This window comes from Vibrio fluminensis, from assembly GCF_015278125.1.
GTDB classification, from domain to species: Bacteria; Pseudomonadota; Gammaproteobacteria; order Enterobacterales; family Vibrionaceae; genus Vibrio; species Vibrio fluminensis.
Map to the genome: position 1 here is coordinate 1 of NZ_JADILO010000014.1, position 106,137 is coordinate 106,137.

General features: G+C 44.9%; 101 protein-coding genes, 1 tRNA gene and 1 pseudogene. 52 read left to right on the plus strand and 51 right to left on the minus strand.

The window, feature by feature from the left end:
• Nucleotides 1–45 precede the first annotated feature (45 nt).
• Nucleotides 46–130: transfer RNA gene (locus IRQ95_RS11315), tRNA-Leu, on the plus strand.
• 219 nt (nt 131–349) lie between these two features.
• Here IRQ95_RS11315 and IRQ95_RS11320 read toward each other — a convergent pair.
• The 15 genes from IRQ95_RS11320 to IRQ95_RS11390 all read right to left on the minus strand — a co-directional run bounded on the left by IRQ95_RS11320 (nt 350) and on the right by IRQ95_RS11390 (nt 16,524).
• The gene (locus IRQ95_RS11320; RefSeq protein WP_194437039.1) at nt 350–1,486 is read right to left on the minus strand and encodes a flagellin; all 1,137 of its coding nucleotides are present in this window, start codon (nt 1,484–1,486) and stop codon (nt 350–352) included.
• 532 nt (nt 1,487–2,018) lie between these two features.
• Nucleotides 2,019–3,158: a flagellin gene (locus IRQ95_RS11325; protein ID WP_194437040.1), complete on the minus strand. Its 1,140-nt coding sequence runs from the start codon at nt 3,156–3,158 to the stop codon at nt 2,019–2,021.
• A gap of 359 nt (nt 3,159–3,517) precedes the next feature.
• Nucleotides 3,518–4,711 carry a flagellar hook-associated protein FlgL gene (gene flgL, locus IRQ95_RS11330; RefSeq protein WP_194437041.1) on the minus strand — a complete coding sequence of 398 codons (1,194 nt, stop codon included), beginning with the start codon at nt 4,709–4,711 and terminating at the stop codon, nt 3,518–3,520.
• Between the two features lie 12 nt (nt 4,712–4,723).
• Nucleotides 4,724–6,598, minus strand: a complete 1,875-nt coding sequence (flgK, locus tag IRQ95_RS11335; RefSeq protein ID WP_194437042.1) for a flagellar hook-associated protein FlgK — start codon at nt 6,596–6,598, stop codon at nt 4,724–4,726.
• Between the two features lie 348 nt (nt 6,599–6,946).
• Entirely contained in the window at nt 6,947–7,891 is a 945-nt protein-coding gene (gene flgJ, locus IRQ95_RS11340; RefSeq protein ID WP_194437043.1) for a flagellar assembly peptidoglycan hydrolase FlgJ, read from the minus strand.
• Nucleotides 7,892–7,900: 9 nt separating this feature from the next.
• Nucleotides 7,901–8,992, minus strand: coding sequence for a flagellar basal body P-ring protein FlgI (locus tag IRQ95_RS11345; protein WP_194437044.1), 1,092 nt, complete (start codon nt 8,990–8,992; stop codon nt 7,901–7,903).
• Between the two features lie 51 nt (nt 8,993–9,043).
• Nucleotides 9,044–9,823 carry a flagellar basal body L-ring protein FlgH gene (flgH, locus tag IRQ95_RS11350; RefSeq protein ID WP_194437045.1) on the minus strand — a complete coding sequence of 260 codons (780 nt, stop codon included), beginning with the start codon at nt 9,821–9,823 and terminating at the stop codon, nt 9,044–9,046.
• 21 nt (nt 9,824–9,844) lie between these two features.
• Nucleotides 9,845–10,633, minus strand: coding sequence for a flagellar basal-body rod protein FlgG (flgG, locus tag IRQ95_RS11355; RefSeq protein ID WP_194437046.1), 789 nt, complete (start codon nt 10,631–10,633; stop codon nt 9,845–9,847).
• A gap of 19 nt (nt 10,634–10,652) precedes the next feature.
• Entirely contained in the window at nt 10,653–11,402 is a 750-nt protein-coding gene (flgF, locus tag IRQ95_RS11360) for a flagellar basal-body rod protein FlgF (protein WP_194437047.1), read from the minus strand.
• A 210-nt stretch (nt 11,403–11,612) separates the two neighbouring features.
• Entirely contained in the window at nt 11,613–12,917 is a 1,305-nt protein-coding gene (gene flgE, locus IRQ95_RS11365; protein WP_065429958.1) for a flagellar hook protein FlgE, read from the minus strand.
• Nucleotides 12,918–12,945: 28 nt separating this feature from the next.
• Nucleotides 12,946–13,656, minus strand: coding sequence for a flagellar hook assembly protein FlgD (flgD, locus tag IRQ95_RS11370; RefSeq protein WP_194437048.1), 711 nt, complete (start codon nt 13,654–13,656; stop codon nt 12,946–12,948).
• Nucleotides 13,657–13,673: 17 nt separating this feature from the next.
• Complete coding sequence (gene flgC / locus IRQ95_RS11375; protein WP_075652496.1) at nt 13,674–14,090, minus strand: flagellar basal body rod protein FlgC; 417 nt, start codon at nt 14,088–14,090, stop codon at nt 13,674–13,676.
• 5 nt (nt 14,091–14,095) lie between these two features.
• Nucleotides 14,096–14,491, minus strand: a complete 396-nt coding sequence (flgB, locus tag IRQ95_RS11380; RefSeq protein WP_194437049.1) for a flagellar basal body rod protein FlgB — start codon at nt 14,489–14,491, stop codon at nt 14,096–14,098.
• Between the two features lie 268 nt (nt 14,492–14,759).
• Nucleotides 14,760–15,587: a protein-glutamate O-methyltransferase gene (locus IRQ95_RS11385; protein ID WP_194437050.1), complete on the minus strand. Its 828-nt coding sequence runs from the start codon at nt 15,585–15,587 to the stop codon at nt 14,760–14,762.
• Nucleotides 15,588–15,597: 10 nt separating this feature from the next.
• Entirely contained in the window at nt 15,598–16,524 is a 927-nt protein-coding gene (locus IRQ95_RS11390; RefSeq protein ID WP_194437051.1) for a chemotaxis protein CheV, read from the minus strand.
• A gap of 74 nt (nt 16,525–16,598) precedes the next feature.
• Here IRQ95_RS11390 and flgA point away from each other — a divergent pair, with 74 nt between their 5' ends.
• The 3 genes from flgA to IRQ95_RS11405 all read left to right on the plus strand — a co-directional run bounded on the left by flgA (nt 16,599) and on the right by IRQ95_RS11405 (nt 18,212).
• Complete coding sequence (flgA, locus tag IRQ95_RS11395; RefSeq protein ID WP_194437052.1) at nt 16,599–17,345, plus strand: flagellar basal body P-ring formation chaperone FlgA; 747 nt, start codon at nt 16,599–16,601, stop codon at nt 17,343–17,345.
• Nucleotides 17,346–17,463: 118 nt separating this feature from the next.
• Nucleotides 17,464–17,775 (plus strand): flagellar biosynthesis anti-sigma factor FlgM, encoded by a 312-nt coding sequence (gene flgM / locus IRQ95_RS11400; protein ID WP_194437053.1) that lies wholly within the window; start codon nt 17,464–17,466, stop codon nt 17,773–17,775.
• An 11-nt stretch (nt 17,776–17,786) separates the two neighbouring features.
• Nucleotides 17,787–18,212 (plus strand): flagella synthesis protein FlgN, encoded by a 426-nt coding sequence (locus IRQ95_RS11405; protein ID WP_194437054.1) that lies wholly within the window; start codon nt 17,787–17,789, stop codon nt 18,210–18,212.
• Between the two features lie 66 nt (nt 18,213–18,278).
• Here the strand turns inward: IRQ95_RS11405 and flgP are convergent, their stop codons facing one another.
• Together flgP and IRQ95_RS11415 are read right to left on the minus strand one after the other, a co-directional pair.
• Nucleotides 18,279–18,710, minus strand: coding sequence for a flagellar assembly lipoprotein FlgP (gene flgP / locus IRQ95_RS11410; RefSeq protein ID WP_194437055.1), 432 nt, complete (start codon nt 18,708–18,710; stop codon nt 18,279–18,281).
• A gap of 8 nt (nt 18,711–18,718) precedes the next feature.
• The gene (locus IRQ95_RS11415) at nt 18,719–19,354 is read right to left on the minus strand and encodes a FlgO family outer membrane protein (protein ID WP_194437056.1); all 636 of its coding nucleotides are present in this window, start codon (nt 19,352–19,354) and stop codon (nt 18,719–18,721) included.
• 161 nt (nt 19,355–19,515) lie between these two features.
• On the opposite strand from IRQ95_RS11415, the gene IRQ95_RS11420 reads away from it, so the two are divergent.
• Nucleotides 19,516–20,652 carry a flagellar assembly protein FlgT gene (locus tag IRQ95_RS11420; RefSeq protein WP_194437057.1) on the plus strand — a complete coding sequence of 379 codons (1,137 nt, stop codon included), beginning with the start codon at nt 19,516–19,518 and terminating at the stop codon, nt 20,650–20,652.
• A 249-nt stretch (nt 20,653–20,901) separates the two neighbouring features.
• Complete coding sequence (locus IRQ95_RS11425; protein ID WP_194437058.1) at nt 20,902–21,408, plus strand: Fe3+-citrate ABC transporter substrate-binding protein; 507 nt, start codon at nt 20,902–20,904, stop codon at nt 21,406–21,408.
• Between the two features lie 79 nt (nt 21,409–21,487).
• On the opposite strand, the gene IRQ95_RS11430 is transcribed toward IRQ95_RS11425, so the two are convergent.
• Together IRQ95_RS11430 and gltX are read right to left on the minus strand one after the other, a co-directional pair.
• Nucleotides 21,488–22,444, minus strand: a complete 957-nt coding sequence (locus tag IRQ95_RS11430) for an OmpA family protein (protein WP_194437059.1) — start codon at nt 22,442–22,444, stop codon at nt 21,488–21,490.
• Between the two features lie 364 nt (nt 22,445–22,808).
• The gene (gltX, locus tag IRQ95_RS11435; protein ID WP_194437060.1) at nt 22,809–24,233 is read right to left on the minus strand and encodes a glutamate--tRNA ligase; all 1,425 of its coding nucleotides are present in this window, start codon (nt 24,231–24,233) and stop codon (nt 22,809–22,811) included.
• Between the two features lie 223 nt (nt 24,234–24,456).
• Between gltX and IRQ95_RS11440 the strand changes: the two genes are divergently transcribed.
• Nucleotides 24,457–27,162 carry a heavy metal translocating P-type ATPase gene (locus IRQ95_RS11440; RefSeq protein ID WP_194437061.1) on the plus strand — a complete coding sequence of 902 codons (2,706 nt, stop codon included), beginning with the start codon at nt 24,457–24,459 and terminating at the stop codon, nt 27,160–27,162.
• An 8-nt stretch (nt 27,163–27,170) separates the two neighbouring features.
• Nucleotides 27,171–27,614, plus strand: a complete 444-nt coding sequence (locus tag IRQ95_RS11445) for a DUF411 domain-containing protein (RefSeq protein WP_194437062.1) — start codon at nt 27,171–27,173, stop codon at nt 27,612–27,614.
• Between the two features lie 56 nt (nt 27,615–27,670).
• On the opposite strand, the gene hemH is transcribed toward IRQ95_RS11445, so the two are convergent.
• The 3 genes from hemH to htpG all read right to left on the minus strand — a co-directional run bounded on the left by hemH (nt 27,671) and on the right by htpG (nt 31,628).
• Nucleotides 27,671–28,633, minus strand: coding sequence for a ferrochelatase (gene hemH, locus IRQ95_RS11450; RefSeq protein ID WP_194437063.1), 963 nt, complete (start codon nt 28,631–28,633; stop codon nt 27,671–27,673).
• Between the two features lie 147 nt (nt 28,634–28,780).
• The gene (gene adk, locus IRQ95_RS11455; protein WP_194437064.1) at nt 28,781–29,425 is read right to left on the minus strand and encodes an adenylate kinase; all 645 of its coding nucleotides are present in this window, start codon (nt 29,423–29,425) and stop codon (nt 28,781–28,783) included.
• A 298-nt stretch (nt 29,426–29,723) separates the two neighbouring features.
• Nucleotides 29,724–31,628, minus strand: coding sequence for a molecular chaperone HtpG (htpG, locus tag IRQ95_RS11460; protein ID WP_194437065.1), 1,905 nt, complete (start codon nt 31,626–31,628; stop codon nt 29,724–29,726).
• Nucleotides 31,629–31,890: 262 nt separating this feature from the next.
• On the opposite strand from htpG, the gene IRQ95_RS11465 reads away from it, so the two are divergent.
• From IRQ95_RS11465 to IRQ95_RS11480, 4 genes are all read left to right on the plus strand, one after another.
• Nucleotides 31,891–32,757 (plus strand): winged helix-turn-helix domain-containing protein, encoded by an 867-nt coding sequence (locus IRQ95_RS11465; RefSeq protein WP_194437066.1) that lies wholly within the window; start codon nt 31,891–31,893, stop codon nt 32,755–32,757.
• A gap of 8 nt (nt 32,758–32,765) precedes the next feature.
• Nucleotides 32,766–33,281, plus strand: a complete 516-nt coding sequence (locus IRQ95_RS11470) for a regulatory protein ToxS (RefSeq protein WP_194437067.1) — start codon at nt 32,766–32,768, stop codon at nt 33,279–33,281.
• Between the two features lie 61 nt (nt 33,282–33,342).
• Nucleotides 33,343–34,098: a sulfite exporter TauE/SafE family protein gene (locus IRQ95_RS11475; RefSeq protein ID WP_194437068.1), complete on the plus strand. Its 756-nt coding sequence runs from the start codon at nt 33,343–33,345 to the stop codon at nt 34,096–34,098.
• 19 nt (nt 34,099–34,117) lie between these two features.
• Nucleotides 34,118–34,396 carry an Rdx family protein gene (locus tag IRQ95_RS11480; protein WP_194437069.1) on the plus strand — a complete coding sequence of 93 codons (279 nt, stop codon included), beginning with the start codon at nt 34,118–34,120 and terminating at the stop codon, nt 34,394–34,396.
• A 57-nt stretch (nt 34,397–34,453) separates the two neighbouring features.
• Here IRQ95_RS11480 and yfcE read toward each other — a convergent pair whose 3' ends face one another.
• The 5 genes from yfcE to IRQ95_RS11505 are packed head-to-tail and all read right to left on the minus strand — an operon-like array spanning nt 34,454 to nt 37,286.
• Entirely contained in the window at nt 34,454–35,002 is a 549-nt protein-coding gene (gene yfcE, locus IRQ95_RS11485) for a phosphodiesterase (protein WP_194437070.1), read from the minus strand.
• Between the two features lie 47 nt (nt 35,003–35,049).
• Nucleotides 35,050–35,457 carry a CBS domain-containing protein gene (locus tag IRQ95_RS11490; protein ID WP_194437071.1) on the minus strand — a complete coding sequence of 136 codons (408 nt, stop codon included), beginning with the start codon at nt 35,455–35,457 and terminating at the stop codon, nt 35,050–35,052.
• Nucleotides 35,454–35,804: a P-II family nitrogen regulator gene (locus tag IRQ95_RS11495; RefSeq protein WP_194437072.1), complete on the minus strand. Its 351-nt coding sequence runs from the start codon at nt 35,802–35,804 to the stop codon at nt 35,454–35,456. The genes IRQ95_RS11490 and IRQ95_RS11495 overlap by 4 nt, the downstream gene beginning before the upstream one ends.
• Nucleotides 35,794–36,585, minus strand: a complete 792-nt coding sequence (locus tag IRQ95_RS11500) for a DUF1538 domain-containing protein (RefSeq protein ID WP_194437073.1) — start codon at nt 36,583–36,585, stop codon at nt 35,794–35,796. The genes IRQ95_RS11495 and IRQ95_RS11500 overlap by 11 nt, the downstream gene beginning before the upstream one ends.
• Nucleotides 36,582–37,286, minus strand: a complete 705-nt coding sequence (locus IRQ95_RS11505) for a DUF1538 domain-containing protein (protein ID WP_075651598.1) — start codon at nt 37,284–37,286, stop codon at nt 36,582–36,584. The genes IRQ95_RS11500 and IRQ95_RS11505 overlap by 4 nt, the downstream gene beginning before the upstream one ends.
• A gap of 331 nt (nt 37,287–37,617) precedes the next feature.
• Here IRQ95_RS11505 and IRQ95_RS11510 point away from each other — a divergent pair, with 331 nt between their 5' ends.
• The 6 genes from IRQ95_RS11510 (at nt 37,618) to IRQ95_RS11535 (ending at nt 42,568) form a co-directional block, all read left to right on the plus strand.
• A complete protein-coding gene (locus tag IRQ95_RS11510) occupies nt 37,618–38,532 on the plus strand; it encodes a TIGR01777 family oxidoreductase (protein WP_194437074.1) in 915 nt (304 codons plus the stop codon).
• Nucleotides 38,533–38,581: 49 nt separating this feature from the next.
• Entirely contained in the window at nt 38,582–39,409 is an 828-nt protein-coding gene (locus IRQ95_RS11515; RefSeq protein ID WP_194437075.1) for an SDR family oxidoreductase, read from the plus strand.
• A gap of 336 nt (nt 39,410–39,745) precedes the next feature.
• Nucleotides 39,746–40,600 carry a co-chaperone YbbN gene (locus tag IRQ95_RS11520; RefSeq protein WP_194437076.1) on the plus strand — a complete coding sequence of 285 codons (855 nt, stop codon included), beginning with the start codon at nt 39,746–39,748 and terminating at the stop codon, nt 40,598–40,600.
• 134 nt (nt 40,601–40,734) lie between these two features.
• The gene (locus tag IRQ95_RS11525; protein WP_194437077.1) at nt 40,735–41,667 is read left to right on the plus strand and encodes an SPFH domain-containing protein; all 933 of its coding nucleotides are present in this window, start codon (nt 40,735–40,737) and stop codon (nt 41,665–41,667) included.
• Nucleotides 41,668–41,675: 8 nt separating this feature from the next.
• A complete protein-coding gene (locus tag IRQ95_RS11530; protein WP_194437078.1) occupies nt 41,676–42,128 on the plus strand; it encodes an NfeD family protein in 453 nt (150 codons plus the stop codon).
• Between the two features lie 233 nt (nt 42,129–42,361).
• Nucleotides 42,362–42,568, plus strand: coding sequence for a hypothetical protein (locus IRQ95_RS11535; protein WP_194437079.1), 207 nt, complete (start codon nt 42,362–42,364; stop codon nt 42,566–42,568).
• A 51-nt stretch (nt 42,569–42,619) separates the two neighbouring features.
• Here IRQ95_RS11535 and IRQ95_RS11540 read toward each other — a convergent pair whose 3' ends face one another.
• From IRQ95_RS11540 to zipA, 4 genes are all read right to left on the minus strand, one after another.
• Nucleotides 42,620–43,369 carry a YccT family protein gene (locus IRQ95_RS11540; protein ID WP_194437080.1) on the minus strand — a complete coding sequence of 250 codons (750 nt, stop codon included), beginning with the start codon at nt 43,367–43,369 and terminating at the stop codon, nt 42,620–42,622.
• Between the two features lie 80 nt (nt 43,370–43,449).
• Nucleotides 43,450–44,457, minus strand: coding sequence for a porin (locus IRQ95_RS11545; protein ID WP_194437081.1), 1,008 nt, complete (start codon nt 44,455–44,457; stop codon nt 43,450–43,452).
• Between the two features lie 544 nt (nt 44,458–45,001).
• The gene (ligA, locus tag IRQ95_RS11550; protein WP_194437082.1) at nt 45,002–47,011 is read right to left on the minus strand and encodes an NAD-dependent DNA ligase LigA; all 2,010 of its coding nucleotides are present in this window, start codon (nt 47,009–47,011) and stop codon (nt 45,002–45,004) included.
• A gap of 136 nt (nt 47,012–47,147) precedes the next feature.
• Complete coding sequence (gene zipA / locus IRQ95_RS11555) at nt 47,148–48,056, minus strand: cell division protein ZipA (protein ID WP_194437083.1); 909 nt, start codon at nt 48,054–48,056, stop codon at nt 47,148–47,150.
• A gap of 202 nt (nt 48,057–48,258) precedes the next feature.
• On the opposite strand from zipA, the gene cysZ reads away from it, so the two are divergent.
• From cysZ to crr, 5 genes are all read left to right on the plus strand, one after another.
• Nucleotides 48,259–48,996 carry a sulfate transporter CysZ gene (cysZ, locus tag IRQ95_RS11560; protein WP_194437084.1) on the plus strand — a complete coding sequence of 246 codons (738 nt, stop codon included), beginning with the start codon at nt 48,259–48,261 and terminating at the stop codon, nt 48,994–48,996.
• 299 nt (nt 48,997–49,295) lie between these two features.
• Entirely contained in the window at nt 49,296–50,264 is a 969-nt protein-coding gene (gene cysK / locus IRQ95_RS11565; protein WP_194437085.1) for a cysteine synthase A, read from the plus strand.
• A gap of 303 nt (nt 50,265–50,567) precedes the next feature.
• Nucleotides 50,568–50,825 carry an HPr family phosphocarrier protein gene (locus tag IRQ95_RS11570; protein ID WP_011078325.1) on the plus strand — a complete coding sequence of 86 codons (258 nt, stop codon included), beginning with the start codon at nt 50,568–50,570 and terminating at the stop codon, nt 50,823–50,825.
• 138 nt (nt 50,826–50,963) lie between these two features.
• A complete protein-coding gene (ptsI, locus tag IRQ95_RS11575) occupies nt 50,964–52,688 on the plus strand; it encodes a phosphoenolpyruvate-protein phosphotransferase PtsI (RefSeq protein ID WP_194437086.1) in 1,725 nt (574 codons plus the stop codon).
• 206 nt (nt 52,689–52,894) lie between these two features.
• Nucleotides 52,895–53,404 (plus strand): PTS glucose transporter subunit IIA, encoded by a 510-nt coding sequence (gene crr, locus IRQ95_RS11580; RefSeq protein WP_075651122.1) that lies wholly within the window; start codon nt 52,895–52,897, stop codon nt 53,402–53,404.
• Nucleotides 53,405–53,501: 97 nt separating this feature from the next.
• On the opposite strand, the gene IRQ95_RS11585 is transcribed toward crr, so the two are convergent.
• Nucleotides 53,502–54,650: a 2-octaprenyl-3-methyl-6-methoxy-1,4-benzoquinol hydroxylase gene (locus IRQ95_RS11585; protein WP_194437087.1), complete on the minus strand. Its 1,149-nt coding sequence runs from the start codon at nt 54,648–54,650 to the stop codon at nt 53,502–53,504.
• Nucleotides 54,651–54,942: 292 nt separating this feature from the next.
• Between IRQ95_RS11585 and miaB the strand changes: the two genes are divergently transcribed.
• The 5 genes from miaB to lnt all read left to right on the plus strand — a co-directional run bounded on the left by miaB (nt 54,943) and on the right by lnt (nt 60,540).
• On the plus strand, nt 54,943–56,367 hold the full coding sequence (gene miaB / locus IRQ95_RS11590) for a tRNA (N6-isopentenyl adenosine(37)-C2)-methylthiotransferase MiaB (protein WP_194437088.1): 1,425 nt from the start codon (nt 54,943–54,945) through the stop codon (nt 56,365–56,367).
• 70 nt (nt 56,368–56,437) lie between these two features.
• Nucleotides 56,438–57,532: a PhoH family protein gene (locus IRQ95_RS11595; RefSeq protein WP_194437089.1), complete on the plus strand. Its 1,095-nt coding sequence runs from the start codon at nt 56,438–56,440 to the stop codon at nt 57,530–57,532.
• Nucleotides 57,532–57,996 carry an rRNA maturation RNase YbeY gene (gene ybeY, locus IRQ95_RS11600; protein WP_194437090.1) on the plus strand — a complete coding sequence of 155 codons (465 nt, stop codon included), beginning with the start codon at nt 57,532–57,534 and terminating at the stop codon, nt 57,994–57,996. Before IRQ95_RS11595 ends, ybeY begins: the two co-directional genes overlap by 1 nt.
• Before the next feature lie 101 nt (nt 57,997–58,097).
• On the plus strand, nt 58,098–58,997 hold the full coding sequence (corC, locus tag IRQ95_RS11605; protein ID WP_075651112.1) for a CNNM family magnesium/cobalt transport protein CorC: 900 nt from the start codon (nt 58,098–58,100) through the stop codon (nt 58,995–58,997).
• Between the two features lie 28 nt (nt 58,998–59,025).
• Nucleotides 59,026–60,540, plus strand: a complete 1,515-nt coding sequence (lnt, locus tag IRQ95_RS11610) for an apolipoprotein N-acyltransferase (RefSeq protein WP_194437091.1) — start codon at nt 59,026–59,028, stop codon at nt 60,538–60,540.
• 44 nt (nt 60,541–60,584) lie between these two features.
• Here lnt and IRQ95_RS11615 read toward each other — a convergent pair whose 3' ends face one another.
• A complete protein-coding gene (locus IRQ95_RS11615; protein WP_194437092.1) occupies nt 60,585–61,055 on the minus strand; it encodes a zinc ribbon-containing protein in 471 nt (156 codons plus the stop codon).
• Between the two features lie 245 nt (nt 61,056–61,300).
• On the opposite strand from IRQ95_RS11615, the gene leuS reads away from it, so the two are divergent.
• The 13 genes from leuS (at nt 61,301) to IRQ95_RS11680 (ending at nt 74,607) form a co-directional block, all read left to right on the plus strand.
• Nucleotides 61,301–63,874, plus strand: coding sequence for a leucine--tRNA ligase (leuS, locus tag IRQ95_RS11620; protein ID WP_194437093.1), 2,574 nt, complete (start codon nt 61,301–61,303; stop codon nt 63,872–63,874).
• Between the two features lie 186 nt (nt 63,875–64,060).
• A complete protein-coding gene (locus IRQ95_RS11625; protein ID WP_194437094.1) occupies nt 64,061–64,708 on the plus strand; it encodes an LPS-assembly lipoprotein LptE in 648 nt (215 codons plus the stop codon).
• 9 nt (nt 64,709–64,717) lie between these two features.
• Nucleotides 64,718–65,731 carry a DNA polymerase III subunit delta gene (gene holA, locus IRQ95_RS11630; protein WP_194437095.1) on the plus strand — a complete coding sequence of 338 codons (1,014 nt, stop codon included), beginning with the start codon at nt 64,718–64,720 and terminating at the stop codon, nt 65,729–65,731.
• Between the two features lie 77 nt (nt 65,732–65,808).
• The gene (gene rsfS / locus IRQ95_RS11635) at nt 65,809–66,126 is read left to right on the plus strand and encodes a ribosome silencing factor (RefSeq protein WP_194437096.1); all 318 of its coding nucleotides are present in this window, start codon (nt 65,809–65,811) and stop codon (nt 66,124–66,126) included.
• Between the two features lie 3 nt (nt 66,127–66,129).
• Complete coding sequence (gene rlmH / locus IRQ95_RS11640) at nt 66,130–66,600, plus strand: 23S rRNA (pseudouridine(1915)-N(3))-methyltransferase RlmH (RefSeq protein WP_194437097.1); 471 nt, start codon at nt 66,130–66,132, stop codon at nt 66,598–66,600.
• A 6-nt stretch (nt 66,601–66,606) separates the two neighbouring features.
• Complete coding sequence (gene mrdA / locus IRQ95_RS11645; RefSeq protein ID WP_194437098.1) at nt 66,607–68,499, plus strand: penicillin-binding protein 2; 1,893 nt, start codon at nt 66,607–66,609, stop codon at nt 68,497–68,499.
• Nucleotides 68,499–69,620 carry a rod shape-determining protein RodA gene (gene rodA, locus IRQ95_RS11650; RefSeq protein ID WP_194437099.1) on the plus strand — a complete coding sequence of 374 codons (1,122 nt, stop codon included), beginning with the start codon at nt 68,499–68,501 and terminating at the stop codon, nt 69,618–69,620. The genes mrdA and rodA overlap by 1 nt, the downstream gene beginning before the upstream one ends.
• Entirely contained in the window at nt 69,620–70,477 is an 858-nt protein-coding gene (locus IRQ95_RS11655; protein ID WP_194437100.1) for a septal ring lytic transglycosylase RlpA family protein, read from the plus strand. The genes rodA and IRQ95_RS11655 overlap by 1 nt, the downstream gene beginning before the upstream one ends.
• Nucleotides 70,478–70,566: 89 nt before the next feature.
• Nucleotides 70,567–71,745 carry a serine hydrolase gene (locus IRQ95_RS11660; RefSeq protein WP_194437101.1) on the plus strand — a complete coding sequence of 393 codons (1,179 nt, stop codon included), beginning with the start codon at nt 70,567–70,569 and terminating at the stop codon, nt 71,743–71,745.
• A gap of 282 nt (nt 71,746–72,027) precedes the next feature.
• Nucleotides 72,028–72,306, plus strand: coding sequence for a DUF493 family protein YbeD (gene ybeD / locus IRQ95_RS11665; RefSeq protein WP_194437102.1), 279 nt, complete (start codon nt 72,028–72,030; stop codon nt 72,304–72,306).
• Nucleotides 72,307–72,484: 178 nt separating this feature from the next.
• Nucleotides 72,485–73,141 (plus strand): lipoyl(octanoyl) transferase LipB, encoded by a 657-nt coding sequence (lipB, locus tag IRQ95_RS11670; protein WP_194437103.1) that lies wholly within the window; start codon nt 72,485–72,487, stop codon nt 73,139–73,141.
• Between the two features lie 4 nt (nt 73,142–73,145).
• Complete coding sequence (gene lipA, locus IRQ95_RS11675) at nt 73,146–74,111, plus strand: lipoyl synthase (protein WP_194437104.1); 966 nt, start codon at nt 73,146–73,148, stop codon at nt 74,109–74,111.
• Between the two features lie 169 nt (nt 74,112–74,280).
• A complete protein-coding gene (locus tag IRQ95_RS11680; protein WP_194437105.1) occupies nt 74,281–74,607 on the plus strand; it encodes a hypothetical protein in 327 nt (108 codons plus the stop codon).
• A gap of 648 nt (nt 74,608–75,255) precedes the next feature.
• On the opposite strand, the gene glyA is transcribed toward IRQ95_RS11680, so the two are convergent.
• On the minus strand, nt 75,256–76,506 hold the full coding sequence (glyA, locus tag IRQ95_RS11685) for a serine hydroxymethyltransferase (RefSeq protein ID WP_194437106.1): 1,251 nt from the start codon (nt 76,504–76,506) through the stop codon (nt 75,256–75,258).
• 333 nt (nt 76,507–76,839) lie between these two features.
• Between glyA and IRQ95_RS11690 the strand changes: the two genes are divergently transcribed.
• On the plus strand, nt 76,840–77,439 hold the full coding sequence (locus tag IRQ95_RS11690; RefSeq protein ID WP_194437107.1) for a YitT family protein: 600 nt from the start codon (nt 76,840–76,842) through the stop codon (nt 77,437–77,439).
• A 68-nt stretch (nt 77,440–77,507) separates the two neighbouring features.
• Here IRQ95_RS11690 and treC read toward each other — a convergent pair whose 3' ends face one another.
• The 5 genes from treC to gmhB form a co-directional block, all read right to left on the minus strand.
• Nucleotides 77,508–79,193, minus strand: a complete 1,686-nt coding sequence (treC, locus tag IRQ95_RS11695; protein ID WP_194437108.1) for an alpha,alpha-phosphotrehalase — start codon at nt 79,191–79,193, stop codon at nt 77,508–77,510.
• A gap of 78 nt (nt 79,194–79,271) precedes the next feature.
• Nucleotides 79,272–80,696 carry a PTS trehalose transporter subunit IIBC gene (gene treB / locus IRQ95_RS11700; RefSeq protein WP_194437109.1) on the minus strand — a complete coding sequence of 475 codons (1,425 nt, stop codon included), beginning with the start codon at nt 80,694–80,696 and terminating at the stop codon, nt 79,272–79,274.
• 171 nt (nt 80,697–80,867) lie between these two features.
• Complete coding sequence (treR, locus tag IRQ95_RS11705) at nt 80,868–81,815, minus strand: trehalose operon repressor TreR (protein WP_194437110.1); 948 nt, start codon at nt 81,813–81,815, stop codon at nt 80,868–80,870.
• A gap of 79 nt (nt 81,816–81,894) precedes the next feature.
• Nucleotides 81,895–82,236, minus strand: coding sequence for an MliC family protein (locus IRQ95_RS11710; protein ID WP_194437111.1), 342 nt, complete (start codon nt 82,234–82,236; stop codon nt 81,895–81,897).
• Nucleotides 82,237–82,312: 76 nt separating this feature from the next.
• Entirely contained in the window at nt 82,313–82,864 is a 552-nt protein-coding gene (gene gmhB / locus IRQ95_RS11715) for a D-glycero-beta-D-manno-heptose 1,7-bisphosphate 7-phosphatase (protein WP_075652462.1), read from the minus strand.
• Nucleotides 82,865–83,089: 225 nt separating this feature from the next.
• Between gmhB and metN the strand changes: the two genes are divergently transcribed.
• From metN to IRQ95_RS11730, 3 genes are read left to right on the plus strand one after another with little or no spacing between them, the layout of a single operon-like run.
• A complete protein-coding gene (gene metN, locus IRQ95_RS11720) occupies nt 83,090–84,124 on the plus strand; it encodes a methionine ABC transporter ATP-binding protein MetN (protein WP_075652461.1) in 1,035 nt (344 codons plus the stop codon).
• Nucleotides 84,114–84,791 carry a methionine ABC transporter permease gene (locus IRQ95_RS11725; RefSeq protein ID WP_075652460.1) on the plus strand — a complete coding sequence of 226 codons (678 nt, stop codon included), beginning with the start codon at nt 84,114–84,116 and terminating at the stop codon, nt 84,789–84,791. The genes metN and IRQ95_RS11725 overlap by 11 nt, the downstream gene beginning before the upstream one ends.
• A 23-nt stretch (nt 84,792–84,814) precedes the next feature.
• On the plus strand, nt 84,815–85,624 hold the full coding sequence (locus IRQ95_RS11730; RefSeq protein WP_075652459.1) for a MetQ/NlpA family lipoprotein: 810 nt from the start codon (nt 84,815–84,817) through the stop codon (nt 85,622–85,624).
• A 223-nt stretch (nt 85,625–85,847) separates the two neighbouring features.
• Here IRQ95_RS11730 and IRQ95_RS11735 read toward each other — a convergent pair whose 3' ends face one another.
• From IRQ95_RS11735 to IRQ95_RS11745, 3 genes are all read right to left on the minus strand, one after another.
• The gene (locus IRQ95_RS11735) at nt 85,848–87,434 is read right to left on the minus strand and encodes an AbgT family transporter (protein ID WP_075652458.1); all 1,587 of its coding nucleotides are present in this window, start codon (nt 87,432–87,434) and stop codon (nt 85,848–85,850) included.
• Between the two features lie 210 nt (nt 87,435–87,644).
• Nucleotides 87,645–87,770, minus strand: a complete 126-nt coding sequence (gene ykgO / locus IRQ95_RS11740; protein ID WP_005380299.1) for a type B 50S ribosomal protein L36 — start codon at nt 87,768–87,770, stop codon at nt 87,645–87,647.
• Nucleotides 87,767–88,024 carry a type B 50S ribosomal protein L31 gene (locus IRQ95_RS11745; protein ID WP_075652457.1) on the minus strand — a complete coding sequence of 86 codons (258 nt, stop codon included), beginning with the start codon at nt 88,022–88,024 and terminating at the stop codon, nt 87,767–87,769. Before IRQ95_RS11745 ends, ykgO begins: the two co-directional genes overlap by 4 nt.
• Nucleotides 88,025–88,186: 162 nt before the next feature.
• Here IRQ95_RS11745 and tsaA point away from each other — a divergent pair, with 162 nt between their 5' ends.
• Together tsaA and IRQ95_RS11755 are read left to right on the plus strand one after the other, a co-directional pair.
• Nucleotides 88,187–88,882 (plus strand): tRNA (N6-threonylcarbamoyladenosine(37)-N6)-methyltransferase TrmO, encoded by a 696-nt coding sequence (tsaA, locus tag IRQ95_RS11750; RefSeq protein WP_194437125.1) that lies wholly within the window; start codon nt 88,187–88,189, stop codon nt 88,880–88,882.
• 110 nt (nt 88,883–88,992) lie between these two features.
• A complete protein-coding gene (locus IRQ95_RS11755) occupies nt 88,993–90,708 on the plus strand; it encodes a proline--tRNA ligase (protein WP_194437112.1) in 1,716 nt (571 codons plus the stop codon).
• A gap of 863 nt (nt 90,709–91,571) precedes the next feature.
• Here the strand turns inward: IRQ95_RS11755 and IRQ95_RS11760 are convergent.
• Both IRQ95_RS11760 and lpcA read right to left on the minus strand, forming a co-directional pair.
• A complete protein-coding gene (locus tag IRQ95_RS11760; protein ID WP_194437113.1) occupies nt 91,572–92,417 on the minus strand; it encodes a class II glutamine amidotransferase in 846 nt (281 codons plus the stop codon).
• A 92-nt stretch (nt 92,418–92,509) separates the two neighbouring features.
• Complete coding sequence (lpcA, locus tag IRQ95_RS11765; RefSeq protein WP_075647879.1) at nt 92,510–93,088, minus strand: D-sedoheptulose 7-phosphate isomerase; 579 nt, start codon at nt 93,086–93,088, stop codon at nt 92,510–92,512.
• 293 nt (nt 93,089–93,381) lie between these two features.
• On the opposite strand from lpcA, the gene fadE reads away from it, so the two are divergent.
• The gene (gene fadE, locus IRQ95_RS11770) at nt 93,382–95,829 is read left to right on the plus strand and encodes an acyl-CoA dehydrogenase FadE (RefSeq protein WP_194437114.1); all 2,448 of its coding nucleotides are present in this window, start codon (nt 93,382–93,384) and stop codon (nt 95,827–95,829) included.
• A gap of 82 nt (nt 95,830–95,911) precedes the next feature.
• On the opposite strand, the gene IRQ95_RS11775 is transcribed toward fadE, so the two are convergent.
• Together IRQ95_RS11775 and dnaQ are read right to left on the minus strand one after the other, a co-directional pair.
• Entirely contained in the window at nt 95,912–97,180 is a 1,269-nt protein-coding gene (locus IRQ95_RS11775; protein WP_194437115.1) for a TIGR03503 family protein, read from the minus strand.
• An 8-nt stretch (nt 97,181–97,188) separates the two neighbouring features.
• Nucleotides 97,189–97,929, minus strand: coding sequence for a DNA polymerase III subunit epsilon (gene dnaQ, locus IRQ95_RS11780; protein ID WP_194437116.1), 741 nt, complete (start codon nt 97,927–97,929; stop codon nt 97,189–97,191).
• 57 nt (nt 97,930–97,986) lie between these two features.
• On the opposite strand from dnaQ, the gene rnhA reads away from it, so the two are divergent.
• On the plus strand, nt 97,987–98,451 hold the full coding sequence (gene rnhA / locus IRQ95_RS11785) for a ribonuclease HI (protein WP_194437117.1): 465 nt from the start codon (nt 97,987–97,989) through the stop codon (nt 98,449–98,451).
• Between the two features lie 9 nt (nt 98,452–98,460).
• On the opposite strand, the gene IRQ95_RS11790 is transcribed toward rnhA, so the two are convergent.
• Nucleotides 98,461–99,189, minus strand: coding sequence for a class I SAM-dependent methyltransferase (locus tag IRQ95_RS11790; RefSeq protein ID WP_194437118.1), 729 nt, complete (start codon nt 99,187–99,189; stop codon nt 98,461–98,463).
• Between the two features lie 33 nt (nt 99,190–99,222).
• Between IRQ95_RS11790 and gloB the strand changes: the two genes are divergently transcribed.
• The 3 genes and pseudogenes from gloB to IRQ95_RS11805 all read left to right on the plus strand — a co-directional run bounded on the left by gloB (nt 99,223) and on the right by IRQ95_RS11805 (nt 102,306).
• Complete coding sequence (gene gloB, locus IRQ95_RS11795) at nt 99,223–99,981, plus strand: hydroxyacylglutathione hydrolase (RefSeq protein WP_194437119.1); 759 nt, start codon at nt 99,223–99,225, stop codon at nt 99,979–99,981.
• A 232-nt stretch (nt 99,982–100,213) separates the two neighbouring features.
• Nucleotides 100,214–101,623 (plus strand): annotated as a pseudogene (locus IRQ95_RS11800) (LysM peptidoglycan-binding domain-containing protein); the annotation flags it as partial.
• On the plus strand, nt 101,620–102,306 hold the full coding sequence (locus IRQ95_RS11805; RefSeq protein WP_194437121.1) for a YIP1 family protein: 687 nt from the start codon (nt 101,620–101,622) through the stop codon (nt 102,304–102,306). The pseudogene IRQ95_RS11800 and the gene IRQ95_RS11805, both read left to right, overlap by 4 nt.
• A gap of 4 nt (nt 102,307–102,310) precedes the next feature.
• Here the strand turns inward: IRQ95_RS11805 and IRQ95_RS11810 are convergent, their stop codons facing one another.
• The 4 genes from IRQ95_RS11810 to tilS form a co-directional block, all read right to left on the minus strand.
• Nucleotides 102,311–103,156 (minus strand): endonuclease/exonuclease/phosphatase family protein, encoded by an 846-nt coding sequence (locus IRQ95_RS11810; protein ID WP_194437122.1) that lies wholly within the window; start codon nt 103,154–103,156, stop codon nt 102,311–102,313.
• Nucleotides 103,157–103,433: 277 nt separating this feature from the next.
• Nucleotides 103,434–103,772, minus strand: a complete 339-nt coding sequence (gene glnB / locus IRQ95_RS11815; protein ID WP_040987526.1) for a nitrogen regulatory protein P-II — start codon at nt 103,770–103,772, stop codon at nt 103,434–103,436.
• A gap of 107 nt (nt 103,773–103,879) precedes the next feature.
• Nucleotides 103,880–104,194 (minus strand): c-type cytochrome, encoded by a 315-nt coding sequence (locus IRQ95_RS11820; protein WP_194437123.1) that lies wholly within the window; start codon nt 104,192–104,194, stop codon nt 103,880–103,882.
• Nucleotides 104,195–104,246: 52 nt separating this feature from the next.
• The gene (gene tilS, locus IRQ95_RS11825) at nt 104,247–105,563 is read right to left on the minus strand and encodes a tRNA lysidine(34) synthetase TilS (protein WP_194437124.1); all 1,317 of its coding nucleotides are present in this window, start codon (nt 105,561–105,563) and stop codon (nt 104,247–104,249) included.
• Between the last annotated feature and the right edge of the window lie 574 nt (nt 105,564–106,137).

Here is a 106,137-nt window from a genome sequence, read left to right on the forward strand (position 1 = left end):
CGTTACTAAGACTTGCCAATCGTCTTTTTAACTATAAAGTTTGCTGCGGTCGTGGCGGAATTGGTAGACGCACCAGATTTAGGTTCTGGCGCCGCAAGGTGTGAGAGTTCAAGTCTCTCCGACCGCACCATCATTATAGAACCCAGCTTTTGCTGGGTTTTGTATTTCTGGGCCCTGTATGCGCCATTAAGGTGCTCCAGTCACAATCCCTACCCTATACAAGCCAAAATTCAAAACAGCACCCCACAGCGAACGACATCGTTCAGATACATATTATTATCTTGGCTCATTTAGCTTAGCATCACAGACAAAAAAACCAGCCTGAAGGCTGGTTTTTCTATTGCATCAATTAACCTAATAAACTTAATGCTGAATTAGGGGCTTGTTTTGCTTGCGCTAATACTGAGCTTGAGGCTTGACCAAGAATTTGTGACTTAGTCAGTGCCGTCGTTTCTTTGGCAAAATCTGTGTCTTTGATGCGGCTATTCGATGCGTTCACATTTTCATTGATGTTATCTAGATTATTAATCGCATGTTGGAAACGATTTTGAAATGCCCCTAACTCCGCTCGATGACTATCAACAAACTTTAAAGCTGCATCAACAATCGCTACTGACTCTTGCGCACCCGCAACAGAGGTAACATTAATGGTATCGACTGTTACTGCTTTCGCTTCAGTGAAATTCAATTCACCAGCTAAGCCACCAGCAAAAGAGATCCCGCCTTCCACTGTATTATTATCAGTAAAGACTTGCAGCTTGCCGTCATCTCCTACCGAAGCTGTCAGCATGTCTGTTTGGCCATTGATATAAGTCGCTAGTTCTTCAATGTCATCACCCGCTTTCGCCACAATATCAATCGTCTGAGGGCTACCAGTCAACTTATCAGTTAATGTGATAGAAAGATCGCTAGCATCCGATTTCACTTCCCAATCTGGTGCTTTGGCGGTTCCAGCGACATAACTGTTTCCCCCCATCATATTGTTGTCACTGCGCATATTATTTAGGGTTAACATCACTGCTTCCCCATTATCCGCACCAATTTGCATGGATTTTGTCGTAAACGTACCGTTTAGCAACTTATTGCCACCAAAAGAAGTCGTTTCAGCAATTCGATTGAGTTCATCATTTAGTGCTGTGATTTCTTCTTGAATCGCAACACGCTCTGATTTCGAGTTAGAACCATTAGCGGATTGCAATGACAAGTCACGCATACGTTGCAAGATATTGGTGGTTTCGTTCATTGCTCCTTCCGCTGTTTGAGCAATTGAAATACCATCATTCGCGTTGCGCACTGCGACATCTAAACCGCGACTTTGCACGTTCAAACGGTTAGAAATCTGTAGACCTGCCGCGTCATCTTTCGCACTATTTATCTTAGACCCTGAAGATAAACGCTCCATTGAGGTTTGCTGCGCACTCGTTGCACTGTTTAAATAACGTTGTGCTGTCATTGCTGACACGTTTGTATTTACATTCACCGCCATGGTGGTTCTCCTATTGATTTCCGTTGATGCGGAATGTCCGAACGGTTTCCGACGTCTCGGTAAACCAAAAGTTCTCTCAAAGTAACCTTAATAGCGACAAGAAATTGATTAACTTTAGACCACTTGTAAAAGAGTACGAAAAATCGAACAATTTTGAATCAAATACTTGAGCGATATCTAAAACAAAGAAAAAAGCGCTAAACTTTTTTAACTTATTGAAATGAATAGCGGGAGTTGGCGTGTTACAAAGATGAGCAGATTAATATCGCAGCTAAGCAAAAGGTCGAGGGCGGATAGTGTTTAGGTCGGGATAAAATGAAGAAAAGCCCCTTTCCTTTGAGAGAACCGGGGCTATGGAGGTAGCCAGTGTGGAGATCGAGAGAAATGATCACAGCTTGGCTGCCGTGACATAAGTAGTTTTCTAGCTGAAACAGGTTTTGAGAGAGAGTCTCAGCTATCTAAATACTTATGTTTGCCGCAAATACTCTATTCACCCCACGTCTGGGAAAACCGTGAATAAAGTGACTTGCTATTACTGCAATAGTGTCATTGCAGAGTTAGGCAACTGTTTTGCTTGAGCTAGAATGGAAGTACCAGCCTGTTGCAGAATTTGGGCTTTAGTCATCGCCGTTGTCTCTTTCGCAAAATCAGTATCACGAATGCGGCTATTTGATGCCTCTACGTTTTCTTGAATATTTGCTAAGTTATTAATACTGTGGCTCAGACGGTTTTGCTTTGCACCTAAGTCAGCGCGCTGAGAGTCCACGTATTTCAGTGCAGAATCAACAATGCCTACCGCATTTTGTGCGCCACCAACTGTGGTTACATCAATATTTTGAGTCGTTGTTAAAGTACCAGGACCAGACTGCAGACCAAGATCGCCCGCTAATCCACCACCGAAAGAAATGTTACCTTGCAAATTTGGCTCAGCGGCAAATATTTGCATGCGGCCTTCTTCATCCACCGATGCTTTAAGTAGATCAGTTTGACCATTGATGTAGGTTGCTAGCTCTTCGATATCATCACCAACTTTAGCGTTAATTGCTAAGTTAACTAGCTCGCCACTCTTGGTGGTAAAATCAATCGTAAGGTCTCGTTTATCTGCTGCAACACCCCAAGTATTGTCTTTACCTTCAATACCCACAAAGCTCTGACCGCCCATACGGAAATCATCAGCACGCACACTGGTCAGGCCCATGATCATCGCTTCACCTGAGCTAGCACCAATCTGAAACGATGCCTCACCAAATGAACCGTTTAATAATTTGCGACCACCAAACGAGGTTGTTTCTGCGATACGGTTTAATTCATCTTGCAATGCAGCAACTTCTTCATGGATCGCTACACGCTCAGAGTCTGAGTTAGTGCCATTGGCAGACTGCAATGATAAGTCACGAATACGTTGTAGAATCGAGGTTGATTCGTTCAACGCACCCTCAGCGGTCTGTGCAATCGAGATACCATCGTTAGCATTGCGCATCGCAACATCTAGGCCACGAGACTGTGCAGTTAAGCGGTTAGAAATTTGCAAACCGGCTGCGTCATCTTTAGCGCTATTGATCTTCTGACCAGAAGACAAACGCTCCATTGACGTGTTCAGCTCACCCGTTGCTTTATTCAAATAACGCTGTGCAGTCATTGCAGAGACGTTAGTATTTACTGTAATGGTCATAGGTTGCTCTCCTAGTGAGTTCGCAAGTTCTCGCGAAGCGGTCAGCTTGATCTCATTGGGAAGCACTGACCGTAAATGACTTGCCAAGCAGGCTGATGCCCACTTATATAATTTAACTACTTTTCTAATTCAATTAGTGTGCCAATAACTAAAAAACATTCTAATTAATTTTTTAAACTCTAAATATCAGACACTTATCAAAATAGACATCTAGCTTAAGTTTCATTATTTGCTATTAAACTCAAGCGATTGCCGCTTTTTTGCCCCCTCTATTGCCACAGTAAAAGAACGGCATTTACTCTGTCACTCTATAGAGATGGATTCGATATTATTTGCACTTATGGCGTTGCACATAAGGCTTATAAATAATTAAAAAGCGTTAAATCTTTCGTTTTACCAAAGGCCTGCTGCGAAGCCTGTAACGCTCGCGAGTTTTCATTAAACTCAATCACGGCCGCTGCATAATCTAAATCTTCAAAATTACTTTTTGATTTGGCCAAAGTCAGTTTGAAGTCTTCATGCTGCTGCTCTTGGATATCTAGAGTGCTCAATCGAGCACCGACATCTGAACGAGCCTTGTTCATCTGAATAAACCCAGCGTGAAATTCTTGTACCACTCGCTGTAGCTCTGCGGTATTAGAAGAATCAGAAACAGAACCATCAGACAGATCACGCGCCTCTTTAAAGGTGTCAAATAAGTTAATATTCTTTTGCGGCGTTAACTCAATCACATCACCCTTGGTGATCTGCCCTTTAACCTGAATAGAAATATCATCATATTTGATACCTTGCGCTGCATCGAATACGTCGGCTTTCACTACACTGCCATCTTGTTCTAATTGATAGCCATACTTATTGTCTGGCATATCAACAAACGTCAGCTTGTAAGTCGACTGATCGCTTGGGTTAGTATTCGTCGCTCTCTCGAGCAGCAGTTCCGAAGCTTCTTGTAACTGATAACTTGGCTTGTAGTCGCCAAATGGATTAGCGACTTCCATAAACAACTTATTGCCCGGATAGTTTATCGGCATCTCTTGACTGTTAGAGATACGCATTTTCCGTTGGTAGTCATCACCGGAGTAACTGATGTTCCCGGCTTTATCACTGAAAAATGGCTGTACCTTCGCCTTTGTTCCAGAAAAGACATAGTTACCAGATTCATCTTGTGTATTCGCAAGGGTTAACAGATGACTAAACAGTTCTTCAATTTCACGACGTTTAGCTTGACGATCTTCCGGTGACAATGAACCGTTGATCATTTCCATCACAGTGCGCTTGCCTTCATCAACATAATCTTCCGCATTTGAAATGATAATTTCATTATGCTCTAGACGGCTTCGACTCAATACGATCGCGTCAACATACTGATCAAGCTGTTCGCTTTTCTGACTGATATTCTGAATGTAATGAGTCGCCAACGGGTCATCACTTGGCTTGAGTAACTGCTTACCCGACGCAAGTTGCGCTTGGTTATGGTGGACCTTGTTCTCTTGACGACGTAAATCGTTTTGTACCGATTGGTAGTTATGGAAGCTTGAAATTCGATTTAGCATAATGTCCTCCTACTACCTTAGCGCCAAAATGGTATCAAACGTTTCATTTGCCGCTTGCATCACGCGTGACGAAGCCATATAAGCTTGTTGAAACTTCATCATATTGGCCGCTTCTTCATCAAGGTTAACACCTGAAATTGAAGCAACTCGCTCTTGTGCTGACTCTTTCTCAATACGGGATACGTCGGTTAATTTAGAAGCTATCGATAACTGCAGACCGACGTCGGTATTGAGATCATGATAAATGTCGATGATTGATGACTGACCATTATTTAGATGCTTATCTGTTTGTAGATACAGCATCTTGCGCAAGTTACCATTCCCGCCATCTGATGGAACCAAGTTGGCGGTAAACTTATCGTTTGGCAATGCCCCTTCCGATAGTGTAAACGTCGTTCCCTGAACCGTAACGTCCCCCTTCGGAGGGTAAATTTGTGGTTGCTGCAAAACCTTGCCGTTTTTGTCGGTAACGGCAAATTGTGTTCCATCAGGAGAAACAATCACTTCAAATTCTTTTAATTCCCCTGCTTGTTTGATCTCAAAACTCGCCGAGCCCTGAGCAAACGAGGTGGAGGCTTCATAACTTTGAGCGGCAATCTTTGTCGCGTCGGTTGTTGCGAGTTGAATTTGGCCCGCCCCTGAACGTGTCGGACGAATCAAAACTCGTTCGCCACTTGCAAGATCGTTATTAATCTTAATGCGTAAGCCATCGATATTTATCGCATTATCTGTCACTGATACAGCCGTACGTTCACCATCTGGACGCGTGATAAAATAATCACCTCCACTGTTTTGTAGTGAGTACTCACCGGTTTTCATCGGTGTTACATTGTCGATATAAACTTCGAGATCTGCCTGAGAGTTTGATGAAGTGACAACGCGAGACTTTGCCGCGATCACTGAGTTGATATCGGTAAATAGTGCTTCTCCGACCTGACCGTTAAGATCTAAGCCTTGAGTTTGCAGATGATTGACTGCGTTGACATAACCAATGGTCATTTTCCCAAGTTCATCTAACACGCCAGGGATTATTTCATCACGCATATCAAGCATGGCACCGATTTTTCCATCAATATCTTTGCTCGTGATGGGCTTAATGCCCTGCCCTTCAATCATGGCTAACCGACGCTGTTGCGTATCAGGAAAACCATCAACTAGCGCTAACTTACTCGCTTCAGTGCCCGAGACTAGAGTATGACCGTTACCAATATGAACGTTGAAACCCTCACGGTTAGAACGCGGCGTCACCGTAACTTTGGTGTATTCAGATAACTCTGCAATCAACTTTTCTTGCGTATCGAGCAAGTCATTATGTGGGCCTGGGGTACGTATCATTAAGCGATGTAGATCTCGAATCTCCGTACCAATTTGGTTGATACGCTCAACACCCAACTCAAGCTTTTTGTTCACAACATCATGCTGACGACTCACGTCTTGATGAAAATCATTAAGGTTTTGCGCTATCAAACCCCCTTTTTCAATCACAACTTTACGTGAGCCAACATCGTTGGGGCTATCAGCCAAAGATTTAACCGCGTCAAACCAGCTGTTCATGTTTTCGGGAATTTTCTTAGACGATACCGAAGACAATAACCCTGAAAGCATCTCTAAGTTCTCTTCAGAGTCCACACGATTGGCATAATTGGTCGTGGAAAGATTCAACTCATTGACGGCAAATTGATCCCATGAGCGGCGAACATTTTCCACATGCACACCCATGCCATACGTTTGTCCACCAAATTGGCGTGGGTCATTGGTCGCCTGAATGACAGATTGGCGGCTATATCCCTCTGTATTAACATTGGAAATGTTATGACCGGTGGTATTGAGTTGTCTCTGAGCGGTTAATACACTTTGTGTACCTAACCCCAGAAGATCCGACGCCATATTGCCCCCAAAAACCTAACAAAATCAGCCTATGCTGAGTAACTTATTGGGATTTAGCAATTTGTGTGCCAATAGAAAAATAAAGGGGAGGAACATCCAGCGAAGATGGATTACGGAACGCCCAGCCTCGCTGGGCTACAGAACGTTTCACTCACGGACATGGGTACATAATAAAAGGTTTGGGGGGTGAGGTAGGATTCGAAGCCTGAGAACTAAGAATTGAGAAAGTAGAGCATTGAGAGCGAAGAGCGAAGCACCAATACCGCACAACTTATCAAAGCAAGGCTGCTGCTGAACGTTCTAACATCTATATTCTGAGACGTAAAAAAGTCACCCGAAGGTGACTTTTTACATCTGATCTATCTTCGCTTTAACTCTCAATACCTTATCAGCATATTGTGGGTCGGTTGCGTAGCCGGCTTGGTGAATGCCACGGATAAATTGCTCATTATTTCCGCCATGGCTGAGTGCCGTGTTATAACGCGGATTCTCGTTAAGGAAACGCACATAATCATTAAAGCTTTGCTCATAATCTTGATAAGCACGGAACGCGGCACGCTCTTGTACTGGCACTCCTTGATGATACTCCAAGGTTTGTGTGGCCATTTTATTGCCAGACCAGCTTTTATCTGCCTTGATATTAAATAGGTTATTGCTGCTACCTTGACTATTGGTGACCATCTTTTGCCCCCAACCCGTTTCCAGTGCAGCTTGCGCCAACAACAGTGAAGAATCGACACCAAGCGCTCTTGCCGCTTTTTCAGCATAAGGCTTCATAGAGCTAACAAAGGCTTGCGGTGAGTCAAAACGGCTTGCTTGCGAACGAGGAGATTCTACAGCCGCTACTTTTTGCTCTGCCGTCGTCCCGTGACCATTTAGTTCGCGCTGTTCCTGCGCTTGACGAGCTCGATCAACCTTTTGCATCAGATGTTCAAAGCTATCATTACGAGCGCCGGCATCTTGGTTTTCAATCGAACCGGTGCTTAGCTGAGCGACAATCATATCCGCCAAGCCCAATGATCCCGATGCGCTCAGTTCGCTCGACATTTGGTCATCCATCATTTGACGGTAAAACTGCTGATTTTGGCTATCCATCAAGCCCGATTCAAAAGCGGCATTTGCATCACGCATCGACTTAAACAACATATTGGTAAAAATCGCTTCAAACTGTTTGGCCGCTGCAGTTAATGCTTCCTTCTCACTTTTCTCATCGCCTTTCACCGCTTGCTGACGAAGCTTATCAAGCCCAGCAATATCGTGAATAAAGCCAATGTCGTTACCGTTATTAATCATGCTCTTTCCTTAGATAATGATCAGTTGACCTTCAATGGCACCAGCTTGTTTTAACGCTTGCAAGATCGCCATTAAGTCAGATGGGGCCGCGCCTACTTCATTCACCGCACGCACGAGATCATCCAAAGTCAGGCCCGGTTCAAACTTAAACATCTTGCCCTGCTCTTCTGTCACCTCAATATTCGAGTCTGGGACAACAACCGTATCACCACCGCCAAACGGATTAGGCTGGCTGACGTTTAAGTTTTCTTTAATCGCAACAGTCATACCACCGTGAGTGACCGCGGCAGGTTTTAAACGTACATGCTTGCCGACAACGATAGTACCAGTACGCGAGTTAACGATAATTTTTGCTGACCCTTCGGCTGGATTAAATTCTAGGTTTTCAATGGCAGAAAGAAAGGCAACACGTTGGCTAATATCACGTGGAGCACGGACTTTAACAGAGGTAGCATCCATCGCTTGCGCCATTTGTGGACCAAGGAAATTGTTTACTGCATCGGCTAAACGTTGCGCTGTGGTGAAATCGGAATCGAGCAAGTTGAAGGTAATATAATCACCTCGACTAAATGGGGTCGGAATTTCTCGCTCAACCATCGCGCCATTAGAAATCATACCAGCCGTCGGATTATTACCGACAATTTTTGAGCCATCGGCACCTGTCGCACTAAAACCGCTAACCACTAAGTTGCCTTGTGCTACCGCATATATTTGGCCGTCGAGACCTTTGAGCATCGTTTGCATCAAAGTACCACCACGTAAGCTTTTGGCAGAACCAATCGAAGAGACCGTGACGTCAATACTTTGCCCTTGCTTAGAAAAAGCAGGTAACTCTGCGGTGACGATAACCGCGGCCACATTTTTCGTTTTTGGCTTAGTGCCCGGTGGTAATTGAATGCCGAAGTTTTGCAACATGGCATTGAAGCTTTGATCGGTAAATGGCGTTGATTCGCCAGTACCAGGAAGACCAGTGACTAAACCGTACCCAACCAATTGGTTGCTACGAACTCCGGCTACTTGCGCCACGTCCTTAATACGGGCGGCCTGCACGGACGTGGCAAGTAACAGCAAACTAGTAAGTAGGAGTAAGGTTTTTTTCATGGTGGTACCTGTAACTGTAAGACGATGTCAAAACATCGTCTTTAAATTGAGTTACAGAGATACATTGAAGAATCGTGCCAAGAATCCTGGCTCTTGCATATCTTGTTGATTTCCAGTGCCCGAATAACGAATTCGTGCATTGGATACGCGCGTTGAGGCAATGCTATTATCGTAGGTAATATCTTCCGGACGAATTGTGCCGCTTAATCGGATGTATTCATCACCAGTATTAAGGGTTAACCACTTCTCACCACGGATCACCAAGTTGCCATTAGCCAGCACTTCAATCACTTCAACGGTAATGGAACCCGATAAACTATTACTTTGGTTTGCCGCTGAGCTGCCACTGAATTTATTGTCATTGGCTAGATTGTAAGAAAAGTTATAGTCACCAATATTTAATTGCTGACCACCAACCTCTAGCGGATCCATACTCGCCGCATTATTTTTCGATAAGTCGGCATCGGCACTTTTTGCCGCTTTAGTACTTTCATCTAGAGTCACGGTTATTATGTCACCAATACCATGTGGCTTAGAATCATCGTACAAGCTCGTTGTACTGGCGGTATTAAATAACGATCCCGTCTCTGCAGCATAGTGCTCCGGTTGATGCTTCGGGTGAATAGGAGCCCAAGCCGGATCACCGGCGACTGGATCAGTTCTGCCACGCAGTGTGTCAATGATCCCTGAACTGTCATCGGCCGATTTATCGCCTTCAACAGCATCTACCGTGGTCGTGCCTTGCACCACATCTGGAGTATCAACAGGCGGTTGTAACATCGAACAACCAGACATCAAAACTATCAGAGCTAAAGGAAGAATACGTATCATGCTAACGGCCTCTTTCAAATATTACAGTTGCTGGTTAACGAAGCTCATCATCTTGTCTACTGCTGAGATTACTTTTGAGTTCATCTCATAGACACGTTGAGCTTCAATCATGTTGACGAGTTCTTCTGTAACATTAACGTTTGAGGTTTCTAGCATCGACTGACGGATTTGACCAAAGCCATCAAGGCCTGGAACACCTTCTTGCGGGTCGCCACTTGCACCCGTTGGTAAGTAAAGGTTTTGCCCCACTGGCTCTAAGCCACCTGGGTTAATGAAGTCCACGGTTGTAATCTGACCAACCACTTGGTTGTCTTGCTGACCACGTAGACGAACTGAAACTTCACCATCAGTGCCGATAGTAATGCCAACCGCGTCTTCTGGAATAGCAATCTCTGGCTCAAGTGCATAACCTGCACCAGACGTTACAATCACACCTTCATCATTGACGGTAAACTGACCATTACGGCTATAACCGATATTGCCGTCTGGCATTAAAATTTGGAAGAAACCATCACCTTCAACCATCATGTCTAGTGCGTTACTGGTTGTTTGTGCGTTGCCGTTGGTATGCACCTTCTGTGTTGCAACGACTTTAGAGCCTGCACCCAACATCAAACCACTCGGTAGTTCAGTATTCTGAGATGACTGACCGCCCGCTTGGTTAATATTCTGATAAAACAAGTCTTCAAAAACTGCGCGGCTTTTTTTATAACCAATGGTTGAAGCGTTAGCCAAGTTGTTTGAAATTGTTGATATATTGGTTTGCTGTGCGTCTAAGCCAGTCTTACTTACCCATAATGCCGGATGCATAACTCTCTCCTAAAATCTATTAGCTTGAACGAAGCAGCGATTCAGAGGCTTTGTCCATCTCTTCCGCTGTGCTCATCATCTTGACTTGCATTTCAAATTGGCGTTGTAAATCAATCAGTGCTGTCATTTCACCGATTGCATTTACATTACTTCCTTCGATTGCGCCGGTGAGCAGTTTTACACCTGCATCCGCTTGGTAAGCGGTATTGGGATCTTTTGCTCGAAACAAGCCGTTTGCATCTTTGAATAGTGATTGATTGTTAATGCTTACTAACTTAATACGGTCGACAACTTCCATGGCATCCGCTGGCGCACCTTGTGGTACGACAGAAATAGTACCATCGGTACCAATTTCTACTTTGCTCAAAGGGATCGGCAGTGTGATTGGAGCACCCGTTTCACCCATGACTAGGTCACCATTACCACTCGTCAATAGACCTGTGGCATCGATTTGAAAGTTACCGTTGCGAGTCAGGCCTTCTTGGCCCGTTTTATCCATCACTGAAATCCAGCCGTCGCCTTGAACTGTCACATCAAGATTTCGACCCGTAGTGATAACGCTGCCTTGTTGGAAGTTATGTCCTGGACGTTCTGTCATGCTAAACACACGAGTAGGCAAACCTTCGCCGTATGCCTGCATTGAACGAGCTTGCGCCAAATCAGCACGGAAACCCGTGGTACTGACGTTTGCTAGGTTGTTCGCTCTAAGCTGTAATGCCTGCATATTTTGCTTGGCACCGCTCATCGCTAAAAACAGAGAACGATCCATTATTGACTCCAAAAAACACTATTCGAAGAAAATAAAGCAATAGTTATGCCAATATATTTTTTTGTTTATTTTTCAGATAAATAGAAAAGCAACACTCAGAAAAGTGAGCATTGTTATCGGGTAGGCGTCGAATTTATGGCAATAACGGCAACTAGGCATTGCCGCCAAGTTGCCATCTAAATAGAGTGCGATTAATTCTGCTTAGGAAAATTAACGTATTTGCAGGATGTTTTGTTGCAGCTGGTTATGAACTTCTAGGGAACGAGAGTTCGCTTGGAAGTTGCGTTGCGCTGAAATCAAATCGACCAATTCTTGTGTCATATCGATATTGGCTTGCTCAAGTGCACCATTGTTGATGGTACCAAATGAACCTTTATTCGATTCACCCCAGATTTTATCACCAGAGTATTGAGTTGAATCCCACTGCGTGCCGCCTTTCTTATCAAGACCTTGTTCATTCGCTACGCGAACGAGTGCCACACGACCCAAAGTGATGTTTTCACCATTTGAGTAAGTGCCTAATACGCTGCCGTTTTCATCAAAATCGATCTTGGTTAGGAAGCCGGTTGTCGCGCCATCTTCGTCAAACTTAGTCAATTCAAATGGAGCGGCAAACTGAGTGGCAGAATCTAGACCAAAAGAGAGTGTTTGACTGACGTCTGCACCGTTCATATCGACAGGATTTGCACCAGCACCAATCGGGTCACTCACGATATTTTGACCGTTGTTCAAGCTTGCTAACGTGCCATCGTTATTGAACTTCATTGTGTGGCCAACATGACCTGTTGGTGTTGTTGCATCACCACCGGTAATGTTGATCGGCTTTTCGCCTGCTTTGTCCGTCACTGTATAGTAGGTCTGCCACGTATTTGGCTGAGTCTGATCTTTCAAGTAGTACGTCGTCATCTTGTAAGATTGGCCCATCGAATCATAAATAGTCGAAGAGGTTGAACGGTTATACGTTTCTGGATCGGAGTAATCAAACAAAGCGGGATCTTTTAGATCACCATTAGCTGGTAAGTTAACACCTACTTGAATGTTAGCCGTTTGCTTTGGCTTACCAAACTCTGCTGGAATGTTAATTGGTCTTGGTTCGTAAGAGAGTACATCACCAGTGTCTTGATTCACTTCATAACCCAATAAGTACTCTTCATTTGAAGTTACCATGTAGTTATCTTTGTTCAAGTGGAAAGCACCGTTACGAGTCAGCTCATTTTGCTGAGGGATCAAACGCTCTTTAGCCACCGAAAAGAAGCCCGTACCAGATACACGTAGATCCAGTGGGTTGTTTGTGTAAACACTTGAACCTTCGTGGAATTGTTGTGCAACTTTATTTGCTTGTACACCTTGACCAGCCGAGGTCTTAGAGTTGGTAAATAATGAGTTTGAATAAACATCACCGAATTCAGCACGTGATTCTTTAAAACCGAACGTGTTAGCGTTAGCAATGTTATTACTGGTCGTGTTCAGATCGAGCTGAGCGGCTGACAATCCGCTTAATGATACATATGACATTCCAAATTCTCCTATCTAGCTCGCGTTGTTACGCTTTGCCTACTTCAAGTACTTCAGCAAGTCGAACTGGTGACTCAAAGCCAGCCAGATTAAGCAGTACGTTACCATCACCTTTACCGAGAAGAACGCTGTTGACGTTTGCGTAAGTTGATACTTCAAACTCTTTGCTTTCTCCATCTAACAAGCCCGATGCTTTCACATTGTACTTGCCAGCCGGCAATGGATTACCGTTTTCATCTTTTCCGTCCCACACAACGCGGTTATCACCGGCAGGTTTCGCTCCCACTTCGAACGTGCGCACTAGTTGGCCCATCTCGTTCTCAACACGGACAAACATATTGTCTACGTTTTGTGGCAGTTTCACCATTGCCGCCATTGATTTACCGTCTTGCTTTAAGCCTGCAGCACCTGGAACCAGTACATCTCGGCCAACTAGAGTTGACGCCTGCAAAGCTTGGTTTGATGTCATTGACGCGTTCAACGTATCGAACTGATTGTTCATCTTGCCGATGCCATCAACGGTGGCAAATGACGCCATTTGCGCAATCATTTGGTCGTTACCAACCGGCTTAAACGGATCCTGTTGAGCAAGCTGCTTAGTCAGCAACGATAAGAAGTCTTCTTGTTTAAGATCTTGCTTACCCGTTGTTCCTTCAGGCTTTTTTTGCTCTTGAAGCGCTTTAAGCTGGTCTACATAGGACAAGCCGCTTTGACCAACATTATTAATACTACCGGCCATACGTTACCTCCTTATCCCTATTGACCCATCTGCAGCGTACGCAGCAGCATTTGTTTACTCGCATCTGCTAATTGCACATTGGTTTGATATGAGCGAGAAGCAGAAATCATGTTGGCCATTTCTTCCATAACATTAACGTTCGGCTTATAGATATAGCCTTCGTTGTTTGCAAGTGGGTGATCAGGGTTGTATTCCGCATTAAGCGGCTTATCACTTTCCACAATACCTAACACTTTCACCGGCACCGTATGGTCTTGACCGTACTTTGCCTTACTTAATTCAGCACCAAATACCGCATGACGAGCTTTATAGGTGTCTTTAGCCGAGCTTGAGACACTATCCGCATTCGCCAAGTTGCTTGAGGTAGTATTTAGACGAACGGATTCAGCGCTCATTGCAGAACCTGTCACATTGAATACGTTAAATAAGCTCATCTAATTTATTCCCCTTTGATTGCTTTGGTTAAGTTCTTGAATTTACTTCCTAAGAAGTCTAATGATGCTTGATGTCTGATCTGGTTTTGCATAAATAAGTTACGCTCTAAATCCACATCGACAGTATTGCCATCACCAGTGTCAGGTTGAGTCGGAAGTCGATAAAGCACTTCACCTGTTACCTGAGTAGAGGCAGGAATATGCCGACCATCGGTACGGCTAAGACCAATGCTTGCCTCCGAACTTGCCGCTTGCAGTGCCTTTTGAAAATCCATGCCTTTCGCTTTGTAACCTGGCGTGTTTGATTGCGCAATGTTGGTCGAGATAACCTCAGCGTTGCGCTCACGAACACCCACCGTGTGTTGGTGAATGCCTAATGCCTTGTCAAAAGAAATAGCCATGTTTGCCTCTACTTAAAGAACTGACCGTTACTAATAATTTGTAAAGCAATTTGCGTACCATCTTTTAGAAGACCAGACACAAATTAACTTTAATCCGAATAAAACAGCAATAAGTGCGCCAACTTTAATGCACCGCATCACGGCACTGTTCGCACGACTCTCAATGATTACGACTTTGGAATGTCTTGGTGAGTATATGCTTTAACGAAGGGGAAAACAAAAAGCCCAGCAATCGCTGGGCTTTAACGTAGATTTGTTTGAGTACTATTTACTTAAGCTTATAAATAATACCTGGATTACAGCGAACCATTTCAAAACGATCAGTGAGACCAGTTAAAGATTCAGATGCTCCCAGAAGCAGGTAACCGCCTGGGTTTAGACTATTTGCCATTTGATTCAAGACTTTCGATTTCATCTCTGGCGAGAAGTAAATCAGTACGTTACGGCAAAAGATAACATCAAATTTACCAAGCAGCGCGTAACTGTCCATTAAATTTTGTGGCCGAAAATTCACCAATCGCTTTGCTGTGTCTTTAATCTTCATACGGCCATCGCCTGCATCTTCAAAAAATGCTCGACGACGTTCAGGAGACAAACCACGCCCTAAAGCAAGGTTATCGTAAACACCCGCACGGCACATATCGAGCATACTGCTAGAAATGTCTGTTGCAGTAATCGATATGTTTGGCAACATGCCTGGTTTGCGTTGCTGTGTTTCTAAAATGGTCATCGCCATTGAATACGGCTCTTGACCTGAAGAGCTCGCCGCAGACCAAATTTTGATTGGGCGCTTGTTAGCAGCCAATTCCGGCAGGATCTTGTCTGCTAATACAGTAAACGGGTAACTATCGCGAAACCATAATGTTTCATTGGTCGTCATCGCATCTACAGCCGCAACTCGTAATTCACGATTGCGCCCAGTGATAACATCACGCAATAAATCTGACAGTGAAGCTAGCTTGAACTTCACGACTAAAGGGCTCAATCGACTTCTTACTAAGTACTGCTTACTTTCTCCCAGTACAATGCCGCACTGAGATTCTAAAAAACGGCTAAAATCACGATACTCTTGATCGCTTATAGTTATCGCTGTCATTAAGTTCTCTTTATTTGATTAGTGCAGTCTTCACCGCATTACCGAGTTCATCAGGATTAAACTTGGCGATAAAAGAATTGGCGCCGACACGCTCCACCATAGCTTGGTTAAATACGCCACTGAGTGAAGAATGCAGAATTACATACAGATCTTTCAACTCTGCATGACGGCGAATTTCTGCGGTTAGAGTATAGCCATCCATCTCCGGCATTTCGATATCTGAAATCACAAGAGCAATTTGATCGTAGATACTACCTTGAGACGACATTTCTAAAAGCTTCTCATAAGCTTCTTTGCCATCTTTTACCGAAACAACTTCAAAGCCAATCGAGCTAATTGCGCGCTCGACTTGTTTACGTGCAACTGTCGAGTCATCCGCAATCAGGATACGACGCACGACAGGCTTATCTTTTTGTGCCTGCTTGATCTCTTGACCGATATTGCTGTCCATTGTCTCATCAACAGGGGCAATTTCCGCGAGGATTTTTTCTACATCGAGAATTTCAACTAATTCATTGTCGATGTTTGTCACTGCCGTTAGATAATGCGCTTTACCTGAACCTTGTGGCGGAGGTAGGATCGCTTCCCAATGCATGTTGATTATGCGCTCAACCGATGAAACTAAGAAGGCTTGAATAGTTCGGTTAAATTCCGCAATCACGACAAAGGCTTTATCAACATCCGTCGTTGGTCGTCCACCAATCGCTAAACTCAAATCAATCACCGAAACAGTATGGCCTCGAATGTGTGCCACGCCTTTAACTAAACGGTGAAGATTTGGCATTGAAGTAAGCTTAGGACACTGAAGAACTTCTTTAACCTTGAACACGTTAATACCATAACGTTGGCGTCCCATTAAACGAAACGTAAGTAGTTCCAATCGGTTTTGACCGACGAGTTGTGTACGCTGATTCACAGAATCAAGAATACCCGTCATAAGCTCATCTCCATTTCAAACTTTCAAGTGAAAAAGTGGTAATCTAGTAAAGGCTACAAAACCTGAGAAGACGCATGATACCTTTTAAATCATACATTTCTACATATTCCATAACCAAAAAAAAATTGTGCATCGATAGCATGTTAGTCTTTATCGGCTTATCCGCCCTATTCTTTAGTGTTTCCTCTTTATCTGCAACTCAAGAACAAATTTTCTCGATTCAAAACGCAGCGGAAAAATACATTTTAGAGAGAGTTGAGCAGCCTACTGGAGGTTCGCTAGAGGCTGAAGCAGCCAATATAGACAACCGGATTTTTGCCACCGATTGTCCTGCGCCTCTTGCAGTATCATCAAAGTCTACGAGTACCAAAGCGAATAATATTACGGTGTTAGTAGAATGTAGCCAAGACAATTGGCGTATTTACGTTCCAGTGAGACTCGTTCGGACTGGCCCGCAAGTCTCACTTATTACGCCTCTAAATCGAGGGCAAATCATCTCTGCACAAGATGTCACCACAACTATGGTAGACTTGCAGCGCTTAAGGCGGCAAGGATTTTCCTCGATAAATGCTGTTATTGGTGCAAAAGTAAAGAAAAACCTCCGAGTGGGTGAAATTATCGAGCAACGTGACATCTGTATTGTGTGCCGAAACGATATAGTCACCATCAAAGCAGAAAAATCTGGGATGGTCATCACCACTAAGGGGGTCGCGCTTTCAGATGGCTCCCACGGTGAGCAGATAAAAGTGAAAAATAGCAAATCAAATCGTATAATTGATGGCAAAGTGACCGACATTTCCGAAGTGACGGTCATTTTCTAGAGCCAACTTTTCCCACTAATTCGTAGGAATTTGCTCAATTAAAATTATTGCTAAAGGTCTGTGCAGTTCTGCCGATATGGTGAGTACAGGTTTTTTTATCAAGTAAAAGGCTTTCTCAATGGCAGGTATAGATAATATTCGCGCGGGGCAGACTCTTACGTCAAGTACTCGCGCTTCACGTAGTAATGACAGTTCCGTTCAATCAAGTTCTCCTTCAAAGAGCAATAGCGTTGCACAAGATGCCGTGTCACTCAGTTCTGAAGGCAAGGCTGTTGGTGAAATGCACAAACAGATGGCGAGCCAACCAAGCTTTGACCAAGCGAAAGTCGCCGCAATTAAAGAAGCGATCAGTAACGGCTCATATACTGTGGATGCGGAAAAACTTGCAAGCAATATGATCAAGTTCGAAAAAGAACTTGGTGGTTTTTAGCGAGAGGTTAAATGGCGGCTTTAAAAGGTTTAGTTGAATTTCAACTAAAAAATGCCAACGAACTTTCTGAATTATTGCAGAAAGAGCAGACGGCTATCGCCCAACGAGTGGCGAAAGAAATCGAAGCCATTGCTCTGCAAAAAAACACGCTTGTCTCTCAATTGCAGACAACCGATGAGCGAATTAGACGTCATCCAGATGTAGAAAGCCTAAAAGTTGACGCGAATTTACAGCCCATGGTTGAACAAATACGCATTATTATTTCTCATTGCCAACAATTAAATGAGATCAATGGGCAATCACTGCAAAGAGCCCAGTTAAGCTTTAATCAGTTAAACAACTTGATGAAACAGAGCCAAGGAAAAACAGGAATGACTTACACTGCCAAAGGTCATACCAATAACATCTCGACTCTTGGAACCAACCTTAAAGCCTAATATTTACTCCATTAAAAAAGCGGCAATCAACATTGCCGCTTTTTTAATGGAGATTAGATAGAGAAGCTAGAACAACGTTTGTTGACGTTTTTCAGGTACTTGTTGCACCTCGCCGTAGTCACGTAACTTATTCATTTTCTCAATGTCTAAACGTAGTTCGGTCACGTAAGTGTCACCCACTTTGTAACTGCGGACAACTTCAGCACCACGTATTACTCCATCAACCGCGCCTGACGTAAGCTCAGTACCAAGACGTTGATCTTTTAAATCAGCTCGACCACTGATTCGCATACCATAAATCTGCTCGGCTAGTTCACGATAAGCATCGATCTTAGATGCTCGCATAGCACGTACTTGCTTCTCTTCTACATCACGCCCTTTCTGTTCACCGATACTCGCGTAACCCACCGCTGTTAACCAATCGTCAGGTCGCATTTGAGTCAAAGGCTGACATCCAACCATCGCAATAGAGACAATCAATAACAATAACTTTTTCATCTCAACTCCTAAGGACGCAGAATCACAGTGTAAGGTTGACGAATCATTGGGTCTGAACGAATCAAAACACCATCTTGCGTACGAATACTATTCAATGTATCCAAATCACGGCCAATACGATCAGCGGGTAAGAAGCCTTGAGCAGAAGCCACTACGATTCGAGATTGCATACCAACGACGCGCGCGTTAACCAAAACACCGCCTTCTTGACGTAGCATTGTGCCAGTAAGTACATATTGAATGTCTTGTTCTTTTGCCAAATCTTTCCAGTCACGACTAAGTGCAAAGTCACCTTGCTGCGTTACTTGAATATTCCCGGTAGTTTTGTAATCCACGACCTTAAAACCACGACGCTGAAATTGGTAAATAAAGCCTTCCGATACGGAATTACCTAACCAATTCGTCGCATCCATATTTTGCAAGTCAACAAACGAAGTCACCGCAATTGGCGTACGCGCTGATACACTTGTATTCGACTCAACCAGCTCCTCAGTCATGCTTTCAACAAAGAAGTCCAACGTATGACGTGGGCTGTCCATTAACATGAACTGGCTGCCAGGGTAAGGTTCCTTACCATTATAAATTGGGGAGTAAGCGCAGGCTGTAAGCAACAGCGCAGGCACTAACGCAAACCATTTTTTCATTCTCTAATCTCCGATACATTCAGGCACTGGCGATCCATTTCTATCTCTCTTTCAAAAGTGGAACGCTCTTTGCTTTTCTATCTGTGCAATCTTTTAGAAAACCAATGCCAAAATCCGCTATGATTCTCAAAGCAAAAACTGTACCGAGTTGGTAACACATTATGAAAAAATCGATTTTCAGTCTCTTCTCTACCCTGATACTGGCCCTAATATCAACGACTGGCCATGCGGCATGGTATGAAGTGACTGGTACGGCAACCGTCGTTGCCTCTGAGGATGCGGCACGCATTCACGCTTTAGAAGATGCTATTTATAGAGCGGTAAGCTTCTCCGGTGCAGATATTGGCAGCATCGCAAATTTGCGTCCTTTACTTGAAGATGATCGTAAAGAGTATCAATTCACCAACCATGAAGTACGCTACATATTGATTGAAAAACAAAAAATCTATAAAGACGTCATGGTGGTTAAGGCACGTATTGATATTTATCCGTCGGCAACAGGTTGCCACGTTGATCAATATAAAAAGACCTTTCTCGTCGGCAATATTGATCTCATCTCCCCTCAACAAGCGGTAATGGGCCAGGTCTATAGTCTTGGCGACGATTTTGCCCAGGTACTCAATCGTCAGTTAGATCAAGAGTCCACCAGTTTCGTCTCAGTCGGTACGACAGATTATGAAATCAATAAACGCTACCCTGAGCGCCTAAAAATGATCGCTGAAGATACTGGTGCGCAATATATAATTGGCGGCAACATAACTGACCTAACGGCAACCATTGAACAAAACGTGCTAAAAGCGGACGTGATAAACCGTCAATTTGCCATGGAGCTGACTGTATTTGATGGTAAGACTGGTAGCGAAGTCTACACCCGCAACTATCGCGAAGTCGCTCGTTGGCCTTTCCCTAAAACCAGCCAAGTGGATACCCGAAGTGCTCGCTTTTGGGCGTCCACCTATGGCGAAATGATGTTGCGAGTCAGCCGCAATGTAATGCTTGATCTCGAATCAGAAGTCTCATGCAAAATCACCCTACCTGAAATCATCGCTAAATGGGGCAATGTGATGACAATGAATTTAGGCCGCCTACATGGCGTTCAGGAAGGTGACAAACTGCAACTTTGGCACACTGGCTCATTTATCGATCAACGCGGTATGCCACGCAATAAGGTATCAGAAACCGATATTACGCTAACCGTCTCTCGCGTATATGAAGGTGAAGCTGAATTAACGGTAGACCAACCTGAGCTGGCAAACAGTATTCAGATTGGCGATGTGATGCATAAGTTAATCTTGTAAATGGATTAGCCTTAATAAGTCCGCTTAATATAACGCGACCATCACTTCAATACGTAGCCTCTATTCCCAAGGGAGGCTACACCATTTCTACTCATAATTATGATAGCTCGACTGGGCTATAAAGTGTGAGTCAGGCAGATTCTTGAGCAAGAATTTTCCAATGAGCTATGTTTATTGAGTCACTACACTTTAAAATTTAGTAACAATTGCTTACTCTTTAACTAATAATAAATATATCAAATAAGAACTATGCCAAAGAGCAATTTAACAACAAATACCGGACACCGGTTTATTTCTAAAGCTAAGACTGCCTATAAAATACATATCCATACCCCTGAAGATACGGTATTGCACCGCTCTGTCGGCTTTATCAAAATGGGGGAAAAGAAAGGCCTGCAAAAAGCGATCAAGCTTCGTAATGAACTTGGCAGTGAAATGTGGGGGAAGTTTTGGCGTCGCCTACTGAAAGATCCCTTTTTGATGACCCGCCTGCCTCACTCTCTAGAACCTAAAATTATCTATAAACCACGCCCAACGAAAGATAATCCAGAAGCTAAGGATGAATGCTACATTGCGGCTTGGCGTAACTATGATGAAAATGGCAAGTTGATCTATAAAAGCGTCGTGTGCTCAATTAACAAACACGGGCGTTTGGCGGCTTACAGTAAAACCAAGAAGGCACTTCTTGAAGCGAACAAAGACAACCTCGAGATCCTTGAGTTTATGGGAAGATTGAGCAGTATTGATTTAAAATAACCATAACAAAACCAGGGATAATAATGAAGCTAGCAATATAACAAAGCCTTGGTAAACCAAGGCTTTGTCGTAACAATTATTACTGTTCTACTGTGTATTCGAACTCTGGAACAGAAATTTCTACACGGCGGTTTTGTGAACGACCTTCGCTTGTCTCATTACTTGCGATTGGGTTATTTTCACCTTCACCACTCACTGACATGCGGCTTGAATCAACACCACGATCTGCTAGCATTGCCGCTACAGACTGTGCACGTTTTTCAGATAGCTTTTGGTTGTACTCAGCAGCACCTGAAGAGTCAGTGTAACCAACAATCTCAACTTGAGCTTGTGGGTACTGGTTTAGCAATTGTACTAGCTCATCCAGTTTAGACTCGCTACCTGGCTTAAGTTTGCTGCTGTTAAGCGCGAACGTTTCTGTATCTAGCAGTGTTGCATCAAAAGTCTTGGTCATCACTACCGTTTCAACCACTTCTTCTACCATCACTTCTTCTTCAACAACTTGCTCTGGCTCATCATTACCGCCAAAGCGGTAAACAAAACCAAGGCTAGCAGTATTAGCAAATGCGCGAGTAACATCGTTATTGATGTCTGTTAGAGCTTGGTACTCTAAACGAACAGAAGTGTTCTCAGAACCTGCAAACTCAAGGCCAACTGCACCTAAGAAAGATTCATCGCTTTTATCACCGTAGTTAACGTAAGCACCACCAAATTTACCATAAATATCAATCGCATCTGTGATACCAAAAGATAGCTTAGGTGCTAGTGTAAACGCGTCAACACTGTCATTTGGCAAACCCGCGCCAGTGAACTTACCCAAATAGTCATAACCCGCTTCTAGTGACAAAAAGTCGTAAAACTCATAGCCACCGAAAACACCTAGAGAACCTGAATCATTGTCATCACAAGTAAAACCAGACTTACACTCATCGTCCAGCCAAGAGTAACCTGCTTTTAAACCTACATACGGTGCCGCACTTGCTGCACCAGCTGCCATTGCAAGCGTTGCTGAAATTACCACTGCTAATTTTTTCATTATTAATTCCTTCATCCACTGTCTTATAGTTTATTAGTCATCATCCAAAAGACCTTTCTCATGCGTCCATAACAGTGCCGCAAGTTAGCTTCACAGCAGACTATTTTTGCAAAAGAACAAAATGCTAGGATGATCACAGTCTTATTATCGCTGAAACAGAGATTTAAATCTGTTTCATATCTGAAAAATAACATTACCTTATTGTTCTATAAAGAAATTTTCCTTTTGCTTCTCCAAACAACTCTACGTTTACACGCTTAAACGTAGAACAATAAAGCCAAATATGCCAAAAATACGCGACGCAAAAAAAAGACCGTAGCCCAATAGCTACGGTCTTTCTAACTCATTAGTAGTATACGTTCTACTATGCGTTTGCTTCACGCTCAGCGATGAATTCTAGTGCCATCTTGATGCGAGCCACACAACGCTCTTGACCTACTAGTTGCATTACAGCGTCAACGGATGGAGATTGACCACCGCCAGTCACTGCTACACGTAGTGGCATACCGATTTTACCCATACCAATTTCTAGATCTGCACACACGTCTGCGATCATTTGGTGAAGGTTTTCAGTCGTCCATTCAGTGATTGCTTCTACTTTTGCCAGTGCCGCTTCTAGTGGCTCTTTAGCCACGCCACGTAGGTGCTTCTTCGCTGCGCCAGCTTCAAACTCAGAGAAGTCTTCGTAGAAGTAACGGATTTGCTCAGCCAGTTCAACTAGCGTGTTGCAACGCTCGCCGACAAGCTTGATCACTTCAGTAATCGCTGGACCGTTCTCTTTGTTGATACCTTGTTGATCAAGGTGCCATTGAAGGTGCTTCGCTACATACTCAGGCTCAGAGGTCTTGATGTAGTGGTTGTTCAACCAAAGTAGCTTATCAGTGTTAAATGCAGACGCTGATTTAGAGATTGCATTTAGACTGAAGAATTCAATCATCTCTTCTTGAGAGAAGATTTCTTGGTCGCCATGAGACCAACCTAGACGCACTAGGTAGTTATTTAGTGCTTCTGGTAGGTAACCCATATCACGGTATTGCATTACTGATACCGCACCGTGACGCTTAGACAGTTTTGCACCGTCATCGCCAAGGATCATTGCACAGTGAGCGAATGTTGGTACTGGTGCACCTAGCGCTTCGTAAATATTGATTTGACGAGGCGTGTTGTTGATATGGTCTTCACCACGGATTACGTGCGTGATACCCATATCCCAGTCATCAACCACTACACAGAAGTTGTATGTTGGCGCGCCATCAGTACGACGGATGATAAGGTCATCCATTTGCGTGTTGCTGATTTCGATACGACCGCGGATTTGGTCTTCAAATACTACGCTCCCTTCTTTTGGGTTACGGAAACGGATAACGCATGGATCGCCATCTTTTGCCGCTTCGTTCGCTGCTTTGATCTTTGGATGGTTCGCATCGTAACGCGCCATCTCTTTGTTCGCTTCTTGCTCTGCGCGAACTTCGTCTAGCAACTCTTTAGATGCGTAACATTTGTAAGCTTTGTCTTGTGCCAGTAGCACATCAACCATTTCGTTGTAACGGTCAAAACGTTGAGTTTGGAAGTAAGGACCTTCGTTCCACTCAAGACCTAGCCATTCCATACCTTCCATGATCGCATCAACCGCTTCTTGAGAGTTACGCTCAAGATCCGTGTCTTCGATACGTAGAACGAATTCACCTTTGTTGTGTTTAGCATATAGCCAAGAATATAGTGCTGTACGAGCACCACCCACGTGAAGGTAGCCTGTTGGGCTTGGTGCAAAACGAGTTTTAACCGTCATGTAAAATACCTTGATTGTCTAAATGACTGCACTAGAGAATTTCAGTGCCAAAATTGGGCGTTATTTTATACGCAAGTGCGCCTGCGTGCTAGGGTATCACCATGTTTTTTACTTAAGACACTCCTTAGCAAGAAGTGAAGCAATAAAATCCTTAGCGTAAAGCCTTGACCTTGCCCTTGAGGGAAGGTTTATCCTCAACCACAGTAACTATTGAGGATTGGCGATGAACACATTCGATATACCACTACAGGGTTTAAACTGTATGGGCTGTGCACGCAAAGTGAAAAAACAGCTCAATGACCATCTTGACGTGACGATATTAGATCTTTCGCCGACCTCAATTAGTCTAAAATCAGACGCTTCCTTTCATGCCATTGCCGAACAAATCGAATCATTAGGTTTCCACGCTGGTGAACATAAACAGTTTGCCCTTAGCGGACTCAACTGTGGTAAGTGCGTCAAGAAGCTCACCGACCACCTTGCCAACAACGATGCGATAAGCAGTCTATCCGTAAGCAAAACCGAGCTTTCACTTTACACCTTACTCTCTGATCAACGCATCATCGAGTTGGTTGCTGAACTTGGCTATCAAGCCTCACTTGAGCCCGCCAAAAGTGAGCTTGAACCATCCGCTACACCTGAAATCACGCAAGATAATCATAGCTTAGCGGACAAAGGGGCTGCGGCAACTGCTGCTAGCAACATTAATTTACTTATCAGCGGTATGACTTGTGCCAGTTGCGTCTCATCGGTAGAAAAAACGTTACTTGCGGTTGACGGGGTAAGCAAAGCGCAGGTCAACCTTGCCGAGCAAAGTGCGATTGTTTTTACCACTGACGCCCAGCTTAATTCTCAAGCTCTGATCCAAGCCGTGGCGAAAGCTGGCTACAGTGCACAAATCATTGATGATCCTAAAACTCAGCAGCAAAAACAGTTAGAACAACAACAGCAAATTCAAGCTCACCACAAACGCAGCGCCTGGATTGGACTCGCCGTGGGCGGACCTTTGATGGCATGGGGCGTGTTCGGCGGCAATATGATGATCCGCAATAGCAGCGATCAATGGGTTTGGGGATTTGTAGGCGTGATTTGCTTATGGCTGCTGGCGACGGCTGGTCGTAGCTTTTTCACCAACGCTTGGCTCGCACTAAAACACGGGCGTGCCACCATGGACACGCTCGTCGCATTAGGCACCGGTGCAGCATGGCTGTTTTCAATGCTGATCGTATTACTACCAAATTGGTTCCCGGTCGCATCGCGCCATGTTTATTTTGAAGCCAGTGCCATGATCATCGGTTTGATCTCGCTAGGTCACTATATTGAGGCCAAAGCCAAAGCCAACACCACTCGCTCACTGCAAGCGCTGATCGACCTACAGCCAAAGTCGGCGACATTGGTGACTGAGAATGGCGATCAAGAGATTGCTGTAGAGGTGATTGAACAAGGTATGCATTTACGCATTAAGCCGGGTGAAAAAGTGCCTGTTGATGGCCTAGTCATCGCAGGGCATTCGTACATTGATGAGTCGATGCTCACTGGTGAGCCAATGCCCGTTGATAAGCAAGTCGATAGCGAAGTCTCTGCCGGCACGCTTAACCAAGACGGCAGCTTAGTGATTCAAGCCACCAGCGTCGGCCACGATACCATGTTGGCGCGCATTATCAGTTTGGTACGTCAAGCGCAGAGCAGCAAACCGGCTATCGCCAAACTTGCCGACCAAATTTCAGCGGTATTTGTCCCCGTTGTCGTGGCGATTGCGATTATCGCGGCATTGGTTTGGTATGCCGTCGGCCCGGATCCAAAAGCAAGTTACATGTTGGTCGTAGCAACCACCGTTCTGATCATCGCTTGTCCTTGTGCTTTAGGCTTAGCAACGCCACTCTCTGTCACCGTCGGTGTGGGTAAAGCGGCTGAAATGGGTATCTTGATCCGTGATGCCGATGTACTGCAATCGGCGAGTAAACTGGATTGCGTGGTGTTTGATAAAACAGGCACGCTGACGCAAGGTTCTCCTAGTGTCGAGCAAGTCTTTGCCGTTAATGATGATCAACAGCGCTTACTCTCCCTAGCAGCCAGCTTAGAGCAACACTCCGAACACCCTCTGGCAAAAGCGATTGTCGAACAAGCTAAACTTCAAGGTGCACCGCTAGTTACCGTCGATAATTTTGACAACATGCGCGGTCGCGGCGTACGAGCCGAATGGCAAGGGCAAAAAATTTCCGTTATCTCGTTGCCATATGCACAAAATATTGGGATTGACCTTAAGCCATTTGCTACAGAGCTGCAACAATGCCAACACAATGCTTGGACGACCGTTATTGTAACCAAAGATGACATTGCGCAAGGTGTGATTGCTATTGCTGACCCAATTAAATATGATGCCGCCGCCGCAATTTCAGCACTCAAATCAATGGGCATCACGCCTGTGATGTTAACGGGAGATAACCAAACTGTTGCCAACGCGATAGCTACGCAGCTCGGTATTGAGCAGGTTATCGCTCAGGTCCTTCCTGATGAAAAAGCGAACCATATTCAAAAGCTCAAAGCACAGGGCTTAACCGTGGCCATGATTGGTGACGGGGTGAATGATGCGCCAGCTTTGGCGCTTGCTGATATTGGTATCGCGATGGGTAGCGGCAGTGACGTCGCCATCGAGAGTGCGCAAATGACACTATTGAACTCGTCACCACTGGCGGTCGTGAAAGCTATCGAGCTTTCTAAAGCGACCGTAAAAAACATGAAACAGAATTTGTTTGGAGCGTTTATTTATAACTCTCTAGGCATTCCAATTGCTGCCGGTGTTTTATACCCAGCATTTGGCTTTTTACTCAGCCCAGTAGTGGCGGGAGCAGCAATGGCGCTCTCATCAATTACTGTGGTGAGCAATGCAAACCGACTACGATTATTTGAAACGACGCATCGTTCCTAGAGGTATCTATGACTCTTAAAACCATTACTTTTGCTCTACTGATGGGTACAACAGCGACAGCTTGGGCTGCTGATGTCATCAACCACAAATCACCCTATTGTGGTTGCTGTACTGAATGGACTAAGCATATGCAAGATGCTGGCTTCACAGTAGAAGAAAAACTGCATGATGATATGAATGCGGTAAAACAAAACTTGGGTTTAGACCCTAAACTAGCCTCTTGCCATACCGCAGAAATTGGTGGCTTTGTATTTGAAGGTCACATCCCTGCTGACGACATCAAAGCGTTCCTAGCTAACCCGCCAAAGAATGCGAAAGGTCTTGCGGTTCCTGGTATGCCAATGGGTTCACCGGGTATGGAATATGGCAATGAAAAAGATTCATACTCAGTCTACGCCTACAATGAACGCGGCCAAGTATTTGAGTACCGCCGCTACCAAGGTAATCGCTAATAAAACAGAGCCTCGCATTTGCGAGGCTTTTTCATTGGGATTATTTATTTCATCGATTAACGGTGCTGCCTGATCAATTCAACCATCATCTCGATATGCAACGCATCATCATTCAGGCATGGAATAAAATTAAAACTCTCACCACCATGTTCTTTGAACAGTTCTTGCACTTCGCCCGAAATCTCTTCCAGTGTTTCTAAACAATCCGCAGCAAAGGCAGGTGTCATAATATCGAGTGACTTAACACCTTTACTCGGCAACGCTTCAATCGTCTTATCGGTATAAGGCTGTAGCCACTCTTCTCGACCAAAACGCGATTGGTAGGTCATGCCAATTTGATCATCATTCAGCCCAAGTTCTTGCTGCAGTAATTTCGTGGTTTGCTCGCAGTGCTGCGGATAAACATCACCATTGTCAGCATAGCGCTTAGGAATGCCGTGATAGGAGCAAACTAAATATTCAGACTGTCCTTTTTCCTGCCAAGAGCGACGTACACTTTCTGCTAGTGCCTTAATATACAGAGGGTGATCATGATAATCGCGAATAAAGCGATACGCGGGGATCTCAGCCATCTGTTTAAAGGCTATCGTCAGTGCATCTGACACCGCGGCAGTGGTCGTGGCTGAATATTGTGGGTAAAGAGGCAGAACAATCACCTCTTCAACACCTTGCTCAACCAAACTGGTTACCGCTGATAACACACTTGGATTACCATAGGTCATGCCAAGCGCAACGGGAATATCAAGCTGCTCGGCAAGTTTCGCTGCCTGTCTCTGCGAATAGACCATTAGCGGTGACCCTTCATCCATCCATACTGATTGATAAAGCTTGGCAACCTTTGGCACACGTATCGGTAAGATGATGCCATGTAAGATAGGGCACCAAAGCCAACGCGTTGTGTCCACCACACGTTTATCATGAAGAAACTGGCTTAAAAAGCGTTTAACTGCCGGTGCAGTCGGCTCATCGGGTGTCCCTAGGTTGACCAGCAATACGCCTTGTTTTTTATTTTTGTTCATTGCATCCCATCAATTTAGTTGGCCAAGATGTTGTTTACGCGATACCAACATTTTAGTTCAGTATTGGCATCACTTTTTACTTGAGCAGAAAAGAAAAAGCGACCCTAAGGTCGCTTCCACTATAGCAATTTTTTCTCAGTGAGAGAATTAAGCGAGTGCTTTCTCGATGTCTGCACTTACTTCTGCAACTTGCTTAGTACCGTCGAATTTAAGGTACTTAGTGTTGCCAGCTTCTGCTTCTTTACCGTAGTAAGAGATAAGTGGCGCAGTTTGCTCATGGTAAACGCCTAGACGAGCGCGTACAGTCTCTTCTTTGTCGTCATCACGAACCACTAGGTCTTCGCCCGTTACGTCATCTTTACCTTCAACTTTAGGTGGGTTGTACACTACATGGTAAGTACGACCTGAAGGAAGGTGAGCACGACGACCAGCCATACGCTCAACAATAACGCTATCTGCTACATCAAACTCGATTACGTAGTCTACGTTCACGTCCATCTCTTTAAGGCCGTCAGCCTGAGGAATTGTGCGTGGGAAACCATCTAGTAGGAAACCTTTCTCACAGTCATCTTGAGCGATACGCTCTTTGATTAGACCAAGGATGATTTCATCCGATACTAGCTGACCAGCGTCGATTACAGCTTTAGCTTGTTTGCCAAGTTCTGTACCCGCTTTGATAGCTGCACGTAGCATGTCACCAGTAGAGATTTGTGGAATACCGTATTTTTCCATGATGAAGTTTGCTTGCGTGCCTTTACCTGCACCTGGAGCACCTAGAAGAATGATGCGCATGATTTATCCTCTTTAAGATTAGAAATTTATACCGAAGCTCACAATCCGACGACTATGCCATTGCAAACGGTAAGTTTCGGTATATCACCATCAGATTGGGGTTAGCGAGTTAAGATACTCGTATAAGTCGCAGATTCTAACATAAATTGTCGCTTCTACGACTCAAATAAGACTAAAGAATGCGATTAGCGTGAACCGAGTACGCCAACCATTGCATAACAGGTCCTAACCTAACTACTTGCCTTCCTTTCAAATAAAAAGCCCGCAAGATGCGAGCTTTTTCTCCGATTTTTATGTATTAGCCCTTAGTCAAAAGCGTATTAATTGCGCCTAAGAATTGCGATGGGTCTTGTAGTGAGCCGCGCTCAGCGAGCATTGCTTGACCAAGTAAAACCTCAACCCAACGACCAAATGCGACTTCATCGGCTTCATCTGCCATGCGCTGAACTAAGTCATGCTCAGGGTTGATCTCCAAAATGTACTTAACTTCTGGTACCGCTTGACCGGCCGCTTCCAAAAGTTTTGCCATTTGAGTACCCATTTCAAAGTCATCCGTCACGACAACCGCAGGGGTTGTTGCAAGCTTGAAGGTAGTACGCACTTCTTTCACTCGGTCACCCAAGTACTCTTTGGTGCGCTCAACCACTGACTTGAATTCTTCCTCGGTCTCTTTTTGTTTCTCTTTCTCAGCTTCGTTTTCAAACTTACTCAGATCAAGACCCGCTTTAGTGATCGATTGGAACTGCTTGCCATCAAACTCGGTTAAGTAGTTCATCAGCCACTCATCGATGCGATCAAACATCAGCACCACTTCAATGCCTTTTGCTTTGAACTGCTCTAGGTGCGGGCTGTTTTTCGCTGCCGCGTAGCTATCTGCCGTCAAGTAGTAGATCTTATCTTGACCTTCTTTCATACGCTCAACGTAAGACGCCAGGCTGATGGTCTGCTCTGAAGAGTCTACTTCTGTTGAAGCAAAGCGCAGTAGTCCCGCTACTTTCTCTTTGTTCGCGTGGTCTTCCGCCGGACCTTCTTTTAGCACCAAACCAAACTCTTTCCAGAATGATTGGTATTTCTCTTCATCATTTTTCGCCATGCGCTCAAGCATTGTTAGCACACGCTTAGTGCAAGCATTGCGCAGCGATTGAGTGACTTTATTATCTTGTAGAATTTCGCGCGATACGTTGAGTGGCAAATCATTTGAGTCAATTAAACCACGTACAAAGCGCAGGTATGACGGCATAAACTGTTCTGCGTCATCCATAATAAATACGCGCTGCACGTAAAGTTTTAGACCTGATTTATGGTCACGGTTGAACATATCCCACGGCGCTTTTGCTGGAATGTATAGCAAGCTCGTGTAATCGTTCTTACCTTCAACGCGGTTGTGACTCCACACCAGTGGATCAGCAAAATCGTGTGAGACGTGTTTGTAGAACTCTTGGTATTCTTCGTCACTGATGTCTGACTTATTACGTGTCCAAAGTGCTTGAGCTTTATTGATTTGCTCCCACTTCTTCTCACCCGTTTCTTTGCCTTCCTCATCACGCTCAGCGGTTTGAATCGACACAGGGATACCAATGTGATCAGAGTATTTGCTGATCACATCACGTAGACGCCATTCATTGAGGAACTCTTTTCCTTCCTCGCGCATATGCAGCACGATATCGGTACCACGAGACTCTTTACGGATATCTTCGATGGTGTACTCACCCTCACCCGCCGAGTGCCATTGCACCGCTTGATCGACGTTAAGACCTGCAGCTCGTGTACGTACTGTAACTGCATCCGCGACAATAAACGCAGAGTAGAAACCCACACCAAATTGACCAATCAATTGTGAGTCTTTACTTTGGTCGTCAGATAATTTTGAGAAAAATTCAGCTGTACCAGACTTAGCAATGGTACCAAGATGCTCAATCACATCTTCACGGCTCATACCGATACCGTTATCGGAAATGGTTAGCGTGTTTGCCGCTTCATCGAAAGCAAGCTTTACACCTAAATCCGCATCACCTTGGTAAAGGTCTGGGTTTGATAGAGCTTGGAAGCGCAATTTATCTGACGCATCCGAAGCATTAGAAATCAGCTCACGTAAAAATATCTCTTTATTTGAGTACAGTGAGTGGATCATTAAGTGAAGCAGCTGTTTGACTTCGGACTGAAAGCCGCGAGTTTCTTTATTTTGAGTGGCAGTTTCGCTCATGTTTACTCCATAACATCTATACTTATCAAACCTCTGTCATATATTTGGTCAGAGGTTTATATGATGACTGCTACATAACATGTGGGTGACAAATGTAAATTCAAGGTCAAGAATTATAAAAACAATGTTTTTTTGATTTTAGATTGTCTATTCTGCCCAGCAAAACATATCAATGAGTCGGTGCATTTTTTTATAAAATGTAAATCGGCCGAAATCATCGCATCAGCGATGCCTGTGACCTATTTAACCGAAGGCCAATTGCATGAGTAACATAGGTACCAAATTTAACCTTGCTAATAAGTTTACATTTGATCCAAACACCAACTCTCTGGTTGATATACTTAATAATAATGAAGTTATCCGCCTAGGGAGCAATGAGAGTCGTATTCTTCTTTTTCTATCTGAAAAACCAAATCAGGTCGTCACTCGCCACGAACTTTATGATTTTGTTTGGCGCGAACAAGGGTTTGAGGTTGATGATTCAAGCTTAACTCAAGCTATATCGACACTTAGAAAACTCCTAAATGACTCAACAAAGTCCCCTGAATTTGTCAAAACTGTACCAAAACGGGGTTACCAATTAATCTGCAATGTGGAGCGCTCTGCCCCACTGATTAACGGTGAAAACTTAGTTTCTTTTAGCTCTTCTGAGATAGTTGAAGAAACCGCAAAAGAACCTGAAATCGATTTATCTCCTGAAATTGAAAGAGAAATCGAAGTCGCTAGTACCACTAGCACGCCAGAACCAACCTCCGAAATACAAGAAACACCTCTCAATTGGCTGTCTAAACTCGCCCTTGTTCTTGCTTTGCTATTGCCGCTGCTTGCATTATCAATCAATAAACCGACCGCTTCTGAGTTTCGTCAACTGGCGACTTTCTCTAACGTTGTCGTAAAAACACCAACCAATCATCCAGATCTTAGCCACTGGTTGCCAGCGATAGAGCAATGCGTGACTCGTTATAAGAACAACCACTCTGGTGAAACGGCCCCAGTTGAAGTGATTGCGACTGGAGGGCAAAACAACAAGTTAGTACTCAACTATATCCACCAGCTGCAACATTCCGGTGAGAATATTACTGTGCGTATTTTCTCTGACCAAGACAACATCGAACATATTTGCCAATAGGAGGGGTTATGAACCAAACAAAAGCATTACTACTATTGGCTATTTCTGCCGTGTTTAGTGGCTGGCTGTATTGGGGCAGTGATATACAACTAGAGAAAGCCATCACAGCAAAAGAGTGGCAATCTAAAATGGTCAGTGTCATTACTGAAGGAATGCGTGAAGAGTCCGTGGGACCATTACGTAAAGTTGATGTGGTTTCAAACGTAAAGTACTTACCAAATGGTACCTATATTCGTGTTGCCACAGTGCGTCTCTTTGCCAACAGCGAACAAAGCGACAGCGTGATCAATATTTCAGAAACTGGACATTGGGAAATCAGTGACAATTACTTGTTGATCTCTCCTATTGAGTTCAAAGATGTGTCATCCCCAAACAGCAAAGACTTTTCAGACCAACAACTGCAGTTGATCAAGCAGCTGTTTAAGATGGATGCGCAGCAGAGCCGTCGCATTGATATCGTCAATGAAAATACTTTACTGCTGACTAGCTTAAGTCACGGTTCTACGGTACTTTTCTCTAACTAGTTGTTCTAAATTTGATAATGGGGAGCAAGATGCTCCCCTTTTTAATGGATGTTGTTTAACCATGGACTGGATAAACTCTTTCGGCCTATTTATCGGCTCACTTTTCGCTAATACCTTAGCCTCTCTGTCAGGAGGGGGCGCTGGGTTGTTGCAATTCCCACTATTGCTATTTTTTGGTCTGCCGTTTTCTGTCGCCCTTGCCACACATAAAGTTGCGAGTGTCGCTCTCGGTTTAGGGGCCGCCGCCACGCACATTAAACAAAAAAGTTTTACGCTACAGGAAGCTGGCTACATTACTATTGTTGGTTGTATTGGCGTCGTTATTGGCGCCAATTTAATACTCTATGTCCCTGATGTGATAGCTGAAAAATTATTAGGTTCGATGATCTTAGCGCTTGGCATCTATTCCTATTTTAAAAAGCAGTTGGGGCAATTAGCTACACCAATTAATCGCCACTTGCTTGGTTATATACTCGGTAGCATCGGGCTGATATTAATCGGCATAATCAATGGCTCACTCACAGCAGGCTCAGGGCTGTTGGTGACACTCTTCCTAGTCAGGTGGTTTGGCTATAACTATAAACAAGCCGTCGCACTTACCATGATATGTGTGGGACTCTTTTGGAATGGCATTGGCGGAATTGCAGTGGTTCAAGCCGGCGCTTCAATTTATTGGCCTTGGCTACCTGTGCTACTTGCGGGCTCTTTCTTGGGTGGCGCGGCAGGCGCCTATCTATCGACTCGATTTAGCAACAAAATCATCAAACAATGCTTTGAAGTTCTGACCTTATTGGTTGGGCTTAAACTACTCATTTAAAGATAGGGACAAAAATACAATGGAAAAAGCAATTATCGATATCTATTACTGTCGTCAATGCAATTGGATGTTGCGCTCGACATGGCTTGCACAAGAACTATTACATACCTTTAGTGAAGAGATAGAAACGGTATCCCTACACCCTGATACTGGTGGACGGTTTGAAATTCACTGCAATGGTCACTTAATTTGGGAGCGCAAACACGATGGTGGATTTCCTGAAGCTAAGGTTTTAAAACAACGTGTTCGCGATATTATCGATCCGGAGCGCGACTTGGGTCATTCAGATAAACGATAAAAAAGGCACCTTAGGTGCCTTTCTCGATATGGTTTCGCCGAACTATCGTGCGTTAGATTAGCTGATCGCTTTTTCGAGTAGGGTATCACCACTAAAGCTCATCACTTTAATCATGTTATCGGTATACAAACCGTAACTTGCTTCAAAACCATTACGTGGGAAAGTAATCGAGCCCGGGTTAAAAATAAATTGCGCGCCATTTTTTTCTGCCAGTGGGATATGCGTATGACCATGAACAATCACATCGCCTTCTCTTAAAGCTGGACGTTTTTCACTGTTGTACAGATGACCATGGGTCAAAAACAATCTTTGCCCGGTAGGCAGCATTACCCAAGCGTAATCACTCATCATAGGAAACGCCAGTAGCATTTGGTCTACTTCACTGTCACAGTTACCACGTACCGCAATAATTCGCTCTGCGTATTGATTCAACAATTCAGCCACTGCTGGTGGATTGTAGCCTTCCGGCACAGGGTTGCGTGGACCATGGTTGAGTACATCACCAAGCAGCACAAGAGTTTCGACACCAGAGCGTTCAAACTCTTCGATAACACGCTCAGTTGCAGGTAAGCTACCATGCAAATCCGAAGCAAAAAATAGTTTCACAATAGATTCTCCTCAACTTCATTGAGGTCATTTTACTCAATTGGTTACTAGACGTCATCCCGTGCCATGCCGTTGATCACAATATTGTTGTAACTTACCATGCCGATCACCACACCATTTTCGATTACGGGCGCTCGACTGATACCAAAGCGTTCAAATAATCGCGCACAATATTTCACGTTCATATTCGGATCGACGCACAAAGCTGGCTTAGTCATGATTTCATACACATTGGTACGCTCTGGCGAACGATTCTTGGCTAAGACTTTTTTGGCAATGTCATTCATCAGTACAATGCCATATTCATCATCGTGATTGCGCTTGTTAATCACTAAAGCTTTGACTTGATGTTGTCGTGCTATGCGTATCCCTTCTTGCACGGTGCTTAAACCATCAATCATGACATAAGTTGCAGCCATGACATCCCGTACTCGGACTGTTGTTTGTGCATTCATAACTCATCCCCAACCACTTTCGTCAGTTTTTCCACTTGGTGAGCGACTCCCACCGCATCTTCGATATCGATTTGAATTGCGATCCCTTGCCCTGACTCTTGATCAAACTCGCCAACCTTACTGATCGTCTCTAATATCTGCCGCGCAAGGTGTTCTTCCACCACAAACAGCAAGACATCTTTCTGTACTTCTAACGTTAAACCCAAAAAGGTGCGTTTCTGATTGAGCCCCTCACCCCTGGCATTATTAATCACAGTGGCACCTGTCGCACCAGCGTTGCGGGCGGCATCCAGAACTTGTTCGGTTTTACTATCTTCGACAAAGGCTAACAGCAACTTAAAGCGCATTTTCTTGATCCTCTTTTTGCGGTCGTTGATTCAACCATTGAGTAATTTGTGCGTATCCCATCACTGAGATCATCGGAAATAAACTGGCAAAGGCGATCAACCCAAAACCGTCTATCATCGGATTTCTACCCGGAACGGTCGACGCTAGCCCTAACCCAAGTGCAGCCACTAAAGGAACTGTCACGGTTGATGTGGTCACGCCTCCAGAATCATAGGCCAGTGGCACAATCAGTTTGGGCGCGAAAAAGGTTTGGATTACGACAACAATATAACCAGCAATAATGTAGTAATGGATGGGATCGCCGACCACGATGCGATAGCTCCCTAAAGAGATACCAAAAGCAACACCTAGCGCGACCGCTATGCGTAAACCATTGACCCGAATGCTGCCACCCGAGACTTGATTGGCTTTGATTGCCACCGCAATCAGAGAAGGCTCAGCGACGGTGGTGCTAAAGCCGATACAAAAAGCAAACAGATAGACCCAGTAATAATCAGCCCAAGTTAATACTGACTCAGCGCTCAACCTTACCTGCTCAATAAATTGTGGTGCGGTGAGTTGCTCCACCATAGTTTCCCCAAGTGGAAACAGCGCCATTTCCAATCCAAGCAAAAAAAGCGACAACCCAAGCACCACATAAAAAAAGCCCAGTATCACTTTAGAAAGATTAGCGACCGGGCGCCTAAGCACTGCAAACTGAAAACCGAAGATGATGGTCGCTATCGGGATCACATCGCCGATGGTATCAATGAAGGTGTCAAAAAATTGCGTCACTATCATGCGATCACCATGCCGTAAACCATAACAAACATCATCGGCAGTAAAGAGGCAAAGGCAATTAAACCAAAGCCATCAATCATTGGATTACGCCCTTTAATCGACGAAGCCAAGCCGACGCCTAAAGCCGTCACTAATGGCACAGTGATAGTCGATGTCGTCACGCCGCCAGAATCATAAGCAACGCCAATAATGCTCTCTGGTGCGAAACCGGTTAGCACCACAACCCCTAAGTACCCACCGATAATCATGTATTGAATCGGCCAACCTTTGAGTATCCGAATCACCCCTAACACGATGGCAAAACCCACTGACAAGGCTACAGTAAAACGCAAACCATCTGCATACGCTTCACGACTCTGCTCATCGCGCTTTATCATCCCCCCTTCCGCAGCGACGTCAGCCGCCTCCGCAGCCACTGCGGTCAATGCAGGCTCTGCGACAGTGGTACCAAAGCCCAAGCAAAACGAAAATAACAGTAACCAAAAGACACTTCCCTTCTGAGCAAAAGCTTGAGCCATCGTCTCGCCAATAGGAAAGAGCCCCATCTCTAAACCAAAAATAAAGAAGGTTAAACCAGTCACAACAAAGAGCAGCCCTAAGGCTATCGAGGTCAGATTCGGCAGAGGCTCTTGCAACACCACCAATTGAAAAAACGCAATCACGAGCACAATCGGCATTAAATCACGCAGGCTGCCTAACATTGCGCGTAATAATGCGGTAAATGCTTGTTGCACTGTTCACCTCCCTTCCATGAGTGGTTTCCAAGCCAAAACAGCCTATCCCTGCAGTTTAGGCACGCTCTACTGCTAGGTTAAAGCTATCTTGCCAAAGCATCGCTTGCTAATATGTGACACTAATTGCATCCCAACCGATAAATGTTACAAAATGTAATTTCTGTGAAGACAAACTGCTGGCAATCACTTTGAGTTGGTTTCACCGCATATCGCATTGGCATTCTTTCAGCATTTAACGGACTATCTGATCCGAATGAGCGTGTAATCGCTATAATTGTGGTTATACAAGGAGAGTAGTATGAAGATTCTGTTAACTGGTGGCACTGGCTTTATTGGTCGAGAACTGGTCAAACATTTAACCACTCATGACGTGGTGGTATTAACACGCTCACCAGAAGCAGCACAGCTTGCACTGAGCCATGCTGATTTAGGCAACATCACCTATATCGCAACATTAAACGACTTCCACGACTTGAATGACTACGATGCGGTTATCAATTTGGCTGGTGAACCCATCGCAGATAAACGCTGGAGCGCGGAGCAAAAGAAGCAAATCTGTGACAGTCGCTGGAAACTTACCGAGCAGTTAGTTGAGCTAATTCACGCCAGCACCACACCACCGAGCGTATTTATAAGCGGTTCGGCGGTTGGCTACTATGGCGACCAGCAAGCGCACCCCTTTGATGAAAGCCTGCATGTTCATGCTGACAATTTTCCCCATCATGTCTGTGCTAAATGGGAAGAGATAGCAAACCGTGCTCGCTCTGAAGAAACCCGCATCTGTATTTTACGTACTGGTGTGGTCTTGGGTTGTGATGGCGGCGCGCTGGCTAAGATGCTACTTCCTTACAAAATGGGGGTTGGCGGACCAATAGGCAGTGGTAGCCAATATATGCCTTGGATACACAAACTCGATATGGTTCGTGCCATCGTTTATTTACTTGAAACTGAACACGCTCACGGCGAATTTAACCTCTGCGCTCCTCATCCAGTTATGAACAAGCAGTTTAGTCGTACCTTAGCCCGTACACTGAAGCGTCCTCACTTCCTATTTACCCCAAAATGGACGATGAGAGTTCTTATGGGGGAAAGCTCGGTATTACTCTTCGATAGTATCCGCGCGAAGCCAAAAAAGCTGACAGAATTAGGCTTTCGTTTCAGCTACTCACGACTCGAACCGGCATTAAAAAATCTCTTACAACATCATGAATAATCCTTTACTCTGAATCGCGTCATTTCAGAGAATTAGAGAGAAGGATTTCATGACCAAAGCCATTCTTATTACCGGATGTTCAACCGGCATTGGCTACGTAACTGCCCATGCATTACATCAGCGTGGCTATCAAGTTATTGCCTCTTGTCGCAAAAGCGAAGATGTTGAGCGTTTGCGAAACGAAGGGCTGACTTGTATTCAGTTAGATTTAAGCTCGGCTACCAGTATTTCCAATGCGGTACAACAAACCTTAAAACTAACCAATGGAAAGCTCTATGCGCTGTTTAATAACGGCGCTTATGGGCAACCGGGCGCTTTGGAGGATCTGCCCGTGGCAGGACTGAGGGCGCAATTTGAAACGAATTTCTTCGGTTGGCATCAATTGGTGTGTGAAGTTTTACCGATTATGCGCGCACAAGGTGAAGGACGCATTGTGCAAAATAGTTCCGTACTCGGCTTTGCTGCAATGAAATACCGCGGCGCTTATAACGCCTCCAAATTTGCCATTGAAGGCTGGAGCGATACACTGCGTTTAGAACTGGCTGACACCAATATCAAAATATCTCTAATCGAACCAGGACCAATCGAAACGCAGTTTCGTGCCAATGCTCTACAAGCATTTCATCAATGGATTGACATCGAATCGAGTGTCCATAAAACTCAATATCAGCAGCAAATTGCTCGCTTAGCTAAAAAGTCTTCCAACAACACGTTTGTATTGCCTGCAGAAGCGTGTATTCAACCAGTCATCCATGCACTAGAAGCAGAGAGACCCAAACTTCGTTACCGCATTACTCAACCAACCAAAGTATTTGCTGTATTGAAGAGACTGCTACCCGGACGTTGGCTGGATAAAATTTTAGCGAAAGCAGCATAGCGTCATATAAACGTCATAAATCATCAGCATAATGACATGGTGAAATAGCATTACACAAAATTTATAAGCGTCACATTCGGTGCCCGTACATGTCATTAAATCAATTAAATTGGCTATGTGTGAGTGTTGCGCTAACGCTGTTTATCTTTTTTTAAACACCTTCGCTTGCACTTTTGCCATTGAAAACACCACGTTATTGCGTGGTGTTTTTATTTATACTCAAGTAACCTCAAGGTGCTTGGTTCAGCGAGAATTGCTTGAGTATATAAGCTTGATTTATTCTCGTGTAGACCATACTTAATCAATAGATAAAGACATTGGCCAAGGATATGTCGCATGCAATCACCTTTTATCACCGAATTAAACCAACAGAACTTTATGCAAGTTCTGGAAAGCTCACAGCAAACACCATTGTTGATCCACTTCTGGGCATCAGTAAGCCAAGAAAGCACTGAAATCATTCCACATTTGCAACAACTCGCGCAGAACTACAATGGTGCGATGACGCTAGCATTGCTCAACTGCGAGCAAGAACAATCCATCGCAGCGCAATTTGGCGTACAAGCCTTGCCAACCATTGCTTTATTTATCAATGGGCAGCCTGTTGATGGTCTTGGTGGACCTCAACCAATCCAAGCGATTGAAGCTATGCTGGCTAAACATTTACCAAGCCAAGAAGAGCTGAGTTTAACCAAAGCATTAGAACTGGTATCAGCAGGTCAACATTCTCAAGCGATGCCGTTATTACTCGCTCTATCTGAAGATCTAAGCCGTCGCGGTGATGTTAAGCTCGCACTTGCTGATTGCTACCTCGCCGCGCAGAACTTTGAACAAGCAGAAGTGCTGCTGCAGAGCATTCCTCTGGAATATCAAGATAATTACTACAAAGGCTTAATTGCTAAATTAGAAATTCACCATCAAGCGGCAAACAGTCCAGAAATACAGTCACTTGAACAGCAACTAACACAACAGCCAGATAACGCAAAATTGGCACAAGAACTGGCACTTAACTACCACCAAGTTAATCGTGACGAAGAAGCGTTGGCCTTGATTTGGCAGTTTATCTCTCGTGATCTCAATAGTATGGATGGTAATATGAAAAAATCTTTTATGGATATCCTTAGTGCACTTGGTCAAGGCAACCCTATCGCGGCGAAATATCGTCGCCAGCTATACTCTATCCTCTACTAATTAGGTCATCTCGAACTTAAAGGTCGGAATAACCGACCTTTATTTCGCTTATTTAGCGTACTAGGTCTCATTCCTATATTTGAGCTTGCACAAACTTTAGGCAACAATGAAATCAACTGAATAAGGAGATTTTTATGCCTATCGATACCGCATTACCACTCGATTCCCTGATCACCACTGCGATTTTTGTTATTGCCGCTGTCGCGTTTATTTTCGCTGGGGTTAAAACCGTCCCTCAAGGCAACCACTGGACAGTGGAACGCTTCGGACGCTATACGCACACACTTAAGCCAGGATTAAATTTTATCATCCCATTTGTGGATAAAATTGGTCATAAGATCAATATGATGGAACGCGTACTCGACATTCCTGCCCAGGAAGTAATTTCACGTGATAATGCGAATGTCACTATAGATGCAGTGTGCTTTGTTCAAGTAATCAATGCGCCTCAAGCGGCTTATGAAGTTAACGACTTAGAACATGCAATTCGCAACCTAACGCTAACCAATATTCGTACTGTCCTTGGCTCAATGGAGCTTGATGAGATGCTAAGCCAGCGAGACATGATTAATGTGAAGCTACTGGCGATCGTCGATGAAGCAACTAATCCATGGGGCGTAAAGGTTACACGTATTGAAATAAAGGATGTTCAACCACCGTCAGATTTGACCGCAGCTATGAATGCGCAAATGAAAGCCGAGCGCAATAAGCGTGCCGAAATTCTAGAGGCTGAAGGGATTCGACAAGCCGAGATTCTTAGAGCGGAAGGTCAAAAACAATCAGAGATCCTCAAGGCTGAAGGTGACAAACAAGCCGCTATTTTGCAAGCAGAAGCACGAGAGCGCGCCGCTGAAGCCGAAGCTCGAGCGACCGAAATGGTTTCAGATGCGATCGCCAAAGGCGACATGCAAGCGGTAAACTACTTCATCGCTCAAGGCTATACAGAAGCACTAAAAACCATTGGCCAAGCAGAAAATGGCAAGATCATCATGCTACCTTTAGAGGCATCAGGTTTGATGGGCTCAGTCGCTGGTATTGCTGAAATGTTCAAACAAGAGAAAAAATAGAGGATCGAGTGATAGAGCTTCTCAATCATATTAACCATTGGCATTGGATAGGACTTGGTCTCGCCCTATTAGCCGCTGAACTACTCGGCGCTGCTGGTTACCTACTTTGGCTAGGAATATCGGCTTTACTCGTGGGTGTGATTCAGACTTGGATGCCAATAAGCTGGCAACTTCAATGGGTATCGTTTGGCGTATTTTCACTTACGACCACCTGGCTATGGTGGCGCAGACAGCTGAAAAGCGATCGCCACTCAGATAACCAACGAGAGTTAAATCAAAAAACTAAACAGCTAATCGGCCAAACGGTTCGCCTTGATCATGACCTGCCAGCAGGTAAATCACGCATAAAAATTGCCGACACCACATGGGCTGCCTTTTCTGAACAACCATTAAGCGCAGGAATGTTAGTTGAAATCACTGATATCAAGGGAATCGTATTATTTATTGAAGAAAAAAAGTGACGGATAAATAACAGTAAAACAGGCCAAAAATCGACTTTTTTGGCCTGTTTTTTTGTCCCCTACCCGCTGAAGCCAGTAAAAGATAAATTTTTCTAAATAAGTCACTAAAAAACCTAAATAAAGGTTATTTATTACATAAAAATATCATTTTTTTTTGATCTTTATCAGTCTTGTTTCATACTAAAACTATCTCAGATATTTGAGATGACTCGCAAAACTAAGGGGAATTTGTTATGAAAAAGATAATTGCTTTAATGTGTACTGCGCTTCTTTCATTTTCTGTATTTGCTTCAACATCAGCAAATAACTCTAGCAGTAATCAAACAGCGCGCGGCGAATGGGTGAACTGCGTATTGCCCGATGGTTCTAAAGATTACATTCCTAGTGGCGTATGCCGCTCCAACGGTGGCACTTTTACTAGCGACACTATCTCTCACTAATAAGTGAAAAAGCCCTTGCTATACGAGTAGAGCAAGGGCTTTCAAAACCTTTTACTGAGACACTAACCAAGCCAGAATCGCTTTTTTTTCAACAGCAGTAGCTTCGTTATACCAGTAGCTCATCATTTCTATAGCTTTAGAACCTTCTAAATCAGAAACTTGCTTGGATTGCCTGTTGTCAAATACCCAATTAGTGAATTCATCAAGCTCTTGAGAAGTAGCCTTTTTACTCCAATAAGAAACCATTTGGCTCGCATCTCCCCCCGAAAGCTCTCCAATCTGTACTACCTGGACACTTGATGGCAAAGTCTCTTCTGAAGATGCAGGGACAATACCTTTTGCAATGTTGTATTCCCTTAACTCTTTTTCGTAATCTCGTCCTAAGCCTAAAATGTATGGCAATTCTTCAAGTGTAAATTCAACATCATTCCCATTTTCATCTGTGAGCTTCATTTTTGGGTGTTGATTAAACTGACTTACGTGGGTCATACGCGTAATTTGCATATCAAGATCTAGCGTCAATTGCGCATCTGAAGCATCAAACGTTAGCACAAATGCTTCCGAGTTAAATTTCTCTTTTTCTCCAAAGTTGTTATCAACCAATTTTGACACACGAAATACAGCTTGGTTTGTTCCATCTGGTAATTGAAATTTTGGTTTAGCAAATGCCCAAAGACCAGAGGCTTCATTGTCCACAACTAGTGGAGTAAGATTATCATTAAATTTTAGTCCAACTTCGGCCTGGGGAGCAAAGGAAGCAGTGGCAATACATATAGCTGTTATGGTTTTAATAACCTTCATCTTTTTTCTCCTGAAAAAAACGAGCACTCTCACAGAGTGCTCGTAAAATAAGACTGTTAGACTAACTAGCAACGGTTAGATTACCAGTAGTATTCAGTACCAAACATTAGGCGAGTGTAATCACCATCTGTTGTGTCACCGTTGTAATCGTAGTCGCGTACGTCGAAGTATAGGATTGCACTCGGTAAGGTGTAAGCAACACGCGCAGTAATTGCAGTATCTGCGTTATCAACACCAGGTTCTGATGTATCACCTTGGTGTGCATATCCAGCTTTCACGAACCAATTTTCGTCAATTGTATATTGAATCGCTGCAGAGTAACTTTCTTGGTCAATCGATCCACCAACTACTTGGTCAATCGATGCATCACGGTAAGCTGCGTTTACTGTGAAGTCACCTAGGAAGAAGTATGCACCAACAATCCAATATTCACTGCCATCTAGAGCACCAATAACCTCAGTAGTTTCACCGCGGTCATAGATACCAGCGTGTAAAAGCATATTATCGTTCTGATAAGCACCAGCAAAACTTAGCGTTTTCGCGTCAGTTGTTTCATTTGCGCCACTTAGAGTTGCAGAAACAGTAAAGCCATTCCAGTTTGCAGAATCGTAACGAATTACGTGATCAGCACGATCTTGGAAAGCAGTCTTAAGGTCATTAGACATTGCATCAAACGCGCCGCCAGTACCTGGGTTAGTATGGCTATCTACTAGGTTATATGCTGCAACTAGCTGACGACCGTATTTAATGCTACCAAAGCCTTCCCAATCAAAACCTAGGTAAGTATCACGAGCGCCAAGACCACCGGTGTTAGTTCCGTTGTTTGCGTTACCACCTTCCATTTGCCAAACAAAGTTTGGCTCAAGGTCTTCAAAATCTACTACACCACGAAAGCCCACGCGAGACTCGATATCAGCCATCAAGCTATTATCATTGTCGTCTTTAATATCGTAGATTACAGAACCAGCTGCTTGACCGTAAAATGTAACTGCATCACCTACCACTTGTACTGCTGCATTAGCAGAACCAACTGTAGCTGCTGATGCTACTGCTGCACACACTAGAGTGCGTTTGAAAAATTTGTCCATGGAAAAACTCCTAAAAATGGATATAGCTGTTTTATTCCTTTCCCCTTAAGTTGGCCGCCGAAGGGAAAAGATTTTCCTTTTAAAATCTAAAAATCAATTTTGATCTTTCGATTTTAATTTCACTGCATACACCTTGTGTACCCATGTGCCTTAGACTAACTTCGCAGCATAAAACATCAATCAGAACTTAATTTATTTATAAAAAAATATGACCCAAGACATACTTTTCCCAAACTAGTGATATAGATCACTAAATTTCTTTGAACTTTCAGCACCACGAATCAAACTCATAATAAACAACAACTTAAAAACAGAAAGCCAGCTTGATATTTGAAGTGTGCCGCATATATTTCCATGTAAGCACTACTTATTTTGAAATTAGATCGTCGTCACTTTCAAAAAATAACTAAATTTGCTTCAAGGAGCGGAGCTTAATTAAAAGACAAAAAAAAGCACCCAACTTAAAGATGGGTGCTTAATTTTTAGATTTACTTTTTTAGTTCACTGCCAATTCTGGAGAGCCTAAAAACTCAAAAAATGTGGATTACATTAGATCGACTAAATCCTGCTCGGTTTTAACTTCAACACCTAACTCTTGCGCCTTCGCAAGTTTAGAGCCTGCATTTTCACCAACAAATAGAATGTCAGTTTTCTTTGAAACACTGCCCGTTACCTTAGCGCCTAACGCCTCTAAAGCGGCTTTCGCATCAGAGCGAGACAGTTGAGATAAAGAACCCGTTAATACCACAACTTTACCCGCTAGAGGTTGAGGTACGCTTTCGTCACGTTCTTCAATCGCAGGCCAAGCAATTCCCTGTTCAATGAGTTCAGCAATCACCGTTTTGTTTTTATCTTGCGCAAAAAATGATGTGATATGACTCGCAACAATAACACCAATATCCTGAACTTCGATTAATTGTTCATGGCTAGCACTCATTACAAGCTCAAGCGATTTAAAATGAGAGGCTAAGTTTGCCGCCGTTGCCTCACCCACTTCACGAATACCCAATGAGTAAAGGAAACGAGCCAATGTCGTCTGCTTAGATGCTACTAATGCGTTAACTACGTTCTGTGCTGATTTCGGGCCCATACGTTCCAGCACAGTTAGCACACCGGCACTCAACTTGAATAGATCAGCGGGAGTCTCAACCATTTCACGGTCAACAAGCTGCTCGATCACTTTTTCACCTAAGCCATCAACATCAAGCGCCTTACGTGACACAAAGTGTTTGAGCGCTTCTTTACGCTGTGCCTGACAGACTAAACCGCCGGTACAACGGGCTACCGCCTCGCCTTCAACTCTCTCAACGCTTGAGCGACACACAGGGCATTGACTTGGAAAAACAATTTCACGGGCATTTTCAGGACGTCGATCCATTACCACTGAAACAATTTGTGGGATGACGTCACCTGCGCGTCGAATAATCACGCTATCGCCAATCTTCACTTGCAGACGAGCAATTTCATCCGCGTTATGTAGCGTTGCATTACTTACGGTAACGCCGCCAACAAAAATCGGTTCCAATTTCGCCACTGGCGTGATCGCGCCAGTACGTCCCACTTGGAACTCGACGTCATTAAGTAGAGTAATCTCTTCTTGGGCTGGGAATTTATACGCAATCGCCCAGCGTGGTGCGCGAGCAACAAAGCCCAATCGCTCTTGTAACGCGATATCATCTACCTTGATAACGACACCATCAATCTCATACGCTAACGTATCACGACGAGCCAAAATGTCTTGGTAGTAAGCTTTCACTGCTTCAAGTGAATCGACTCGCTTAGTCTCCGGGCACATTGGTAGTCCCCAGCCTTTTAGTTGCAAGAATCGTTCATAGTGACTTGAAGAAAGCGCTCCTCCTTCAACGACACCAACGCTATATGCGTAAAAGCTCAAAGGGCGCGTAGCGGTAATACGAGAATCAAGCTGACGCAAACTACCCGCAGCTGCATTACGCGGGTTAACAAAGGTTTTTTCACCTTTCTTTAGTGCAATTTCATTGAGTTTGTCGAAACCCGCCTTAGGCATAAACACCTCACCGCGAACTTCAATTCGTTGTGGCCAACCTTCACCGCGAAGTTTTAGTGGAATAGCCGCAATGGTACGCACGTTCTCAGTAATGTTTTCGCCAGTAGTGCCATCCCCACGCGTAGCGGCCTGAACTAAAACACCGTCTACATAAAGAAGACTAACCGCTAAACCATCCAGCTTTGGCTCACAACAAAACAGCTCAAATTTGGCAGCAGGCAAGCGATCCATCATGCGTTTGTGGAAACTATTTAGCTCTCCATCATCAAATGCATTGTCGAGTGAAAGCATCGGGATTTCATGGTTGACCGTTTCAAACCCGTCTAGAGGCTTGCCACCGACTCGTTGGCTTGGCGAATCAATAGTAATTAAGTCTGGATGCTGAACTTCAAGATCAAGCAGTTCGCGCATCAAGCGGTCATACTCAACATCCGGAATTTCAGGGCTGTCTTCAACGTAGTAGCGTACTGCGTGGTAATGAAGAGTTTCACGAAGTTGTTCGAGTTTTTGTTGAATTTCTGACGACATATTTCACTCAGTGTTCGATAACGTATAAACGAATAGCGCGAGTATGACTGCGCACTAGCTTAGGTTCAAGTATCAATAAAAAAGGCCCCTAATTTGTAGGAGCCTTTCGCAATAGTTTTACGCTAATAAGTAACAGTTAAACGGTTTGCAGAGCCTTAAACTGTTTCACTTGCGCTTTGTAGTTGTCGATGCGTGTTGGGGTGAGTATATTGCGTGCATCATCCAACACATGTCCACCCATATCATCCGCGATTTGCTGCGCTGTGCCTAACATCAGCTTGAAGTTCTGCTCTTCATCACCGTAGCAAGGCAATGTCATAAAGAATGAAATACCTTTGGTGCTAAACTCGGCTGGGTCGTCATGCTTTAATGTTCCCGGTTGCATCATGTTCGCGACGCTAAACAACACTTTCCCGGTACCTGAATGATCGGTATGTCGATGGAAAATATCCATTTCACCATACACCAAATTGTTTTGCTGCATGCTGTCAAATAGCTTAGTGCCGACAAATGGCTCCTCACCAATGCAATGAACATTGAGAACAATGACTTCCAGCTCTGGCTCTTTTGCTTCTTCTTCAACAGGCTTTACTTCAGTAATTTTACTGTCTGGCTCAGGTTCAATATTTTGAACAATAGGCTCTACTTCTGGTTCTGAACTATCGAGTGCAGACATTGAAGGTACTTCATCAAGTTCCACTTTAATCTCTTCTTTCACTTCGAGTTCTTTCTCCTCTTGCGGGAATTCACCGGTTAGAGGGTCAGCTACCAACGGATCACCAAGAAGCGGGTCACTAGCAAAGGCATTGGATTGAATTTCAGGATCTTTGCGCTCTTTACGGATGATTTCAAAGTCATCCTCAGGGGCAAACCCACGCTCATCACTGCGATCAGAGATCTCATCACTGTCCACATCAAGCTTCCCTAGTGGCTTATCACTAAATTTTGACTTGCCTTCTTTTTTACTCGTCCATAGACCGTGGAACAATAACGCGGCGATGGCAAGGGCACCCACCACGATAAGTACGAATCGCAATTCCTGCATTTTCTGCTCTCATTTGCTTAGCGGTAAACACTTTCTAGAGCTCACTGCCAAGTTGTTAAAACCTGTTTGCCAATAACTTTACCAAAACTATCCTAGGTTTTAGAACAAATTAATGTGAGAAGTTCCCACAATCTTGTGATTTTGGACACGCTTCTTTCTTGTTAAGATAGAAAAAGGTCGTTTTCTAAACAAACAGAGTACTATGACAAATACAAACATATCTCGATCTGGCTTCGGATATTTCTTTCATGGAATCGAGCTAGCTTTAAGCCCTGGCATCCGCCGTTTCGTAATCATGCCTCTACTTGCCAATATTATTTTGGTTGGCGGCGCGCTATTCTACCTTTTCTCTCACCTAGAGAATTGGATTAACCAATGGATTGGTCAATTGCCAGAGTTCCTTTCGTGGTTGAGCTACCTGCTTTGGCCACTGTTAGTCTTAACGATATTAGCGACTTTCTCTTATTTCTTTAGCACCTTGGCTAACTTCATTGCTGCGCCGTTCAATGGTCTACTGGCTGAAAAAGTTGAGGAGCATCTAACAGGTAAAAAAGTTAACGAAGACGGCATGCTAGCGGTACTCAAAGATACCCCTCGAGTACTGGCTCGAGAGTGGCGTAAATTAGTTTACGTATTACCCAAAGCGATCGGTCTATTTTTACTGCTATTAATACCAGCGCTTGGACAAACTGTCGGACCGATATTATGGTTCATCTTCACCGCATGGATTTTGGCCATTCAATACTGTGATTATCCATTTGATAACCATAAAATCAGTTTCAACGACATGCGTTACAATTTGAAACAAAAACAAGGGAAAGCGTATGGTTTCGGTGTTTTAGTCAGCGTATTTACGACAATTCCAATTCTAAATCTCATCGTAATGCCTGTTGCAGTATGCGGTGCGACATCCATGTGGGTCAGTGAATTTAAGCGATAGCTTCGGTCACGATTCAACAAAAATTAGAGCCTCACTATCAATGATGAGGCTCTTTCACATCAAGAATTGTGATTCTGTTCTAAGATGCTCAAACCTACCAAAATACCAATACAGATAACTTGTATTTAATAAGATATAACTTTTTAATCCTTCTCTGCTTTTTGTAAAAGCCCTAATCTGGTTTCATCAAATAACAGCTAGGCAGCCTCAAAGCAGTTTAGGTTAGATAAAATTCCACTATGTTTGTGCGGTCAACACCTGACATACGAGCAAATAGCCATCTTATGAAGGATCAGACAATGAGCAAAATCTACGAAGATAACACTCAAACTATCGGTAACACTCCTCTAGTTCGTTTAAACAAAGTCGCGAAAGGGAATGTATTAGCAAAAGTTGAAGCGCGTAACCCGAGCTTCAGCGTGAAATGCCGTATTGGCGCAAACATGATTTGGGATGCGGAAAAGCAAGGCAAATTAAAGCCAGGAGTTGAGCTTGTAGAACCAACCAGCGGCAATACTGGTATTGCATTAGCATTCGTCGCAGCAGCTCGCGGATACAAACTGACTCTAACTATGCCTGAATCAATGAGTCTTGAGCGTCGTAAGCTATTAAAAGCACTAGGCGCAAAACTAGAGCTAACTGAAGCAGCAAAAGGCATGAAAGGCGCGATTGCTAAAGCAGAAGAGATCGTAGCAGGCAACCCAGAAAAATACTTGTTACTACAGCAGTTTGATAACCCAGCTAACCCAGAAATTCATGAAAAAACCACTGGTCCAGAGATCTGGGATGCAACTGACGGTGAAGTCGATGTCATCGTTGCAGGTGTCGGTACAGGCGGCACAATCACCGGTACCAGTCGTTATATCAAAGGCGAAAAAGGCAAAGCGATCACTTCAGTCGCCGTTGAGCCAGCAGAATCACCAGTGATTGCCCAAGCACTCGCAGGTGATGAAATTCAACCAGCGCCACACAAAATCCAAGGTATTGGCGCAGGTTTCATCCCTGGTAACTTAGATTTAGAGCTTTTAGACCGTGTTGAGGCAGTGACTTCAGATGAGGCAATTGAGATGGCTCGCCGACTAATGGAAGAAGAAGGCATCTTAGCTGGTATCTCTTCAGGCGCAGCAGTCGTTGCGGCAAACAGAATTGCGGAACTACCTGAATTTGCAGGAAAAACAATCGTAGTCGTTCTACCAAGCTCTGGTGAACGTTACCTTAGTACAGCGCTGTTTTCTGGCCTATTTACTGAGAAAGAGAACCAACAGTAATACGTATCGAAATCAATTTTTCGTTTAAAAAAGCCCCGTTCAGGGGCTTTTTTGTTGATCCTGCTCCTACCTTTGGTAATATCAGCAATGTTTTATTTTTGGCTTCAAAATAATATTGCCAAATCAGTATTCAAGCTGGTGATGACTTTTACTCAATGGTAGAGTCGTTACTGCAAAAATTGTAACCAGTGCCAACTTCGGAACACATTGCAGGCAAGTTTCACTAGAAGAAGCCAGCAAACGTCACTAAGCTAGGTTTGGTTCAAATACTATCTAAAATATAAATTAATTGGGGTATACAAAATGTACGAGAAGCAAGTTGAAATCACTGCAGAAAATGGTCTACACACTCGTCCTGCTGCACAGTTCGTTAAAGAAGCAAAAGCTTTTGACGCTGACATCACAGTGACTTCAAATGGCAAAAGCGCAAGCGCAAAAAGCCTATTCAAACTACAAACTCTTGGCCTAGTTAAAGGTACTGTAGTTACAATCTCTGCTGAAGGCCCGCAAGCTCAGCAAGCTGTTGACCACCTAGTTGCCCTAATGGACCAACTACACTAATTAGGTCTCCTATTTTCAAAGCCATTTTGTGAAAACAGAATGGCTTTGTTGGAAATAGGCCCTAACATAAGCTAAACATTAACGTTAGCGTATCCATATTTTTCTCCAGTTTAAAGTTGACCAATTTAAGGTAAGGCTATGATTTCAGGCATCCTAGCATCTCCTGGTATTGCTATTGGTAAAGCACTACTACTTCAAGAAGATGAAATTGTCCTAAACACAAACTCAATCTCAGACGATCAAGTAGAAGCAGAAGTACAACGTTTCTTCGACGCTCGTAACAAGTCATCAGCTCAGCTTGAAACCATCAAGCAAAAAGCACTTGAAACCTTCGGTGAAGAAAAAGAAGCGATCTTTGAAGGTCACATCATGCTTCTTGAAGACGAAGAGCTAGAAGAAGAAATCCTAGCACTGATCAAAAACGACAAGCTATCTGCTGATAACGCAATCCACACGGTTATCGAAGAGCAAGCATGTGCTCTAGAATCTCTAGATGACGAATACCTAAAAGAGCGCGCGACAGACATTCGCGACATCGGTACTCGTTTCGTTAAAAATGCGCTAGGTATCAACATCGTTTCTCTAAGCGATATTGATCAAGAAGTTATCCTAGTAGCTTACGACCTAACGCCTTCAGAAACTGCACAAATCAACCTAGATTACGTTCTAGGCTTTGCTTGTGACATCGGCGGTCGTACGTCTCACACTTCAATCATGGCACGTTCTCTTGAACTACCAGCTATCGTTGGTACTAACGACATCACTAAGAAAGTGAAGAACGGTGACATGCTAATTCTTGATGCAATGAATAACAAAGTTGTTATCAATCCATCAGAAGAAGCGCTAGCAGAAGCAAAAGCAGTTAAAGCTGCATTCATTGCTGAAAAAGAAGAGCTAGCTCAACTTAAAGATCTTCACGCAGAAACTCTAGACGGCCACCGTGTAGAAGTTTGCGGCAACATCGGTACAGTTAAAGACTGTGACGGTATTATCCGTAACGGCGGTGAAGGCGTTGGTCTGTATCGTACTGAATTCCTATTTATGGACCGTGATGCTCTTCCTACTGAAGAAGAACAGTACCAAGCTTACAAAGAAGTTGCAGAAGCAATGGAAGGTCAAGCGGTAATCATCCGTACTATGGATATCGGCGGTGACAAAGATCTACCATACATGGATCTACCAAAAGAGATGAACCCATTCCTTGGTTGGCGTGCAGTTCGTATCAGCTTGGATCGTCGTGAAATTCTTCGTGACCAGCTACGTGGTATCCTACGTGCATCAGCACACGGTAAACTACGTATCATGTTCCCAATGATCATCTCTGTTGAAGAAATCCGTGCGCTGAAAGCAGCAATCGAAGAGTACAAAGCAGAACTTCGTGAAGAAGGCCTAGCATTCGATGAAAACATCGAAATCGGCGTGATGGTTGAGACTCCAGCTGCTGCTGCGATTGCTCACCACCTAGCAAAAGAAGTTGCATTCTTCTCAATCGGTACTAACGATCTAACTCAATACACATTGGCAGTAGACCGTGGTAACGAAATGATTTCTCACCTATACAACCCACTATCACCTGCTGTACTAACAGTAATCAAGCAAGTGATCGACGCTTCTCACGCTGAAGGCAAGTGGACTGGTATGTGTGGTGAGCTAGCAGGCGACGAGCGTGCTACTCTGCTACTACTAGGTATGGGTCTAGATGAGTTCTCTATGAGCGGCATCTCTATCCCTGTGGTTAAGAAAGTCATCCGTAACTCTAACTTCGCAGAAGTTAAAGCAATGGCGGAAGAAGCGCTTTCTCTACCAACAGCAGCAGAAATCGAAGCAGTTGTAGAAAAGTTCATTGCAGAGAAAACTCAATAATCTGCATAGCTAATCTGCTTGAATAGACAGAAAAAGCAGTGACTACGGCCATTTAACAGGTTGAGAGTAATCCATTCTTAGCCTGTTGATTGCCATTTTATTGCAAGTTTATTAGCGTTTTGTGGCGCTAAAATTATTCGTCTATTCGACTAGATTGGTATACTATATTGCGAAAGAATAAAACTAAACGTTAGGAGCATGACACAATGGGTCTGTTTGACAAACTTAAGAAGCTAGTATCTGATGACAGCGCTGATGTTGGTGCAATCGAAATCATCGCACCTCTATCTGGTGAAATCGTTAACATCGAAGATGTGCCAGATGTAGTTTTCGCTGAGAAAATCGTTGGTGACGGTATCGCTATCAAACCAGCAGGCGATAAGATGGTAGCTCCTGTAAACGGTACTATCGGTAAAATCTTTGAAACTAACCACGCTTTCTCTATCGAGTCTGACGACGGCGTTGAGCTATTCGTTCACTTCGGTATCGACACTGTTGAACTTAAAGGCGAAGGCTTCAAGCGTATCGCTGAAGAAGGTCAAACAGTTAAAGCTGGCGACACTATCATTGAGTTCGATCTAGCACTTCTAGAAGAGAAAGCTAAGTCTACTCTAACTCCTGTTGTTATCTCTAACATGGACGAAATCAAAGAGCTAAACAAGCTTTCTGGTGCAGTAACTGTTGGTGAAACTCCAGTACTACGCGTAACTAAGTAATTCCTACTTAGCCAAACGAAAAAAACGCTGCTCTGTGCAGCGTTTTTTGTATTCCGAGAAATACTCAAGTAACCTCAAAATACTTTGGTATAGGAATTCACAAGCCGAGCGCGTATTTCAACACTTGCTGTTTTAACCGCCCTGTTTTGTCAGCAATCTTCAGCGCCGCATTGCGTAGCAATTTCAGCGGGGCTACATCATTACTAAAACCTTTGTAGAACACATCCATCCCCGATTGCATCAATAGATTGTCTCCGCGACGCTTACGCTCATAACTCGCCAACAATTCAGCGGTTAATGATTCACCTTGTGTTACTTTTAGTAAAGCATCGACATCTTTAAAGCCTAAGTTCACGCCCTGCCCTGCGAGCGGATTAATTGTATGAGCAGAATCCCCGACCAAAATGCAACGATTCTTGACATATTGCTGAGCGTGGCGGCGAGTCAACGGAAATGAGCCATGCTGAAGAACCGTAATATCACCGAGTTCTGCAGGGAAATTAAGTAAAATTTCTTCACGCATTTGCTCGTTCGACATTGCGCTAAGCTGCTTAATACGTTTTGGTGAATCATACCAAACCAGTGACCCTTGCTGACCACACAGCGGCAAAAACGAACGCGGCCCCGTAGGATTAAACTGCTGCCAAGTAATATCTTGCTGATCGAGTTCAGTCGCCACATTGATCAACATACAATGCTGGCGGTAGTCCCAAGCGGTTATCCCAATTCCAGCTTGCTGACGCACTTGCGAGTTCGCGCCATCGGCGCCAACGACCCACTCAGCGGAGATTCGTGCGCCTGAGGTCAGTTCAATTCCAACACTCTCACCAAACTCCAGCGAAGCCAAGGAGTCAGGACATATCACGGTTAAATTAGGGTATTGCTCAAACTGCTGCCACAAGCCATGTTGGATTAAGCGATTTTCAATAATGTAACCAAGCTGATCAAGGCCAAGCTCATCAGAGTGAAAACGAGTACGACACTCTGGGTGCTCCCAAGTTTCAAGGCGGCGATACGGACACACTCGAGTTGCTTCAATCGCTCGCCATGCACCTAGATCTTGGAGAATTTGAACTGAGTGATGCGAGATTGCTGAGACACGGATATCCATTGGTTGCTCATCAGAATAGGGGCTAGGCTCCTGGCCCTCAACCATCACAACTTGTCGTCCTTGCTTGGCAAAACCAAGCGCGACAGCAGCACCAACCATGCCACCGCCAATCACAGCAATATCAAACTTGTTCATTTTTTGCACGTCATCATCTTGATTTGTGGGTGAATTTTTATTGTACGTATTGATTACGAAAATGTAACTAAAAACCTTATCTGTACAAGGGGCAAAGCCCTTATATATTCGGGCTTTGACTGATTTTGCCACAACACTAGTCAGGTGCTTTTTAAAGCAGTACAATACGCCGCTTACCGCCGTGAAGGCGGCACGCTCAAGTGCTAAATTAAAGTTACTTGGGTATATAATTTGAACTAGAGCTTTAAGAGTAGTTCAACCAATTTTAAGATTTAACACGAGCGAAAGTGAGATGAGTAAGAAACTGCTAATTAAAACTTGGGGCTGCCAGATGAACGAATATGATTCATCGAAAATGGCCGATCTGCTTAATGCTGCAAATGGCTATGAGCTAACAGAAGACCCTGATGAAGCAGATGTACTTCTACTTAATACCTGTTCGATCCGTGAAAAAGCACAGGAAAAAGTGTTCCACCAACTCGGTCGTTGGAAAACACTGAAAGACAAAAAAGCGGGTGTAGTGATCGGTGTGGGTGGCTGTGTAGCAACTCAAGAAGGTGATCACATCCGTGAACGTGCACCTTTTGTTGACGTAATCTTTGGTCCACAAACACTGCACCGTCTGCCAGAAATGATCAAACAGTCGCAAGCGAATGAGGCACCTGTAATGGATATCTCATTCCCTGAAATTGAAAAGTTTGACAGTCTACCTGAGCCGCGTGCTGAAGGTGCAACAGCATTCGTTTCAATCATGGAAGGCTGTTCGAAATACTGCACTTACTGCGTAGTACCATACACGCGCGGTGAAGAAGTTAGCCGCCCGATGGACGACGTACTATACGAAATCGCGCAGCTAGCTGAGCAAGGTGTACGTGAAGTAAACCTACTGGGTCAAAACGTAAACGCATACCGCGGTCCAACACATGAAGGCGACATTTGCTCATTTGCTGAACTACTACGCCTTGTGGCATCTATCGATGGTATCGACCGTATCCGCTTTACCACGAGCCACCCGCTAGAGTTTACTGACGACATCATCGCAGTGTACGAAGACACACCAGAACTAGTGAGCTTCCTGCACCTGCCTGTTCAAAGTGGTAGTGACCGCGTATTGACGATGATGAAGCGTCCTCACACGGCAATCGAATACAAGTCGATCATCCGTAAACTGCGTAAAGCTCGTCCTGACATTCAAATCAGTTCTGACTTTATCGTCGGTTTCCCAGGCGAATCAGACAAAGATTTCCAAGACACGATGAAGCTTATCAAAGACGTTGATTTTGATATGAGCTTTAGCTTTATCTTCTCACCTCGCCCAGGTACGCCTGCTGCAGATTACCCATGTGATCTAGCAGAGGATGTGAAGAAAGAGCGTCTATACGAACTGCAACAAACCATCAATGCACAAGCGATGCGTTACTCTCGCCTAATGCTGGGCACTGAGCAACGAGTGTTAGTTGAAGGTCCATCGAAGAAAAACCTAATGGAGCTTCGTGCACGTACTGAAAATAACCGCGTGGTTAACTTTGAAGGCAACGCGGATCTGATCGGTCAGTTTGTTGATGTTAAGATTGTTGATGTGTTTGCTAACTCACTCCGTGGTGAGCTAGTACGCACAGAAAAAGATATGGATCTTCGCAGCGTGATTTCGCCAATGCAAATGATGGCGAAAACACGTCGCGAAGACGAGCTAGGTGTTGCAACCTTTACGCCATAAGCTCGTATAAAGCCATCGGAGAGCTGGTCGTTATCAGCTCTCCACTGTATGGCAACAATGAGAGGTAACTTTGAGCAATAAAATCGTAACTCTAGAAATCAATCTAGAACCTGCCGACAACCACCGTTTAGCAAGCCTATGCGGTCCATTTGATGACAATATCAAGCATTTAGAACGCCGTTTAGGTGTTGAAATCAGCTACCGAGGCAACTTCTTCACTATCGTGGGTAAACCTCATACCTCCGCTGCCGCGCTTGAAATTATTAAAACCCTTTACGTTAACACCGCCCCTGTTCGTGGCAATATCCCAGACATTGAACCAGAAGAGATCCATCTGGCAATCAAAGAGTCAGGTGTCCTTGAACAAGATGCGCAAGCGAACTTCGAGCATGGCAAAGAAGTCTTCGTAAAAACCAAAAAAGGCGTCATCAAACCGCGCACCCCAAACCAAGCTCAGTACTTGGTGAATATGGTGACGCACGACATTACTTTTGGTATTGGTCCTGCGGGTACAGGTAAAACTTACCTAGCGGTGGCTGCAGCGGTTGATGCACTGGAGCGTCAAGAAATTCGCCGTATCTTGCTAACTCGTCCTGCAGTAGAAGCCGGAGAAAAACTTGGGTTCTTGCCGGGTGATTTGAGCCAAAAAGTCGATCCTTACTTACGCCCTCTTTATGATGCGTTGTTTGAAATGCTTGGTTTCGAGCGTGTTGAGAAACTGATTGAGCGCAACGTAATCGAAGTCGCGCCACTTGCATACATGCGTGGTCGTACCCTCAACGATGCCTTTATCATTCTCGATGAAAGTCAAAACACCACTGTGGAACAGATGAAAATGTTCCTCACGCGTATCGGCTTTAACTCACGCGCGGTGATCACGGGCGACGTAACGCAAATTGACTTACCACGCGGAGCTAAATCTGGTCTACGTCACGCTGTCGAAGTGCTGAACGAAGTCGACGAAATCAGTTTCAACTTCTTCCAATCAGATGACGTGGTACGCCATCCAGTCGTTGCGCGTATCGTAAACGCGTATGAGAAGTGGGAAGCACAAGATCAAAAAGAACGTAAAGAGTTTGAAAAACGCCGCCGTGAAGAACGCGAGGCGAAGCTCTTAGAAGCACAAAAAGCTGAGCTATTTTCAGCGCCGGAGAATAAAGAGTAATGACAATCGAACTCGATCTACAATTGGCAGTCAAAGATGAAACCGGCTTGCCTAGTTTCGATGAAATTCACTCATGGCTAAGCAATGCAGTTTCGCTATTCCAAAAGGAAGCGGAAGTGACGGTACGCATCGTTGATGAAGCGGAAAGCCACCAGCTCAACCTAGAATATCGCGGTAAAGACAAACCAACCAATGTGCTCTCTTTTCCGTTTGAAGCTCCTCCAGGCATTGAAATTAACCTACTTGGTGATTTAATCATCTGTCGTCAGGTAGTCGAGCAAGAGGCAGTTGAGCAAGATAAGCCTTTATTAGCACATTGGGCTCATATGGTTGTACATGGCAGCCTGCATCTGCTAGGTTATGATCATATCGAAGACGACGAAGCTGAAGAGATGGAGTCGCTCGAAACAGAAATTATGCAAAAAATGGGATTTGAAGACCCATATATTGCAGAAAAAGAGTAACTTAGGTTGCTTGGTGGAATGCAAAACCGCGATAAATTTCGCCGTTTAGCATTCCAACGTGTGCTATCACACTTCTGATAGCGTTATTGTAATGAGACACAATGAACGAAGACAATTCGCCCTCATCTGTAGAAGGTAAGAAAGAAAAATCTGAAGGTCCGAGTAGAAAGTCCTTCTTTGAACGCCTAGGTCAACTATTTCAAGGTGAACCAAAAGACCGCCAAGAGCTTGTCGATGTAATTCGCGACTCTGAAATTAATGACCTGATTGACCACGACACTCGAGACATGCTTGAGGGTGTTATGGAAATCGCCGAAATGCGTGTGCGCGACATTATGATCCCACGCTCGCAAATGGTTACGGTTGAACGCACAGATAACCTAGATGCTCTTGTGGCACTGCTTACTGACGCTCAACACTCTCGCTACCCTGTTATTAGCGAAGACAAAGACCATGTGGAAGGCATTCTTCTAGCGAAGGACCTACTTAAGTACCTTGGTTCAAACAGCGCAGAATTCGACATTGAACAAGTGATCCGCCCTGCTGTTGTTGTACCTGAAAGCAAACGTGTAGACCGCCTATTAAAAGAATTCCGCGAAGAACGCTACCATATGGCGATCGTTGTGGATGAATTTGGTGGTGTGTCAGGCCTTGTAACCATTGAAGATATCTTGGAAGAGATCGTTGGCGACATCGAAGATGAATTCGACGACGAAGAAGAACTGGATATCCGCAAGTTAAGCAAGCACACATTTGCTGTCAAAGCCCTAACCACTATTGAAGAGTTCAACGAAACCTTCGGGACTTCGTTCAGTGATGAAGAAGTGGACACGGTAGGTGGTCTTGTGATGACAACATTTGGTCATCTTCCTTCTCGTGGCGAAGTTGTAGATATTGAAGGCTACAGCTTTAAAGTAACGGCAGCAGACAACCGACGTGTTGTGCAACTGCAAGTTACCGTGCCAGACGAAGAACAAGTTACTCAACCTATCGAAGAATAATCCACATTCTTCTCAATAAGAATATACGATGATTAGTAATCTATTTCATCGCCTCAAGCGGCCCTTAGGGGCCGCTTTTGTTGGCGCTTTAACAACGTTTGCATTTGCTCCCTATCAAATCTGGCCTCTGGCATTTGTCAGTATCGCGGCCCTACTTTGTCTCATTCACGGACAATCAGCCAAAAAAGCTGCTTGGATTGGCTACGCTTGGGGGCTTGGCCAATTCGCAACCGGAATTAGCTGGGTCCATGTCAGTATCGATAACTTTGGTGGTATGCCAAAGATAGCTAGCGCATTTTTAATGGCGTTATTAGTAGGTTATCTAGCGATTTACTCTGCGCTGTTTACTGGCTTACTTAATCGATTTGCGCCCCACAATAACCGTACACGCTTTTTTATTCTCGCTCCGGCTTTATGGCTAGTTTGTGATTGGTTACGTGGCTGGGTAATGACCGGTTTTCCATGGCTTTGGCTTGGCTACAGTCAGATCGACTCGCCACTGGCTAGCTTTGCGCCGATTGGCGGAGTTGAGCTAATCACCTTACTGATCGTACTCAGTGCAGGCGCAATTAGCTACGCGCTGCTCAATAAACACTGGCTCACATTTATTGTTCCTGCTGTCGTGCTCGCGACTGGCTTCGGCTTAAGAAACGTTAACTGGGTAACACTCAACCCTGACAGCACAACTAAAGTTGCACTGGTTCAAGGTAATATCGAACAAGCATTGAAATGGGTACCAAGCGAGCGTTGGCCAACCATCATGAAATATATCGACCTTACCCGTAAAAACTGGGATGCCGATATCATCATCTGGCCAGAGGCGGCTATTCCTGCGTTTGAATTTGAGATTAGTTCATTTCTGAGCAATCTCGATAGCAATGCCAAAGCGCATAACAGCGCGGTTATCACTGGTGTCGTTAACCAAGATGAAGATCGCCGTTTCTACAACAGCATTCTATCGCTTGGCGCAACCGCATATGGTGATTACAGTTACGATCTGGACAAACGCTATCACAAACATCACCTCCTGCCGTTTGGCGAGTTTGTGCCCTTTGAAGATATTTTGCGTCCAATCGCACCATTCTTCAATCTGCCAATGTCCTCGTTTAGCCGTGGCGATTTTATCCAAAACAACATTGATGCCAACGGTAAGCAACTGGCACCCGCATTGTGTTATGAAATCATATTCGGTGAACAAGTTCGTGAGAATATCACTGACGAAACAGACTTCATTCTGACGCTGTCTAACGATGCGTGGTTTGGTCACTCAATTGGCCCGCTGCAACATATGGAAATTGCCCGTATGCGCGCGCTTGAGTTTGGCAAACCGGTGATTCGTTCCACCAATAACGGCGTCACCGCAGTCACTGATTTTAAAGGTAATATCACCGCGCAATTGCCACAGTTTGAAACGGGAGTACTGCGTACACAAGTGACTTCGACCACTGGCCAAACCCCTTACCATGGTTTTGGTAGTTGGCCACTTTATATCTGGGTAGCAATCTGTGCCCTGCTCACTTGGCGGATGAGAAAATCAGTATAAAGATATAAAGGGCTCATCTGAGCCCTTTATTGTATCTAAATGAACTATGGTTTAAGCGCCCGGCGAGAAAACGCTTTGTGGCCACATTGGGTACACGCAATGATTTCCGTTGGGTGGTTATATTGCGTCTGGTGGCCACACTCATCACACACTAAGGTGCCGAGCCCAATCACCTCGCCCGCTTCATATAGCCCTTGATGTTCTAAATCAGCAAATAGCTCAATCCACTCCACTTTGGTGCGGTCAGTGATCTCCAACAAACCTTGCCAAATCGAATCCGCCACCATTAAATAAAACGGACCTTTTTTCGACTCTTCATAGTTATCGGCAAACTCTTTCAAATCCGATTTAACATACGCCGAGATGAGTGCCAACTCATCTTTAGTCATATCATTGGCCGCATCGACATATTTCCCTGAGGTTTCTAGCACATGGTTAACCTCATCCGGACTATGTTTGAGCGCTTCAACCACGTCCTCAAACATATCTTCATAACCTGTTTTGTGTTTAGGCATAGTCACCCCCTTGTGGTTCTCGACAAGCTGAAAGTTTTTAATTCAGCCCGATCTACTTTGAACAAGCCCCTGAATATTGGCTCCCAATAGCTCAGGAAGAGAGATAAAGCCGCCAACATTGCCGTAAACTCTATGATGAAGAGTGTTGGCTATTGTTGAACCTTGCTCCTTTATGTATTCTATGACGATCTATTATTGTCTGTTCTAACTGAACTCACACTTTCCAAGATAACCGGATATCATCGATGCAAGAGCAATATAACCCGCAAGATATTGAACAGAAGGTTCAACAGCACTGGGACGACAACAAGACCTTTGTTGTAAGTGAAGACCCAAATAAAGAAAAATTCTACTGTCTATCAATGTTCCCTTACCCAAGTGGTCGACTGCACATGGGTCACGTGCGTAACTACACTATCGGTGATGTGGTATCTCGTTTCCAACGTCTACAAGGCAAAAACGTAATGCAACCTATCGGTTGGGATGCGTTTGGTCTACCAGCTGAAAACGCAGCAGTAAAAAACAACACTGCACCTGCGCCTTGGACATACGAAAACATCGAATACATGAAAAACCAGCTAAAATTGCTAGGTTTTGGCTACGACTGGAATCGTGAATTCGCAACTTGTACTCCTGAGTACTACCGTTGGGAACAAGAATTCTTCACTAAGCTTTACCAAAAAGGCTTAGTGTACAAAAAAACCTCTTCAGTTAACTGGTGTCCAAACGACCAAACAGTTCTAGCAAACGAACAGGTTGAAGATGGCTGCTGCTGGCGTTGTGATACCCCTGTAGAGCAAAAAGAAATCCCTCAGTGGTTCATTAAGATCACTGAATACGCTCAAGAGCTACTAGACGACCTAGAAACTCTAGATGGTTGGCCTGAAATGGTTAAGACCATGCAGCGCAACTGGATTGGCCGTTCTGAAGGTGTTGAACTTAAGTTTGCGGTACAAGGTCAACAAGACCTTGAAGTGTACACAACCCGTCCTGACACGCTAATGGGTGTGACTTACGTTGGTATTGCAGCAGGTCACCCTCTTGCAGCGCTAGCGGCACAGAATAACCCTGAACTGGCTAAGTTCATTGATGAGTGTAAGAACACCAAAGTTGCGGAAGCTGAGCTGGCAACAATGGAGAAAAAAGGTATGGCAACAGGCCTTACCGCTATTCACCCATTGAACGGCCGTGAAGTCCCTATTTATGTAGCTAACTTCGTACTAATGGATTACGGCACGGGCGCGGTAATGGCGGTTCCTGCTCATGACCAACGTGACTACGAGTTCGCAACTAAGTACGGCCTAGACATCATCCCAGTAATCAAACCTGCTGATGGTAGCGAGTTAGATGTTACTGAAGCCGCTTACACAGAAAAAGGCGTGCTATTCGATTCTGGTGAGTTTGATGGCCTTGAATTCCAAGCGGCATTCGATGCAATCGCAGCGAAGCTAGAAACCGAAGGCAAAGGCACTAAGACGGTTAACTTCCGCCTACGTGACTGGGGTGTATCTCGTCAGCGTTACTGGGGCGCACCAATCCCAATGGTAACCACTGAAGACGGTCAAGTTCACCCAGTACCAGCAGACCAACTACCCGTTATTCTGCCAGAAGACGTGGTAATGGATGGCGTTACGAGCCCAATCAAAGCAGATAAAGAGTGGGCGAAAACTACTTTCAACGGTGAACCAGCGCTACGTGAGACCGATACCTTTGATACCTTCATGGAATCTTCTTGGTACTACGCGCGTTACTGTTCACCACAAGCAGACGACATCCTAGATCCAGAAAAAGCAAACTACTGGCTACCAGTAGACCAGTACATCGGTGGTATCGAGCACGCTTGTATGCACCTATTGTACTCACGCTTCTTCCACAAACTACTACGTGACGCAGGTTACGTAACCTCTGATGAACCATTCAAGCAACTACTATGTCAAGGCATGGTGCTTGCGGATGCGTTCTACTTTGAAACCGAAAAAGGTGGCAAAGAGTGGGTTGCACCAACAGACGTTAAAGTTGAGCGTGATGGTAAAGGTCGCATCACTTCTGCTACTGACAACGAAGGTCGCAACGTTGAGCACTCAGGCATGATCAAAATGTCTAAGTCGAAGAACAACGGTATCGACCCGCAAGAGATGGTAGACAAGTACGGTGCTGACACAGTACGTCTATTCATGATGTTTGCATCTCCTGCAGACATGACACTTGAGTGGCAAGAGTCTGGCGTAGAAGGCGCAAACCGCTTCCTGAAACGTGTATGGAAACTAGTGAAGACTCATTCAGAGAAAGGCGCAGCCGAAACTGTTGATGCAGCAGCACTTTCTGGTGAGCAAAAAGCACTGCGTCGTGACGTTCACAAAACGATCGCCAAAGTGACTGACGATATCGCTCGCCGTCAAACGTTCAATACCGCTATTGCCGCGATTATGGAACTGATGAACAAGCTAGCAAAAGCGCCTCAAGAATCTGCACAAGACCGTGCAATCCTTGATGAAGCGCTTAAAGCAGTCGTTGCAATGCTTTACCCAATCACTCCGCACATCTCATACGAATTATGGGCTGCACTAGGTGAAACTGACATCGATAACGCTGTATGGCCAACGTTTGACGAGCAGGCACTGGTTGAAGACGAGAAAACTATCGTTGTTATGATCAACGGCAAATTACGTGCAAAACTTACTGTTGCAGCTGACGCTTCAGAAGAGCAAGTTCGTGAGCTTGGTCTAAACGATGAAAACGCGAAAAAATTCCTAGACGGTCTAACAATTCGCAAAGTAATTTACGTACCAGGTAAACTACTAAACATCGTAGCAAACTAATCCGCTCGCTATAATTTAGTGAGCAAACGCTAAACATAAGCGACTGTTTAAACAGTATTTAGATTAGCGCGATAGAATAATAAACAGGGTAGCCGTTCTACCCTGTTTATTTATCTCAAGCCATTTACAGCCAAACCGTAATGAGTGGCTTTAGATAAATAACCAATAACAGAGAGTCGTACGTCAATGCGTCTATTTTCCCTATCCTCGATTAAGTTGACTAGTGTTGTACTAGCAGCCTCCCTTTTGACTGCTTGTGGATTTCATTTGCGAGGCGATTATTCCATTCCGGAAGAACTCGACACCATGTCTTTGACCAGTTATGACCAATACAGCACCTTCACGCGTATGATGCGTGGTCAACTGCGTATGAATGACGTTAATGTTGTGGCACCTGCTGCAAACGTCGCTAACTTGCACCTATTAGGTGAAAGCGTTGGCGAACGCACACTATCACTGTATCAAAACACCCGCGCAGCAGAGAAAGAGCTTACTTTCCGCGCCTCTTACCGTGTAACCATTCCCGATCTTGGCGAACGTACTTTTTCCACTAGCGTAACGCGTAGTTACCTAGATAACCCTCTAACAGCACTCGCGAAATCGGTTGAACGTGACATGATTGAAGATGAAATGCGCAAACTGGCAGCGACGCAAATTGTCCGTCAAATGGGGCGTCTAAAAGCAGATATCGAAGCAGGTACGATGCTGACTGGCCAAGAGCTTGATGAGCAACAGGCTCGACAACGCATCCAAGAACAAGAGCAGTACGAGATCAAAACCATCGAAGATGACAGCAACTCTCTGGACATAGAGCAACCACTGCTTGAACAATAAGAGTTAGCCATGCGTATTTTTGCTGACCGCCTTGCGGATCAACTGAGCAAACAGCTCCACCCTATCTATCTGTTGTTTGGCAATGAACCTCTACTTCTACAAGAATCACGTCAAGCCATTCAACAGACTGCTAAGCAACAAGGTTTTGATGAAAGGCATCGCTTTGCAATCGACACCAGCTTTGATTGGAATCAGGTTTACGATTGTTGCCAAGCATTAAGTCTGTTCTCTGCTCGCCAACTGATTGAGCTTGAATTACCAGAAGCAGGCGTTAATGCGGCAATTGCCAAAGAACTGGTTAGCGTAGCAGAAATGCTCCATCCAGATATTTTACTGGTACTCGTCGGCACAAAACTAACCAAAGCACAAGAGAGTGCTAAGTGGTTTAAAACATTAAGCAGCCAAGGCTGTTGGGTAAACTGCTTATCACCTGACCTGCAGCGCTTACCTCAGTTTGTCCAAGCACGTTGCCGAGCGTTAGGACTCAAACCTGATGCAGAAGCAGTACAAATGCTAGCGCAATGGCACGAAGGCAATCTCTTTGCCCTTAGTCAAAGTCTAGAAAAATTAGTATTACTCTACCCTGATGGGCACCTAACATTAGTGCGCTTAGAGGAATCTCTTAGCCGCCACAATCACTTTACTGCGTTCCACTGGATTGATGCTTTGCTCGCTGGCAAAGGCAACCGTGCCCAACGTATCTTGCGCCAATTAGAAGCGGAAGGGGTAGAAGTGGTGATCTTGGTGAGAACGATACAGAAAGAACTCACCCAACTATTGCAGATGCAGCAGCAAGCGCAGCAGAGTTCAATCGCCCAAGTATTCGATAGCTATCGTATTTGGCAAAGTAAGCGACCACTCTACTCAGCGGCATTGCAACGCCTTAATATTCCCCGCCTGCAAAAATTGATGCAACTTTTGGCGCAAGCGGAAATCTTAACTAAAACGCAGTATGACCAACCGAGTTGGCCACTATTGCATCAACTAAGTGTCGTGCTTTGCTTGCCACAAGTTAAGCTTTAAAAAGCGTGCTATAATCCGCCACCCGATTTTGAACCAACAACTACGACACCTAGCCAAGTGTCATTGAGGATATCAACTTGCAACACCAACAACTCAACGCATTTTTAGTAGACAAAGTAGACGATATGAAAGCACAAGATATTCAAACTATCGATGTGCAAGGTAAATCAAGCATCACTGATTTCATGATCGTATGTACCGGTACTTCAAAGCGTCATGTTGCCTCAATTGCAGACCACGTTGCACGTGAAGCAAAACTGGCAGGCTTTGAGCCATTAGCCGTCGACGGTGAAGTCGAAGGTGAATGGGTCGTGGTTGATATGGGCGATACTATTTTGCATGTGATGCAAGAAGAACAGCGTGAAATGTACCAGCTTGAAAAGCTGTGGGGCTAAGCGATGAAACTACAGTTAATCGCTGTCGGCACTAAAATGCCAAAGTGGGTTGAAGAAGGCTTTCAAGAATACAAACGCCGTTTCCCTCACGACATGCCGCTAGAATTGATCGAAATTACCGCAGGCAAACGCGGTAAAAACGCCGACATTGCAAGAATTTTGCAAAAAGAAGGCGAAGCCATGCTCGCAGCCGTGCCTAAAGGCAACCGAATTGTTACTCTTGATATTCCGGGTAAAAAATGGGACACCCCCCAGCTCGCTGAACAACTTGAAAGTTGGAAGCTCGATGGTCGCGACGTCTCCATTTTAATTGGCGGCCCAGAAGGTCTTGCCCCAGCTTGTAAAGCTGCCGCTGACCAAAGCTGGTCACTTTCAGCGTTGACCCTACCTCACCCACTTGTGCGCATTGTTATGGCAGAAAGCCTCTATCGTGCATGGAGTATTACCGCTAACCACCCATATCATCGAGAATAAGCGTACATGTTAAGGAAGCGCACCAAAATCAGAGACTACCAAGCAGAATCACGTCTGTTCGCCAGCCGTGCAATCGTCGCTTTTCTTGGTATTGTCGTGATGATGGGACTGTTAGTGGCCAACTTGTACAATATTCAAGTTAACCAATATCAAGACTATAAAACTCGCTCAAACGATAACCGCATTAAAGTGGTGCCAATCGCACCTAACCGCGGGCTTATTTACGATCGTAATGGGATACTTTTAGCTGAAAACCGTCCGGTTTTTAGCCTTGAGATCACACCTGAGAAAATCAAAGATATGGACGACACGATTGCGCGTCTGCAAGATATTCTCGAGATCACACCAGAACAAGTTGAGCGCTTCCAAAAAGAGCGTCGCCAAACTAGACGCTTTAAATCGGTACCGATTCTAACCCAGTTGACTGAAGAGCAAGTGGCTAAGTTCTCAGTGAATCAACATAAATTCCCTGGGGTAGCCGTGAATGCCAGCCTCAAGCGCTACTATCCGTATGGCGAAGTATTAACTCACGTCATTGGTTACGTATCACGCATCAATGATCGTGATATGCAACGTCTAGTCCGTGAAGAAAAAGATGCCAACTACCAAGCCACCCGTGATATCGGTAAGTTGGGTATCGAGCGTTACTACGAAGACTTGCTGCATGGCACGGCCGGTTATCAAGAAGTTGAAGTGAACAGCCGTGGACGCATCATCCGTGTTTTGAAATACGTACCGCCGATTCCTGGTAAAGATCTGGTTCTGAACCTAGATATCGACTTACAGATGTATGTTCATAAACTGCTTGCGGGTCGCCGCGGCAGTGCGGTCGTGCTCGACCCTCATGACAATGGTGTGCTCGCCATGGTCTCGAGCCCAAGTTATGATCCGAACGCCTTTGTTCATGGTATTTCTGGTAAAGCCTATCGTGCGCTACTCAACGATAAAAATCGTCCACTAGTAAACCGCGCAACGTTGGGGATTTACCCACCAGCATCAACCATCAAGCCTATGATGGCTGTGGCAGCCCTTACGGAAGGTGTTATTACGCCGAACACCACGCGAAATGACCCTGGCTACTGGAAAATTCCAAACTCAAAGACTAAGCCATTCCGTGACTGGCTACGCTGGGGACATGGTAAAGTCGATGTGATTAAGTCGATTGAAGAATCAGTCGATACTTTCTATTACCAAGTCGCGTATGACATGGGAATCGACCGCATTTCCCAATGGATGATGATGTTTGGTTTCGGTGACTACACTGGCATTGATATTCACGAAGAAAGTAAAGCCAATATGCCAACTCGCGATTGGAAGATGGCTCGCCATCGTACACCTTGGTACCAAGGTGATACTATTCCAGTCGGCATTGGACAAGGCTACTGGACAGCAACACCAATGCAGCTTGCGAAAGCTACTTCTGTACTGGTGAACCACGGTAAGGTGATTGCGCCTCATCTATTGCGAGCAACCATTGATAACGGTGCTGATTTCACTACCAACTCAATGGCTGAGATTGTCACTTATCCACCGATTACTGGTGTCAAAGACCGTTACTGGGATATTGCTATCGAAGGTATGCGTTTAGTAAACCATGGTCGAAAAGGCACTGCGCGCCGAGCATTTGCTGACGCGCCATATATGACAGCAGGTAAATCAGGAACCGCGCAGGTATTTGGTCTAGGTGAAGACGAAGAATACAACGCTGACGAAATCGCCGAGCATCTACGTGACCATGCTTTGTATACTGGATTTGCGCCACTTGACGATCCGAAGTTAATTGTCACCGTTGTACTAGAAAACGCCGGTGGTGGTTCTAGTAATGGTGCCCCTGTGGCCCGTAAGGTATTTGACCGCGTGTTAGTCGAGAAGAATATAGTCAAAAACAAGGAAGAGTAATGGACTTTGCCCACCCCACAGGCCAAAACCGATCGCTGTTTGAACGTTTCCACATCGATTTACCCCTACTATTAGGCATTCTCGCCTTAATGGGGTTTGGCTTAGTGGTGATGTATAGCGCAAGTGGGCAGAGCTTTGCGATGATGGATCGTCAAGCAATGCGAATGGGCTTGTCGTTGGGCGTAATGATATTACTCGCACAGATACCACCGAGAACGTTTGAATCCCTTGCCCCACTGATGTTTTTTGTCGGTGTGGCACTCTTAATCGGGGTTCTATTTTTTGGTGAAGCGTCGAAAGGTGCACAGCGCTGGTTAAATCTCGGCTTTGTGCGCTTCCAGCCATCGGAATTACTCAAGCTCGCCGTACCGTTAATGATCGCGCGCTATATTGGACGAGGTTCACTACCACCGACATTTCAAACCATCGTCATGTCGCTAGTCATGCTGATGGTTCCGACGATACTCATAGCGAAACAACCTGACCTAGGGACATCAATACTCATTGCCGCCTCCGGTATCTTTGTGATTTTTCTTGCCGGTATTAGCTGGCAAATTATCACTGCGGCATTGGTAGCATTGGGCGCATTTATCCCTGTATTGTGGTTTTTCTTGATGCGCGAGTATCAGAAAGTGCGAGTGCGTACACTGTTTGATCCGGAATCTGATCCGCTCGGCGCGGGATACCATATTATTCAGAGTAAAATCGCGATTGGCTCTGGTGGGGTGGCAGGTAAAGGCTGGTTGCAAGGCACACAGTCGCAACTTGAATTTCTTCCCGAGCGTCATACTGACTTTATCTTTGCTGTCATAGCAGAAGAGTGGGGATTGTTCGGTATTTTAGTATTGCTTAGCCTATACCTATTTATTATTGGGCGTGGGTTGGTACTCGCCAGTCGGGCTCAAAGTGCCTTTGGCCGAATGATGGCTGGCAGTATTGTATTAAGTTTTTTCGTTTACGTATTTGTAAACATCGGTATGGTAAGTGGTATCCTCCCCGTCGTAGGCGTACCACTACCATTAATTAGTTATGGCGGCACATCAATGGTAACCTTGATGGCCGGTTTTGGTATTTTGATGTCTATCCACACACATAGAAAAGCGTTCTCGAAGGCAAATTAATGAATACGATCCACAAACTTGCAGCCCTCGCTCTTATCAGTAGCGTTATGGTTGGCTGTTCCTCTTCGCCTTCAGAACCGGAGCCGACTCCAACGACTCCGACAGAACCAACGACTCCCCCTCTTTCTGATTCAGATCGCTATCAAGAAGAGCGTTATGAACTCAAAAATGATGTAGCTCCTGACAAACCTATGTCTGTAGAGCATATTGATGAAATTACACCTCAATATGAACCATACAGCCGAGGTGGTAATAGAAACTACACCGTTCGTGGTAAGAGCTACCAAGTAATTAAAGATCCAAAAGGCTTTAAAGAAAAAGGACAAGCGTCTTGGTACGGCAAAAAATTCCATGGTCACTTAACTTCCAACGGTGAAGTTTACGACATGTATTCTATGTCAGCGGCACATAAACAACTGCCCTTACCTAGCTATGTTAAAGTCACCAATACTGATAATGGCAAAAGCACTATTGTGCGCGTCAATGACCGAGGTCCCTTTCACCCAGGTCGAATCATCGATCTTAGCTTTGCGGCAGCGACCAAGTTAGACGTCATTAAAACGGGAACTGCTAATGTAGAGATTGAAGTGCTCACACCAGAAAAACCAAGTGCTGAAACCAAACAATCAGCGTTACCTAAATTCCAAATTCAAGTTGCTTCATCACAACACAAAGATCGCGTGGAAACTTTAGCGCAAACTCTTGGTCAAAAGCTTTCAGTGGCGAGCTTTGTAAATTCGGATAATGATATTCACCGAGTGATATTAGGCCCATTTGATGACTATGCGCTAACACAAAAAACGTTAGAGCAAGTTAAACTATTGGGCTATTCGAGCGCATTCGTCAGAAAAAATTAAATTCCTAACCATTCAGAGCCCTCACTTGACTAGTTTGAGACGGGGTTTCTGTTAAGATATGGCCAGTTCAAGATAAACCTGTAGTCAATATGAAAAAAACAACGTTACTTAAAACCGTTTTTGCGTCTTCTATTGCGCTTTCAACCACTTTCGCGTCACAAGTGATTGCATCTCCAGTAGTTGTGCCAGATCCACCGCAAATTGCCGCTAAAGGCTACGTGTTGATGGATTACCATTCAGGCAAAGTCCTTGCTGAGAAAGAGATGCATACTAAGCTATCTCCAGCAAGTTTAACCAAAATGATGACCAGCTACGTGATCGGTCAAGAACTTGCTCGCGGCAATATTTCTGAAAACGATGACGTAACGATCAGCCAAAATGCTTGGGCTAAAAACTTCCCAGACTCGTCGAAAATGTTCATCGAAGTGGGCACAACGGTAAAAGTGAAAGATCTTAACCGTGGCATCATCGTCCAGTCAGGTAACGATGCGTGTGTTGCGATGGCTGAGCATATTGCTGGCTCAGAAGATGCTTTTGTTGACCTAATGAATGCATGGGCAAACACACTAGGTATGAAAGACTCGCACTTTGCTAACGTGCACGGTCTAGACAACGACGAGCTATACTCAACGCCTTACGATATGGCGCTGCTTGGTAGCGCACTTATTCGTGACGTGCCTGATGAGTACCGCATCTACTCAGACAAAAAATTCACTTACAACGGCATCACTCAGTACAACCGTAACGGTCTACTATGGGATAAAAGCATGAATGTGGACGGCATCAAAACCGGTCACACAAGCAATGCAGGTTACAGCCTAGTAAGTTCAGCAACTGAAGGTAAAATGCGTTTAGTTGCAGTAGTAATGGGCACCAAAAACGCTAATGCTCGTAAATCAGAAAGTAAAAAACTTCTGAGCTACGGCTTCCGCTTCTTTGAAACCGTCGCACCACACAAAGCAGGTGAGACGTTTGTTGAAGAAAAAGTGTGGATGGGCGACAAAGACATGGTTGCACTTGGTTTAGACCAAGACACTTACGTGACGCTACCGCGCGGTCAAGCGAAAAACCTAAAAGCAAGCTTCGTACTTGAAAAAGAACTTGAAGCCCCAATTAGTAAAGGTGACGTAGTTGGTACGCTATACTACCAACTAGATGGTGAAGATATTGCGCAATACCCTCTTCTTGCTCTTGAAGACGTTCAAGAGGGTAGCCTATTTAGTCGCCTTTGGGATTACATTGTAATGCTGGTTAAAAGCTTCTTCTAATCTCTGGCACTAAATTACATCTTAAAGCCGCCACTGGGCGGCTTTTGTTTTATGACCGTATATAACCAAACAACTTGGAGTTGCAGGTAGGCGACAAAGGAACAAAGCCTCTGAGCATAGATAGTCTATGTGATGAGGTTTGTGAGTGCCAGTCCCTTTTTAAACCAATAATGCGCTGCGACTTTAAGTAGGACGGGTATAAACGGTAATCTTGAGATTAAACCTGATTGGCAGTAAGATTCCGCGCTGCTTAGATCAATATTCCAACTTGGAGTTTTTAACATGTTGACTATCAACTCAGACGCAAAACTGAAAGACCTACTTGAGTTCCCTTGTAAGTTTACCTACAAGGTTATGGGCTATGCCAAGCCTGAACTGCCAGTAAAGGTTCTTGAAGTGATTCAACGCCATGCTCCAGGTGACTACAGTCCAACGGTGAAACCAAGCTCAAAAGGTAACTACCACGCGGTATCTGTTACTATTAAAGCAACATCAATCGAACAGGTTGAAACGCTTTATAAAGAGCTGGGCGAAATCGACATCGTACGCATGGTTCTATAACTTTATTTGAAAAAATAAATTATTTTTGAAAGCAGCTCCGGCTGCTTTTTTGTTATTTATCAAAAAGATATAAATTCAACACATTTACTAGGGTTAAGAATGTGTTATCAACATATAGTTCAAAGTGTCAAAGAGGTTTATAATCAACGCTCTTAATTGATGAATGATGGACTCAGGAATGCAACAAACTCTGGTTGTGAAGCATCTTGGAAAGCAGGATTACGAGCCAATTTGGCGCGCAATGCACGAATTTACCAACACTCGCAGTGATGAATCACGTGATGAGATTTGGTTTGTGGAGCACAACCCTGTCTTTACCCAAGGTCAAGCAGGCAAAGCAGAGCACTTGTTAAACACAGGTGATATCCCAGTAGTACAAAGCGATCGCGGTGGTCAAGTCACCTACCACGGTCCCGGTCAACTGGTGGTTTACTTCCTGATCAATCTGCGTAGGAAAAATATTGGTGTGCGCGATCTCGTAACACACATTGAAAACCTCGTGATCAATACACTGAAAGCATACAATATCGACTCAGCGGCTCGACCAGATGCTCCCGGCGTATATGTAGATAATAAAAAAATCTGCTCACTCGGATTACGCATTCGCAGAGGCTGTTCGTTTCATGGCTTGGCGCTCAACATTAACATGGACATGACTCCATTCTTGCGTATTAACCCATGTGGTTATGCAGGTATGGAAATGGTTCAAGTTAGCCAACTTGGTGGACCGGATAACGTCGATACTGTCGCCGAGCAATTATTGAAAGAACTCGTGGCTCTGTTGGATTACCAACAGATTGAAGTCAGCACAGAAGTCCCAAACGATAAGAAATAGAAGCATGAGTAAACCAATCCAAATGGAAAAAGGCATCAAATACCGTGATGCTGACAAGATGGCACTAATTCCTGTTAAGAACATGCCAGTTGAGCAGAAAGAAGTACTGCGCAAGCCTGACTGGATGAAGATCAAGCTGCCTGCAGACAGCCAACGTATTCAAGATATTAAGTCTGCGATGCGTAAAAACAACCTGCACTCAGTTTGTGAGGAAGCCTCATGCCCAAACTTAGCCGAGTGTTTTAACCACGGCACAGCAACCTTTATGATCCTTGGTGCAATCTGTACTCGTCGTTGCCCATTCTGCGATGTTGCTCATGGTCGTCCACTGACTCCAGAAGCAGATGAACCGCAAAAATTAGCGCAAACCATCAAAGATATGAAGCTTAAGTACGTGGTGATTACTTCAGTTGACCGTGATGACCTACGTGATGGTGGTGCTCAGCACTTCGCTGACTGCAATAGAGAAATCCGTACACTGAACCCACACATCAAGATTGAAACGCTGGTTCCAGATTTCCGTGGTCGTATGGATGTGGCATTGGATCTACTTAAAGACAACCCGCCAGATGTATTTAACCATAACCTAGAGACTGCGCCTCGCCTTTATCGTAAAGCTCGACCAGGGGCGAACTATAAATGGTCACTAGAATTACTGCAAAAATTCAAACAGCAGCACCCTGACATTCCAACCAAGTCAGGCATTATGATGGGCTTAGGTGAGACCAAAGAAGAGATCATCGAAGTACTTAAAGATCTCCGAGCACACGGCGTGACTATGCTTACCCTTGGTCAATACCTCGCTCCTAGCCGTCACCACCTGCCAGTTGAACGCTATGTTCCTCCATCTGAGTTTGATGAACTCAAAGAGATTGCACTAGAACTAGGCTTTACTCATGCCGCTTGTGGTCCATTCGTGCGTTCTTCTTACCACGCCGATATGCAAGCTCAAGGTATCGAAGTAAAATAACTCGCAGACTCCCCCTTTTGAAGACCAGTTTTTAACTGGTCTTTTTTATTTGTGGCAAAAATACCCTATTTCACTTGCAGCGCTCAATATGCACTTCTAGGCTTATATGGCAGCGCTAATTAAGCTGGCCGCCGATTAAAGCTGCAGATAACGATAATAGGATATAGCCATGGAAAAACTCCTTTTACTTGCTGTATGTAGCAGCTCGCTATTACTTGGTTGTAGCTCGCAAGCTCAACAAGATCACTTTCGCGAAGCCTCTTTTGAATTGTGTAATACCGAAGTTGATATCTATTCGGTCAGTGATGATGGCAGAGTCCGAATTCTTTGCTCTGATGGTTCGAAATTCGCGTTAACACAACGAGATACTCTAGAAACAATGCGCGATATCAACATCGACTATTGCGATGGAGAAGGGTTAGGTAAGTTTAATGAAAGCTCACGCTACTATTCGTTCAAATGCAAATCAGGCACGCTGCTGAGTATTTCGAAGTGAGAAACGGGATGCGGGATGCGGGATGCGGGATGCGGGATGCGGGAAAATTCTGGATACTTCATTTGGTTAGTACAAATCACTTTTCGCAGCATTTCGCTTCCAGCTTAAGACAATAGACAACAAAAAAAGAGCCCCGCTGGACTCTTTCCATTCTTTCAATTTCAAACTAAATCGCCTTTAGTTCAAGCAAAAGGCACACTGTTTGAAATCAGCATTGGCAAATAGTGGCAAGAAGTTCTAGGAGAGTACGCATAAAAAAGAGCCCTAGCGGACTCTTTCTAAACTCCCAATTTCAAACTAAATCGCCTCTAGTTCAAGCAAAAGGCACACTGTTTGAAATCAGCATTGGCAAATAGTGGCAAGAAGTTCTAGGAGAGCACGCATAAAAAAGAGCCCTAGCGGACTCTTTCTAAACTCCCAATTTCAAACTAAATCGTCTCTAGTTCAAGGAAAAGACGCACGGTTTGAAATCATCATTGGCAAATAGTGGCAAGAAGTTCTAGGAGAGTACGCATAAAAAATAACCCTAGCGGACTCTTTCTAAACTCCCAATTTCAAACTAAATCGTCTCTAGTTCAAGGAAAAGGGCACAGTTTACGTAAGTAAATGAGCACCTTTGACACAGAAATAGAGTGATTTAGGCAGAAATTATGCGTAAACCGGTAGACGCTTACAGATCTCGAGTACCTTCGCTTTCGTCGCTTCAATAACATCTTGGTTCTCAAGGTTATCAAGCACGTCACACATCCAGTTTGCTAGATCTTTTGAATCTTCTGCTGTGAAACCACGGCGTGTGATTGCTGGCGTACCTACACGGATACCTGATGTTACGAATGGGCTACGTGGATCGTTTGGTACTGAGTTTTTGTTTACTGTGATGTTTGCTGCACCTAGTGCTGCGTCTGCATCTTTACCTGTGATGTCTTTGTCGATTAAATCAACTAGGAACAGGTGGTTTTCAGTGCCGTTTGATACGATTTTGTAACCGCGCTCTTGGAATTGCGCGACCATTGCTTTTGCGTTTTCGACTACGCGCGCTTGGTATGCTTTGAACTCTGGTTCCATCGCTTCTTTGAACGCTACCGCTTTACCTGCGATTACGTGCATTAGCGGGCCGCCTTGGCCTCCAGGGAAAACTGCTGAATTCAGCTTCTTGTACATGTCTTCACCTGCATTTGACAGGATTAGACCACCGCGTGGGCCGGCTAGTGTTTTGTGCGTTGTTGTTGATACTACGTGCGCATGTGGCACTGGTGTTGGGTAAACGCCTGCTGCGATTAGACCCGCTACGTGTGCCATGTCTACAAATAGGTAAGCATCAACTTTGTCTGCGATTTCACGCATGCGTTTCCAGTCTACGATTTGTGAGTAAGCTGAGAAACCACCGATGATCATTTTTGGCTTGTGCTCAACAGCTAACGCTTCCATTTCGTCGTAGTTGATTTGACCTGCTTCATCGATACCATAAGGAATGATGTTGTAGTGCTTACCTGAGAAGTTTACAGGTGAACCGTGAGTTAGGTGACCACCGTGTGCTAGGCTCATACCTAGTACTGTGTCGCCTGGGTTCAATAGCGCCATGTAAACTGCGCTGTTTGCTTGAGAACCTGAGTGAGGCTGAACGTTCGCGTATTCACAACCAAATAGCTGGCAAGCGCGGTCAATTGCTAGAGCTTCAGCTTTATCAACGTACTCACAACCACCGTAGTAGCGTTTACCTGGGTAACCTTCAGCGTATTTGTTTGTTAGCTGAGAACCTTGCGCTTCCATTACACGTGGACTGGTGTAGTTTTCTGAAGCGATTAGTTCGATGTGTTCTTCCTGGCGAAGAGTTTCCTCTTGGATAGCTGCGAACAATTCCGCATCGTAATCTGCGATGTTCATATCACGCTTAAGCATCTGTATCTCCTGACTCAGATTTAGACTGAAAGTTGCAAAAAACTGGTTAACGACCCCGACGCAAACGTTTTCGTCACCCTATTGGCGCGCATTTTAACTAATTTGATCTGGGTCATAAAGAGAAAATTTCAATTTTCTCATGCAGTTTTTTCATACTGTGTTTCAAGGTTTATCATGTTAACCGAATAACAATGTGATCATTATCACTAAAATCTTTACACCTTGTAAAACGACAATTACATAGATTTACCTTAAATTTCGAAATCAAGCTACCGAAAAGCCCATCTTTTGATTACTATGCACGGCTTTCGTTCACCTGATAAATGATCTTCGATGGCAAAACATACTCGTAAAGAAGACTGGATCGCGATCCTGACAGGCACCTTAGTTGTGGCACAAGGGATTTTCTTTCTCCAAGCCTCGCACTTGCTGACTGGTGGCACTACAGGATTGGCACTATTACTTAGCCAAGTCGCACCATGGTCATTTGGTACTCTCTACTTTTTAGCAAACTGTCCATTCTACCTGTTAGCGTGGAAACGTTTTGGGACTAAGTTTGCATTTAATAGTGCGATTTCAGGCGCTTTGGTTTCAGTTTTTGCCGATCACCTCCATTTAGTCATCAGCGTAGATAAGGTTAACCCTATCTATTGTGCCATTGCGGGTGGTCTTTTGATGGGCTTGGGGATGCTGATCCTATTCCGCCATCGCTCAAGCCTGGGCGGCTTCAATGTTCTATGCCTCTATATCCAAGACAAATTTGGTATCTCGGTTGGCAAAACTCAGATGGTGATCGACTTAAGTATCTTAGTGACTTCGTACTTCTTTGTTGATCCTATGACCTTGCTTTACTCCGTGATTGGTGTCATTGCGTTAAACCTAGTACTCGGGATGAACCACAAACCGCACCGCTATATTGTTAAATACAGCTAATACTAAAAAATGAAGGCTTTGGTCAATAACCAAAGCCTTCTTTATATCTCTCAGATAACAAGTGGGGGTTACTTATCAATAAGAATAATACGGGTCTCGTAAGGGCGCAGTTCAATGATGTTGCCTGATTGCTGCATTGGCTGCTGTGGGTAGTTAGTGAGTAAGCACTCCGCTTTCTCTACCTCAATCTCATCAGGCAACTGACACTGCGTTGGCTCAGCGTAGTAGTTACTGATTGATAACAGTTGCTGAGTCTCTGTTTCGCGCAAATAGACATAACAACGCGCATCCAAAGGTAACAAGTCATAAAAACTACCTTGCGTGATCACCGGATATTGCTTTCGCAGTTCAATCAGCTGTTTATAGAAATAAAACACCGAGTTAGTGTCTGCTAACGCTGCTTGTGCATTAATATGTGAGTAGTTACTTGCTACTTCGAGCCAAGGTGTACCTTGGGTAAAACCAGCATGCACTGAGTCATCCCATTGCATTGGCGCACGAGAGTTATCGCGTGATTTTTGCGCAAGAATCGCTATCATTTCATCATGGCTAACACCCTGCTGCTCAACCATAATCTGGTACATATTGGTACTCTCAACATCACGATACTGAGTGATGTCTTGATAACCTGGGTTGGTCATCCCCAGCTCTTCACCTTGATAGATATAGGGCGTTCCTTGCATCATATGCAGCGAAGCGGCAAGCATTTTTGCCGATTCGACCCGATAGCGTTGGTCATCACCCAGTCGGCTGACAATACGCGGCTGATCATGGTTACACCAAAACAGCGCACCCCAACCATTGTTACTTAGCCCGGTCTGCCAATGGTTAAAGATCTGCTTAAGCTGGATAAAATCAAACGGTGCCTTGGTCCACTTTTCCCCTTGAGGATAATCCACTTTCAAATGATGGAAATTAAACACCATCGACAACTCTTTGCCATCGAGGGATGAATATTGCTGACAATGCTCAAGCGTGGTGGAAGACATCTCGCCAACGGTTACGCTCCCGTATTTCTGAAACACCGCTTGGCTGATCTCTTGCAGATATTCATGGACACGCGGGCCGTCAGTGTAAAAGCGACGACCATCACCCACTTGATCATTAGGAAAATCTTGTTGCTTGGAAATCAGATTGATGACATCCAAACGGAAACCATCGACGCCCTTCTCTGCCCAAAAACTAATGATGTTCTTTACCTCTTGGCGAACCTCTGGGTTCTCCCAATTAAGGTCCGCTTGCTCGGTGGCGAAAAGGTGCAAATAGTACTGGTTAGTCTTTGAGTCTAACGCCCAAGCACTGCCACCGAACTTCGATTGCCAGTTGTTTGGCACATCTTCGTTTACAGGATCTTTCCAGATGTAGTAGTCGCGATATGGGCTCTGCTTGTTACCAAGGGCAGATTGGAACCATTGATGGGCAGTTGACGTATGGTTAACCACAATATCCATAATAATTCGGATACCGCGTTGATGCGCCTGCTCAAGCAACGCGTCAAAATCGTCCATATCACCAAACTGCGGATTAATCGCATAGTAGTCCGAGATGTCGTAGCCATTATCGACCATCGGCGATTGATAAACTGGCGTTAGCCAAATGGCATCGATACCCAATTGCTTTAGGTAATCCAGCTTGGAAATAATCCCGCGAATGTCACCCGTTCCTTTATCTCCTGAGTCACAAAAGCTTTTGGGATAGATTTGATAAATGGTGGCACTCTTCCACCAATCTTGCTGTGGATTGATATTTGTCATAACGGTTTTCACTTACCAGTTTGAGCGAGATTTCGGCTCAAGAAAACCCACGGCAAAAGCTGCCGTGGGACAAAAAAATTATGCGTTGGCAGTTTCAAGCTCACCTTTGGCTTGAGCACGCTTATAGAAGAACAGAGTAAAGACAATTGGCAATACGATTGCCACCAGCATCGCTAGCGCATAGACGCCCCAGAACTGTGGCTGGATTGATAGAATACCCGGCAGACCACCCACACCAATGCCATTAGCCATCACACCCGACATACCACAAATCGCCGCGGCCACTGCAGAGCCAAACATGGCACTTAGCATTGGAAACTTATATTTGAGGTTGATGCCGTACATCGCCGGTTCCGTCACACCTAAATAAGCGGAGATGGCCGCTGGTACTGAAATATCGCGCTCGCCATGTTTTTTGCTGATGATAATGATGCCGACCACCGCTGAAGCCTGAGCAATATTTGAAAGCGCAATCAAAGGCCAGATTGGCGTACCGCCTAAATCTTGCATCAATTGCAAATCGACCGCGTTAGTAGTGTGGTGAATACCCGTGATCACCAATGGCGCATATAGGAAACCAAAAATCACGGAACCAATCACAGCAAAGTCGCCTGTCATGGCCGCTTTAGCGGCAAACGCCACGCCATCACCCAACATACGACCAAACGGACCAATAATTGAGTGAGCCAAGACCACAGACACAATAATTGAGACAAACGGCACCACCACCAAATAGAGGTAGGACGGAACAATGCGTTTTAAGTTGGTCTCAATAAATGCCAATGCCACCCCAGCAAGCATCGCTGGTATCACCTGAGCTTGGTAACCAACCTTCTCTATCACAAACAGTCCGAAATCCCATACTTCAGGCGCTTGTTTACCAATAAGATAAGCATTCATCAGTTGGGGCGAAACTAAGGTCACACCTAAAGTAATACCCAAGATTGGTGTACCACCCAACTTTTTCACCGTTGACCAACACACGCCAACCGGTAGGAAAAAGAAGATCGCTTCACCGATTAGCCACAAGAAGCTGTGTACCGTTGCCCAAAATTGGCTAATTTCAGTCAGTGACTGACCATCAAACATCTTGATGTCACCAATCACGTTACGGAAACCTAAGATCAAACCGCCAGTAATAATCGCAGGCAGTAGCGGGACAAAAATTTCAGCCAAATGGGAAATCCCGCGTTCCAGTACATTCATATTCTGACGAGCCGCATTCTTAGCGTCTTCTTTTGAAGCTTCACTCTTACCGGTAAGTGTAATCAACACCTTGTAGACTTCATCAACTTCCGTGCCGATCACCACTTGGAACTGACCTGCATTGGTAAAGCAGCCTTTAACCATTGGTAATGCTTCCAAACCTTTCTCATCGGCTTTCGCAGTGTCGTTTAACACAAAACGCAAACGCGTTAAGCAATGGCTTACACTGGCAATGTTCTCCGCTCCGCCGACCAATTCGATCAGACGCACAACATCTTGTTTGGCTATCTTACTCATAACCCTGTCCACCCTATTGGATTTGATTTATTTATAGTTCTTAATTTAAATGGGAACATTCCCAAATCTTGATGAGTATATTGACAGAATCGATAACAACTAAAAATGGGAACAGTCCCATTAATTGAAAGTGATCACAGTATAATTTTAAATCACTTTAAAAATAGGAACTTAAGATAGAACGGGTTGCTGAGTGATATGTGAGTGAGATTCTTCACCATTAATATGGGAAATCAATAAGTTAGCTGCTTTCACTCCAGCTTGGGCATAGCCGGGATCAATACTGAACACTTTAGGAAAGAGAAAAGAGAGCAGTTCATTGCCGCCAACACCCGTCACGATGACATCCTCACGGCCTAGCTCTTGTAAACGTTTAATCACCCCAAGCGCTAGGGTATCACTCGCGCACACAATCGCTTCAGTGCCTTCGCGCAATACTTTCTCAACCAGTTGGTAAGCACTCTCATGATTAAGATCGCCAGTTTGATAATTTGGCGACACGCCTTGTTGCTCACACCATGTTAGGTAAGCGTCAAGGCGCAGTTGACCTGTCGTACGGTCACTTGGATTCACCCCAATGTAAGCGATGTGAGTTAAAGCTTGCTGATGCAGATGCTCGAGCGCTTGAGTGATCACTCCGTGGTTGTCGTAATTGACCGAAGAAACCTGTTTGGTGTCCATCGCGATCACCACCACACGATTTTGCCATCGTTCAAGCTGCGACAGATCCAAATCACTAAAACCAAACACGATGACCCCGTCTACATTACGACGCTTAAGTACATCTAAATGTTCGGTGGTTTTCTGTGGGTCAAACTGACTCTCCATGATAACGACGTCATAACCCGCCTGATACAACGCTTGCAGCATACTGCCCACTGCCTTGTTCTCTGATGGCGAATCAAGTCGTGAAATAATCACCCCAACAACGCGTTGACTGCCGCCACGCATTGATTGTGCAGACTTAGAAGGGACATACCCCGAATCCGCGATCACCTGCTCCACTTTGATGCGTGTCTCTGGTTTGACTTTAGGATCGTTAGTTAACACGCGAGATACTGTCGATTTGCCAACACCAGCAAGGCGGGCAATATCTAAAATGGTCAGTTTTTTGTTCATACTTCAGGGTTTAATCATGGTTAGAAAGTCATTGGCTAAGGTCATTGAGGTAGACTTCAATTAACCTCAGCCCATAACATTATTGGCTTTCACAGTTTTTGTAAATCTCGCGGCCTAGCTCTAAGCGAGCATAATTACCTTTCGTATACAAATTCACAGGCTTGATCTCAGTTTGCGCATTTTCCGGCAGCATGTAACGCGTCCCTGACCCTGCTGGAACTTGAACTAAAGCATATTCAACATCTTCCACTTTCACCAAAGCGCCCTGCTCTTCAATTAGATAATCAGCAAGAAATTGTTTTTCCTCGCTGCATTGATATTGGTAGCCATACTGGTCATTGTTGTCAGTGGTCGAGTCATTACTTGTCGCACAACCCGCGAGCAAAACAGCACTAGTGATAAAAATGCTGGCTCTTTTCATAGTCACCTCCGATAAAAATAAAGGCTGCAACGGCAGCCTTTAAATAATAGTCTATTTTTTTAGATAGTTAGGTTAATTACTTCTCTAAATAATTAGGTACATCTCGGATGCTATCGAGCACAGCGCTCGCCAAGGCTTCACCTTGCTCTGTCACTGGCTTACCAGTGCGAACTAAAATCTTAGTCCCCACACCTGCCGCTTCTGCAGCCATCATGTCTTCCGCTTTATCGCCAACCATCACTGAGTTAGCCATATCAATCTTTAGGAAATCACGCGCTGAAATAAACATGCCCGGCTTTGGCTTGCGGCAGTCACAATCTTCTTTGTATTTACCTTGTCCATGCTCTGCATGATGTGGACAATAGTAGATACCGTCCAGCTCAACACCGTTATCAACAAAGTTCCAATCCATCCATTGGGTAAGAGATAGAAAACGGTCTTCGCTGAACTTACCGCGTGCAATTCCCGACTGGTTAGTTACCAATACAAGCAAATAGCCCATCTGCTGTAGCTTTTTGGTCGCTTCAAAAACGCCTTCAATAAATTCGAAGTCATGCTCATCATGTACATAGCCGTGGTCTACGTTAATTACGCCATCACGATCCAAAAAAACTGCTGGTTTCGCCAAAATTATTGTCTCTATTTACTTGTATAACGACAGTGATTATACGCGCTTTATTTCTTTCATCACTATCTAATTACTTAATCGTTTGCTTACAGTATGCATTTTAGACGTCTAGACGTAAAAATATCTATTGACACTAATTCAACAAACCCATAGCATCATCTACTAAATGAGATGTAGCTCAAAATAATATACTGTTCAAACACTCGAGCATAAGCAGGTTTCTCAATGATTGAAATTAATCAGGTAAATAAGGTGTTCTATCAAGGCAAAAAGGAAATTAATGCCTTGAAAGATATCAACCTCCATATCTCCCAAGGGACTATTTTTGGGGTGATCGGTGCGTCTGGCGCTGGTAAAAGTACCCTGATCCGCTGTGTGAATATGCTTGAAGCACCGACCAGTGGTGAAATCATCGTCGATGGCGTCGACCTAACCAAGTTGAGCAAATCTCAATTAAGCGAAGCTCGTCGTAACATTGGCATGATTTTCCAGCATTTTAATCTGCTGTCATCGCGTACTGTGTTTGAAAACGTGGCATTACCGTTAGAACTAGCAGGTAAAGAAAAGTCGCACATCCAAAATAAAGTAACTGAACTGCTTAAATTAGTTGGCTTAGCCGACAAACATGAAAGCTACCCATCAAACTTAAGTGGTGGTCAAAAACAGCGTGTCGCTATCGCCCGTGCGCTGGCTTGCGATCCTAAAGTGCTGCTTTGTGATGAAGCCACCAGCGCGCTGGATCCGGCAACGACGCAGTCCATCTTAGAACTGCTGCGTGAAATCAACCGCCAGCTAAAGATCACCATCCTATTGATTACTCATGAAATGGATGTGGTCAAGAGCATCTGTCATGAAGTGGCGATTATTGGTGGTGGTGAGCTAGTGGAAAAAGGCTCTGTTGGCGAGATCTTCGCGCATCCTAAAACAGAACTGGCGCATCAATTTATCCGCTCAACGTTGGACTTGTCGATCCCGGAAGATTACCAAGCGCGTTTGCAACCAACCCGTGTTGCCGATAGCTACCCATTGGTACGTCTTGAATTTACCGGTGCCACAGTTGACGCACCTCTAATGAGCCAAATTGCGCGTAAATACAACATCGACATTAGTATTCTTAGCTCAGATCTTGATTACGCTGGCGGTGTGAAGTTTGGCATGATGGTCGCAGAGCTGTTTGGCAACGAAGAAGATGACAACAACGCAATTGCATTTTTGCGTGACAACAACGTAAAAGTAGAGGTGCTTGGCTATGTCCTTTAATACCATTTCTGATTGGCTAAGCTTAAATGCAGATTTGTTGCTTGGTGCAACGTGGGAAACCATCTATATGGTTGCAGTGGCTGGCATCGTTGGCTTTGCCGTTGGTATCCCGCTAGGGGTAATTCTACACACCACGAAGAAAGGCGGATTACTTGAGAATCCTCGCCTAAATAACTTCTTAGGTGCGATCGTTAACATTGGTCGCTCAGTGCCTTTCTTGGTGTTGATGGTGGCGATTATTCCGGTCACTAAGCTGCTTGTCGGCACTTTTATCGGTACAACAGCTGCGATTGTTCCACTCACCATTGGTGCTATCCCTTTTGTCGCTCGTCTGATTGAAGGTGCGCTACTGGAAGTTCCAACTGGCTTGGTAGAAGCGGCGCAAGCAATGGGCGCGACACCACTGCAAATTATTAATAAGGTACTGCTTCCTGAAGCACTACCAACGATTGTTAACTCAGTCACTATCACGTTAGTCACACTAGTCAGCTACTCTGCAATGGCAGGTACCGTTGGCGGTGGTGGTTTAGGAGACGTTGCTATTCGTTATGGCTTCCATCGTTACGATGTCGTGATCATGGCGGTGACTGTTGTGATGTTGATTGTGTTAGTACAAATTATTCAGTCTATCGGTGACGCTGTTGTTCGCCGCGTAGACCACAGATAAGAATTCATATAAGGAGATGTGTTATGAAATTTGGTTTTAAATCTTTAGTTGCTATCGTGGCAGCAGCATCCGCACTTGTGCTAACGGGTTGTGGCGAGAAGGAAGTCGACAACAGCAAGATTAAAGTGGGTGTAATGGCTGGTGCTGAAGAGCAAGTTGCTGAAGTTGCAGCTAAAGTTGCAAAAGAAAAATTTGGTCTTGAAGTAGAGCTAATCACTTTCTCTGACTATGTAACGCCGAATGCAGCATTGGATGATGGCTCAATTGATATCAACGCATTCCAACATAAGCCATACCTAGATCAGCAAATTGCTGACCGTGGCTACAAGCTAGCGATCGCAGGCAATACTTTTGTTTACCCAATTGCAGGCTACTCAAAGCAAATCAAAGCAGTTGACGAGATCCAAGATGGCGATCGTATCGCCGTACCAAACGACCCAACGAACCTAGGTCGCTCTCTACTGCTTCTAGAGCAACAAGGTCTGATCAAGCTACGTGATGGCGTTGGTCTACTGGCAACAGTACGTGACATCGTTGAGAACCCGAAAAACCTAACTATCGTTGAACTAGACGCAGCACAACTACCACGTTCTCTAGATGACGTTGTGCTTTCAGTGATTAACAATACTTATGCAGCGTCTGTTGATCTTACTCCACAACGTGATGGCATCTTCGTTGAAGACAAAGAGTCTCCATACGTAAACCTAATCGTTGCTCGTGAAGATAATGCTCAAGCAGAAAACGTGGTTAATTTCGTTAAAGCGTACCAATCAGAAGAAGTGTACTCAGCAGCATCTGAAATCTTCAAAGGTGGCGTAGTTAAAGGCTGGTAATCAATACTGTTTCGGTCTATCGATACCAAAGCTGGCTCTAGTAGCCAGCTTTTTTGTGCCTGTAATTCACTTAAATACCCCCTAAAACTACTGTCAAATGAGCAAAGCAAGCCACTGAAATTAATCCTGCACAATCCAGGTTTAAATCCATGACACCCACCATAAAAACGACAAAGCCGGAATCTCTCGACTCCGGCTAAAAGTATCACGTTAAGCTTAATGACTATGGCGTGTAGTACGTCGCAGCACCTGGACCAACTGGAAGACCCAATACGAATACCCAAATGTAGAATAGTAAGCTCCAGCCCACCATAAAGCAGATTGAGTAAGGCAGCATAGTCGCGATCAACGTACCAATACCAAGATTCTTCACGTAACGAGTTGCTACCGCCAAAATCAGACCAAAGTAACTCATCATTGGCGTAATAATGTTAGTGGTTGAATCACCAATACGGTAGGCCGCTTGAATCGTCTCTGGCGCATAACCAACCAACATTAGCATCGGCACAAAAATCGGTGCGGTTACTGCCCACTGGGCTGATGCTGAGCCAATCATTAAGTTGATAAAGCCACACATCAAGATGAAGGCGAAGAACAGCATTGGTCCAGTCAAGCCAATCTCTTGCAAGAAACCAGCACCGGCAACCGCAAACACCTGACCAAAGTTGGTCCACTTAAAGAAAGCAACAAATTGCGCGGCAAAGAATACCAGTACAATATACATACCCATTGAAGACATCGATTTTGCCATTGCATCGATCACGTCTCGGTCAGTTTTCATCGTGCCAACCACTTTGCCGTAGACAAAACCAGGAATGGCGAAGAAAACAAAGATAAAGGCAACAATACTCTTCAAAAATGGTGAGCCCGCCACCGTGCCTGCATCAGAACGTAATACGCCGTCAGCTGGAACGATCGTCCACGCTAGTAATGCCGATACCAGCAATACCGCTAAACCCGCAAGCTTAAGACCTTTTTTCTCAATGTCGGTTAGCTTACCCATTGAGTCTTGTGACAGATCTTCCGCCGCTTCTTCATCGTTATATTTACCTAGCTTAGGCTCAACAATCTTCTCAGTAACGAAAGCACCGGTAATCGCGATAAAGAAGGTAGAAACAAACATGAAGTACCAGTTAACTTCTGGTCCAACGGTATATGTTGGGTCAATCATCTGCGCCGCTGTCTCGGTAATACCAGACAATAACGGATCAACGGTACCAATCAGTAGGTTGGCTGAGTAACCGCCGGATACACCCGCAAAAGCAGCAGCCAAACCAGCAAGTGGGTGGCGCCCTAGTGAGTGGAAGAGCATCGCAGCAAGAGGGATAAGAACAACATAGCCTAACTCAGAAGCGGTGTTGGAAATAATACCAGCAAACACCACGGTGACGGTCACCATGCGCTTAGATGCGCCCATTACAAGACCACGCATCGCTGCAGAAAGTAGCCCTGAATGCTCGGCAATTGCCACACCCAACATCGCTACCAGTACCGTACCTAATGGTGCAAAGCCAACAAAGTTTTTCACTAGGTTGGTTACGATCAGTTGCAGACCTTCTGCATTCAACAAGCTCACAACATGAATCATGCCATCAGCCGCTCGACCTTTTGCCCCCTCTGGTCGTGGGTCAACCACTGACACATCGAAATAGCCCGCAATACCGGATGTCACGAGAATCGCGACACAGAAAATAGCAAATAAAGTGATTGGGTGAGGTAATAGATTCCCCAAATACTCAACCGTATCTAAAAAGCGTGTAAAAAGAGTTTTCTTCGGCGAGTGTTGTCTTATTGAATCAGATGAACTCATCTGTTCCCTCCTTGTAGTTATTCCTGTGCAAATGTGAACGAAATGTCACAAAGCCGAGACAGCCTACTTTAAGGAGGGAATGCAAAACAAATGAAAAATGTAACAATAATTTAATATTGCAGCATTTTTAACCAACAAATAACCAACCAAACAGTCAATAATAGAAATAAAAAAGTATTCAAACAGTAAATATCACTACCAATTTGTATTCTATTTTTGTACCGCTTTAAAGCGTGGATTGGTTTTGCAAATGACGTATAACCGCCCGCGACGCTTAACAATTTGGCAATCTGGATGACGACTCTTTGCACTTTTAAGTGACTTTACGACTTTCATTTTGACTCCTTAAAACGGCTGTAGCGACGGTTAAAGTTCGATACTCGACCCTGTTTTTGCATCACGCGTTGCTTACCGGTATAGAACGGATGCGATTCAGACGACACATCTAAAGTGAAATATGGATAAGTCTTGCCATCTTGCCACTCAATTGTGCGGTCAGTTTTTAGTGTCGAACCAATAATAAAATACTTATCGACACTGGTATCATGGAACACCACTTTGCGGTATTCAGGATGAATTCCTTCTTGCATCACTCCCTCTCAAATTGAAATGTTATAACATAGCAAATGATAACAATTATCAACTGCAGATCAAGTAATTTATTTCGTTCTATACAAAAGCAATATCACAGAGGAAGTGCGACTAGTGTGATTGTGCTATCTTGTGGCAAGAATTAAGTGAGAGATAACGCTGTGTATAACGTTGAGCCGATTGGTTTTGTCCAAAGCCCATATAAAGAAAAGTTTGCCGTGCCAAGACAACCTCGCTTGGTCCCGGCAGCCACTGCCCGAATCAAGTTGCAAGGTGACGTCAACTGCGCAGAAGCAGTACGCGGCATCGAACAATTTAGTCATGTCTGGTTACTGTTCCTGTTTGATCAGAACCTATCCGCTGGGTGGAAGCCTACCGTACGTCCTCCTCGCTTAGGAGGTAATGAACGAATTGGCGTACTGGCGTCTCGTTCAACCTTTCGCCCCAATGGTATCGGCATGTCTGCTGTAGAGTTGAAAGGTGTTAGCCAGCAAGGCGATCAGTTCTACCTCGAACTCGGCAGCGTGGATTTAGTTGATGGCACCCCAATTGTGGATATCAAACCTTATATTCCTTATACCGATGCCATCATCGATGCCAATGGCGGCTATGCCGAAGAGGAACCAGAAAAAACACCGGTCTGTTTTCTGCCTACGGCAGTTGAAAGCTTAGATAAACAAGCCAATAGCCAGCAAATTCGCCAAGTGATTGAGCAAGTTCTCGCCCAAGATCCACGTCCTGCGTATAAGAAAAACAAGCCAGACAACAAAGAATATGCGGTTAATTTATTCAATTTGAACGTTAAATTCACCGTAAACGATAACTTAGTGTCTGTTACTGCGATTGAACACTTTTGACAAAGCGATTTGGCTGATATTATAAGCGGCTAACAATTTCCCCTCTGGGGACCTTCATACTCCAGCCCTATGCGGCCAGAGTATTTCACTTTAATAAACGGATAAATTTAATGCGTACCAGTAATTATCTTCTTTCTACTCTAAAGGAGACTCCAAACGACGCAGAAGTAGTGAGCCACCAGCTCATGCTACGTGCAGGTATGATCCGTAAGCTGGCTTCAGGTCTTTACACCTGGCTACCTACTGGTCTACGTGTATTGCGTAAAGTCGAAAACATCGTTCGTCAAGAAATCGACAATGCAGGTGCAATCGAAACTTTGATGCCCGTTGTTCAGCCGTTTGAACTATGGGAAGAGACAGGCCGCAGCGAAAAGATGGGTCCTGAACTGCTTCGCTTTACTGACCGCCACGTTCGTCCGTTTGTACTAAGCCCTACGGCAGAAGAAGTGATCACTGCGCTTGTGCGTAATGAAGTTAGCTCGTACAAACAGCTTCCGATGAACCTGTACCAAATCCAAACTAAATTCCGTGATGAGCGTCGTCCTCGTTTTGGCGTAATGCGTGCACGTGAATTCTGCATGATGGATGCGTACAGCTTCGACATCGACAAAGCGGGTCTAGAGAAATCTTACCAAGCGATGCACGATGCTTACTGTAAAGCGTTTGACCGTATGGGTCTTGAGTACCGTCCAGTACTAGCAGACTCAGGCGCTATCGGTGGTAACGGCTCTCAAGAGTTCCACGTACTAGCAGAAAGTGGTGAAGACCTAATCGCCTTCTCTACTGAATCTGATTACGCGGCAAACATCGAGAAAGCAGAAGCGGTTGCTCCTGCGGTTGAGCTTGCAGCGCCAACACAAGAGATGACTCTAGTTGATACGCCAAACGCGAAAACTATTGCAGAACTTGTTGAGCAGTTCGATCTACCAATCGAAAAAACTGTTAAGACTCTATTCGTTAAAGCTTCTGATGAAATCGATGCACCAATCGTTGCACTGATCATCCGTGGCGACCACGAACTAAACGAAATCAAAGCTGAGAACCTAGCTGAAGTTGCCGCTCCTCTAGAGATGGCAACTGAAGAAGAGATGCGTGAGCTAATTGGCGCAGGTGCAGGTTCGCTAGGTCCTGTTGGTCTTGAGCTGCCATTTATCGTTGACCGCTCTGTAGCGGTAATGAGTGACTTTGGCGCGGGCGCAAACATCGACGGCAAACACTACTTCGGTATCAACTGGGGTCGTGACGTAGAGCTTGGTCAAGTTGCTGACCTACGTAACGTAGTGGAAGGCGATCCAAGCCCATGTGGTCAAGGTACATTGATGCTTAAGCGCGGTATCGAAGTGGGTCACATCTTCCAACTAGGTAATGTTTATTCTGAAGCGATGAACTGTGGTGTTCTAGATTCAAATGGTAAAAACGTTATCCTAGAAATGGGTTGTTACGGTATCGGTGTATCACGCGTTGTTGCTTCTGCTATTGAGCAAAACAACGACAAGTACGGCATCATTTGGCCAGACGCACTAGCGCCTTTCCAAGTAGCAATCGTACCAATGAACATGCACAAATCTGAGCGCGTTCAAGAAGCAGCAGAGAAGCTATACGCTGAACTGACTGCAATGGGTATCGAAGTACTATTCGATGACCGTAAAGAACGCCCAGGCGTAATGTTCTCTGATATGGAACTGATCGGTATCCCTCACACTATCGTGATTGGCGACCGCAGCATGGACGAAGGCAACTTCGAATACAAGAACCGTCGTAGCGGCGAGAAAACCGCAGTCGCGATGGCAGATATCGTTGAGCACCTAAAAGCACAATTTGCTTAATTAAGTGTTAAAACATGCAAAAGGCCGATGGAAACATCGGCCTTTTTTGTTGGGTGCGAAAAACGGATGCGGGATGCGGGATGCGGGATGCGGGATGCGGGATGCGGGATGCGGGATGCGGGATGCGGGATGCGGGATGCGGGATGCGGGATATTTTGTCTTTTAGGGAACGAGTTGAGTCAATAGTTTTTAGTCATGGCGAGTAAAAATCAGACATTGTCATCCCCGAGAGGGAGGGACGACCGAGTTGGGGATCTCGTTTTCAAATAACAAATACAAGATTCCCTACTCGCGCTAACGCGCTCTATGGAATGACAAACTTAAGGCAAGCACTAAGTAAGACAAAGCCCGTTCCCACATCTCGAAGCAAAGCGCTCCGTAGGGCGAAGCCGTTTCCGCATCTCGAAGCAAAGCGTTCCTTAGGGCAAAGCCCGTTCCCGCATCTCGAAGCAAAGCACTCCGTAGGGCAACGCCCGTTCCCCCATCCCGAAGCAAAGCGTTCCGTAGGGCAAGGCCCGTTCCGGCATCTCAAAGCAAAGCACTCCGTAGGGCAAGGCCCGTTCCCGCATCTCGAAGCAAAGCGTTCCGTAGGGTAACGCCCGTTCCCCCATCCCGAAGCAAAGCGCTCCGTAGGGCGAAGCCGTTTCCGCATCTCGAAGCAAAGCGTTCCTTAGGGCAAAGCCCGTTCCCGCATCGCGAAGCAAAGCGTTCCGTAGGGCAAGGCCCGTTCCCGCATCTCGAAGCAAAGCGTTCCGTAGGGCAAGGCCCGTTCCGGCATCTCAAAGCAAAGCGTTCCGTAGGGCAAAGCCCGTTCCCGCATCTCGAAGCAAAGCGTTCCATAGGGCAACGCCCGTTCCCGCTCTTTATTCCAACGGCTCTGTCGGCGCTTGGCTGGCAACCTTTTTCGGTGCAAAAGCGACATCCACCAGCGCATCTTCATTACCATCAATCAACTCGCCGAAATGGAAAATACCAAACTCGCCAGGCTTCATTCTGTGCCAAGTTTCATTGTCCGTCAGTGGTTGAGTGGCGATAATTGACACCACATCATTGGGCGTGGTCTCTTCTTGAAAATTGATTTCTACGTCTTCATCAATTAATGAAGCTTTACCAAAAGGTGCGCGTCGAGTGATCCAGTAAAGATGGTTGGTACAGTAAGTCATTACGTATTCACCATCGGAAAGCAGCATATTGAATACCCCTTTCTCGCGAAGCCTATCGCAGCATTCAGCGATGTAACGAAATACCCCGACCATATCTTGTGGAGGCTCTGGATAGCGCTCTTCTAACTGCTTAAGCAGCCAACAAAAAGAGAGCTCACTGTCAGTTTGCCCAACTGGACGAAAGCGTCCGGTGATGAGGTCTTGATAATCACTTAGCTGTCCATTGTGGGCAAACGTCCAATAGCGCCCCCAAAGTTCACGAGTAAAAGGATGGGTATTTTCAAGATTCACGCCACCTCGATTGGCCTGACGAATGTGACTAATCACCGCTAAACTTTTAATCGGGTAATTTTGCACGAGCTCTGCAATTTTAGAGTTACAGCTAGGGTTGGGATCTTTGAAGGTACGAAAGCCTTTGCCTTCGTAAAAGGTAATGCCCCAGCCATCACGATGTGGGCCGGTATTCCCACCGCGCTGCATTAAGCCCGTAAAACTAAAGCAGATATCGGTTGGAACATTGGCGCTCATACCGAGCAATTCACACATGGCTTATCTTACTCCCTTTAAACTAGTTCACAGCGACTCGCCAGTAATTACCGAGTCACTGCGTACCTAAACCGTGTGGTTTGAAATGAAGATTACTTCTCCATTTCCTTCTCAATCAATTGAATCACGATATGAATGATCTTGATGTGGATCTCTTGAATGCGATCTGCATAGCCAAAATGCGGCACACGGATTTCAATATCCGCGCAGCCAGCCATTTTACCGCCATCTTTGCCTGTTAGTGCGATGGTTTTCATCCCTTTCGCTTTTGCCGCTTCAATCGCATTAAGGATATTGCCAGAGTTACCTGATGTCGACAGACCAAACAATACGTCGCCTTTTGCGCCGACCGCTTCTACATAACGAGAGAAAACAAAGTCGTAACCAAAGTCGTTGCTGACACAAGACAAGTGGCTTGGATCAGAAATCGCGATACCTGGGTAACCAGGGCGGTTTTCACGGTAACGGCCAGTTAACTCTTCGGCAAAGTGCATTGCGTCACAGTGCGAGCCACCATTACCACAAGATAGCACTTTACCACCTTGCTTAAATGAATCAGCGATCAACTTTGCCGCAGCTTCAATCTGAGCAATATTGTGATCATCACTTAGGAACTTGTTCAGTACATCAGCGGCTTCTGTCAGCTCGCTTTTAATCAAATCCTGGTACATAAGCATTCTCTTGAATTCTGTTAATTAGGCAAACGCCCTTTACTCTTCTGAGTTTACTTGAACCACAACGACTGTCGATAGCCAGTACACAAGATTTCAATGATTCTTGACCTTTGGCGTACACAAAATCGTCATCACGCCACATTTTTAGATTTTTTACTCTACTTAGATCACTTTTTAGACAGTTATTGATTTTACATTTCTTTAATATCTCGATTACAATTTAACTGGTTAGACCTCTTACCAAAAAACAGACGTATAAATAGAAACGAAGTCTGAAAAGGAACCTTAATATGGATATCTTGCTCTCTATACTTGGCTTTGCCACCGTACTCGGTGTTTGCCTTTATCATCGCACCTCTTTACTGATCTCTGTCGCCGCGATGACAGTGACCATGGTGGGACTCACCTTATCAGGCTTTGCCGGTACAATCGCTTGGGTGCTCTACTTAGCCGCGCTTGCGGTGCTTGCCGTACCATCCATTCGCCAATCACTGATTAGTCGCAAAGCACTCACGCTGTTTCGTAAAGTGCTACCGGCAATGTCACAAACTGAAAAAGAAGCATTGGATGCTGGTACGGTTTGGTGGGAGGCTGAACTATTTAAAGGCAAACCAGATTGGAACAAACTGCATGCAATCAAATCACCTAAGCTGAGTGCTGAAGAGCAAGCTTTCCTCAATGGTCCGGTGGAGGAAGTGTGTGCTATGGTCAGTGATTATCACGTTACACACGAACTTGCTGACTTGCCACCAGAAGTGTGGCAATACCTTAAAGACCACAAATTCTTTGCCATGATCATCAAAAAGAAATATGGCGGTCTTGAATTCTCTGCTTATGCTCAATCACTGGTATTGCAAAAACTCACCGGTGTTTCTGGTGTACTCTCTTCAACCGTCGGTGTACCGAACTCGCTCGGCCCTGGTGAATTACTGCAACACTACGGCACCACTGAGCAAAAAGATTATTACTTACCACGCCTTGCTCAAGGTAAAGAAATCCCGTGCTTTGCCCTCACCAGCCCAGAAGCGGGGTCTGATGCCGGTGCCATTCCGGATTACGGTGTCGTTTGTTACGGTGACTGGCAAGGTGAAAAAGTCTTGGGTATGCGCCTGACTTGGAACAAGCGTTACATCACCCTAGCCCCTGTTGCTACAGTGCTTGGTTTGGCATTCAAGCTACGCGATCCTGACGGTTTATTGGGAAATCAGCAAGATTTAGGCATAACTTGTGCGCTGATCCCAACGGATCTCAAAGGCGTTGAGATTGGCCATCGTCACTTCCCACTTAACGTTCCTTTCCAAAATGGTCCGACGCGAGCCAATGATCTCTTTGTACCGATTGATTTCATCATCGGTGGTCAAAAAATGGCGGGTCAAGGCTGGCGCATGCTGGTTGAATGTCTGTCGGTCGGTCGTGGCATTACCTTGCCATCCAATTCAACTGGTGGCATCAAAACCGCTGCACTCGCGACTGGCGCTTATGCACGTATCCGTCGCCAATTTAAACAACCGATTGGCCATATGGAAGGCGTGGAAGAGCCGCTCGCTCGTTTAGCCGGTAATGCGTATGTCATGGATGCAGCCAGTGAACTGACTGTCGCGGGTATTGATTTAGGTGAGAAACCTTCCGTGATCTCGGCGATCGTAAAATATCATTGTACCCACCGAGGCCAAGCGAGCATTATCGATGCGATGGATATCGTTGGCGGTAAAGGGATCTGTATGGGTCCATCAAACTTCTTAGCACGCGGGTATCAAGGCGCACCCATCGCCGTGACGGTTGAAGGGGCAAACATTCTGACTCGTTCAATGATCATCTTTGGTCAAGGGGCCATTCGCTGTCACCCATATGTACTCAACGAAATGGAAGCCGCTTACTCGGAACAGAGTGATGCGTTAGAAAAGTTTGATTCAGCCCTTGCCGGTCACGTCAGCTTTACTATGAGCAACTTTATTCGTAGCTTCTGGCTTGGCCTAACCGATGGTCGTTTCTCTACTGCACCTGTTAATGATGAAACTCAGCGCTACTATCAACAATTGAATCGCTACAGCGCCAATATCGCCCTATTGTCAGATATTTCGATGGCGGTACTCGGTGGCTCACTAAAACGCAAAGAACGCCTTTCTGCGCGCCTTGGTGATGTTTTGAGCCAGCTATATCTAGGCTCAGCTACATTGAAGCGTTTCGATATTGAAGGGCGTAATGCGCAAGACTTACCTCTGGTGCATTGGGGAATGCAAGATAGCTTGTATCAAACTGAACAAGCCATTGAAGGACTGTTGGCTAATTTCCCAAATCGCGCGGTTGCGACACTACTGAAATTTATCGTCATGCCACTAGGGCGTACCCGTAAAGCACCAAGTGATAAGTTGGATAGCCAAGTCGCGCAACTGCTACAAACGCCAAGTGAAACTCGCTCTCGACTCGGTCGTAATCAGTACCTCACAGCCAGCGAGTTTAATCCTGCCGGACGTATTGAGCAGGCACTGAAGATTATCTTAGAGGCAGAGCCAGTCTTTGATAAGGTGTGCCAAGCACAAGGTAAACGCAAGCCATTCCTAATGCTAGATAAAGTGGCTGAGCAAGGTTTAGCTCTGGGCGTTATCGAGCAAGCAGAAGCGCAGCTGCTCATCGAGGCAGAAAAACAGCGTCTCTATGTCATTAATGTCGATGACTTTGAACCACAAGAGCTTGCAGCGAAGCCTCTCCAACCAATGAGCATGGATGAAGTTGCCTAATCTCTATCGACGGTTCTAAAAAACATTAAGGGCTGCATTTGCAGCCCTTAATGGTATTGAATCTAGGTTTATATTATTTCAGTTATTTCTTCGGCATTTCCAATTGCATCTCAGGAATAGCTTCACGCTTAGCTTTTAGTTTGCGCATAATAAACCATGCGAGCAGGCCCAGTATCACAACGGCAACGTTGCCAACAGCGATGAAAATCATACTTTTCTTACGCTGAGCCTCTCGAGCTTCTTTAATAAGACGCTCTTGCAACAATTTTTCTTGTTGTATCCGCTCTAACTCCTGCAAACGCCTTGTTTCCGCCAAGTCGATATCTTTGACGACACTAAAGCTTTGCGTCGTTATCGGAAGCATTAATTCACGCTCAGAGCCTAATTCAGTCGCATACGCAATGCCATCCCACGAATACTCACCAACTTGTTGAGAGTTAGGCAGCTCAAGAGTTAAGTCCATTGCATCGCTAGATGCCGAACTACCTTCAACCGCGAGTATGCCGTCTTGTGCATCAATATATTCAATATGCGCCGCTAAGCTCCCCGGCTTAATCATTCCTTGCTCACCAGCGAAAACCACCTGATGTTGCTGATCAGCTTTGCGAGACTGAATAAAGGTCACCTCTAGGGGATTTGGATAGACTAAGACTTCTTGTTCTTGCGCGCGTAGAAAGACACCATTCCCCGAGGTAATTCGCACGCGATATTTACCCGGAGCTGCCGAAATTGGTAACTTCACAGTAAATACACCATCGCCGGCTTTTTCATCCAACCCAGTGCCATCATCGAAAAACTCACCAATATCGACGGGAACTGGACGCGCCTCTTTGATCAAAGAAGCCTCATTCTCAACATATTTAGTAAAAGTAACTTTAAGTTTTACTCGATCGAGAAAATCTCTCAGTAGCAATGGTTTACCATCTGCGGTGAGTTGAGCGGTGAACTTTAACTCTTCACCTTGGTACAAGCGTTCTGGCATGACGTCTGACGCAAGTTCAAGATGTGAAATCAGTTTAATTTTGTTTTTAGGCGTTACTTGCCCCACCGCTTGCCAAGGGCCAGACATCGGATTATCGATAGAGATAATATCCATCGCGGATTCTTGGTACCAGCGTACATTCTCTGGGTGGCGATGCGAGTAGTATTTACGCCCATCGGGACGAACCAACACGACCGCTTTTGAGTTCTCTGCGCGATAAACAACAAAGGTAATCTGCTTAATTGTCGGATCGACCCGGAAACGATTGTCGAGCAGTGACATTGAGCTCTCGGGTACTGATGGATGCTGAGCGGCAAAACAGAATGTAGTGACTAAAAGCCCGATTAAGGCAAACCCGATCCTCAACATCTTTTCTCCTATTGACGCCAAAGGCAGCTTCCGCTTTTCTCAACGATATCTAAACGACCATTATGTGCATCTACTTCATCGGCACTTGCACGTAAAACCTTTAGTGCTTTTCGCTCAGTAGAAACCCGTTTTATTGACTCGCCTCCCACACCTTCGCTGTTACTTCCAGCATTAAATTGCAGTGAGGTTTGTCCACCAGTCATTAGCAGGTAGACGTCAGCCAGGATCTCCGCATCGAGCAATGCCCCGTGAAGAGTTCGATGTGAGTTATCTATTCCATAGCGATCACACAAGACATCGAGGTTATTTCGCTTGCCAGGGAAGATTTTCTTCGCCATGGCAAGGGTATCGGTCACCTGACAATATTGTTCGGTCTTTCCAATCTGCGGATCGAGTTTATCAAACTCATAGTCCATAAAACCGACGTCGAAGGGCGCATTGTGTGCCACCAGCTCAGCGCCTTTAATAAAGTCGAGAAACTCTTGGTGTACTTCACTGTATTGCGGCTTATCACGCAAAAATTCATCGGTAATACCGTGAACTCCAATCGCCTCCGCCTGAATTTCACGGTCAGGTTTAATATAGACGTGGAAATGTCGACCGGTCAGTTTGCGGTTGATGATCTCTACCGCACCGATTTCGACAATGCGATGCCCAAGGTAGTGTGGACCCCCCTCTTGGTTCATACCCGTGGTTTCGGTATCGAGTACCACGATACGATGCTGATTAGAATTGTTACTGGTATTCATTACAAACTATGTGTCAGACTATGAGTAAATATGTGCAAGCTCTTATAGTATCAAATCATGACGAAACAAGTGGAAATTTTCACAGATGGTTCTTGCTTAGGCAATCCTGGCCCCGGTGGTTATGGCATCGTACTGCGTTATAAGCAGAATGAAAAAACCTTAGCCAAGGGCTACACCCTTACAACCAACAACCGCATGGAAATGATGGCGACCATTGTTGCGTTAAAAGCTTTAAAAGAGCCATGTAATGTCATTCTTACCACCGACAGTCAGTACGTTCGCCAAGGCATCACTCAATGGATCCACAACTGGAAAAAACGTGGCTGGAAAACGGCAGATAAGAAACCGGTAAAAAACGCTGACCTTTGGCAGGCGTTGGACAAAGAAACAGAACGTCACCAAATAGATTGGCGCTGGGTAAAAGGACACGCAGGACATCGCGAAAACGAAATGTGTGATGAACTTGCACGAACAGCGGCAGAAAATCCAACCGATGAAGATGTTGGCTACATTCCTAATTAACCATCTGTTCTACTTCGATGACACCTTGTAATTGACGCCAATTGGCGTCAATTTTCGTTTTAACTTCCAGTGCGGTTTGATTGGCTTTAGTGGGTAGGTTCTTTTACGCGCCACGATATAATACAAACTACCAAATGGTGCCGCCCAATCACCAATACCATTTTCTAACCAAGTCCACATTGTGCGGTAGCGCTGCATCGGAAACAGTCCATAGCGATCGCACTCAATCACCTGATAATTCAAAATACCTAGCCAATCTTTTACTCGATTTGGTGTGAACATCCGTCCACTCCATGGCAAATTGTTTTTACGCCATGGCATTAAACTCGCAAGACCAGTCAAGCTTATCGGATTAAACCCAGTGATGATTATGTAACCATCATCTATCATCACTCTATCTACTTCACGCAACATGCGATGTGGGTCATTGCAGTAATCGAGCTGATGAGCAAGAATGACGACATCGAAACTTTTCTCAAGAAAGGGCAAATCGTAACCATCTGCAATCACATTATGCAAAGGATTGTGGATATCTAGATTAACTTGGTGTTGAATATTGCAGTTACAGCTAGTGAGCTCGCAGCTTAAACCGCCCAGTTTTAGCATATGGTAACCAAATAGCTTTGGACACCATTCATCAAGCCGAGTTTGGATAGATTCGTTAACCCACTGACCGTTTTTCAATTGCGCCCAAGAATGGGGCTGCTGAAGCTTTTTTTCACTGCGTGCTGGTTTCATAGCTAGCTCACTTTGATGTATGGAGACCCAACCATGTTAGATATCAAAAGCATACCTGCATTTAACGACAATTACATCTGGCTGATTGAAAATAGCGATCGCCGTTGTGCCGTTGTCGACCCAGGTGATGCCGCGCCTGTGTTGGCTTACCTCCGAGAACATGAGTTAACTTTAGAAGCAATCTTAATTACTCATCACCACAACGATCACATTGGTGGCATTCCAGAGTTAGTTCGCCAATTTCCTGAGATTGATGTGGTCGGTCCGGCGGATGAACCAGTCCCTACCCTAACCCATCCAGTCAGCGCTGGCGATCAAATTAACCTATTTGACGAAGTGTTTATGGTGATAGGTCTAGAAGGTCACACTTTAGGTCATATCGGCTACGTGGGCGATGGCAAGCTGTTCTGTGGCGACACACTGTTCTCAGCAGGCTGTGGACGTGTATTTGAAGGCACTATGGAGCAAATGTATCAATCACTGCAAAAATTAGTTTCATTGCCAGAAGAGACCGAAGTCTTCGCAGCACATGAGTATACCGCGAGTAACATCGCGTTTGCGTTGGCAGTAGAACCAGATAACGAGCAGCTAAAGAAATACCGCGAAGAAGTAAACCGTCTGCGTGCGCAAAATAAACCCACGTTGCCTACGACAATACGCCGTGAAAAGTGGATCAATCCATTTTTACGCGCTGATGAACCGAGTGTCATAAAATCAGTGAGCAACCGAACGGCCCAAATGGATCCTATCTCAATTTTTACAGCATTACGTGAGTGGAAGAACGAATTTTAACGTTTTCTTGCTTGTCATCTAACCAAAGTCGCAAGTATTATCAGCAGCCATTTTTTAAAAGGGCTGTACCATGCGATTTAAATACAGCTGGGTGACGCTACTGCTTTTAGCCGGTTGCCAAACCACCCAGCCTACTACTGAAAAATCTGATGCGCAGACTACATCAGACAAAAGTTCTACTGTTACAGTAGCTCCAGCATCATCGGTGACTACACCTGTAGAACCTGAAGTAGTTGCAGCTCCTGTGGTCACTCCTCAGTCGCAGCAAGATGTGTGGAAACGCATTGCAATGCAGCTAGAGATGCCAATCCCAGATCAGAAAAAAGTGGATTACTACCGCACTTGGTATCTAAAACATCCAAGCCACCTCAAAACCGTTTCTCAACGCGCAGAACCTTTTCTCTACTTAATCACTGAAAAGATCGAACAACGTGGCTTACCGCTTGAGTTAGCACTACTGCCAGTAGTTGAAAGTTCATTTGATGCCTTTGCCTACTCACACGGCAGCGCAGCTGGTCTGTGGCAATTTGTGCCATCTACCGGAAAAATGTACGGGCTTGAGCAAGATTTCTGGTATGACGGTCGTCGTGATGTACCGGCAGCCACTGACGCAGCATTGGACTTCTTAACCGACCTAAATAAACGCTTTGACGGTAACTGGTCACATGCGATTGCGGCCTACAACAGCGGCGGCGGTCGCGTTTCAAGCGCAATCCGTAAGAACAAGAAGTTAGGTAAACCAATCGACTTCTTCTCATTAGACTTACCAAAAGAAACCAGCAGCTATGTGCCAAAACTACTCGCACTAGCAGATATCGTTGCCAACCAAGAGAAATACGGCATTGAGATCCCACAGATTGCCAACAAACAAGTGGTTGAGACCGTTCAACCTAAAGAGCAACTGGATCTGGCTATCGCAGCGAACTACGCGGGCATTTCAGTACGTGAGTTGCAAGGATTAAACCCTGCCTACAACCAATGGGCGACAGCACCCGATGGACCAAATCAATTACTACTACCAATTGATTCTGTCAAAAAGTTCAAAACCGAACTTACTGCTAATCGCGGTAAAGGCATGCAAGTTGTTCGCTACAAAGTGAAGTCCGGCGATACGATTAGCGTATTAGCTCGCAAGTACAACACTACGAGCAAAGTTATTCGCAACGCCAACAACATGAGTAACAACAATATCCGTATCGGTCAGCATCTGCTTATTCCGGTATCGACAAAAGATGACAAAGCGTATTCATTGAGCGCGGCTAACCGCTTGGCGAAAACTCAATCCACTGCACGCGGTAAATACAAACTTACCCATACCGTTGCGAGCGGCGACAGCTTGTGGAGCATCGCAAAAGCCAATAAAGTGTCACACACCTCACTGGCGAAATGGAATGGCATGGGACCTCGCGATACTCTGCGTGTCGGTCAAAAACTGGTGATTTGGAAAAACAGTTCTGATGGCGCCATCATCCGTACGGTTTTCTATAGTGTCCGCAGTGGCGACACAGTCAGCGGCATCGCGAATAAGTTTAAAGTGAAAAGCCAAGACGTGGTGAAATGGAACAACTTACAGAAGAAAAAGTACCTACAACCCGGTCAAAAACTCAAACTGTATGTTGATGTGACGAAGGTAAGTGTATGACGCCATCAAGCAACCCGTTAACCATGCTAGTCGATATTTTCCGCTCGCCTAGTGCGTGTTTCCTTGCCCTTCATCAACGCGGCATGTGGGGCTGGCAACCCTTTATCGTCTTGTTGGTTACCCCGTTCCTGTTTTGGGGCGCGTACTTTGACATGGTCGATTTTGCTTGGCTAAAGCAAGGACTGATCCCACAGTTGCAACAAGTGAGTCCAGAGCAAATCGCTTTGCTTGATGCGAACACCTTAATGGCAACGGAGATCATCTTAGATATTCTTGGCCGCTTTACCACTATCATGCTGTTGGCTTTCTGGCTCTTTTTTGCCACCAAACCGAGCCAACACCAACATGGATTTTGGAAGTGGTTCGCCGCCAGTTGTGTGATTATCTTCCCAGCGGTAGTCGGTGACTTTGCCAGCTATGTCAGCGTGCTATTAAAGCACGGTCAGGTCATGAGTTATGCTGCCGACTTGAATAGCCTCAACGGTCTACTTAAGCTGCCTATGACCAGTGATTGGTTTGAGTTTGCGAACGCACTTCCACTGCTCATGCCTTGGTATATTGCGCTTGGTTACGCGGCGGTCGGAACATGGACAGAGTTCGAGCGCGGTCAAGCGCTGGTGATCTCTGCCCTGCCTTGGTTTATTTACTTCTTTGCTTGGGCGCTTTACATCGCAATATTCTAAAGCCCTACGGTAAACGGAAATATACTTCGATAGGATTATGATCAGAGGCGTCACTTGTTGGCGCCTTTGCTTTTTCCAGTACTAGACCACGATAGAACAAGTGATCAAGTGGCAAGCCATTGATGAACTGCTTGCGATGGTCTGGCTGATAAGTCGCCTCTTTGACTTTCAGCTTCTCCAGCAGTGATTTCATCACTCGCAAACGCTCCTCACTCCAGCTGTTAAAGTCGCCTGCGATAATCATTGGTCCGCTATGTTTTGCCAACACTGTCGCGAGCGAACCTAACTGACGATGATACTCTTCCGTACCATAAGTAAAGTTAATCGCATGGATATTCACTACCGCTAAGCTTTGCCCGCTGGATAGCGGGTAGGTTGCGTATATCGCCGATTTAGGCAATCTCAACCAAGGTTCCATTTCGGTGTAAGCACACGCTTTTTGGGGCAACTCATGCGCGAGATTGAGTACCCCAGCTTTGGTATCAAACGCTTTGAATGCGTCGACAATATTACCGCTCCACTTACCATGGTCAATCCACTGGCGAAGCTCTGGCGTCATGCTCGCTTCTTGTAGCAGCAATAACTGCTTATCTTGCGATAAATATTCTAACGCGCTCTGCCAATTGGTGCGATTTTGCTTATAAATATTCCATACCAGTACATTAAGCTGGCCTTGGTGATCGATCGCTGTGGCTTTGGGATTGTTATAACAGGCCAGTTCTGGCGTTTGCACTGAAGGAGATAAGGTGGAGACTTTTGCTGAATCAGGCAAGGTAAAAATGGAGTGATAGGCCATCACCGTTGCTGCAATCGCAACTACAGGTAAACCAATCAATTCTCTTTTTTTCATAGTTCGGATATCTCTGCCCTACATAATATCCTTATTGTACTCGAATTCCTTAAGTTTGCAGGCGCTGCAAGGGGGGAATAAAACAAAAGAGCCTTGCGGCTCTTTTGTCGGGATTATACCAATCAGGATAAGTAAGTGGTCAGCTAATTGCGCAAGAAAAATCGCTTAGAACTAGGCGCAGATTGCCGCTAACTAGTTATTCTAATTACAAAACCTGCAACAACGTTATCAGCGATTTTAATCAGCAAGAATGATCAAAGACTTATGCTGATTGGTATTAGATTGCGTCTTCGTCTTCTTCGCCAGTGCGAATACGTACCACACGTTCAACATCAGTGATAAAGATTTTACCATCACCAATCTTACCGGTTTGGGCTGTTTCAATAATAGTATCGACACATTGATCCGCCACTTCATCGGTGACGACGATCTCTAGCTTCACTTTCGGTAAAAAGTCGACCATATACTCAGCGCCACGATAAAGCTCAGTATGACCTTTTTGACGACCAAAGCCTTTTACCTCAGAAACTGTCATACCTGTAATGCCAACTTCTGCTAAAGCTTCACGCACATCGTCCAATTTAAAAGGCTTAATAATTGCCTCAATCTTTTTCATGTTCATCCCTTAAACTTACGTTGTTTGTGCCATTATCCCAAAAAGCTACTGCAATAAAAAGCCCAAGCAACAAGGCTTGGGCGATAAACAGTTAATTTCGTCTCGGGTTACTTTAAACTTGCATAATATGCAGCTAAATTCGCGATATCGGCATCACTCAATAAATCCGCTTGTGCTTTCATCACACCAGATAATCCGCCTTGGCGTTGATTGGTTTGATACGCTTTGATCGAGGAGGCAAGGTACTGCTCATTTTGTCCTTTCAGATTTGGGTAGCCAGGAATCATCGCAATACCATCAGCGCCATGGCATGCCATGCACACACCTGCTTTCGCTTTGCCCGCTTCAATATCACCGGCGGCGATCGCTTGCGCGCTTAATATCGTCATGCTGATAGCCAGTCCAAATGCGACTTTATTCATTGTTCTTCCTTATGTTTCTAATTTTATTGTTTTAAATTGCTCAATAAAATTGTCACATAACTTCAGTGCGCTTGTCCCAGACAAGTTCACAATCTTGCCCCACAAAACGCTGATCAATAAATAAATCTGCAATTGCGACTACCTGCTCACCGCAAAGTAATATTGGCATCCGGCGTCGCTGCCAACTTGGTACGCCAAACTCTTGAAACAGTTTTTTCAGTTTACGGCTATGGCCTCGCCCGACAGGATGAGCGCTCAACCCTTCCGGGTTGAACATCACTCGCAGTGGCGCCTGACTCAGTGCCGCTTGGGATAACGGCCCTGATGTGTTGCGAGTGATTTGCAGAGTTCCCAACTGTTCTGGTAACTCGAGAACTTGTTGCAAAGCGATATTCTGCTGCCACGTAGAAATATCCTTCACTGCCTCAACCCAGTATAAAAAACTGCCTGAACGTCGGATCTGCCCAGCCGATAAGTTAAGAATCGGATTGGCATCTTCACGCGCCAGTGCCACTTGTTGCCATATTTTGCCAAGATGGTCGCGACTCGGCATCTTCTGCCCTAACGCGGCGAGCCACATACGAATCAACTGGCCACGAACTCGCTCACTCAGTTTTGCTAACTGCGTTATCGATAAACTGTTGTCAGCCATCATGACTTGGTTCAGTTTCTCGCTGAGCAACTCTTCAAGCAGCGCTTCTTGCTCTGCGCATAACTCACTGCTACGCTGCACCGAACTGGCAAAATGCGGCCAACGCTGTTGCAAAATAGGCGCAACTTGATGACGTATGAAATTGCGATCAAAGCGAATGTCTTGATTGCTTTCATCTTCAACCCAAGTGAGCTGATGCTCCGTCGCATATTGCTCTATTTGTTGCCTCGATGCAGTCAACAAGGGACGCAGTATGGTTGAATTGGCAAACGGCATTTGCTTTGCCATTGCCGATAAACCTCTAGGACCACTGCCACGTTTTAACGCCAGCAAAAAGGTTTCGAGTTGATCATCACTATGTTGCCCTGTGAGCATCACATCGCCCTGTTGCAGATGCTTAGCAAGCGCTTGATAGCGAGCTTCACGCGCACTCTCTTCAATACTGCGCCCAGCTAAATCCAACTGAACGCGTTCAATCACCAACTCTACCCCTGATTGCTGACACCAGTCGCGGCATAAATCAGCCCAATTATCCGCATTACTGCTCAATCCATGATGGACATGGACTGCCAAACAAGGGATTGCATGCTGCTGTTTATAGCGACTGAGCAAATCGAGCAGTACACGAGAATCGACGCCACCACTGAGTGCGAGTCGCAACCTCTGCGGCTTGAGCTGATTAATTGAGTGAGTAAAGAGAGCGTATAATGAGTCCATGATCCTAGACATCGAAAAAAGCAATTACGGCTATTCTACACCAAAAACAAAAAGGGTTGAGACTCGCTCAACCCTCGATAAGGCATTTATCTCGACTAGCCAAAACCACTGCGCCATTAACAACGCTGTAATTCTGAGTAGGCAGACGAGACAAAATAAAAGGCTGAGACTCGCTCAACCTTTCATAATATTTTTAACTCGCTATCCCAAACTAATAGGGATTACAGCTAGGCGACCAGCGAGAAAAGCCTCTGAACATAGTCTCACTATGCGATGAGGTTTTCGAGCGCCCGTCAACAACGCTGTAATWCTGAGTAGGYAGACGAGAAAAATAAAAGGCTGAGACTCRCTCAACCTTTCATAATATTTTTAACTCGCTATCCCAAACTAATCGGGATTACAGCTAGGCGACCAGCGAGAAAAGCCTCTGAGCATAGTCAYACTATGTGATGAGGTTTTCGAGCGCCCGTCAACAACGCTGTAATACTGAGTAGGCAGACGAGAAAAATAAAAGGCTGAGACTCACTCAACCTTTCATAATATTTTTAACTCGCTATCCCAAACTAATCGGGAT

What these genes read in the sequence shown, in the direction of transcription:
- IRQ95_RS11320 (WP_194437039.1), bottom strand. Translation starts at nt 1,486, where the DNA reads ATGGCGGTGAATGTAAATACAAACGTGTCAGCAATGACAGCACAACGT.
- IRQ95_RS11325 (WP_194437040.1), bottom strand. Translation starts at nt 3,158, where the DNA reads ATGACCATTACAGTAAATACTAACGTCTCTGCAATGACTGCACAGCGT.
- flgL (WP_194437041.1), bottom strand. Translation starts at nt 4,711, where the DNA reads ATGCTAAATCGAATTTCAAGCTTCCATAACTACCAATCGGTACAAAAC.
- flgK (WP_194437042.1), bottom strand. Translation starts at nt 6,598, where the DNA reads ATGGCGTCGGATCTTCTGGGGTTAGGTACACAAAGTGTATTAACCGCT.
- flgJ (WP_194437043.1), bottom strand. Translation starts at nt 7,891, where the DNA reads ATGATTAATAACGGTAACGACATTGGCTTTATTCACGATATTGCTGGG.
- IRQ95_RS11345 (WP_194437044.1), bottom strand. Translation starts at nt 8,992, where the DNA reads ATGAAAAAAACCTTACTCCTACTTACTAGTTTGCTGTTACTTGCCACG.
- flgH (WP_194437045.1), bottom strand. Translation starts at nt 9,823, where the DNA reads ATGATACGTATTCTTCCTTTAGCTCTGATAGTTTTGATGTCTGGTTGT.
- flgG (WP_194437046.1), bottom strand. Translation starts at nt 10,633, where the DNA reads ATGCATCCGGCATTATGGGTAAGTAAGACTGGCTTAGACGCACAGCAA.
- flgF (WP_194437047.1), bottom strand. Translation starts at nt 11,402, where the DNA reads ATGGATCGTTCTCTGTTTTTAGCGATGAGCGGTGCCAAGCAAAATATG.
- flgE (WP_065429958.1), bottom strand. Translation starts at nt 12,917, where the DNA reads ATGTCATATGTATCATTAAGCGGATTGTCAGCCGCTCAGCTCGATCTG.
- flgD (WP_194437048.1), bottom strand. Translation starts at nt 13,656, where the DNA reads ATGGCCGGTAGTATTAATAATGTTGGTCAAAGCGGCTTGTCCTATGTA.
- flgC (WP_075652496.1), bottom strand. Translation starts at nt 14,090, where the DNA reads ATGAGCTTATTTAACGTATTCAATGTGACAGGTTCTGCAATGAGCGCT.
- flgB (WP_194437049.1), bottom strand. Translation starts at nt 14,491, where the DNA reads ATGGCTATTTCTTTTGACAAGGCATTAGGCATTCACCAACACACGGTG.
- IRQ95_RS11385 (WP_194437050.1), bottom strand. Translation starts at nt 15,587, where the DNA reads ATGACAGCGATAACTATAAGCGATCAAGAGTATCGTGATTTTAGCCGT.
- IRQ95_RS11390 (WP_194437051.1), bottom strand. Translation starts at nt 16,524, where the DNA reads ATGACGGGTATTCTTGATTCTGTGAATCAGCGTACACAACTCGTCGGT.
- flgA (WP_194437052.1), top strand. Translation starts at nt 16,599, where the DNA reads ATGATACCTTTTAAATCATACATTTCTACATATTCCATAACCAAAAAA.
- flgM (WP_194437053.1), top strand. Translation starts at nt 17,464, where the DNA reads ATGGCAGGTATAGATAATATTCGCGCGGGGCAGACTCTTACGTCAAGT.
- IRQ95_RS11405 (WP_194437054.1), top strand. Translation starts at nt 17,787, where the DNA reads ATGGCGGCTTTAAAAGGTTTAGTTGAATTTCAACTAAAAAATGCCAAC.
- flgP (WP_194437055.1), bottom strand. Translation starts at nt 18,710, where the DNA reads ATGAAAAAGTTATTGTTATTGATTGTCTCTATTGCGATGGTTGGATGT.
- IRQ95_RS11415 (WP_194437056.1), bottom strand. Translation starts at nt 19,354, where the DNA reads ATGAAAAAATGGTTTGCGTTAGTGCCTGCGCTGTTGCTTACAGCCTGC.
- IRQ95_RS11420 (WP_194437057.1), top strand. Translation starts at nt 19,516, where the DNA reads ATGAAAAAATCGATTTTCAGTCTCTTCTCTACCCTGATACTGGCCCTA.
- IRQ95_RS11425 (WP_194437058.1), top strand. Translation starts at nt 20,902, where the DNA reads ATGCCAAAGAGCAATTTAACAACAAATACCGGACACCGGTTTATTTCT.
- IRQ95_RS11430 (WP_194437059.1), bottom strand. Translation starts at nt 22,444, where the DNA reads ATGAAAAAATTAGCAGTGGTAATTTCAGCAACGCTTGCAATGGCAGCT.
- gltX (WP_194437060.1), bottom strand. Translation starts at nt 24,233, where the DNA reads ATGACGGTTAAAACTCGTTTTGCACCAAGCCCAACAGGCTACCTTCAC.
- IRQ95_RS11440 (WP_194437061.1), top strand. Translation starts at nt 24,457, where the DNA reads ATGAACACATTCGATATACCACTACAGGGTTTAAACTGTATGGGCTGT.
- IRQ95_RS11445 (WP_194437062.1), top strand. Translation starts at nt 27,171, where the DNA reads ATGACTCTTAAAACCATTACTTTTGCTCTACTGATGGGTACAACAGCG.
- hemH (WP_194437063.1), bottom strand. Translation starts at nt 28,633, where the DNA reads ATGAACAAAAATAAAAAACAAGGCGTATTGCTGGTCAACCTAGGGACA.
- adk (WP_194437064.1), bottom strand. Translation starts at nt 29,425, where the DNA reads ATGCGCATCATTCTTCTAGGTGCTCCAGGTGCAGGTAAAGGCACGCAA.
- htpG (WP_194437065.1), bottom strand. Translation starts at nt 31,628, where the DNA reads ATGAGCGAAACTGCCACTCAAAATAAAGAAACTCGCGGCTTTCAGTCC.
- IRQ95_RS11465 (WP_194437066.1), top strand. Translation starts at nt 31,891, where the DNA reads ATGAGTAACATAGGTACCAAATTTAACCTTGCTAATAAGTTTACATTT.
- IRQ95_RS11470 (WP_194437067.1), top strand. Translation starts at nt 32,766, where the DNA reads ATGAACCAAACAAAAGCATTACTACTATTGGCTATTTCTGCCGTGTTT.
- IRQ95_RS11475 (WP_194437068.1), top strand. Translation starts at nt 33,343, where the DNA reads ATGGACTGGATAAACTCTTTCGGCCTATTTATCGGCTCACTTTTCGCT.
- IRQ95_RS11480 (WP_194437069.1), top strand. Translation starts at nt 34,118, where the DNA reads ATGGAAAAAGCAATTATCGATATCTATTACTGTCGTCAATGCAATTGG.
- IRQ95_RS11490 (WP_194437071.1), bottom strand. Translation starts at nt 35,457, where the DNA reads ATGAATGCACAAACAACAGTCCGAGTACGGGATGTCATGGCTGCAACT.
- IRQ95_RS11495 (WP_194437072.1), bottom strand. Translation starts at nt 35,804, where the DNA reads ATGCGCTTTAAGTTGCTGTTAGCCTTTGTCGAAGATAGTAAAACCGAA.
- IRQ95_RS11500 (WP_194437073.1), bottom strand. Translation starts at nt 36,585, where the DNA reads ATGATAGTGACGCAATTTTTTGACACCTTCATTGATACCATCGGCGAT.
- IRQ95_RS11505 (WP_075651598.1), bottom strand. Translation starts at nt 37,286, where the DNA reads ATGTTAGGCAGCCTGCGTGATTTAATGCCGATTGTGCTCGTGATTGCG.
- IRQ95_RS11510 (WP_194437074.1), top strand. Translation starts at nt 37,618, where the DNA reads ATGAAGATTCTGTTAACTGGTGGCACTGGCTTTATTGGTCGAGAACTG.
- IRQ95_RS11515 (WP_194437075.1), top strand. Translation starts at nt 38,582, where the DNA reads ATGACCAAAGCCATTCTTATTACCGGATGTTCAACCGGCATTGGCTAC.
- IRQ95_RS11520 (WP_194437076.1), top strand. Translation starts at nt 39,746, where the DNA reads ATGCAATCACCTTTTATCACCGAATTAAACCAACAGAACTTTATGCAA.
- IRQ95_RS11525 (WP_194437077.1), top strand. Translation starts at nt 40,735, where the DNA reads ATGCCTATCGATACCGCATTACCACTCGATTCCCTGATCACCACTGCG.
- IRQ95_RS11535 (WP_194437079.1), top strand. Translation starts at nt 42,362, where the DNA reads ATGAAAAAGATAATTGCTTTAATGTGTACTGCGCTTCTTTCATTTTCT.
- IRQ95_RS11540 (WP_194437080.1), bottom strand. Translation starts at nt 43,369, where the DNA reads ATGAAGGTTATTAAAACCATAACAGCTATATGTATTGCCACTGCTTCC.
- IRQ95_RS11545 (WP_194437081.1), bottom strand. Translation starts at nt 44,457, where the DNA reads ATGGACAAATTTTTCAAACGCACTCTAGTGTGTGCAGCAGTAGCATCA.
- ligA (WP_194437082.1), bottom strand. Translation starts at nt 47,011, where the DNA reads ATGTCGTCAGAAATTCAACAAAAACTCGAACAACTTCGTGAAACTCTT.
- zipA (WP_194437083.1), bottom strand. Translation starts at nt 48,056, where the DNA reads ATGCAGGAATTGCGATTCGTACTTATCGTGGTGGGTGCCCTTGCCATC.
- cysZ (WP_194437084.1), top strand. Translation starts at nt 48,259, where the DNA reads ATGACAAATACAAACATATCTCGATCTGGCTTCGGATATTTCTTTCAT.
- cysK (WP_194437085.1), top strand. Translation starts at nt 49,296, where the DNA reads ATGAGCAAAATCTACGAAGATAACACTCAAACTATCGGTAACACTCCT.
- IRQ95_RS11570 (WP_011078325.1), top strand. Translation starts at nt 50,568, where the DNA reads ATGTACGAGAAGCAAGTTGAAATCACTGCAGAAAATGGTCTACACACT.
- ptsI (WP_194437086.1), top strand. Translation starts at nt 50,964, where the DNA reads ATGATTTCAGGCATCCTAGCATCTCCTGGTATTGCTATTGGTAAAGCA.
- crr (WP_075651122.1), top strand. Translation starts at nt 52,895, where the DNA reads ATGGGTCTGTTTGACAAACTTAAGAAGCTAGTATCTGATGACAGCGCT.
- IRQ95_RS11585 (WP_194437087.1), bottom strand. Translation starts at nt 54,650, where the DNA reads ATGAACAAGTTTGATATTGCTGTGATTGGCGGTGGCATGGTTGGTGCT.
- miaB (WP_194437088.1), top strand. Translation starts at nt 54,943, where the DNA reads ATGAGTAAGAAACTGCTAATTAAAACTTGGGGCTGCCAGATGAACGAA.
- ybeY (WP_194437090.1), top strand. Translation starts at nt 57,532, where the DNA reads ATGACAATCGAACTCGATCTACAATTGGCAGTCAAAGATGAAACCGGC.
- corC (WP_075651112.1), top strand. Translation starts at nt 58,098, where the DNA reads ATGAACGAAGACAATTCGCCCTCATCTGTAGAAGGTAAGAAAGAAAAA.
- lnt (WP_194437091.1), top strand. Translation starts at nt 59,026, where the DNA reads ATGATTAGTAATCTATTTCATCGCCTCAAGCGGCCCTTAGGGGCCGCT.
- IRQ95_RS11615 (WP_194437092.1), bottom strand. Translation starts at nt 61,055, where the DNA reads ATGCCTAAACACAAAACAGGTTATGAAGATATGTTTGAGGACGTGGTT.
- leuS (WP_194437093.1), top strand. Translation starts at nt 61,301, where the DNA reads ATGCAAGAGCAATATAACCCGCAAGATATTGAACAGAAGGTTCAACAG.
- IRQ95_RS11625 (WP_194437094.1), top strand. Translation starts at nt 64,061, where the DNA reads ATGCGTCTATTTTCCCTATCCTCGATTAAGTTGACTAGTGTTGTACTA.
- holA (WP_194437095.1), top strand. Translation starts at nt 64,718, where the DNA reads ATGCGTATTTTTGCTGACCGCCTTGCGGATCAACTGAGCAAACAGCTC.
- rlmH (WP_194437097.1), top strand. Translation starts at nt 66,130, where the DNA reads ATGAAACTACAGTTAATCGCTGTCGGCACTAAAATGCCAAAGTGGGTT.
- mrdA (WP_194437098.1), top strand. Translation starts at nt 66,607, where the DNA reads ATGTTAAGGAAGCGCACCAAAATCAGAGACTACCAAGCAGAATCACGT.
- rodA (WP_194437099.1), top strand. Translation starts at nt 68,499, where the DNA reads ATGGACTTTGCCCACCCCACAGGCCAAAACCGATCGCTGTTTGAACGT.
- IRQ95_RS11655 (WP_194437100.1), top strand. Translation starts at nt 69,620, where the DNA reads ATGAATACGATCCACAAACTTGCAGCCCTCGCTCTTATCAGTAGCGTT.
- IRQ95_RS11660 (WP_194437101.1), top strand. Translation starts at nt 70,567, where the DNA reads ATGAAAAAAACAACGTTACTTAAAACCGTTTTTGCGTCTTCTATTGCG.
- ybeD (WP_194437102.1), top strand. Translation starts at nt 72,028, where the DNA reads ATGTTGACTATCAACTCAGACGCAAAACTGAAAGACCTACTTGAGTTC.
- lipB (WP_194437103.1), top strand. Translation starts at nt 72,485, where the DNA reads ATGCAACAAACTCTGGTTGTGAAGCATCTTGGAAAGCAGGATTACGAG.
- lipA (WP_194437104.1), top strand. Translation starts at nt 73,146, where the DNA reads ATGAGTAAACCAATCCAAATGGAAAAAGGCATCAAATACCGTGATGCT.
- IRQ95_RS11680 (WP_194437105.1), top strand. Translation starts at nt 74,281, where the DNA reads ATGGAAAAACTCCTTTTACTTGCTGTATGTAGCAGCTCGCTATTACTT.
- glyA (WP_194437106.1), bottom strand. Translation starts at nt 76,506, where the DNA reads ATGCTTAAGCGTGATATGAACATCGCAGATTACGATGCGGAATTGTTC.
- IRQ95_RS11690 (WP_194437107.1), top strand. Translation starts at nt 76,840, where the DNA reads ATGGCAAAACATACTCGTAAAGAAGACTGGATCGCGATCCTGACAGGC.
- treC (WP_194437108.1), bottom strand. Translation starts at nt 79,193, where the DNA reads ATGACAAATATCAATCCACAGCAAGATTGGTGGAAGAGTGCCACCATT.
- treB (WP_194437109.1), bottom strand. Translation starts at nt 80,696, where the DNA reads ATGAGTAAGATAGCCAAACAAGATGTTGTGCGTCTGATCGAATTGGTC.
- treR (WP_194437110.1), bottom strand. Translation starts at nt 81,815, where the DNA reads ATGAACAAAAAACTGACCATTTTAGATATTGCCCGCCTTGCTGGTGTT.
- IRQ95_RS11710 (WP_194437111.1), bottom strand. Translation starts at nt 82,236, where the DNA reads ATGAAAAGAGCCAGCATTTTTATCACTAGTGCTGTTTTGCTCGCGGGT.
- metN (WP_075652461.1), top strand. Translation starts at nt 83,090, where the DNA reads ATGATTGAAATTAATCAGGTAAATAAGGTGTTCTATCAAGGCAAAAAG.
- IRQ95_RS11725 (WP_075652460.1), top strand. Translation starts at nt 84,114, where the DNA reads ATGTCCTTTAATACCATTTCTGATTGGCTAAGCTTAAATGCAGATTTG.
- IRQ95_RS11730 (WP_075652459.1), top strand. Translation starts at nt 84,815, where the DNA reads ATGAAATTTGGTTTTAAATCTTTAGTTGCTATCGTGGCAGCAGCATCC.
- IRQ95_RS11735 (WP_075652458.1), bottom strand. Translation starts at nt 87,434, where the DNA reads ATGAGTTCATCTGATTCAATAAGACAACACTCGCCGAAGAAAACTCTT.
- ykgO (WP_005380299.1), bottom strand. Translation starts at nt 87,770, where the DNA reads ATGAAAGTCGTAAAGTCACTTAAAAGTGCAAAGAGTCGTCATCCAGAT.
- IRQ95_RS11745 (WP_075652457.1), bottom strand. Translation starts at nt 88,024, where the DNA reads ATGCAAGAAGGAATTCATCCTGAATACCGCAAAGTGGTGTTCCATGAT.
- IRQ95_RS11755 (WP_194437112.1), top strand. Translation starts at nt 88,993, where the DNA reads ATGCGTACCAGTAATTATCTTCTTTCTACTCTAAAGGAGACTCCAAAC.
- IRQ95_RS11760 (WP_194437113.1), bottom strand. Translation starts at nt 92,417, where the DNA reads ATGTGTGAATTGCTCGGTATGAGCGCCAATGTTCCAACCGATATCTGC.
- lpcA (WP_075647879.1), bottom strand. Translation starts at nt 93,088, where the DNA reads ATGTACCAGGATTTGATTAAAAGCGAGCTGACAGAAGCCGCTGATGTA.
- fadE (WP_194437114.1), top strand. Translation starts at nt 93,382, where the DNA reads ATGGATATCTTGCTCTCTATACTTGGCTTTGCCACCGTACTCGGTGTT.
- IRQ95_RS11775 (WP_194437115.1), bottom strand. Translation starts at nt 97,180, where the DNA reads ATGTTGAGGATCGGGTTTGCCTTAATCGGGCTTTTAGTCACTACATTC.
- dnaQ (WP_194437116.1), bottom strand. Translation starts at nt 97,929, where the DNA reads ATGAATACCAGTAACAATTCTAATCAGCATCGTATCGTGGTACTCGAT.
- rnhA (WP_194437117.1), top strand. Translation starts at nt 97,987, where the DNA reads ATGACGAAACAAGTGGAAATTTTCACAGATGGTTCTTGCTTAGGCAAT.
- IRQ95_RS11790 (WP_194437118.1), bottom strand. Translation starts at nt 99,189, where the DNA reads ATGAAACCAGCACGCAGTGAAAAAAAGCTTCAGCAGCCCCATTCTTGG.
- gloB (WP_194437119.1), top strand. Translation starts at nt 99,223, where the DNA reads ATGTTAGATATCAAAAGCATACCTGCATTTAACGACAATTACATCTGG.
- IRQ95_RS11805 (WP_194437121.1), top strand. Translation starts at nt 101,620, where the DNA reads ATGACGCCATCAAGCAACCCGTTAACCATGCTAGTCGATATTTTCCGC.
- IRQ95_RS11810 (WP_194437122.1), bottom strand. Translation starts at nt 103,156, where the DNA reads ATGAAAAAAAGAGAATTGATTGGTTTACCTGTAGTTGCGATTGCAGCA.
- glnB (WP_040987526.1), bottom strand. Translation starts at nt 103,772, where the DNA reads ATGAAAAAGATTGAGGCAATTATTAAGCCTTTTAAATTGGACGATGTG.
- IRQ95_RS11820 (WP_194437123.1), bottom strand. Translation starts at nt 104,194, where the DNA reads ATGAATAAAGTCGCATTTGGACTGGCTATCAGCATGACGATATTAAGC.
- tilS (WP_194437124.1), bottom strand. Translation starts at nt 105,563, where the DNA reads ATGGACTCATTATACGCTCTCTTTACTCACTCAATTAATCAGCTCAAG.